This is a genomic window from Streptomyces sp. NPDC020299 (assembly GCF_044387825.1).
Lineage (GTDB): Bacteria > Actinomycetota > Actinomycetes > Streptomycetales > Streptomycetaceae > Streptomyces.
This window is the reverse complement of record NZ_JBIRWL010000005.1, coordinates 111,646-225,794: the sequence shown is the minus strand read 5'-3', so window position 1 is coordinate 225,794 and position 114,149 is coordinate 111,646. Positions and strand designations below refer to the sequence as shown.

Below are 114,149 nucleotides of genomic sequence, written 5' to 3'. Positions count from 1 at the left end.
GCAGATCGCGGCGGTCGCGGCCAGACCGTCGGTGCCCGGCATGCGGATGTCCATCAGGACGACGTCCGGGTGGTGGGCGCGGGTGAGGTCGATCGCCTCACGGCCGTCGGCGGCCTCGTCGACGACGGTCATGTCGGGGGTCGAGTCGATGAGGATGCGGAAGGTGGCCCGGAGCAGGGCCTGGTCGTCGGCGAGGAGGACGCGAATCGTCATGGTGTGGGGTCTTCTGGTGAGGTGGTGCGGTCCAGGGGCAGTACACAGGTGACGTCGAAACCGCCGTCCGGGCGGGGCCCCGCGGTCAGGGTGCCGTCGAGGGAGTGGGCGCGTTCCCGCATGCCGATGAGGCCGAAGCCATGGGCGGACGCGGGGGCCGCCGCGACTGCGGGGCCGTCGTCGCTGACCCGGAGTGTCAGACGGTCCGGGGCGTGGGTCAGGCGCACGTGAGCGGTCCGCGTGTCGGCGTGCTTCGTGACGTTGGTGAGCGCCTCCTGAAGGATGCGGAAGGCGGTCAGGTCGGTGCTCGGGGACAGCTTGTGCGGGGTGCCCTCCACCGTGACGTCGACATGGAGTCCGGCCGAGGCCAAGGCGTCCGTCAGCTCCCGCAGCCGGTCGAGGCCGGGGGCCGGCCCCAGCGGGGAGTCCGGATCGGCGTCCTGGCGCAGCAGCCCGACCGTGGCCTTCAGTTCCCGCAGGGCGGAGGCGGTGGTGGACGCCAGGTTGTCCAGCATCTGAACCGTCCGCTCCGGGTGCGTTCGCGCGAGGTGGGCGGCGGTGCCGGCCTGCGCGTTGGCGAGGGCCAGATGGTGCGCGACGACGTCGTGCAGTTCCCGGGCGATGCGCATCCGTTCCTGTGCCACCCGGTAACGGGCCTCCTCCTCACGCGTCCGCTCGGCGTACTCGGCCCGGGCGTGGACCTCCGCGATGTACGCCCGGCGCATCTGCACATAGCTGCCGAGGGCGGCGGGCAGCAGGGCCCAGGCCGCGGGGTTCACCGTGGACAGGACGAGATGCCCGCCCCAGCTCACCAGCAGGCCCGTGACCATGAGGGAGAAGGCGGCACCGACGGACCAGTTGCGCACGCTCCGCCGCTCGGCCCGGGTGCCCATGGAGTAGAGGGCCGCGATCAGCGGGGCCATGACCAGCGGGGTGAGCAGATAACCCAGCGCTCCCTGCGCCAAGGCGCACCCCGTGGTCACGACGACGACGGCGCGGGGATGGCCGCGCTGCCAGCGGAGGGCCGTTCCGGCCACGACCGAGAGGAGGATGCCGGGCCACAGCGGGAGGCCGTCGGCGAGCAGCCGGCCGGAGACGATGCTTCCGCTCACGCTGAAGCAGACCAGCAGCAGGACGGCCGTGGCGCCCCAGCCATGGGAGGAGTCCCTCGGGGCACCCCGCCAACCGGGCTTCATCATTCTCTCCAGGGGATACGAAGCGTCTCGTGCCCGCGGTGCGCCGGACCGCTGACCGCGGGAGGGCGAACCGCGGGCCGTGACGGCTCAGATACGGGCCGGCTCCTGCGCCCCGGCCGCGATGTCACGGGCGCCGGAGGCCGGCCGGTGGGCCAGTCCCTCGCCCTCGACATCCACCCTGGGCAGGATCCTGTCCAGCCAGGATGGCAGCCACCAGGCCCGCTCACCAAGGAGGGCCAGGACGGCCGGGACCAGTGCCATGCGCACCACGAAGGCGTCGAACAGTACCGCGATCGCGAGGCCGAAGCCCGTCGCCTTGATCATGGGCTCGCTGGCGCCGATGAATCCGGAGAAGACCGCGATCATGATGACCGCCGCCGCCGTGACGACCCGGGCGCTGTTGCGGCTTCCGCTGACGATCGCCTCGGCAGGCCGGTCGCCGTGGACGTAGGCCTCCCGCATACGCGAGACGAGGAAGACCTGGTAGTCCATCGCGAGTCCGAACACGATGCCCACCATGAGTATGGGCATCAGGCTCATGATCGGCCCGGGCTGCTCGATGCCGAGCAGATCGGCGCCCCAGCCCCACTGGAAGACCGCGACGACCGCGCCGAGGGCCGCCAGCACCGACAGCAGGAAGCCGAGGGCCGCCTTGACCGGGACGAGGATCGAGCGGAAGACCACCATCAGCAGCAGGAAGGCGAGTCCCAGGATCACGGCGAGGTAGGGGATCAGCGCGTCCTGGAGCGCCTGGGCCACATCGATGTTCATGGCCGTGCTGCCCGTGACCTCGAAGGTCGCGCCGGTGGCGGACTCCAGCCCCGGACGCTCGCCACGGATGGTGTGAACGAGGTCCTTGGTGCGCTCGGCGGTCGGCCCCGTCGCCGGCGTCGCGGAGATCATGGCGGTGTCGCCCGAGGCGTTGAACCGGGCCGGGGAGACGGTCACCACCCCGTCGGTGGCCTTGACCTTGTCGCTGATCTCAGCGACGGCCTGTTTCGGGTGTGCGGCGTTCCGGGCGTCCACGACGATCGTCAGCGGGCCGTTGAACCCGGCGCCGAAGCCGCGGGAGAGGTCGTCGTAGGCGCGGCGTTCCGTGGTGGACGTGGGCTTGGACTCGGCGCCCGGCATCCCCAGGCGCAGATCCGTCATCGGCACCGCCAGGGTGACGAGGCCGACCACTGAGGCCAGCAGGATGACGACGGGCCGGCGCAGCACGAACCGCGCCCAGCGGCTTCCCCCGTTGTCCCCGCGGGTCTCGGCCCGCACGCCCTTCTTGCGGGTCCGGCGGGAGAGGACCGCGCCCGGCCAGAACCCGAGGAGGGCCGGGATGAGGGTCAGGGCGATCAGGACCGCGACGACGACCGCACCCGCGGCGCACAGCCCCATCTTCGTCAGCACCGGAACGCCGATCACCGACAGGCCCGCCAGGGCGATGACCACCGTGAGACCGGCGAAGACGACAGCCGAGCCCGCGGTGCCGGCGGCGAGGCCCGCCGCTTCCTGCGGGGCATGTCCCTTGGCCCGTTCCTCGCGGTACCGCGAGACGACGAACAGGGCGTAGTCGATGCCGACCGCGAGGCCGAGCATGGACGCCAGCGTCCCGGAGGTCGCCGAAAGGCTGAAGGTACTGGCGAGCGCCGTGATGGAGGCCATGCTGATGCCGACTCCGGCGATGGCCGTGAGCAGGGGAAGGCCGGCGGCCGCCAGTGATCCGAAGGTCATCACCAGGACCACGGCGGCGACGGCCATGCCGATCACCTCGGAGGCGCCGCCCGCGGCCGGCTGGGTGGCCAGCGCGGTGCCGCCCACCTCGACCGTCATGCCGCTCTTGCGCGCACGGTCGATGGCGTGCCGCAGTGCGGTCTTGCCGGTGTCGGTGAGATCGCCGGCCGTGACCTTGTAGGTGACGGTCGCGTACGCCATGGACGCGTCCTTGCTCACGGCGGCGGCCCGGAAGGGGCTCACCGCGCCGGCCGCCTGCGGACCCTTGCCCGCCTCGGTCACGAACGCGTCGATGACCCGGCGGTTGTCCGCCGCCGTCACCTTCTCCCCGTGGGGCGCGACGAAGACGATCCGGGCGCTGGCCGCGTTGCCGTTCGTCCCGGGGAAGCGCTGCTGCATCAGGTCGAAGGCCTTCTGCGCCTCGATCCCCGGCATGAAGGACGTGCCGCCGTCGTCGGCGGAGGGCGCTGCGACGGCGCCCGCGCCGACGGCGACGAGCACCGCCGCCCAGACGAAGAGAACGGACCAGCGCCGCCGGAAGGCAGTACGGCCCACTCGGTAGAGGAGGGTAGCCACGAGTCAGGAATCTCCACATCGGAATCGGGTACCGCTCCAGGCTGATCGATCGCCGTCCCGAAGTCGTCCTGCACGTATACGCACTTGCGCCTGGTGTCAGAGCAGCAGAGGGGCTGCCGCTTCCTCATCCGCAGGTATGACACGGCCTCCAGGAGTCAGGCTCCCTGCCAGCCGTCGTGGTGCAGGACCTGCTCGAGCGGCAGCCGCGGCCCCGGCCCGAATGAGCGGCGCAGCGGGTACGCCGTCGGCAGCAGTGCGCCCTGGCGGACGGTGGGCGGCAGGCCCAGCAGGTCGGCGACCTCCTGCTCGCGGTCCAGGTGGACCGCCGTCCAGGCGGTGGCCAGACCGCGGCTGCGGGCGGCGAGCGCGTAGCTCCAGGCGGCGGGCAGCAGCGACGCCCACAGACCCGCCTGGTTACCGGTCGGCAGCCGCCCGTCGCCCAGTTCGAGGCACGGGATGACCAGGACGGGCACCCGGTGCAGCCGGTCGGCCAGCGCGCGGGCGGCGGTGAGTACGGAGCGCGTCCCCTCGGGCAGCTCCGCCGGCCGCTCCAGCGCGGCGGCGTTGCGGTCGTGGAACGCGCGGCGGTACACCTCGGCGACGTCCGCGCGGATGCGCGGGTCTGTGAGCAGGAGCCAGCGCCAGTTCTGCCGGTTGTTGCCGTTGGGTGCCTGGAGGGCGATGCGCAGGCAGTCCTTGACGAGTTCCGGGTCCACCGGCCGGTCCAGGTCCAGGCCCCGCCGCACGCACCGCGTGGTGGTCAGCAAGCCATCGGAGGTGAGGGGCAGTTCAGCTCTCATGGCAGCAGCACCGACCTGATCACCAGCGAGAGGTACGTGGCCACGACGAAGCCCATGGCGGTGGGCAACGGCCAGGCACCGTGGCCGGTGGACAGGAACCTTCGGGTGCCCCAGGCGGGCAGAGCCACCGCCAGGCAGGGCAGCAGCCCGAGCGGGCCGTCCGGCGCGAAGAGCAGCACCTGGCAGCCGGCCGCGCCGGCCGCGAAGCCCACGGTGACCGCCGCACCGCGGCGCGGGCCGAGGTCGGCCGAGTACAGGCGGGCACCGGGCGGCGCCTCCCAGGACGTCTTGCGGGCGAACTCGAAGTGCAGGAAGACGCAGGCGCACAGAGCGAGCAGCACCGCGCCGCGCCAGTCGGCGGTGACGCTCCCGGCGGCGACGAGAGACCCGTACACGTAGGCGCCGAGCAGCACCTGCACCGGGTAGGTGACGGCCAGGTTGAGCAGTTGCCGGTCGCGTACCGCGGGTGACAGCCGTTCCAGCGCGGTGAGCAGCAGCCCGTAACCGAGGGCCGCGAGGAGCAGCAGGGCGGCCGTGGTGGAGCAGACGGTGTTGAGGGCCGTCACCACCAGGGCGATCGCCGCCATCGCGCCGCGCAGTTCGGCCACGGTGACCGCACCGGTGACGAGCGGCCGGTCCGGGTGGTGTACACGGTCGTACGCGAGGTCCTTGCACTCGTCCAGCATCCGCAGGAACAGCAGCGCCAGTACGACGCTCACGACCCGCACCCAGGTGGCGCCGGACGGCTGCCAGGCCGTGCCGGTCGCCGCCACCGCCGAACTCTCCAGAGCGAGGACCCACAGCAGTCCGTAGGTGACGTAGATGTGCGGCCGGAACCTCACCCACACGAAACGGCACAGCCTGGCGGGTGCGGCCCGGGTCATACGGCTCCGTACGCCGCCGGGACGGCGAGGGCACCCTCGAGGCCGGCCGGGTCCGCGTCGGCCAGCCTGATCCAGGCCTCGGCGGCGACGACGCCGGCCTGGTGCAGGGTGCAGTCGATGCCGGCGTCGGGCCGGACGGGAGCGGTACGGCACTGAAGCGGCAGGTCCATCTCGGCGAAGCAGCAGAACCGCGCCGCCAGGGCGACCGGCAGCGCCGCCGGCGTGCGGACGGTGCCGGCGTCGACGGCCGCCGTCAGGGCGAGTTGGCGGAAGGCTTCCAGTTCCAGCATGCCGGGGACGTGGTCGACCCAGTGGTCGTACAGGGTCGGGTGGGTGGTCTCGGCGATCAGCCGGGCGGTGCGGGTGCCGTCGGCGGCCGTGTGCGGCGGTGAGATGACCGTGTTGGCCGGGTCGCGCCGGCCGACGAGCGCGGGGTCGACGCGTGGTCCGGACAGGGCGACGGGAACCTCGGGCAGGCAGAGCCCGCCACGTTGTCCGGCCCGCAGGCGTGTCCAGGCGCGCGGGGGCATCCAGGAGTAGTCGATGCGGGCCAGCAGGGCCTTGCGCGCGCCGATGGTCAGGGTGAAGCGCAGCCGCAGGCCGGTCACCGCGGCCCGGTGGCGGAACCGGTGTTCGACACGGGCGGTGATGACGGCTTCGGTGGGGCGGTCGCCACAGATGAGGTCCTCGGGGTTCGGCACCTCGAACTCGACCGAGCGCAGCAGGAACTTGTGGCCCAGGGGGACGTCGAAGTGGCGGTGGGCCACCACGAAGATGCCCTGCCGGCACGCCTCCAGCAGCAGCAGGGGGTCGTGGTGGGTGTGCGGGCCGGAGGTGTCGTGGTAGAAGGCGTGGCGGCGGGGAAGCTGCGCGGCCAGCAGTATCTCGTCCTCGCCGTGGCGCTCCGCGTCGGTCAGGAAGACCTCGGCGACCGCGGCGCGGTGCACCAGCTCCCTGGTGAGTGTCCGGGTGAACTGCATGGGCCGCTCCTCACCTCGGCGTGCCGCGGACGGTGTCCAGGTGGCGGCGCCAGCTGTCGGCGTCGGCCCCGTCGAGCACGGGAACCCGGCCGGGCTGCCGCATGGGGAGCACCTTGGAACCGACGATGACGGTGTCCCACGGGTCGAGGTCGATCCCGTGCTCCCACGCGGTCTCCAGCAGCAGCCGCGGACCGGCCGCCGGGTCGGTGGCGCGGTGCCGGGCCAGGGCGTCACGCAGCCGTTCGACGGCGGGCTCGAAGTCGAGGTTCCGGGGCTTGGCGGCGGCGTACAGCAGGCCGGTCAGCTCCAGGGCCTCGGCGGTGCGGTCCTCGCCGGCGAGGGCGGAACGGAAGAGCCGGTCGCGTGCGGTGCCGTCGAAGTGCACGGCCAGCTCTCGCAGGACGTCGGCGGGTTCGTCGGGGGTGTGCACCAGGTTCAGCAGGTAGCTGTAGCGGCCGAGGAGGTGGCGCAGCTGGCCCGGCTGCCGGGCGTCGGGGTCGGTGGGCCCTTTGAGCCGGGTGAGTTCGACCGAGGCGGGGACGTCCAGGTCGTGCGCGGGGCGGACGAGCAGCACGAGGGCGTCGGCGTCCTCCAGGAAGAGGGCGGCGAGCCTCCTGCGGTGAGGGGTGGCGAGGTTCCACTGGAAGTACCACAGGGAGCGGATCATGGTGCGGGTCAGCCGGGTGACCGCCGCTGCGACGATCCTGAAGCCCCTCCCGCCCAGCCAGTCCACGGCCGCGTCCAGACTGCGGGCCACCACGGCGTCCGGCTTGAGCAGCAGCACGGCGTGCCGGTGGGCGAAGCCGGTGACGTCCTCGGTGAGGGCGGCGAGCTGTTCGTGGCTCTCCTGGAAGTAGGTGTCCGCACCGTACAGGCGTTGCTTGGCGGGGTGGCAGGTCAGCAGCGGGGAGACGGGTATGCCGTACGTGGGTCCGGCGAGCTGCGTGCGGGTCATGGGTGGGTGCTCCCGTCGTACAGGGCGGCGGCCGGCTTCTTGCGCGGGGCCGGGCCGAGATAGCCGGTGGTGAGGCAGTGGTCGAGGAGGCGGCGCAGGTAGGGCCGTCCGCGTGTGGGCGCCGGACGGCGGCTGAAGGCCGCGGCCTGCGTGTCGTCGAAGTGGACGCGCCGCCGGAAGTAGGTGTCGTGCAGGGAGATGACGCGGTCGTAGTAGGGGCGTTCGCGGTCGGGCAGGGCCGAGGCGGAGAACGCGGACGGCGGTACGAACCTCGGTACCTGGAACGACGGGTACTCGGCGAGGACGTCGGAGAAGTCCCGCAGGGTCAGCTCGTGACCGACGGCGTGCAGGGTGCGGCCCTCGGCGTCCTGGAAGCGGGTGGCGGCCTCGGTCACCAGATCGGCGACGCGGTCGACCGGGACCAGGTCGAGGACGGCGTCGTAGTGGCCGGGCACGGTGCGCACCAGGCCCCTGGTGAGGACCCGGAGCACGGGGTAGATGGTCCTGAAGTCGCGGACGCGGCCGGTGCGGGTGGCGCCGGTGACGATGCTGGGGCGCACCACTGCCACGGGCAGGCCGTCCCGCGCCGCCTTGTGGATCACGGTCTCGGCGGTGAGTTTGCTCTTCTCGTAGCCGTTGCCGGGGCGTTGGCCGACGTCGAGTTCGTCCTCGCGGGCGGTGCCGTCGCGTTCTCCGCACACGTATGCGGTACTGACGTGCACCAGCGGGATACGGCCGGCGAGGGCGAGGTCCAGGACGTTTTGGGTGCCGGTGACGTTGACGCGGTCGTACCGTTCGTCGGGCAGTCCGAAGTCGGTGACGGCGGCGCAGTGCACGATCCGGTCGGCGGTGGCGGCGAGCCTGCGGTCGTCGTCGGTCAGCCCGAGGCCTGGGCGGGTGATGTCGCCGGCGATCCGGGTCAGGGTGCCCGGTCCGGGGCTGAGTCTTCTGCCGTTGTTGCGGACGAGTTCGCCGTTGCGGTGCAGCAGGACCAGCACGGTGTGGCCGGCGGCGCTGAGCCGGGCGGCCGTCTCCGCGCCCAGGAATCCGCTGGCGCCGGTCACCAGCACCGTCATGGGGTCGGACATGCTCGGTGCCGTCACAGGGCTTGGTGGGGCTGGGCGCCGTTGGCGGCCAGCAGGTCGCGGGCCTCTTCGATGGGCAGTTCCGCGTCGAGGTGGGCGCCGATGCGCAGCCAGTCGTGGCCGATCCGGAGGGTGGCCCGCCAGGTGTCCGCGGAGTCGAAGGAGAGCGGGAAGGAGCCGGCGCCCGCGGTGTCGCGGACCTGGCCGATGTAGGCGCGCAGTTCCGCGAGCAGGGTGTCGCCGTGCCGCGCCGAGTCGACGGTGCGCCGCAGCAGTTCGCCGGCGCGCTCCCCGACCGGCCCGGTGGCGGGCGGCAGCAGGTCGAAGCGGCGTACGAGGTCGGGGTCGGCGGGCAGCGGATGGACCCCGTGGGCGCTGAACAGCCCGCGCAGAGCGGCGTGTACGGCGCGACGCGCGGTGAGTTCGGCGACGCGCCACTGGCCGCGTCGCAGGGCGCCGGTCAGATCCTCGACGGCGTTCTCGACGACCACGTTGGACCACACCAGGGCCATGGCCGCGGCGGCGAACCGGTCGGCGGGCAGCGGCATGAGGTCCACGGCGCCGGGTCCGCCGACGGCGGCACCGCGCACCGACAGCAGCGGCTGTACGGTGGAGGGCGGCGGGGTGACGGGTCCGGGTGGGGCGGCGAGCGGCAGCGAGGGGGTGACGGTGCCCCCGCCCTTCCAGGCGAGGCGGACCAGCCCGTAGCGCAGGAAGGCGGCCAGCGGCGGGCCGGGGTCGGTGACGCCGGTGTCCGCGGCCGCGGCCAGCACCCGGGGCAGTGGCCGGCCGAGGACGAGGGAGCGCCAGACGGCGCCGGCGTCCTCGCCGAGGGCGAACACCTCGCGCCGGCCGCGGATGACGTGGACGCGGTCGCCGGTCTGCCAGGTGGTCACCCCGGCCACGCGTTCGACGGTGAGCCGCTCGGCCCGCAGGGGGACGCCGGTGAGACCGACTTCCTCGGCGAAGGCGAGGCAGGCGGTCAGGTGGGCGTGGGCGGCGTCGGTGTCGCCGGGAGCGGGGTCGGTGGCCGTCAGCTCCCAGTAGCGGTCGCGTACGTCCGCCTGGCCGGCCCGGTCCAGTTGCAGGGACAGCCACTTGGGTTCGAGGTAGGTCTCGCCCAGGCCGGCCGCCCAGGACTTGACGGTCTGGACGAGCCCGGCGCGGGTCCAGTCGACCGCCTCGTCGCTCTCGCCGAGGCACAGCAGCGCCATCGCGTGCCGCAGGGACTGCCGGGCCCGGTGCGCCCACCAGTCGGCGGTGATCCGGCGGAACCGCTCCACGGGCAGCATCGCCCTCACCTCCTCGATCAGGGCGTGGCCACGCAGCGGGTGGCTGTGCAGCAGCCGCTGGCAGCGGTTGAGGAGGTCCTCGGAGAGCCGGCCGGGCCGCGCGGCCCCCTCCTCCACCGCGCGTAACCGGTCGGTGAGTTGGCGCACCGACTGGGTACGGATCTCCACCCGCCGGCCGTCCACGAAGAGCAGCGACGGCATGGCCGGCAGGTCGTCCTCGCGGCGGGCGACGAGCAGGAAGTCGATGTCGGAGGAGGGATTGCCGAACCCCTCCGCGATGGAGCCTTCGAGGGTCACGGCCCACTCGGTGCCGTGGGGCAGTTCGGCGAGGGACTTGTCCAGCAGGTCCTGAAGTCGGTCCTCGGTGAGTATCACGGGTGTGTCTCCGTTCGGGGGGTGTGCCGGGCGGCGGCCGGGCCCTCGCCGGGCGGGTCGGCGAGTACGGTGACCGTTCCGGCGGTGCCGTCGACGCGCAGCCGGGTGCCGCTGCGGATCTCCGTGGTGACGTCCTTCACCTGGACCACGGTCGGGATGCCCAGCTCTCGTGCCACGACGGCGACATGGGTGAGCGGGCTGCCGCGTTCGATGACGAGCGCGGCGGCCGAGGACAGGGCGGCGACCCAGCCGGGGTCGGTGCGGTAGGTGACCAGGATGCCGCCGCCGATGTCGTGCGGGGCGTCGGTGACCACGGCCGGCCCCTCGACGACGCCGGGGCAGCAGGGGGTGCCGCGCAGTTCGCGGGCTCCGCTCGGGGCGGCCGGAGCGTTCGTCCAGCCGGCCCTCTCCAGGTTGCCCGACCAGTACGGGGCGCCGCGGGTGGTGAAGCGGGACGGGGCGTGCAGGGCGGTGTCGGCGGCCAGTTGGCCGCGGCGCAGCGCGACCAGGTGCCGCAGTTCGGTGTGGGCGATCATGCCCTCGTAGGCGCCTGTGATCTCTTCCAGGCGCAGCATGAAGATGTCGTCCCGGGCGTCGATGGCACCGGCCCGGGCCAGATCGAGGCCCAGGGCGCGCAGCATGCGTTTGGCCGCCCCGAAGGCGCGGGTGCGGCAGAACCGCAGGCGTTCCCGGTCGGCGAGGGCCGCCCGGGCCTTGCCCCGCACGCGCTCGTACAGCAGGCGGCGCGGGCCGCGCAGATGCTCGTCGAGGTAGGCGTCGGCGTCGCCGCCGTGGTCCGGCGCGCCGGCGTCCGCGGTGGCCGGCAGGGCGTCGCGCAGCAGGGTGAACAGTCCAGCCGGGTTCTCACGCAGGTCGGGGACCTCGAGCTTGAGTTCGTCGGGGCTGCGGTAGCCGTAGTCGGCGATGTACGTGTCGACCGCGGCCAGGAACCGGGTGTGGCCGGCGTCGCGGAGTGCCTGGTAGGCCCCGGAGTCGGGGGTGCGTTCCAGCAGTCGCAGGACCTCGGTGTCGGCGCGTGCCAGCGCTGCCAGTTCGCGCAGCGCCCACACCGGTTCCGCGGACTCCACGGCGCCGCCGGGTGCGGCCGCGGCCCAGGTGAACCACTCCGGTGCGGCCGGGAGCCAGCTGCGGGTGAGCAGGGCCAGTAGTCCCACGGAGAGCAGGACCGTCGCGTCAAGGACCTGCATCGGGCCCCATTTCTCGATGAGTTCGCGCTGCAGCCGGCGAAAGCGGCGGTAGGTTTCGTCACCGGGCAGCGCATCGTAATCGACATTGTTGAAGACGGCGTACGCCCGGTAGAAATCCCTGTGGAAGGTCTCCACACATTTCCGTGTCGTGAGGAATCTCCTCACGAAGACCGTGGTTCGGGTCAGGCGCGAAAGCCGTCCGCGCAGCCCGGATTGTGGCGTGAATGGATGGAGGGTGTCGGCGATCTCGTCGGAGATGCTTTCCGCGACGCCGAGGCACTTCTCGAGAACGCGCCGGTTGAGCCGGTACAGCGGGGCCAGGCGCACCATGCGGTACCAGTGGAACAGGTTGTAGTAGACCCGCCCGTGGACATGGCCGAGCAGATGCGGGGTCCACTCCCGCACCTCGCGCAGTTGCTCGCCGCGGACGCCCAGGGCGCGGGCGTAGCCGTCGTACACCTTGGCGTAGGTGTCGGCGGCGAAGCTGTAGGTCAGCGGGGACACGACACCGCTGAAGCTCTCCACGATGTTGGAGTTGTCCCAGATGCGCAGCTCGCCCCCGGGCTCCTCAGTGGGAGCGAGGGCGGTGACCGGGCGGCTCTGGAGGATCCACAGGGTGCCGTCGGCGACGGCCCACTCGATGTCCTGAGGAGTGCCTCCTTGGTGGGCGGTGACGCGGACGCCGGTCTCGTGCAGCCGGGCCAGGTCGGCGGCCGTCAGGGACAGCGTGGCGCGGTCCTCGTCGGCGACGGGTGACACCTGGCAGCCGGGTCCGGTTCCGGCGTCGTAGCGCTCCTGCTTGTCACCGACCACCGTGGTCAGCGGCTCGCCGGTGGCGGCGTCCAGGACGACGGTGTCCGCGTCGACCGCGCCGGAGACGAGCCCCTCCCCCAACCCGTGGACGGCGCTGACCACATGGCGGTCGGTACGACCGGTCGCCGGGTCGGCGGTGAACAGCACACCGCTGCGCTCGGCGGGCACCATGCGCTGCACGATCACGGCGACCCCATCGGTGTCGACCGGCAGCCCGTGCCGCGCCCGGTAGCGAAGGGAGCGCTCGGAGAATCCGGAGGCCCAGCAGCGGCGGACCCGGGAGGCGACCTCGTCGAGGCCGCGGACGTTGAGGAAGGTGTCGAACTGGCCGGCGAAGGAGTGCCGCACGCCGTCCTCCTCCGCACCGGACGAGCGGACGGCGACCGCACCGCCACCGGCCTGCCGGTAGGCCAGGGCGATGGCCTCGGTGACGCGCTCGCCCAGCGGCGCGGACTCGATCAGACGGGCGATCTCGTCGGCGACCTGCCGGGCATGCGACGGCCGGCCGTCGGCGAACAGCCGTGCCAGGTGTTCGTCCAGTCCACTGCCACGACAGAATTCCCCGAAGACATCCAGGCCGAGGATCGACCAGCTCGGTATGTGAAAGCCGGACATGCTCAGGGCGTGGAGGTTCTTCCCTTTTCCCCCGGCCCATTCGGCGATCTTGGATTTTTCACTGGCCGGTGTGAGGACAGGTAAGGACCGGCGCCCCGATCTCGTGGAGAGCGACAACTCGTTTCCTTTTCAAGGGCGTAACTCAACCGGTGTTGCTCGATCTCGCCCGAATGTTTCACAGTGCGGCCGGTCGAAACACCCTGCGGCCCTGCCATGGGTGCTTTTCGGTCGTGGTGGCGCTTTCAATTACGTCCTGAGCGCGACGATCACTGCGCGACGCAGCAATCTCCTGCTACTCTTCCTGCGTGACGCAGCTACTGCGTCACGCATCGATAGATCGCACCTGATCACCAACACCTGATGGAGAACTCATGCTCACCGTCGCCGTCACCGGAGCCACCGGAGCCCAGGGCTGGGCCACCGCCCGCGCCTTGCTGGCAGCCGGTCACCGGGTGCGCGCGCTCACCCGCCGTCCCGACTCACCCGCCGCCGACGCCCTGCGCGACCTCGGCGCCGAGGTGTGCCACGCCGACTTCGACGACCGCCCCTCCCTGAAGGCCGCCCTGACCGGGGCGGACTCCCTCTTCGCGGTCACCACCCCGTTCGGCACCGACACCGCCACCGAAGTCCGGCACGGCAGGACCCTCGTCGACACCGCAGCCGAGGCCCGTCTCGGGCACATCGTGTTCACCTCCGCCGCCCACGCCGACCGGGGCACCGGCGTCCCGCACTACGAGAGCAAGCACGTGATCGAGCAGCACCTGCGTGCGGCCGAGGTGCCCTGGACGGTGATCGGTCCGGCGGCGTTCATGGACAACTACGCGGGCGGCTGGACCCTCGACGGGCTACGCGAAGGCACCTTCGGCTGGCCCATGCCCGCCGGCCGGCCGCTCGCCCTCATCCCCGCCTCCGACATCGGCGCGTTCGCCGCGCTGGTCCTCCAGCGCCGTGACGAGTTCACCGGCCGCCGCATCGACATCGCCTCCGACGCGCGCACCCCCGGCCAGATTGCGGAGATCCTCGCGGCCGCCACGGGGCGCCCGGTAACCCACCAAGAGGTGCCCCTGGCCCATGTCCGGACTCGATCGGCGGACCTGGCGGCCATGTTCGAGTACTTCACGACCGTCGGCCTCGACGTCGACGTCGACGTCGCCGGGCTGCGCCGTGACTACCCCGAAATCGGCTGGCACGATTTCACCGACTGGGCCGTCGCCCAGGACTGGGCCGGCCTCCTGTGAGCGCCACGCGCCGCCGGCCGTACGGCGCGTGGCTGAGCCTGCCGACGTGGGCCGTCGGGCCGCCTCACCAGGAATGGGCGACATCCACCACGAGCTTGTCGGACAGCTGGGTCACCTTGAACGGCAGGCGGGCGCGCACACCCAGACCGACCTGGCTCTGGCCTTCGAAGCTGGCCCCGAACTTGGCGTCCCGGAAGGTCTTGTAGCCCGTCAGGTCCACGCCGGGGAGCGGCTGCTTGCCCTTGCCCGGGTAGGTCGTCGTGTGGTGCTCCGTGTCGTACGAGGCCGCGTCGACGCGGATCTCCAGGATCGCGCCGCCGGACACCGGGATCGGGTCTCCGCTGCCGTCCTGGTAGAAGGCGTCGACGTACTGGACGGTGTAGCCGAGCCGACTGGTGCTCCCGGCGGGGATGTCGAAGACGATGCGGTCGTAGCAGTCGTGGCTGCCCGTCCTGATGTTCGGCAGGAGCGCGGGTGCTTCCTCCGTCGCCGTCTTCGGCTGGCTGCCCCAGCCGGTCGCACAGGCGGCGGCCGTGCCGCCGCTCGCGTCGGCGAACGCGGTCGGAGCCGTCACGGCCATGGACAGGCCCAGCATCGCGGTAGCGGCGAGTAACGCTCCGCGCGACACCTTGCGCATGTTTCCTCCAAGCGGGACTTGACGATCAGTTCGGCGCCTCCTAGACGGCCACGGCAGGGGTTTGGTTGTACGGGGAGTATCGGTAGGTTGGCGCCATGTCCTGCGTACTTGTTGTCGGTTACGACCCGCTGGCGATACCCGGAGTCGACGGAGCAGCCCTCCGCGCGGCCCTCGAGACGGAGCTGGCCCGGTTCGGCGAGCACGGCATCGACGCGGCCATGACGCTGCTCGTGTTCGACGAATCGGCCGAGTCCACGCTCATCGCGTCATTGACCGAGCGTCCGTGGGACGTGGTCGTCATCGGCGGCGGGATCCGCAAGGCGGAGCAGTTGCTCCCGCTGTTCGAGCAGCTCGTGAACCTCGTCCGCCGCCACGCGCCGCAGGCCGCCATCGCGTTCAACACCAGTGGCGGGGACAGCGTCGAAGCGGCACAGCGCTGGCTCTGAGTTCGTCGGCACCACCCCTTGACCAGGCGGTCACCCACCCTGGACCATGTTGCGCATCACTCATGTTGCGTATCACTCACACTGTTGCGCATCGCGCGCAGAGGGAGGGTGTCATGTCTCCACGACCGCAGCCCGGCCGCGAGTTCGTCCTCACGCTGTCGTGCCCTGACCGGGCCGGGCTCGTCCATGCCGTGACCGCCTTTCTCGTCAGCCACTCCGGCAACATCCTGGAGAGCCAGCAGTTCGACGACCGGCTGCAGGACCGCTTCTTCATGCGGATGCACTTCGATGTCACGGATCGGGGCGTCTCACTGGAGGAGCTGCGTACCGGCTTCGGCCCGGTCGCCGAGGCGTACCGGATCACCTGGCAGCTGCACGACGCGTCGACCCCGACCCGGACGCTGATCATGGTGTCGAAGTTCGGTCACTGCCTGAACGACCTGCTCTTCCGCAAGTCCACCGGCGCGCTGAACATCGAGATCCCGGCGATCGTCTCCAACCACCGCGAGTTCGAGTCACTGCGCAGAACTACGGCATCCCCTTCCACCACATCCCGGTGACACCCCAGACCAAGGCGGAGGCGGAGGCCCGGCTGCTGCGCCTCGTCGACGAGCTCGACGTCGACCTCGTGGTACTCGCCCGGTACATGCAGATCCTCTCCGACGACCTGTGCAAACAGCTCGAGGGCCGGGCCATCAACATCCACCACTCCTTCCTGCCCAGCTTCAAGGGGGCCCGGCCGTACGTCCAGGCGCACCGGCGCGGCGTCAAACTCGTCGGGGCCACGGCGCACTACGTCACGCCCGACCTCGACGAAGGCCCGATCATCGAACAGGACGTCGTCCGCGTGAGCCACTCGCACGCCCCGGACGAGCTGGTCACCCTGGGCCGCGACGTCGAGGCCCAGGTACTCGCCCGCGCCGTGCAGTGGCACAGCGAGTGCCGTGTGCTGGTCAACGGCAACTGCACGGTCGTCTTCCGCTGAGCGGCGGGCGACGAGGCCGCGCGGAAGCGGGGCGCTGCCCCGCGCCGGTTCCTCACCAGTCCGCCAGGTAGCCGGCGAAGGACGAGCGCACCAGTACCCGGAAACCGGCCCTGGTCTCCTCGCGGGCGACCAGGACGACCTGGGTGCGGGCCGGCGTCGTCTGGGCGCAGACGTCGGTGACGGAGACGGGTTCGTCCCCGGCCGCCGCGCGGATCCGGCCCTCCAGGTCCCGCTCGATGCCGGACGGTCCCGCCACCAGCCATTCGTGGGGGCCGAGCCACAACACGGTGCGGTTCCCGGCTCGTACGACGGTGTCGGGTTGCGGCGGGAGCTGGAGTCCCAGGGCGAGGCCCATGGCGTCGGCCGCCGGGCTCTTGGCGTCGAGGCGGACGTTCACCTGGGTCAGGAAGGGAAGTCCGGCCAGGCGGACCGCGCCCCCGGAGGAGCGGGTCGCGGCGGCCAGGCGGTCGGCTGCTTGCGCCAGGGGGCTGTGCTGCCGTGTGGTCGGGGCGGTGTCGGCCATCACGGCGGGCTCCCTCGGCGGTGCCTTGGTACGGGGCGACGGTCACCGAGGTGAGGCGGTCGCCGCCCGACGTGCCGGTGACCGCGTGCCCGGCCAGTACGTCGATACCGGCGGACCTGGCGCGCTCGGCCCACCCGCCCGGCTCGGGCCGGGTGTCGACGATCGCCCTGACGTCCACGCCCGCCGCCGCCAGGTCGAGCGCGGCGGCATGGGCGCTGTCGTCGGTGGTGAACACGACCTCGTGCCGGCCCGGCAGAACGGCGTACCGGCGCAGGTACGCCCGGGCCGAGGCGGCGAGCATCACGCCGGGGCGGTCGTTGTCCCCGAACGCCGGCGGGCGTTCGTGGGCGCCGGTCGCCAGGACCACGCGCCTGGCGCGGATCCGTCAGACCCGTTCGCGGGAGACGTGTTCCGGGGCCTGGGCGCCGAGGTGGTTGGTGCGGCGCTCGACGGCGAGGAGGTGGTCGTCGTCGTAGAGGCCGAAGACGGTGGTGCGGCGCAGAACGCGGACCTCAGGGGCGGCTTCGAGCCGCGCGCGCGTCGACTCCACCCAGTCGAGGAGTTCGCCGGTGCCGAGGAGGCTGCCGCCGGATTCGCTGACGGTGCAGTTCGGCGCGGAGCGCGGCGTGGACCTCGGGATCCAGCTCCGCCAAGGGGGTGTTGAGCGCGTTCTGGTGCGTCCAGCTGCAAGGCGGAGGAGGGAGTCGACGCGGAGCGTCGGCGAGTGACGACAACGCCGCAGATGGGCGTGCCAAGCCCCGCGTCTGCGGCATGATCCGCCGGGCAGGCCCTAGCCACGGAGGCGGGACATGGTCGGGTCGAACAGGGGCTCTTCGGCGACGACCGCCTCGACGCGCCGGTCGAAGTAGCCGATGTGCACGGTGGTGCCGGGGACGGCCAGTTCCGAGGGCAGCCAGGCGTAGGCGATGCCCTTGCCGATGGTGTAGCCGTAGGCGGCGCTGGTGACGTGGCCGACGGCGCGGTCGCCGTCGTAGACCGGTTCCTTGCCCATGACGACGGCCCGCGGGTCGTCGATGGTGAGGCAGCTCAGCGTGCGCCGTACGCCGGCCCTGCGCCGCTCCAGCGCCTCCTTGCCGATGAAGTCGCCCTTGTCGGGCTTGACGGCGAAGCCGACTCCGGCCTCGTAGGGGTCGTGCTCGTAGGTCATGTCGGTGCCGAAGGAGCGGTAGCCCTTCTCCAGGCGGAGGCTGTTGAAAGCGCCGCGGCCTGCGATGACGCCGCCGAGCGGCTCGGCCGCCGCCCAGAGGGTGTCCCACAGCTTCTCGCCCAGGTCGGCGGTGGTGTACAGCTCCCAGCCGAGCTCGCCGACGTACGACAGGCGCATCGCGGTGACCGGGACGCTGCCGATGTGGGCGCGCTTGGCGCGGAAGTACTTCAGACCGTCGCCGGAGAAGTCCGCGTCGGTCAGGGGCTGCAGGACCTCGCGGGCGAGCGGGCCCCACAGGCCGACGCAGCAGGTACCGGCGGTGATGTCGCGGACCTGGACGGTGCCGTCGGCGGGGAGGTGGCGGCCGAACCAGTCGAGGTCCAGGTTGCCGTTGGCGCCGACCTGGAAGAGGTCGCGGGCCAGGCGGGCGACGGTGATGTCGCTGCGGATGCCGCCATCGTGGTCCAGGAGCAGGGTGTACGTCACCGAGCCGACGGACTTGGCGACCTTGCCGGTGCACAGCCGCTCCAGGAAGGCGCCGGCACCGGGGCCGCTGACTTCGAGGCGCTTGAGGGCCGTCATGTCGTACATCGCGACGGTCTCGCGGGTGGCCTGGGCCTCGGCGCCGACGATGGGCGACCAGTAGCGTGCGGCCCAGTCGTTGGGGGTGGGGATGTTCCGGCCTTCGACCAGCGCCGCGTTGGCCTCGTACCACTGGGGGCGCTCCCAGCCGTTCGCCTCCAGGAAGAACGCGCCGTGTTCCTGCTGGCGGCGGTGGAAGGGGCTGGTGCGGATCGGGCGCGGCTTCCCGGACGGCTGGAGGGGGTGGAGGATGTCGTAGACCTCGGCGAAGTTCTGGCAGTCGCGGGCCAGGACGTACTCCGGGGAGAGCTGGTGCGGCTCGAAGCGGTTGACGTCGCATTCGTGCAGGTCGAACGAGGAACAGTGGCCGTCGACCAGCCACTCGGCCATGGCCCGCCCGACGCCCGCGGAGTGGGTGACCCAGACGGCCTCGGCGACCCAGAAGCCCTTGACGTCCGGGGACTCGCCGAGCAGCGGGTAGCCGTCGGTCGTGAAGGAGAACAGGCCGTTGATGCCCTCCTCGATCTTCGCCTCCCTGGTGGCAGGGAGCAGGGACCGCGTCTCGGTCCAGGCGTCCTCGAAGTCCTCCTCGGTGAACTTCAGGACGGACGGCATCTCCTCGGCCTCGTCGAAGGAGAGGATGTCGTCGGCGGAGATCGGCATCGGGCGGTGCCCGTAGTAGCCGATGCCGAGGCCGTCGAAGCGGTCGCGGTAGTACAGGTCGGCGTCCTGGTGGCGCAGGATCGGGCGGACGGCCTCCTCCGTCTGGCCGGCGAGGGCCGGTACCGGGCCGGTCCAGGCCAGTTGGTGGGCGAGCGGGGTGAGCGGGAGGTTCATCCCGGCCATGCGGGCGATCCTCGGGCCCCAGATGCCGGCGCAGCACACGACGATGTCGGCGGGGAGCTCGCCCTGGTCGGTGCGGACGCCGGTGATCTCGCCCTCGCTCTGGAGGACGTCGAGCACCTCGTGCCGGGCCAGGAAGGTCACGCCGCGCTCGGTGGCCCGGCGGATCTGCGCCTCGACGGCGAGCACGGCCTTGGCCAGGCCGTCGGTGGGGACGAGGAGACCGCCGAGGACCTTCTCGCGGTCGACCAGCGGGTGCCGCTCGACGCACTCGTCGGGGGTGAGCAGCCGCGCCTCGATGCCCCAGGCGGTGATCCAGCCGTGGCGCCGGTGCAGTTCGGTCAGGCGCTCGGGGCTGGTCGCCACCTCGAGGCCGCCGACCTGGAGGAAGCAGGGCTTGCCGTCGACGTCGAGGGAGCAGAACTTCTCGACGGTGTAGCGGGCCAGCTCCGTCATCGTCTTCGAGGGGTTCGTCTGGAAGACCAGGCCCGGGGCGTGCGAGCTCGAGCCCCCGGTGGCCGGGAGGGGGCCCTGGTCGACCACGGTCACTTCGGTCCAGCCGCGTGCGGAGATCTCGTCCGCGAGGGCCGCTCCCACGACGCCCGCTCCGATGATGACCACTCGGGGTCCCGCCATCGCCCAACCTCCGAACTCGAAACCGGTTCAGTTGCTGTCTGCGCAACTTGATTCAGGTTGCGCAACTCAATGTGCCTGCCGCCGAGGAGAGGTGTCAAGGGGTCCGTGACGTCGGAAAACGGCGGGAAACGCAGCCCGGACACGGCAATGCCCGGCGGGCGGCGCGCACCTGTGCGCACCGCCCGCCGGGCATGTCCGTCCGACCGTGATCCAGGGCTACTTGATCCAGGCGTCGACCTTGGCGCGGTTGGCGTCCACCCACTTCTTGGCCGCCGCCTCGTCCGACATCTTGTCCACCGCGATGTACTTGGCCACGGTGTTCTGGTCGTCGTTGGTCCAGTTGAACTTCTTCACCAGGTCGTACGCCGGGCTGCCGGACTTGGCGAACTTCGCGCTGACGATCTTGTCCAGGTTGTAGACGGGGTAGTCGCAGGCGACCTTCGCCGCGTCGGCGTCGCAGCCCGTCGTGTACTTGGGCAGGTTCACCTTCACCAGCGGCACCTCGGACAGGAACCACTGCGGCTCGTAGAAGTAGCCGATCATCCACTGCTTCTTCTTCTCAGCCGTGCGGAAGGACTGGATGAGCGCGGTCTCACTGCCCGCGTACACCACCTTGAAGTTCAGCTTCAGGTTCTTCACCAGCGCCGCGTCGTTGGTGACGTACGACGGGTCGCCGTCCAGCAGCTGGCCCTTGCCGCCCGACTCGGAGGTCTTGAATTGGCCGGCGTACTTGTCGAGGTTCTTCCAGTCGGTGATGTCCGGGTGCGCCTTGGCCAGCCACGGCGGCACGAACCAGCCGATGGCGCCCTTGTTGCCGGTCTGGCCGGCCTCCACGGCGGTCTTCTGCTGGGTGATGTACTTCTTCTTCAGGTCGTCGTGGCCCCAGTTCTCCAGGACGGCGTCGACCTCGCCGGTGCCGAAGCCCTGCCAGGCGATCTGTTCCTTCAGGTCCTTCTTGTTGACCGTGCAGTGGAGGTCGTTCTGCGCCACGTACGCGACGACCGCCGCGTCCGCCTCGTAGCCCACCCAGGGGTTGACGGCCAGGTTGAACGTGCCGCACTTGCCCGAGCTCCCCGAGCCGCCCGCGGAGGAGCTGTCGCCGACCTTCGCCCCGCCGCAGGCGGTGAGGGTGAGGCCGAGGACGGCCACGCCCGCCGCGCCGGTCCGCCAGTGTCTTGCCATCGTGTCGCGCTCCTTTATGCCCTGGTGCGGCGCGCCGCAGCCTGAGTGATCCGGTCGAACATGACTCCGAGCAGTACGATGGCGAGTCCTGCCGCCAGCCCCTTGCCGTACAGCTCTACCTGAGAGAAGCCGGCCACGACGTCGTAGCCGAGGGCGCCGGCCCCCACCAGGCCGCCCACAACAACCATCGACAGCACGTAGATCAGACCCTGGTTGGTCGCGAGCGTCAGGGCGCTGCGTGCCATCGGCAGCTGGACCTTGGTGATGATCTGCCAGGTGTTGCAGCCGGCGGACATGGCCGCCTCCACGGTGGTCTCGGGCACGTTCCGCACACCGTCCGCGATGATCTTGACCGCGACGGGCGCCCCGTACACCACGGCGGCGACGATGGCGGTGAAGCGGGTGGCACCGAAGAGCGCGAGGAACGGCACGAGGTAGACGAACGGCGGCATGACCTGCGCGGCGTCCAGGGTGGGCCGGATCAGCCGGTCCACCAGCGCGCTGCGGCCCATCCACACGCCGAAGACGACACCCAGCAGCATCACCAGTGCCGTCGCCACCACGGTCGAGGCCAGGGTCGTCATGGCGTCCGACCAGACCCCCGTACCGACGAGCAGCCCGACGCAGACGCCGGCGATCACCGCGGCACGCCAGCCGCCGAGCGCCGCGCCGAGCCCGGCCAGGACCGCGCCGACCAGCCACCACGGGGAGTCGGTGAGCAGTGTCTGGAACGGGTTGAGCAGGCCGTAGCTGATCGCGTTCCTGAAGGCGTTGGTCAGGCCCGACAGATGGTCCTGCAACCAGGTGGTCGTGGTGTCGGCGGCGCTCGCGATGTGGCTGCCCACCGTGCCCTGGCCGGGGAACTCGGCCGCCCAGACGTAGGTGTGCGACAGGTACACCAGGACCGCCGCGGCGACCCCGCCCGCGATCAGCAGCGGCCGCCGCCAGGCGGTGAAGCGGTGGCCGGCTCGCCGGGCCGCTTCCTCCCGCACGCTCGCGGCCGTGGTGACCCGGTCCAGCACGATGGCCATGACGACGATCGCGAGACCGGCGTTGAAGGCCGTGCCGACGTCGAGCGACTGCAGCGCCTGTACGACGGTCTTGCCGAGGCCGGGCGCGTCGATCAGGGCGGCGATGGTCACCATGGCCAGGGCGGCCATGATGGTCTGGTTGACGCCCATGACCACGGTCCGCTTCGACATCGGCAGCAGCACCTTCAGCAGCTGCTGCGCCCTTGTCGTGCCCATCGAGTCCGCCGCCTCGACGGTGGTCGCGGGCACGGAGCGGATGGCGTGCGCGGTGATACGGATCGCCGGCGGCGCCGCGTAGATCACCGTGGTGATCACCGCGGAGGCCCCTCCGATGAGGAAGATCAGGGTCAGCGGGGCGAGGTAGACGAAGGTCGGCATGGTCTGCATGAAGTCCAGGAACGGCGTCATGATCCGGTTGAACCGGTCGGACAGACCGGCCCACACCCCGAGCGGGATGCCGATGAGCAGGGCCACGAGGACCGCCGACAGGGTCAGCGCCAGCGTGTCCATGCTCTCCTGCCACAGACCCTGCAGCCCGAAGAAGGTGAAGCCCGCCACCGCCAGCAGGGCCACCCGCCAGTTGCCCACGGCCCACGACACATAGCCGGTGAGCCCGACGACGCCGAGCCAGCCGATCTGTGGGACCGGGCGGCCGTCGGAGGGCTGGGAGATCAAGGACTGGACGAAGGTCACCAGGTTGTCGATGACCAGTCGGATCTCGTTGAAGCCGTACACGAAGACCGGGTTGGAGTTGCGGTTGGCGCCGATCGAGTCGTTGACGTCGTTCAGCCAGCGGTGCAGGCCGGTCAGGTCGGCGGCCGCGAGGGTCAGGGTCTGCCGGCCGCGCAGCACGGCGAACAGCACCAGCCAGCCGACCAGGATCGCCGCGACCACCATGGGTCTGCTGATCTTCTTACGCAGGGGCGCGACCGCCGTGGTCGCGTCGGCTACCGCGGCCATCACGCACCGCCGTCCTGACCTGCGACCACGGAGAGGATCTCCTCGTCGCCGACGATGCCGAGCAGTTTGCCGTTCTCGACGACCTTGACCGGCTTCTCGGCGGCGAGCACCGCCCGGGTGGCCTCGCGCACCACGACGTCCGGACCGAACTCGGGTCCGTCGAGGGCGTCCTCGGGCTGCGCGGGGCGCATGATCCACCGCAGGGTGAGTACGTCGCCGCGGGGCACGTCCTTGACGAAGTCCCGTACGTAGTCGTCGGCGGGGGCGCCGACCAGTTCGTCGCCGGTGCCGCACTGGACCATCTTGCCGTCGCGCATGATCAGGATGCGGTCGCCCAGCTTCAGCGCCTCGGAGAGATCATGGGTGATGAACACCATGGTCTTGCCGACCTCGTGGTGCAGGCGGATGACCTCGCTCTGCATGTCGCGTCGGATCAGCGGGTCGAGCGCGGAGAACGGCTCGTCGAAGAAGAGGATGTCGGGGTCGCCGGCGAGGGCGCGGGCGAGACCGACGCGCTGCTGCATGCCACCGGAGAGCTGGTCGGGGTAGGAGTTCTCGTATCCGGCCAGGCCCACCAGTTCGACGACCTCCAGCGCGCGCCTGGTGCGCTCGGCCTTGCCCATGCCCCGGATCTCCAGGCCGAACGCCACGTTGTCGACGACCCTGCGGTGCGGAAGCAGACCGAAGTGCTGGAAGACCATGGAGAACTTGCTGCGCCGCATCTCACGCAGTCGTCCGGGGTCGGCGCCGCGGATGTCCTCGCCCTCGAAGACGATCTCCCCGGCGGTGGGTTCGATCAGCCGGGTCAGACATCGCACCAGGGTGGACTTGCCGGAGCCGGACAGCCCCATGACTACGAAGACCTCGCCGGGGGACACCTCGAAGTTCACGTCCCGTACGGCGGCGGTGCACCCGGTGCGGTCCATGAGCTCGCGGCGGGTGAGCCCGCACAGCTCCTCGGAGCCCGGCACCTCGCCGGCCTTCGGCCCGAACACCTTCCACAGCCGGCGCACGGAGATGACCGGGGTGCGGTCCTGGGGGTCCTGGGACGTGTCGCGCCGCTGCGACACCTCGGTCTGTGCTGGGGTCATCGTGACCTCTTTTCGGCGTTCAGCCGCGGAACCAGCGCTGCGGCCGGGGTTGGATGTTCTGCCAGACATGCTTGGGCTCCCGGTACTCGTCAAGGCCGCTCGGCCCCAGCTCGCGGCCCACGCCCGAGCGCCCGAAACCACCCCATTCCGCTTGCGGCACATAGGGGTGGTAGTCGTTGATCCACACGGTGCCGTGGCGCAGCCCGCGCGCCACCCGCTGGGCCTTGCCCGCGTCCTGCGTCCAGACGGCTCCGGCGAGTCCGTACTCCGTGTCGTTGGCGATGCGGACGGCATCGTCCTCGTCCTGGAAGCGCTCGACGGTGAGCACGGGGCCGAAGGACTCCTCGTGCACCACGCGCATGTCCTGCCGGCACTCGTCGAGGACGGTGGGCAGGTAGTAGAAGCCGGATCCCAGCGCGGGGTCGTCGGGGCGCGCACCGCCGCAGCGCAGTACGGCGCCCTCCGCGAGTCCGGCCGCGACGTACGCCTCGACCTTCTCCCGGTGCTGTCCGGAGACCAGCGCACCGGTCTCGGCCTCCGGGTCGAAGGGGCCGCCGAGGCGGATCAGCCGGGCGCGGCGGACGATCTCGTCGACGAAGGCGTCGTGGAGACGGTCCTCGACGACCAGCCGGGCGCCGGCCGAGCAGACCTGCCCGGAGTGCAGGAAGACGGCGGTGAGCGCGAAGTCGACGGCGGTCTCGAAGTCGGCGTCGGCGAAGACCACGTTCGGGTTCTTGCCGCCGAGTTCCAGCGCGACCTTCTTCACCGTCGCGGCGGCGGTGGCCATGATGCGCCGCCCGGTCTGAAGGCCTCCGGTGAACGAGACCATGTCGACGGCCGGGTGCTCGGCCAGCGGCGCGCCCGCCTCGGCTCCGGCGCCCAGCACGAGATTGGCGGCGCCGGCCGGGAGCCCCGCCTCCTCGAGGGCCTTCATCAGCAGGATCGAGGTGGAGGGCGTGAGCTCGCTGGGCTTGAGGACGACGGTGTTGCCCGCGAGGAGCGCCGGGGCGACCTTCCACGAGGCCTGCAGCAGCGGGTAGTTCCAGGGGGTGATCAGTCCGCAGACGCCTACGGGTTCGTAACTGACCCGGCTGAGCGCGTCGTCGCGGCCGGTGTCGATCACCCGGCCGGCGCTGGTGCCGGCGATGCCGCCGTAGTAGCGGAGGCAGGAGACGACGTCGGCGATGTCGTACTCGCTCTCCACCAGACGTTTGCCGGTGTCGAGGGACTCGGCGCGGGCGAACTCCTTGGCGTCGCGTTCCAGGATGTCGGCGGTGCGCAGCAGAGTCGCGCCGCGTTCGCGCTCGGGGGTGCGCGGCCAGGGGCCGTCGTCGAAGGCCCGCCGGGCCGCGGCGATGGCCGCCTCGGTGTCGGGGCGGGTGGCCTCCGAGACCGTCGCGACGAGCGTGCCGTCCGCCGGACAGCGGATCTCCCGGTGGCCTCCGGCCGCCGCGGGGCGCCATTGTCCGTCCACGTACAGATCTGCCACGGCCGCGCCCTTCGAAGCGAATTCGTTGCGCATTATGCACTGGATTGCTTGTGGTGGAACACACTTGCGGAATGGGCCGACGCACGTCAAGGGGTCGGCGGATTGCGATTTCAGCCGTCCAGCCGGTCCAGCAGGGCGCGGCGCCAACGCTCCGTCTCCGCAACCTGGTTGAAGGTGAACAGGTGCAGGCCGGCCACACCCGCGGACGGCCCGGTGAGCGCGTCCGTGCCCCGCACGAGCAGTCGCTGCGGGTCGTATCCGCCGGGTGCCGCGAACCGCAGGAACCAGGAGGCGTGCCTGGTGAGGAAGCGCGTCGACTCCCCCACTCCGATCTTCGTGGCCATGGACAGCAGCTTCGCCCGTTGCACGGGCCCGGCCACGCCCACGTACACGGGCAGGGTCACCTCACGGCGCCGGATCCGGGTGATCCAGTCGCCGAGCACGCGCGGGTCGAAGCACAGGTTGCTCACGATGTACGTGGCGTGCGCGTGCTTGTCCCACATCGCCTGGACGGTGAGGTCGTCGTGGATGAGCGGATGGCTCTCCGGATAGCCCGTGATCCCCATGTCCGCGAAGGGCCTGCCCAGTTCGCCGAGTCTGCGCAGGACCGGCAGCGCCGCGTCGTACGGCCCGGCCGGCGGGTCGGCGTCGCCCGCGGGCACGAAGAGGTCGTCGACTCCCGCCGCGCGCAGCCGCTCGGCGACCTCCTTGAGGTGCGTGTCGTCGCGCAGCAGCCGTGCGGGCACATGCGGGACGACACGGTAACCGTGCGCCGTGAGCCGCTCGGTGAGACCGAGCGTCGGCTCCAGACCCTTGACGGGCGAAGCCGTGACCGTGACCACGACGTCCCGGGGGACATGGGCGAGGACCTTGTCCTCGGTCGCCTTCGCCGGCAGCACCTCGTAGCGGACCCGGGCGAGCAGCGCCCGCAGGGCCTCGGCCCCCATGGCCTACCCGGCCTGTTTCTGGGCGTCGCGGTGCCGGTAGTACGCGGCCTGGGAGGGCGGCAGCGGTTCCTTGCCGAGGATCAGGTCCGCCGCCTTCTCGGCGATCATCATCACCGGCGCGTAGATGTTGCCGTTGGTGACGTACGGCATCACCGACGCGTCCACCACACGCAGCCCGTCCAGCCCGTGCACCCGCATGCTCAGCGGGTCGACGACGGACATCTCGTCGGTGCCCATCTTGCAGGTACAGGACGGGTGCAGGGCGGTCTCGCCGTCCTTGGCGACCCAGGCGAGAATCTCCTCGTCCGTCTCCACGGACGGGCCGGGCGAGATCTCCCCGTCGTTGTACGGGGCGAGCGCGGGCTGGCTGAGGAGCCCCCGGGCCACCCGGATCGCCTCGACCCACTCGCGGCGGTCCTGTTCGGTGGAGAGGTAGTTGAAGCGCAGCGCCGGGTGTTCGCCCGGGTCCCTGCTCTTGATCTTCACCGAGCCGATCGCGTCGGAGTACATGGGCCCGACGTGGACCTGGTAGCCGTGGCCGCCGGCCGGCACGGAGCCGTCGTAGCGGACCGCGATGGGCAGGAAGTGGAACATCAGGTTGGGGTAGTCCACGTCCTCGTTGCTGCGGCAGAAGCCGCCGGCCTCGAAGTGGTTGGTGGCGGCGGGTCCCTTGCGGAAGAGCCACTGCAGGCCGATGAAGGGGGCCCGCCACTTCGCCAGGTACGGCTGCATGGACACGGGCTGCTTGCAGGCGTACTGGATGTACACCTCCAGGTGGTCCTGCATGTTCTCGCCGACGCCCGGCAGGTCGTGGACGACGTCGATGCCGAGGGCGCGCAGTTCCTCGGCGTTGCCGACGCCGGAGAGCTGCAGCAGCTGCGGGGAGTTGATCGCGCCGCCGCACAGGATGACTTCCCTGGCCCGGACCTGCTCCGGGGCGCCCTTGCCGCGCCGGAACTCGACACCGACGGCCTTCTTGCCCTCGAAGAGGACGCGGGTGACGAGGGCGCGGGTCTTCACGGTGAGGTTGGGCCGCTTCCTTGCGGGCTTGAGGTACGCCTTCGACGCCGACAGGCGCCGACCGCGGTGGACATTGCGGTCGAATTTGGCGAAACCTTCCTGCCGGTAGCCGTTCACATCGTCCGTGGGCGCGTGGCCCGCTTGCCGGGTGGCTTCGAGGAACGCGGTGAAGAGCGGATTGGTGGCCGGTCCGCGCTCCAGGACGAGGGGGCCGTCGTGGCCGCGGAACTCGTCGTCCGGGTCGGCGGCCAGACAGTTCTCCATCCGGCGGAAGTACGGCAGGCAGTGGGCGTAGTCCCAGGTCTCCATGCCGGGGTCGGCGGCCCAGCGCTCGTAGTCCATGGGATTGCCGCGCTGGAAGATCATGCCGTTGATGCTGCTGGAGCCCCCGAGTACCTTGCCGCGGGCGTGGTAGACGCGCCGGCCGCCCATGTGGGGCTCCGGCTCGGACTCGTACTTCCAGTCGTAGAAACGGCTGCCTATGGGGTAGGTCAGCGCGGCGGGCATGTGGATGAACACGTCCCACGGATAGTCGGGACGGCCCGCCTCGAGCACGAGCACCCGGTTCGCGGGGTCGGCCGAGAGCCGGTTCGCCAGTGCGCTGCCGGCTGATCCACCGCCGACGATGACGAAGTCGTAGTGCAGGAGAGCCATGGTGCCTCGTCTCGCTCGCGCCATCGATACGCGGGCATGCTAGTACGGGTATCGCTATACGCACCAGGTTGCGAACAACGCAACTTGTAAGGCCTTGATTGCGGTCGGGTTACTTGCACGGGCGTTGTTTACTGCGCGTATAGTTCCGCTATGAGCAACTACAGTCCGGAGACCGAAAGCAACGGGTCGCAGACCGGCGGAGTGCAGTCCGTCGACCGGGCCATCAGCGTCCTCGAGATCCTGGCCCAGCGCGGCGAAGCGGGCGTGAGCGAGGTGGCCGCCGAGATCGAGGTGCACAAGTCGACCGCGTTCCGTCTGCTCGGCGCCCTGGAGGCGCGTGGTCTCGTCGAGCAGTCGGGCGAGCGGGGCAAGTACCGGCTCGGCTTCGGCATCGTACGCCTGGCGGGCGCCGTCACGGGACGCATCGACATCACCCAGCAGGGCCGTCCGGTGTGCGAGCGCCTGGCCGAGGAGCTCGGCGAGACGGTCAACATCGCCGTGATGCAGGAGCACTTCGCGATCAACCTCTACCAGGTGCGCGGCCCCGGCGCCATCACCGCGCACAACTGGGTCGGCCAGCTGACCCCCCTGCACGCCACCTCCAGCGGCAAGATCATCCTCGCTCACCTGCCGGCCAAGGAACGCGCCGAGCTGCTGACCGAGGCCGGCCTGAAGAAGATGACCCCCCGCACCATCTCCTCGAAGGCGAAGCTGGAGAAGAACCTCGCCGAGGCCCGCGAGCGCGGTTACGCCTGGACGCTGGAGGAGCTGGAGATCGGGCTGCACGCCATGGCCGCACCGATCCGTGACCGGGACGGGCAGGTCATCGCGTCGATCAGCGCCTCCGGGCCCTCCTACCGGTTCACCGAGGAACGCATGCACGAGCTGGCTCCGGTGCTCGTCAAGGGCGCGGAGGAGATCAGCCACCGCATGGGATACCTGGGCTGAGCGCCCACAACACGACCGCCGTACGGCCCGCGCCCGCCTTCCGCGCGGGCCACGGGCACACCCGCCACCGCGTCACTCCGGCCGGCGCGTACCGAGCCGCTCGTGCACCCAGTCATGGAAGGCGCCGATATGGTGCTCACTGGGTACGAGCACGCCGCCCTTCGCGTACAGCCGTGAGCTCATCCCCGGCTGGGTGCGCTCGCAGGCGTCGAAGTCCTGGCGGTTGACGCGGTCGAAGAGCTCCACGGACCGGCTGACGTCCTTGCCGTCACCCACGACGTGCGGGAGGTAGAGCCAGTCGCACTCGACGATCGTGCGGTCGACGGCGACCGGGTACATCCGGTGGAAGATCACGTGGTCGGGCACCAGGTTGATGAACACCTGCGGCTTGACGGTGATCGCGTAGTACCGGCGGTCCTGGTCGTCTGACACCCCGGGGATACGGTCCAGTCCCGCGGAGCCGTCGACCGTGAAGCCCTGGATCTCCGTACCGAACTCGGCGCCGTGGCCCACGTAGTACTGGGCCGCGTACCCGTCGGCGAACTCGGGGAGCACCTCGGTGAGTTCGGGATGGATCGTGGCGCAGTGGTAGCACTCCATGAAGTTCTCGATGATGAGCTTCCAGTTCGCGTGGACGTCGTAGACGATCCGCTTGCCCACCGCGAGGCTGTCGATGTCGTAGCGTTCGATCGACTCCACGTCGCCGAGGCGGGCGACCACCTCGCCGATGACGTCCTCCTCGAAGGAGGGCGGGTCCTCCGCCAGGCACACCCAGACATAGCCGAGCCATTCGCGCACGGCCACGCCGACCAGGCCGTACTCGGTGCGGCCGACGTCGGGCATCTTGGTGAGGTTGGGGGCCGCGACCAGTTTGCCCTCGAGGTCGTAGGTCCAGGCGTGGTACGGACACTGGAAGGCGCGCTTGACCTCGCCCGTCCCGTCGGTGCACAGCTTGGCTCCGCGGTGCCGGCAGACGTTGAAGTAGGCGCGGACCGAGTTGTCCCGGGCCCGGGTGACGAGGATGCTCTCGCGGCCCACGTCGACGGTGCGGAAGGCACCGGGCTTCGGCAGGTCCGCAGCGCGGGCGGCGCAGAACCACATCGTCTCGAAGATGCGCTCCTGCTCCTGGGCGAAGACTCCCGGGTCCGTGTAGGCGGTGCCGGGAAGCGTGGCGATCAGGCTGTCCGGCAGGCTTGTCGAGGTCAACGCGGCACTCCTGTTCGAGGCGACGCCGCGTGTCATGCGCGACGCGGCAGGGGATGTGGCAGGCGCCGGTGTCAGGACGCGGCGGCGGTGGTGGCGAACTGCTTGCGCCAGCGGGTGAACAGCCGGGGCTGGTTCATCCCGAGCGCGGCGACCGGCCGGCCCGCCCGCCGGTAGACGGCCAGGAAACTGCGGTCGTCGGTCGAGCCCTCCTCGACCGTCACGCTGTCGGCCCCGGCGGCGTGCCCGACGAACTGGATCTTCACGCCGTACTGGTCGGACCAGAAGTACGGCGGCCGGGGGACGCCCGGTTGTGTCGCACCGTACGCGAGCAGCGCGGCGACGGCGGCGTCCGGCCGTTCCAGCGCGCCGGTCCAGTGCTCGACCCTGCGGTGGAGTCCGGTGCGCGGGTCGTACCAGTTGGCGCAGTCGCCCACGGCGACCACCCCGACCACACTGGTGCGGCCGTCGGCACCGCACTTCACGCCGTTGTCGAGCGCGACGCCGGACCCCTGGAGCCACTCGACGCAGGGACGCGCCCCGACCCCGACGACGACGGTGTCGGCGGGAACACTGCGGCCGTCCTCCAGCAGTACGGCGTCCACCCGGCGCTCCCCGCTGAGCCCCTTGACCCCGACCCCGCACAGCAGCCGTACTCCGTGGTCCAGGTGGAGGGCGGAGACGACCCCGCCCATGGCCTCACCGAGCGGTCCGGCCAGTGGCGTCGGGGCCGCCTCGATCACGGTCACGTCGAGGCCGAGGGCGTACGCCGTGGAGGCGACCTCGGCGCCGACGAACCCGCCGCCGATCACCACCAGCCGTCCGCCGAGGGCCAGTTCGGCCCGCAGGGCGCGGGCGTCGTCGAGGGTGCGCAGCGCGTGGACCCCCGCGAGGCCTTCGGTGCCGGGCAGGGTGCGGGCGGCCGCTCCGGTGGCGATGACCACGCCGTCGGCGTGTATCTCGCGGCCGTCGGCGAGCCGGACGGCACGCCCGGCACGGTCGAGTCCGGTGGCACGGACGCCGAGCACCCACTCCGCCTGGAGTTCCTCGCCGTCGCGCTCCAGCGCCAGATCCGCCTCGCCGAGGGTGCCGACCAGGAACTCCTTGGACAACGGGGGCCTGTCGTACGGGCGGTGGGGCTCGTCGCCGATGACGACCAGCCGGCCGTCGTATCCCCGCTGCCGCAGCGAGCGCGCGGCCGACAGACCTGCCAGCGAGGCGCCGACCACGGCCACTGTCCTCACGCGGGGCCTCCGGCCAGGCGGGCGGCGATGCACGGCGGCAGGTTGGGCGCGTCGGTGGACAGCCGGACGTAGACCGTCCCGTCCTCGACGACGACCTCGTGGGTGCGGACCGGCAGCTTGGCCGGCGGCGCGTCCACGGCTCCCGTCCTCAGGTCGAACGTGGAGGCGTGCAAGGGGCATTCCACCTCGCAGCCCTCCAGCCAGCCGTCGGCGAGCGAGGCGTCCTGGTGGGTGCAGGTGTCGTCGATGGCGAAGAGCTCGCCGTCGTCGGTGTGGAACACCGACACAGGCGGGTCGATGTCGAGCCGGTGGGCCTCGCCTCGCGGCAGATCCGCGAGACGGCACGCGGGAATCATCATGACACCTCGGTGCGTATAACGAAACGGATTGCGGTTAGCGCAACGCCAGTCTGCGGGCCGCTCTGAAGCGTTGTCAAGGCATTCGGAAGCCGGGTTGCGCGGTACCCGGCGACCGCTTTCCGGGCAGCCCGGAGCGACCTCGAAAGCGCAGGTGAAGGGGCGGGTCAGGTACCTCGCCGGGTGCGACGACGGCCCTGCCGCCGGTGGCGTCCACGGGGTATGGCACCGGGGCAGGGCCGCTTCTCTGCCGGGGCGGTCAGAAACCGCGGTCGATCCACTCCTTCAGGTGCGGCGCCTCGGCGCCGATGGTGGTGGTCTCGCCATGGCCGGTGTGCACGACGGTGTCGTCCGGAAGGCCGAGGAGCCGCCCCCTGATCGAATCGATGATCGTGGGGAAGTCGCTGTACGACCTTCCCGTCGCCCCCGGCCCGCCGGCGAACAGCGTGTCGCCGCTGAAGAGCGCGCAGAGGCCCGGGGCGTGCAGACAGACGGCTCCGGGGGCATGGCCGGGGGTGTGCAGCACGGTCAGTTCGGTGCCGGCGACCGGGATGGTCTGCCCGTCGGTCAGTTCGCCGTCGGGCATCCGGCCGGGATGGGTCTGTTGCCACAGCGGCAGGTCATCGGCGTGCAGCAGGACCGGGGCGCCGGTCCGGGCCGCGAGTTCGGGTGCGGCGTCGATGTGGTCGTTGTGCGCGTGGGTGCACACGATCGCGCGGAGAGTGCGTCCGCCGAGGGCTCGTTCGATCGCGTCGGCATCGTGGGCGGCGTCGATGACGACCGCCTCGTCGTCGTCCCCCACGATCCACACGTTGTTGTCGACGTCCCACGTGCCGCCGTCCAGCGAGAACGTCCCCGAGGTGACGAGGCGGTCGATGCGGGCCCCGGTCACGGGAGGACCACCACCGAGCGCAGGACGTCGCCGTGGTGCATGCGCTCGAAGGCCTTCTCGACCTCGTCCAGCGCGATGGTCTCGGTGACGAAGGCGTCCAGATCGAGGCGGCCCTGGAGATGGAGGTCCACGAGCATCGGGAAGTCGCGCGAGGGCAGGCAGTCCCCGTACCAGGACGACTTCAGCGCTCCGCCCCGGCCGAAGACGTCCAGCAGCGGCAGCTCCAGCTTCATCTCCGGTGTCGGCACGCCGACCAGTACGACCGTCCCGGCGAGATCGCGGGCATAGAAGGCCTGCCGGTACGTCTCCGGACGGCCCACCGCGTCGATCACGACATCGGCGCCGAATCCCCCGGTAAGCTCGCGCACCGCGTCGACCGCGTCGGTCTCCTTGGAGTTGACCGTGTGGGTCGCGCCGAGCCTGCTCGCCGTGGCCAGCTTGCGGTCGTCGATGTCCACCGCGATGATCTTCGCCGCACCCGCCAGGTTCGACCCGACGATCGCCGCGTTCCCCACGCCACCGCAGCCGATCACGGCGACGGTGTCACCGCGCCCCACGGTGCCGGTGTTGATGGCCGCGCCGATGCCCGCCATCACCCCGCAGCCCAGCAGCCCCGCGGCGGCAGCCGACGCCGCCCGGTCCACTTTGGTGCACTGACCGGCCGCCACCAGTGTCTTCTCGGCGAACGCGCCGATCCCCAGGGCCGGCGACAGTTCCGTGCCGTCGGTCAGGGTCATCTTCTGCTTCGCGTTGTGGGTGTTGAAGCAGTACCAGGGCCGCCCGCGCAGACACGCCCGGCACTGGCCGCACACGGCACGCCAGTTCAGGATCACGAAGTCGCCGGGGGCCACGTCCGTGACGCCCTCACCCACCGACTCGACCACCCCCGCCGCCTCGTGCCCCAGCAGGAAGGGGAAGTCCTCACTGATGCCGCCCTCGCGATAGTGCAGATCGGTGTGGCAGACACCGCAGGCCTCGATCTTGACCACCGCCTCACCCGGGCCGGGGTCGGGCACGACGATCGTCTCCAGACCGACGGGGGCGCCCTTGCTTCGCGCGACGACAGCACGGACCTGCTGAGCCATGGCCACTCCTTGCCTGACAGCGGATCGAGACGGTGCCCTTGTTGCCTATTACGGCACTCATCTCATCTTTCGCAACACAGCATCGCGGAGGCCGAAGCAGCGGTCAAGCACTGCGGATCGCGCACCCGCCCGACCCGGCCCGTGACCGAATTCCGCTCGTCCGCCGGTAGTACGCCTACTCCTTCGCGTGCACGATGCCTGCCCTGCAAAGCCCCGGCGAAGATCGCTGTGCGGATCTTCCCGCTGTCCCCCACGCAGAGAGGCTGTGCAGACGACCATGCACTCAGCACGTCGGCTTGCCCTTACCTGTGCCGCCGCCCTCATCACCTCGGCTGTCGCGCTTCCCCCGGCGCAGGCGGCCACCGACTCGAGCGTCACCGCCGTCGCGCACCGGCCGGCCACGGACCGGGCGCGCCTGGACGAAGCGCTGAAGGCCATCCACACCGCCGGTATGTACGGCGCCTACGCCGCCGTGCGGGACGGTGACACCCTGTGGCGCGGTGCCGCCGGTGTCGCCGACCGGGACACCGGCCGTCCCGTGACACCGGACATGGAGCAGCGGATCGGCAGCATCACCAAGTCGATGACCGCTGTCGCCCTGCTCCAGCAGGTCGCCGCGGGACGTCTCGACCTGGACGCGCCCCTGTCCCGCTACCTTCCCGGCCTCGTCCCGGGTGAGCGGGGTGACCGGATCACCGTACGGATGGTGCTGAACCACACCAGCGGTATCGGGGACTACGTGCTCTACGCCTTCCCCTCGTTGCAGAACATGTCCACGAGCAGCCTGGACGAGAACCGCTTCCGGCACGTCGACCCCCGGCAGCTGGTCCGGAAGGGGGTGCAGGCCCCGCCGACGGGTGCGCCCGGTGAGAAGTGGTCGTACTCGAACACGAACTACGTCATCGCGGGCCTGCTGCTCGGCAAGCTCACCGGCGAGAAGCCCGAGCGGTACATCATGCGCAACGTCATCCGCCGGGCCGGTCTGCGGCACACCTACTTCCCCACCGGCCCGCGCATCACCGGTCCGCACGCCAAGCTGTACGAGTCCTTCTACGGGCTGATCGACCCCCCGCGCGACTACAGCGTCTACGACATGTCCTGGGCGGGTACCGCCGGCGCGGTCGTCTCCACCATGGCGGATCTCGACCGCTTCTACCGGCAGCTGTTCACGGGCCGGCTGATCCCGGCCGCCGAGCTCGCCGAGATGGAGAAGACGGTTCCGATGACCGATGCAGAGGGCAACGTGGTGGGGCACTACGGCTTGGCTCTCATACGGTTCGACTGGGCCTGCGGTACGTTCTGGGGCCATGACGGCGCGGTGTTCGGCGCCGAGACATGGGCGATCTCCAGCGCGGACGGCCGACGGCAGATGGCCCTCGGCTACAACCTGTCGAAGTACGACAAGCTCGGACCGGACGGCAAGGTGCCCGCGGGTCCCATCGACGACGCCCTCAACAGGTTCATAGGCACATCGCTGTGCGGCCCGGCCGCCGCTTCCCCGGCCCTGCGGTCGACGGGCGTGGACCACACCCCGGCGCCTGCTTCCGGATGGGGGTCACTGCCGGTCACCCGGCGCTGAGGGTCGTGCCCAGGACTCGGCGGTGAGCTCAGTGACGGACCAGGCAGAACGGATGACCTGCCGGGTCGGCATATACCCGCCAACTCCGCCCGTCCGCACCGTCGTCCAGCACCCTGGCGCCCTGGGCCAGTACCTGTGCCTGAGCGCGGTCCAGGTCGGCGACACCGAAGTCCAGGTGGAACTGCTGTGGCCGGCTCGGGTCCGGCCACAGCGGCGGCTGGTACTCCGCTACCCGCTGGAACGCCAGGACGAGGCCGGACGCGGTGTGCAAAGTGGCCCAGCCCTCGCTGAGCGCCCATCGCCGATCCGGCTGGTCGACGGTGCCGCCGAGGAGCGAGTGGTAGAACCCGGCGAGTTCACCGGGGTCCGAGCAGTCCAGCACCACGCACTGCAGATCAGCGATCACGGGAGTCGATCCTAGTTCACGACCGATGAGTTCCGCCTCGCCGCGTCGTCCGCACACCATGGACCAGGAGAACGTGAGCGCCACCCTCATTGTCGCCGCGCCCGCCGTGAGGGTGTTCGCGGTGCTGGCGGACCCGACGACCCATTCCGCGATCGACGGCACCGGCTGGGTTCAGGAACCCGACGACCCGGCGCCGCTGAGCGAGGTGGGGCAGATCTTCCGGATGGACATGTATCACGCCAACCATCCAGACGGTGACTACCAGGTGGTCAACAGGGTCCAGGTGCTCGACCCACCGCGCGCCATCGGCTGGCTCACGGGGCAGGAGAAGGAAGACGGTCACCTGGAGTTCGGAGGCTGGATCTGGCGTTACGACCTGGCGCCGCTCGGCCCGTCCGAGACCGAGGTCACGCTCACCTACGACTGGTCGGCGGTGCCGCGCTTCATCAGGGCGCGGGGCATCCGGTTCCCGCCGTTCGGCCCCGCGCATCTCATCGACTCGCTGCACCACCTGGCCGAGCTCGCCGTAGCGCGGCGATGAGTTTTTCAGGCCCGGACAGTCTCACCACCGTTGTCGACAACGCAGAACGCAGGAGGAACCCGTGACCCAGCTACTGGCGTACGCGAGACGACCAGCTTCGGCACGGCGTTCATCTGCGCGGCTGAGGTCCCCCCGCTTGCGGGGGAGGGTCGTTCCGCCCGGGCCAGATGCCCGAGAACAACTGCCACGTCGTACGGCCCAGCAGCAGCACCCCGTCGTCGAGCGTGCTGCCGAGCCGGAACTTGTCCCCGGTGACCGACTCGGGACCGTGCCGGAACGCCCAGCCGCCGGCCGGCGTTCCGCGGGAGCCGTCCGGGTCGGACACGACCCCGTCCAGGGTGATGAACTCAATGACGATGACGCTCACGATGGGTGTCCCCTCGATCGATGCTCACCGGTACGTACCGGCGGCACCGGCTCAACTCATCGCGCCCGGCGGAACTCGCCGGAAGAAATCCACCGGGGCAGGCCGAACGCCTCGAACACCTGCGGATCGGCGAACACCACGTTGTGCGCGACCCGGCCACCGGTGACCGTGAGGACCTGCAGCGTGTGCAGCCGGTGCCCGCCGCCGGGCTCCGGAGCGTACGCCGCGAGCGCGGGCTGTCCGTCGGCGGTCAGGCGCCTCGTGCCCCAGCCCGTCCCGCGCATCGCGGACACCCGCTCCATGAACAGGCCGTAGTCGCGGCTGCCCCGGTACCACAGCGGCACCGGCGGCATCTCCAGGATCGCCTCGTCCGTGAGCAGCCGCACCAGTGCGGGGACATCCGCCGCCTCGAACGCCCGCATGTACCGCTGGACAACCGCGCGCGCCTCGGGATCGTCCGGCTCCGTGACCTCCTCCACGCCGTCCATGCCCGCGAGGGCGGCACGGGCACGTTGCAACGCGCTGTTGACGGCCGCGGCCGTGGTTACCAGCTGCTCGGCCACCTCGGCGGCGGTGAACTCCAGTTACCTCTCGAAGCACCAGCACGGCCCGCTGCCGCGGCGGCAGGACCTGCGTCGCCGCCACCAGCGCGAGCCGCATGTCGGCCCGTGCGTCCGCGTCGAACCGCGCGTCGGGGAACGGCTGAAACCAGGGGACGTCGAGGGCCGGGGTGAGCGGTGCCCCGGGGTCCTCACTCGGCGCGCCCAGGCCGGACGGCAGCGGCCGCCGGGCCCGCCCCTCCAGCGCCGTCAGGCATGCGTTGGTCGCGATCCGGTACAGCCAGGTCCGCACGGACGCGCGCGTACCGTCGTAGCGGTCGCGAGCCTTCCAGGCCCGCAGCATCGTCTCCTGCACCAGGTCCTCGGCCTCGTGGAACGATCCCAGCATCCGGTAGCAGTACGCCACCAGCTCACCCCGGTACGGCTCGAAGTCCACGGGCCCCATCATGACGCACCGGGGCAGAGCGCGGGCTACGGATGCGTTCCGAACCCTTGACGCAGCCCTTATGACTGCGTAGACATGACAGCGCAGACATGACTGCGCAGTCAGTCAGTCGGCGAGTGGCATCATTGAGTCCACTTCACCAGTCACCGGGAGGCACCTTGACGCGAGGGACAGGGCGGGACGCAAGCTCCGCCGCGCCGCGCAGTGTGGATGTGGCCCGGTTGGCGGGCGTCTCGCAGAAGACGGTCTCCCGGGTCTTCAACGACGAGCCGTACGTCTCCGCCGACGTGCGCCGGCGCGTTCTCGAAGCCGCGGAACAGCTCGGTTACCGGCGCAACAACGCCGCCCGCGCGCTGGCCTCCGGGCGGACCCGCTCGATCGGTGTGGTGACGCTGGGCACGGCCCTCTACGGGCCCGCCTCGCTGCTCATGGGTGTGGAGCGGGTGGTCCGGGACACGGGCTACGCCCTCCGTGTGGTCAACACGATGGAAGGCGACCCGGCGGGCATCTCCGGCGCCGTCGACTCGCTCCTCGACCAGGGTGTGGACGGCATCGTCATCTCGGAACCGATCGACGAGCAGATGGGCGACGAAGCCGCCTCCCTGCGCTCCCTGCGCGTCGCCGTTCCGGTCCTCGTCATCGGCGCTCCGCCGCCCGTCACCGCGCCCACCGTGCTGACCGCGGGCGACGGCGCGGACCTGATGGCCCGGACCGCCACCGAACACCTGCTGGCCCTCGGCCATACGACGGTCCACCACCTCGCCGGTCCGCAGCGGTGGTACGCCGCCCGGGACCGCCTCGAGGGATGGCGGGCGGCCCTGACCGCACAGGGGAGAGACGTACCGCCGGTCGTCGCGGGCGACTGGTCGGCCGCGTCCGGGTACGCCGCGGGACGCGAGTTCGCCGAAGACACTGGTGTCACCGCTGTCTTCGCCGCCAACGACGACATGGCGATCGGCCTGATCCGTGCGCTGACGGAGGCCGGCCGGCGCGTGCCGGAGGACGTCAGCGTCGCCGGCTTCGACGACATCCCCGTGGCCGCCTACGTGACTCCCCCGCTCACCACGGTGCGGCAACCGTTCGACGCCGTGGCACAGGAAGGGCTCAAGCGTCTGGTGCATGCCATCGAGAACCCGAAGGCAGACCCCATGGCGTCCAGCGGTCCTCCGGTCGACCTCGTCGTCCGCGCCTCGACCGCGCCACCGCCGGGCCGGAAGACGCCGGCTCGAGGGCGGCGCGGCACGTCATCCGGTCCGGCTCCCGCGAACGGGGGTACGCCCACCCACGACTGACGCTCCGTCAGTCAGTCCCATGAGGGCTGACCAGCACCACGCGATCCCTGGACGAGCCGCCGTACCCATGCCGTACCGATGCGGCCGTGACCGCGCCCCCTCCCCTGCGAGCGCCCCCATCGCACCGGCGCCCCAGAGCCGCCCCTGACCCCAGTGGGCCCCGAAGTCAGGCCTGTGCGCCTGCATTCACCTCCTCCCTCTCATTTCCAGCACCGCACGCCCTCGCCAGGCGTGCCGCCAACTTCGCCACCGGCGGGAGTTCACCATGCCCAGATTCACCTCCGCGTCCAGCACTTCCCCCATGAGCCGTCGGCTGTTCCTCACCACGACGGGCGCCCTGTCGCTCGGCGCCGCCCTCACCGCCTGCGGCGGCGGTGACTCCGGCGGTTCCTCCGCCTCCGCCAAGCCCGTCAGCCAGGCCGACATCGACAAGGCGATGAAGACGCCGACCGAGCTGACGTTCTGGACATGGGTCCCGAACGTCACCAAGGAAGTCGCCCTCTTCACGAAGAAGTACCCGGCCATCAAGGTCAAGATTGTCAACGCCGGTCAGGGAACGCCCCAGTACACGAAGCTGCGGACGGCGCTGAAGGCCGGCAGCGGCGCACCGGACATGGTCCAGATCGAGTACCAGGCCATCCCCACCTTCACGATCACCAACAGCCTGCTGGATCTGCGGCCGTACGGCGCGTCGGCGCTCAAGTCGACGTTCGTCGACTGGACTTGGGGCCAGGTCAGCGGCAGCAATGGCGAGATCTGGGCGATACCGCAGGACACCGGCCCGATGGGCATGCTGTACCGGCACGACATCTTCGACAAGTACGGCATCGACGTGCCCAAGACCTGGGACGAGTTCGCCGCCGCCGCACGCAAGCTCCACAAGGCGAACCCGGACGTCTATCTGACCAACCTCGCCGCCAACCAGGTCGCCGCCTGGCACGGACTGCTGTGGCAGGCGGGCGCCAAGCCCTATGCGAGCTCCGGCAGGAGCGACATCAGCATCAGCGTCGACGACGCCGTCTCGAAGAAGCTCGGCGCGTACTGGGGCGGGCTGGCCAAGGAAGGGGTCATCGGCGTCGAGCCCGACTTCACCGACTCCTGGTACGCCGCCCTCAACAAGGGCAAGTACGCCACCTGGATCACCGCCGCCTGGGGCCCGGTGTTCCTGTCCGGCTCCGCCAAGTCCACGGCGGGCAAGTGGCGGGCGGCCCCGCTGCCGCAGTGGGACACCGCCAAGCCCAGTTCGGGCAACTGGGGCGGCTCCACCACCGCGGTCGTCCGCTCCACCAAGAACCCCATAGCCGCCGCCGTGTTCGCGCAGTTCCTCAACAGCGACCCGGCCAGCGCGAGGATGTTCGCCACCGAGCAGTTCTTCTTCCCCGCCACCAAGGCCCTGCTCACGGACACGTCGTTCACCGGGGACGCCCCGTCCTTCTACGGCGGCCAGAAGGTCAACCAGGTCTTCGCCGACATCAGCTCCACGGTCAACTCCTCGTTCCAGTGGCCGCCGTTCCTCGACCAGGCGGCGACCGACTGGACCGAGACCGTCGGCAAGTCCCTCGCCGACCGCACCGACACCGTGCGCGCGCTCGGCACCTGGCAGTCGCGGCTGACGACGTACGCCGAGCACCAGGGCTTCACGGTCAAGGGGAGTTGAGATGGCTGCCGTACGCCGTCACCGGGCGGCGGGGCCACTGTTCGTCGCGCCGTTCCTCACCCTGTTCCTGCTGCTCTTCCTGGCGCCTCTTGGTTACGCCGCCTACCTCAGCCTGTTCCAGAACCGGCTGATCGGCGGCACGGTCTTCGTGGGCCTCGACAACTACGTCCAGGCCCTGGGCGATCCCCAACTGCTGCACGGCGTGGGCCGGGTGGCGCTGTTCTTCGTCATCCAGGTGCCGGTGATGCTGTTGCTGGCGCTGCTGTTCGCCCTCGCGCTGGACAGCGGTCTGCTGCGGCTGGCGCGTGTGATCCGGCTCGGCATCTTCGTCCCGTACGCCGTGCCGAGTGTGGTCGCCGCGCTGATGTGGGGCTATCTGTACGGGCCGGACTTCGGCCCGTTCGCCCAGCTGAGCCGGAAGCTCGGCCTGCCGGTCCCGCACTACCTCAGCGACGGCCTGATGCTCGGGAGCCTGGCGAACATCGTGACCTGGGAGTTCGTCGGCTACAACATGATCATCCTGTACGCGGCCCTCCGCACGATCCCGCAGGAGCTGTACGAGGCCGCCGCGATGGACGGGGCGGGCGCCTGGCGCATCGCCTGGTCCGTCAAACTGCCCGCCCTGCGGCCCGCGCTGCTGCTCACCCTGTTGTTCTCCGTCATCGGCAGCTTCCAGCTGTTCAACGAACCGAACCTGCTGATGAAGATCGCCCCGGACGTCATCACCAGCTCCTACACCGCCAATCTGTACGCCTACTCCCTCGCCTTCACCGGCCAGCAGCTCAACTACGCGGCCACGGTGTCCTTCCTCCTCGGCCTCGTCATCGTGATCGCCTCCTACGCCGTCCTGCTCACCGCGAACCGCAGGAGGACCCCATGACGACCACCACCGCCGAGCCGGCCCTCGCGCCGTCGCCGTCACCCGCCGCGCCCGCGCGGACGCGCCGGCCGCGCGCCCGTCGCAGCACCCCGCTGACGATCGCCATGCTGGCCGCGCTCGCGTACTTCCTGCTGCCGCTGTGCTGGCTGGTCATCGCCTCGACGAAGAGCACCCAGGATCTGTTCAACAGCTTCGGCCTGTGGTTCTCGCACACTCCTCAGCTGCTGACGAACATCAGGCAGACGTTCACGCAGGATGACGGCGTCTTCGTGCACTGGCTGCTCAACACGGTCCTCTACGCCGTCGTCAGCGCGGTCGGTGCCGCGCTCCTCGCGGCCGCCGGTGGGTACGGGTTCGCCAAGTTCCGCTTCCGCGGCGACCGGCCGGCCTTCAACCTGGTCCTCGGAGCGGTGATGGTCCCGACCACCGCGCTGGCGATCCCGACGTATCTGCTCTTCGCGAAGGCGGGTCTGGTCAACACGCCGTGGGCGATCATCCTGCCGTCCCTCGTCAACCCGTTCGGCCTCTACCTGATGCGTATCTACGCGGCCGACGCCGTCCCGGACAGCATTCTGGAGGCCGCCCGGATCGACGGCGCCGGTGAGGCGCGGATCTTCTTCCGGATCGCGCTCAGGCTGCTGGGCCCCGGCCTCGTGACGGTGCTGCTGTTCACCCTGGTGGCGACCTGGAACAACTACTTCCTGCCGCTGATCATGCTCAACGACCCGAAGCTGTACCCGATCACGGTCGGTCTCGCCCGCTGGGCCGACCAGGCCCAGAACGGCGGGGCCGGCGCCAGCAGCGACATGTTCGCGCTCGTCGTGACCGGCTCCCTGATCTCGATCGTCCCCCTCGTCGTGGCCTTCCTGCTGCTCCAGCGGTACTGGCAGAGCGGTCTGGCCACGGGCGGCGTCAAGCAGTAACCCCCCCTCACTTTCCTTCGGAGGTCCCCTTCATGGCGGCTCTGCCTGCCCGCGTCCTCTTCGGCGCCGCGTACTACCACGAGTACCGGCCCCCCTACAGCGCCGAGCGCCCCGACGAGCGCCTCAAGACCGATCTGGACCTGATGGCCGACGCCCGTGTCACGGTCATCCGGGTCGGCGAGTCGGTCTGGTCGACCTGGGAGCCGGAGAACGGCCGCTTCGACCTCGACTGGCTCCAGCCGGTGCTGGACGGTGCCCACGAGCGCGGTATCTCCGTCGTCCTCGGCACCCCGACGTACGCCGTCCCGCCGTGGCTGGCCCGTCAGTACCCGGAGATCACCGGCGAGCGGCGCACCGGTGAGCGCATCGGCTGGGGCGCCCGGCAGGAGGTGGACTTCACCCACCCGGCCTTCCGGTTCCACGCCGAACGGGTCGTCCGCAGGATCGTCCGCCGGTACGCCGGCCACCCGGCGGTGATCGGCTTCCAGGTCGACAACGAGCCCGGACTCGAACTCTTCCACAACCACGGCGTCTTCCAGCGCTTCGCCGACCACCTGCGGGAGAAGTACGGCGACGTGGAGACCCTCAACCGCGAGTGGGGGCTGGTCTACTGGTCGCACCGGCTGTCCACCTGGGCGGACCTGTGGACCCCGGACGGCAACGCCCAGCCCCAGTACGACGTCGCCTGGCGGGAGTTCCAGGCCCGCCAGGTCACCGAGTTCATCGGCTGGCAGGCGGACATCGTCCGCGAGTACGCCCGCCCCGAGCAGTTCGTCACGACCTGCATCTCCTACACCCGCCCCGCGGTCGAGGACGACGCGCTCACCGACCGCCTCGACATCGCCGCCGGCAACCCGTACTACGACATGCAGGACGGCCTCCTGCTGCCCGACCCCACCCCCGACGGCCACGAGCAGATGTGGAAGACCACCGGCGTGTGGGCGCTCCACCAGACCGCCGACTGGATGTTCTCCTCCCGCCAGGCGCCGTTCCTGGTCACCGAGACCAACGCCGGCTCCATCGGCTTCCCGTGGGACAACCGGCCCGCCTACGACGGCCAGTGGCGCCAGGCGGCCTGGGCGCTCGTCGCGCGCGGCGCCCGCATGATCGAGTACTGGCACTGGCACACGCTGCACTTCGGTGCGGAGACCTACTGGGGCGGCGTCCTGCCCCACACCGGACAGCCCGGCCGCGCCTACGCCGAACTCGCCCGGCTGGGAGGGGAGTTCGAGACGGCCGGCGCACTCGTGGCCGGTCTCGAACCGGACGCGGACATCACGTTGGTGTACTCGACGCCGAGCAAGTGGCTGATGCAGAAGTACCCGCCGCTGGCCAAGCCCGACGGCGAACCCGACCCGGCGGCCTACCACCGTATCTTCGACCCCTTCTACCGGGGCGCCTTCGACGCCGGCCGCCAGGTCCGCATCGTGCACGCCCGGCAGCTGCACGATGAGAGCGGGGAGCGGGAGGGCCTGACGCCCGAGGAGGCCGTGCGCCGCCACCCGGTCCTCGTCGTACCGGCGCTGTACCTGGCCGCCGACGCGACCCTCGACTGGCTCGCCGCCTACGCCCACGCCGGCGGCCATCTGGTCCTCGGCCCGCGCACCGGCTACGCCGACCACGAGGCCCGCGCCCGCACCGAACCGGCCCCCGGCCGTCTCACCGGCGCCGCGGGTGTCTCGTACGACGAATTCAGCAACCTGCTCCGCGACGTGCCCGTGCGGTCCGCGCCGGGCGGTCCGCTCGATCTGCCCGGCGGTGCCACTGCGACCCGCTGGGCGGACGGCCTGGCCGTCACCGACGCCGAGGTCCTCGTCGAGTACGACCATCCGCACTTCGGCCGCTGGCCCGCGGTCACCACCCGCCACCACGGCGCGGGCCGGGTCACGTACGTCGGCACGGTGCCCGGCCGGGACCTCGCCCGGACGCTGGCCGAATGGCTGGCCCCGTCCGCCCGCCACACGTGGGGCGACCTGCCGGCCTCGGTGACCGCGTCGACCGGGACCGCACCCGACGGGCGCCGCGTGCACATCGTCCACAACTGGAGCTGGGAACCCGCGAGCGTCCGCGCCCCGGTGCACCTCTCCGACGTCCTCGACGGCACGTCCGTCGCCGCGGGCGCGGCGACGGACCTCGGCCCGTGGGACGTACGCGTCCTCGTCTCCACCGGTATCGACCGAACCCGTTCCTGACCAGTCACCCCTGGGAGAGGCCATGCACAGAAGAAGACTCGCGAGGGCGCTGGGGACCTTCGGCGCGGCGTCCGCGCTGCTCATGATCCCCATGGCCGGCGCGTGGGCGTACAACCCGACGGGCGGGATCCTGTACCAGCTCGGCAGCGAACCCTGTCTGAAGGGGCGCGGCAACTGCGCCATCTACCCGAAGTCGGCGCAGCTGCCGAGCGGGCGCCTGGTCGCGTCGTTCGAGAAGTCCACGGTCGTGCCGGCCACCGGCAGCGCCGACGGGCAGACCCTCCCCGTGTACAAGAGCGACGACCACGGGACGACATGGCAGCCGCTGTCGGAGGTCAAGGCCCCGGCGTACCTCTCCGGCGACCCCCGGTACGCGAAGTACACGAGCAACTGGACGAACCCGTACCTGTACACGCTGCCGCAGGACGTCGGGAAACTGAAGCGTGGCACCCTGCTCCTGGCGAGCGTCGTGTCGGGCGACGACTCCTACTACAAGGAGCACAAGGCCGCCGACCCGAACTGGACGCCGTCCAACGACGGAGACCGCGGGGACATGGCGATCGCCCTGTACGCCAGCACCGACGAAGGCGCCTCGTGGAGGGTCGTCAACATCGTCGCCACGGGCGGCTGGCAGGGCGGCAGCGCGGGCGCGATCGGCCGGAACGTCGCCGCCGCGAACACGGACAAGCAGGTGGATCCCCTCTGGGAGCCGTACCTGATGGTCTACAAGGGCAAGCTCGTCTGCTACTACTCCGACGAGAACGACTACACCGGCTTTGACCCGGCCACCGGCGTCCCCGCCCTGGACCCCGGCAACGACACCGCCGCGGACTCGCACGGCCAGATCCTCGTCCACAAGACCTGGGACGGACGCGGCGGTCAGTGGAGCGGGCCCGTCGTCGACATCGCCGGACAGACCGAGGACATGGGAGGGGGCAAGTCGGAGATCGGTGGTGGCCGGCCGGGAATGGCGAACGTCGTGCGGACGACGGACGGCAAGTGGCTGCTCACGTATGAGTACTGGGGCGGCGGGGCCAACACCCGCTACCGGATCGCCGACAACCCGCTGAAGTTCTACAGCGGCTCCCCCACCGGTGACGGCGTCACCTCCCTGCCGGTCGCCCCCGGCTCCCATCCCCTGGCGACCGGCGGCAGTCCGGTCCTCATCAGGCTTCCCGGAGGGCGCCTGGTCTACAACGCCGCGGGCAGCGGCGACGTCTGGGTGAATGAGAGCGGCCGCGGCGACGGCGTGTGGAAGGAGTACCAGACGACCTCGCCGGCGGGTTACAGCCGCGACCTGCAGTACGTCAAGGGCACCGGCCGCATCGCGATCCTCAACAACCAGGGCACCTCGACGCTCGCCTTCGCCGAGGTCGACCTCGGGCACTCGCACGGCGCCTACCACCAGCTGGTGAACCGCAAGACCGGCCAGGTGATCGGCACCGGCGGCAAGACGAACGACGCGAACCTCGGCAACGGGGACGTGCCCGACGTCCGGCTGGAGGCTCCCGGCGCGGTCACCGACAAGGACACCGAGTACTGGCACCTGGTGACCGAGCCGAACGGCGGCGTCACGCTGCTCAACAAGTCGGGCGGTCGCGCGGCGGCGATCTGGACGGGCAACGCGACGGCCGGTCAGAAGATCGGCCAGTGGGTCGACGACAGCGCCACCGGCAGCTGGAACCTCATCAAGACCACCGACGGCTACTACAGGTTCCAGTCCGTCAAGAACACCGGCCTGTACCTGACCGGCACCTCCGACGGAGCCCCCCTCACCCTGCAGAACGCGGCGACGGACGGCTCCCAGGACTGGAAGCTGATCGAATAACGGCCGTCGTCTCTTCTTCGGTGTCAGAGGCCGTACGTGGGCCGGCTCCCGGTCCTGGCCGAACAGTCGGCCCGCGGCGGTCGCCCCGGCGACGCGCATGGCTCCGCCCCGACCGGCCCGGGCCGTCACGGCGAGCACGCACAGCGGTGGGGCCACGAACAGGCCGACCGGTTCCTCGGCTTGGCGCGGCAGGGACCACGCCCGGCGCGGACCGACCGTGACCTGTTCACCCGGCCGGGCGCGACAGGTCCGCCAGATCCGGCTCACCGTGCTCTGACTCAGGCCGGTCTCAGCCGCCATCGAACGGGTGGACCAGCCCCGCCGGGCACCAGGCGGTGGTGGGGTGAGGGTGCGGACGAGGACGTGCGCCACCGCGTCGTCGTCAGATAGGTGGGAGGTGAGCGAGCGGCTCGCGTCCTGACCGCGGCCGCCGCCCGACGTCCTCGATGCCCGGTGGAGCCGCGTTACAGCGCGCGCTCGAGGCGGTCCGCCATCAGCTTCACGAAGCGGGCCGGTTCCTTGGGCTGGCCTCCCTCGGCGAGCACCGCCAGGCCGTGCAGGAGCTCGGCGGTCTCGGTGAGCTCCGTGTGGTCCTCACGCTCCTTGTACGCCTGGTTGAGGCCCTTGACCAGCCGGTGGTCCGGGTTGAGTTCCAGGATCCGCTTGGCGCGGGGCACCTCCTGGCCCATCGCGCGGTACATGTTCTCCAGGGCCGGGGTCAGGTCGTGCGCGTCGGAGACGACGCAGGCCGGGGAGACGGTGAGGCGGGAGGACAGGCGCACCTCCTTGATGTCCTCGTCCAGCTGCTCCTTCATCCAGCCGAGCAGCCCGGCGTATTCCTCGGTCCGCTTCTCCCGCTCGCCGTCGGTGGTGTCCTCGTCCTCGGCGTCGAGGTCGATCTGCCCCTTGGCGACAGAGCGCAGCTTCTTGCCCTCGTACTCGCCGACGGCATCGGCCCACACCTCGTCGACGGGGTCGGTGAGCAGCAGCACCTCGATGCCCCGGTCCCGGAACGCCTCCATGTGCGGGGAGTTCTCGATGCTCTGCCGGGACTCGCCGGTCAGGTAGTAGATGTCGTCCTGCCCGTCCTTCATCCGCTCCACGTAGTTCTTGAGCGTGGTCGGCTCGGTGTCGTGGTGCGTGCTCGCGAACGACGCGACGGCGAGGATGGCGTCGCGGTTCTCCGAGTCGGTGACCAGTCCTTCCTTCAGGACCGCGCCGAACTCCCGCCAGAACGTGGCGTAGCGGTCCTGGTCCTTGGCCGTCATCTCCTTGACCGTGGACAGGACCTTCTTCGTCAGCCGTCGCCGCATCAGCTCGATGTGGCGGTCCTGCTGGAGGATCTCGCGGGACACGTTGAGCGAGAGGTCCGCCGCGTCGACGACGCCCTTGACGAAGCGGAGGTACGGCGGCAGCAGCGCCTCGCAGTCGTCCATGATGAACACGCGCTTGACGTACAGCTGCACGCCGCGCTTGGCGTCCCGCGTGAACAGGTCGTGGGGGGCGTGCGCCGGGAGGAACAGCAGGGCCTGGTACTCGAAGGTGCCCTCCGCCTGGAGGCGGATCGTCTCCAGCGGGTCACGCCAGTCGTGGCCGATGTGCTTGTACAGCTCGTGGTACTCGTCGTCGGACACCTCGTCGCGTGGCCGCGCCCACAGCGCCTTCATGGAGTTGAGCGTCTCGGGCTGGGGCGCCTCGTCGCTCTCGTCGGCCGCGGCGGAGTCCTCGGGCACCATCCGGATGGGCCAGGTGATGAAGTCCGAGTACCGCTTGATGATCTCCCTGATCTTCCACGGGGAGGTGTAGTCGTGGAGCTGGTTCTCCGGGTCGGCCGGCTTGAGGTGCAGCGTGACCGAGGTGCCCTGCGGCGCGTCGTCGGCCGTCTCCAGCGTGTACGTGCCCTCGCCGCGCGAGGTCCAGCGGGTGCCCTGGCTCTCGCCGGCGCGGCGGGTCAGCAGGGTGACCTCGTCCGCCACCATGAAGCCGGAGTAGAACCCGACGCCGAACTGGCCGATGAGCCCCTCCTCCCCGGCCGCGTCCTTGGCCTCCCGCAGTTCCTGGAGGAACTGAGCGGTGCCCGAGTTGGCGATCGTGCCGATGAGCCGCCCGACCTCGTCGTACGACATCCCGACGCCGTTGTCCCGCACGGTCAGGGTGCGGGCGTCCTTGTCGACGTCGAGCTCGATGTGCAGATCGGACACATCGGCGTCGAGCGAGTCGTCCCACAGCTTCTCGAGGCGCAGCTTGTCCAGCGCGTCGGACGCGTTGGAGACGAGCTCCCTCAAGAAGACATCCTTGTTCGAGTAGACCGAGTGGATCATCAGCTGCAACAGCTGACGGGCCTCCACCTGAAACTCAAACGTCTCGGTCGGCATGTTCGCGCATACCTCTCAGATTCATCGCCGGAACTGGTGGAAGCCACTGTAAAACACCATGTCAGAGCAGCGGCTGGAGACGGGATCGGTGGCTGGATCCGTACGCCGGCGGCCGCGGTGTCAGACCGTCGGTCTACCATGCCCGGATGCGGCAGCCACACTTCACCGGCACCTCTCTGATCACCGACGACGTCCCGGCTCTCGCCGCCTTCTACGCCGCGCTCCTGGACGCGGATGTCGAAGGTGGCGACCCCTTCGCCCGGGTGACGGTCCCCGGTGCCGTCCTGTCGTTCTTCTCCGCCGAAGGCATGGAGTCGATGGTGCCCGGGTCCATGGCCGCAGCCTCGAGCGGCGGCTTCACTCTCGAGTTCCAGGTCACCGACGTGGACGCACACCACGAGCGTCTGTCGGCCCGAGGTGCCGAGGTCCTCAAACCGCCGACGACCCAGCCGTGGGGACGCCGGTCGGTGTGGCTGCGCGACCCGGACGGCAACATCGTCAACCTCTATCAGGAGGCGTGACCCGGTACGCGTCGGCGTTCCTGGGCTTTCGGCGGCCGCCGGGGCGCAGTTGCGCGGTCAGCGGGGCGGGCACACTCGCAAACGCGGCGGACACGATGATCGCGTCGTACGGTGCGCGGTCCGGTACGCCGCCGCTGCCGTCCCCGATGCGCAGCTCGACATTCCGGATGCCCTGACGGGCGAGGTTGTGACGTGCCCGATCCGCGATGCCGGGCCGCATCTCGATGGTCACGACATCGCTTCGCTCATGACTCGTGTCCGCTGCTCCGCGCCTGGCGCCGCGTCGCCTCTCGCTGTGCGGACCCTAGACTGTGAGACGTGGTCCGATCGAACGACGAGGTCGAGGCACTCCTCCAGGAGTACGCGGACCTCATCGCCATCACCGGAGGCGACGCGTTCAAGGCGCGCGCCTACGAAAAGGCCGCCCGTGCGATCGCCGGCCACCCCGCCGATGTCTCCCGCCTCGATGTCGCGGGTCTCAAAGAGATCCCGGGTGTGGGAAAGTCCATCGCCGAGAAGGTCGTCGAGTACTTCCGGACCGGCCATGTCACGGTGGTCGAGGAGACGCGGGCCCGGATTCCCGCAGGGGTGCGGCAGCTGATCACCATCCCCACCCTCGGCCCCAAGAAGGCGATGGCACTCTACGAGGACCTGCACATCTCCTCGGTGGGCGAACTGGCCGACGCCATCAAGGCGGAGAGGCTGCGCGACCTGAAGGGCTTCGGCGAGAAGACCGAGGAGAACATCCTGCACGGCATCGCCCTGATGCAGCAGGCCGGAGGGCGGATCCTGCTGAGCACCGCCATGGAGTCCGCCGAGGACATCGTCGCGGAACTCTCCCGGATCACCGGATGTGAGAACTGCGCGTACGCCGGGTCGCTGCGCCGTATGAGGGAAACCATCGGCGACATCGACGTCCTCGTCGCCGCCGACCGGTCGGCCCCCTTCATGGCCGCCCTCACCGAACTGCCCTCCACCGCCGAGGTCATCGCACACGGCCAGAAGAAGACGTCGATCCGTACCGTGAAAGGCGTGCAGGTCGACCTGCGCGTCGTACGACCGGAATCGTGGGGCGCCGGAATGCAGTACTTCACCGGCTCGAAGGCGCACAACATCCGCACCCGCACCATCGCCGTCCGTCTGGGGCTGAAGCTCTCCGAGTACGGGCTGTTCGAAGCCGAGGGCGCGGAGCGGGTCGCCTCCCGGTCCGAGGACGAGGTGTACGCCAGACTCGGCCTGCCCTGGATCCCGCCCACGCTGCGTGAGGACCGCGGAGAGATCGAAGCCGGCCTGCGGGGCGAGCTGCCCGCGGTCGTGACCGAGAGCGACATCAAGGGTGACCTGCACACCCACACCGACCTCACCGACGGCCTCGCCCCGCTGGAGGAGATGGTGGCGGCGGCCGCCGAGCGCGGCTACGCGTACTACGCGGTCACCGACCACGCACCGAACCTGTACATGCAGCGCATGACCGACGAGAAGATCCTCGCCCAGCGCGAGCAGGTGCGGTCACTGGACGGGCGTCACCGCGGGATGCGGCTGTTGCACGGCACCGAGCTCAACATCGGCCCCGGAGGGGAGGTGGACTGGCCCGACGAGTTCCTGGAGGGCTTCGACATGTGCGTGGCCTCGGTGCACTCCCACTTCAGCCTCGGCCGGAAGGCGATGACCCGGCGGCTCGTACGCGCTTGCGAGAACCCCCGCGTCAACATCATCGGGCACCCCACCACCCGCCTGATCGGCAAACGGCCGGGCGTGGACGCCGACCTCGACGAGGTGTTCGCCGCCTGCGCCCGCACCGGCACGGCGCTGGAGATCAACGCCCAGCCCGACCGTCTCGACCTGGGCGACGAGGACGTCCTCCGCGCCAGGAGTCTCGGGGCGAAGTTCGCCGTCGACACGGACGCCCACTCGATCCCCCAGCTCGCGTACCTCCGCTACGGAATCGGCATGGCACAACGCGGATGGCTCGCCCCGGAGGACGTGATCAACACGTGGCCGCTGCGGCGGCTGCGCCGGTTCCTGCGCAAGGACCGGGCGGCCTGACGCCGCGCCGCCGAGGGCGTCAGGACCCTGGCCCTGTCGTACGGGCGATGAGCAGCGCGACGTCGTCATGGCTGTCGGGGTGCAGGAGCTGCCGCGGGAGGCGGTCGCAGATCTCCTCCGCGGCAGGGTACGGCGGTGACAGCAGACGCAGGAGGTCGTTCAGGCGTTCGTCGATGGGGTCGTTGCGGGTTTCGACCAGTCCGTCGGTGTACAGGACCAGTCGGTCGCCGGGACGCAGGTCCAGCACGGTGGTCTCGAAGGGGACGCCGCCGACTCCCAGCGGGGTGCCGGTGGGCAGGTCGAGGAGTTCCGGTGGCCGGCCCGCCCGCATGAGGACGGGCGGCAGATGGCCGGCGGAGGCCACGTGCAGGCGGCAGTCGTGCGGGTCGTACACCGCGTAGACGCAGGTGGCGAAATAGGGGTCCAGGCCGAGAGCGATCTTGTCGAGGTGGGTGAGGATCCGGGCGGGGTCGAGGTCGAGGTCGGCGAGGGTGGAGGTGGCGGTGCGCAGGCGGCCCATGGTGGTGGCGGCCGGGATACCGCTGCCCATGACGTCGCCCACCGTGAGGGCGGTGCGGTCGCCGTCGAGGGGGATAAGGCTCACCGGGCAGGACCTCCCGGGATCTCCGGCCGATGTGGTCGGCCTCGGGAATTGCGTGCATGGCCGCCAGGGCCGGGTTGACGGCCAGATACCGCAGGTCGGTGTCCAGGACGGCCAGGCCGATCGGCGCCTGGGTGACCAGCCGGGTGGACAGGGCCACCTGGCGTTCCACCTGCCGGAGCGTGGACCGGTCGGTGGCCAGTCCCAGGGCGTAGTGCTCGCCGGTGTTGTCCGTCAGCCGCATGTTGCGGAACTCGATCATCCGGGTGCTGCCGTCCTTGTGCCGGACGGGGAACGCTCCCGCCCAGCCCCGGCCGGTCTCCATCACCTCGGCGAACAGCCTGATCGCCGCCTCCCGGTGCTCGGGATGCAGGAGCAGCGGCGCCGCGTACTGCCCGACCGCCTCGCCGCCGCGATAGCCGAACAGTTCCTCGGCCTGCGGGCTCCACATGTCAATCCGGCCGTCGGCCTCCACCAGCACCGCGGCGACACCCAGCAGATCCAGCAGCCCACTCGGGCCCGATGCCCCGTCCTCCGGGCGATCAGCCCACCCCGGGCGCTGCTCCGCTCGGCTCATGGCACTCGCTCCTTCCGCCGGCCGGCCCATGGCGTCTTCCTCCACCATCACCGGCATCCGACCTTTGGGCAGGTTTTGCCATGAAACGGGCGTGGGCACTCGGATCGCCCAACGAGCGTGCACCCCTTCCCCGAGGTGCGGAACAGAGGGTGACCGATGACGACGATCGGTGTGGAAGAGGAGTACCTGCTGCTCGACCAGGTCACGGGCCTGCCCGTGCCCCGGGCGGACAAGGTGCGCGTCGACGCCGGCCTGGCGTCCGTCACGGCCGACCGGGAGGTGCAGTGCGAGCTGCTCCAGGCGCAGGTCGAGGTGGCCACGCCGGTGTGCGTCACCCTGGAGGAGGTCGGCGGGCATCTGCTGCGCCTGCGGCATGCCGTCGGGGCGGCCGCCGAGGCACACGGGTGCCGCATCGCGGCCTGTGGGACACCGCCGCTGCGCCATGGCCGTCCGGTGGCCGTCACCGACCGGGCCCGTTACCGGGCCATGGCCGTGCAGGCGCCGCAGCTGGTGGTGGAACAGCTGGTCAACGGCATGCACGTGCACGTCGCCGTGCCCAGCCGTGAGGCCGGTGTGAAGGTCCTCAACCGGATGCGGGTCTGGCTGCCGACGCTGACCGCGATGTCGGCGAACTCACCGCTGTGGGACGGTCACGACACCGGCTTCGCCAGCTGGCGCACGGTGATCTTCAACCGCTGGCCGGTGAGCGGCGTGCCTCCGCTGTTCCGCGACGCCGCGGACTACGACCGGCGGGTGCTTCAGCTCCTGGAGAGCGGCCTGATCTCCGACACCGGCCAGTTGTACTGGCAGGCCCGCCTGTCGGACCGGTACCCCACTCTCGAAGTGCGGTGCCTGGACGTTCAGCTGCGCGCGGATCAGGCGGTCATGTTCGCCGGGATCGTACGGGCCCTCGCGGAGATCGCCCTCGCGGACGCGACCGTGGGGGCTCCCGTTCCGGACTGCGCCCCGGAGCTGCTCCAGGCCGCCATGTGGCATGCGGCGCGCCACGGTCTGAGCAACACCTTGATCGATCCTGGAGGTGGCCGGCGCCGGGCCGGCGACGTGCTGTACGAGCTCCAGCGGCACATCACTCCAGCACTCGACACGGCTGACGACACCCGGCAGGTCACGGCCTTGATGCACCGGCTCCTGCAACACGGGACCGGGGCCGACCGGCAGCGCGCCGCCCTCCAGGAAGGAGGGCTGCGGGCGGTCGCCGACCTGATCGGCGGCGAAAGCACCACGCCGTGACCCGGCTGCGCTTCGACGGCTGGATCGCGGGCATGGGTACGGCCTCCGGGACCCGCATCGTCCTCGGCACCTGGCTGCGTTCACCGTTCGGCCCGTTCAGCGACGTGATGCTCGAACGGGCCGACGGAACCCGGCTGCTGCTCGCGCCGACGCGGAGGACGGCGGACTTCATCAGCGGCACCTACGCCTTCGACACCGTACGTGTCGTCCCGGTCGGCGTACGTGCCGCGGGCGGTTCCTGGACCGTCACCGCGGGGTCGCTCGACCTGCGCTTCACCACCGGCCGTCGGGGGCTCCTCGGGCTGCTGCTGTGCGCCGTCCCCGGCGTGCTGGCCCGCCGTCCGGCATGGTGCGCGCTGACGGACCGGGCCGCCCGCACGCTGCTGTCCGGTGTGCGCACCCGCGGAAGCGCCGGTGCCGGGCGCCGCGAGTCGTACGGCGCCCGGGACCTGCGCCCGATCCGCGCGCTGTCCGCGGTTTTCGAGGGCCAGGACCTCGGTGCGGTCGCACCCGTCGAACCGCCCGTGCGCTTCGGATTCAGCTCGGTGCCGCGGAAACCCGCCATGACCCGGGTCACGACGACGGTGACGATCGGCCCGGCGTGAGGGACCCGGGCGGGGCTCCCGCACGCGGCTCCATTCGGGGGTATCCGTCATTCGATCGGCCGCACGTCGGCCGATCCGGCTACTGCGCCCCGCCGCCGTACGGCCAGGATGGCCGGTGACTGACGCCAAGCGCCGCCGGGCGGCGAGTAGTGGGAGACGGACGAGTTGTGAGCATCCTCAACGAACCCCAGGGTGCCCCGACGGCTGAGGACTCGTACGCGAACGAGCTGCCGCTGAGGCGCAGGCAACCCGGCAATGTCGTGGTGAAGTGGCTGACGACCACCGACCACAAGACCATCGGCACGCTGTATCTGACGACGTCGTTCGCGTTCTTCCTCATCGGCGGCGTGATGGCGCTGCTCATGCGCGCCGAGCTGGCCCGGCCGGGCCTGCAGATCATCTCGAACACGCAGTTCAACCAGGCGTTCACGATGCACGGCACGATCATGCTGCTGATGTTCGCGACGCCGCTGTTCGCCGGCTTCACGAACTGGATCATGCCGCTCCAGATCGGCGCACCCGACGTCGCCTTCCCGCGGCTGAACATGTTCGCCTACTGGCTGTACCTGCTCGGGTCGTCGATCGCGGTGGGCGGGTTCCTCACCCCGGACGGGGCGGCCGACTTCGGCTGGTTCGCCTACTCCCCGCTGTCGAACGCGATCCGCACGCCGGGCGTCGGCGCCGACATGTGGATCATGGGCCTCGCCTTCTCCGGCTTCGGCACCATCCTCGGCGCCGTCAACTTCATCACCACGATCATCTGCATGCGCGCGCCGGGCATGACCATGTTCCGCATGCCGATCTTCACCTGGAACGTGCTGCTGACCGGTGTCCTGGTCCTGCTGGCCTTCCCGGTCCTGGCCGCCGCCCTGTTCGCCCTGGAGGCGGACCGCAAGTTCGGTGCCCACGTGTACGACGCGGCCAACGGCGGCCCGATCCTGTGGCAACACCTCTTCTGGTTCTTCGGCCATCCGGAGGTGTACATCATCGCCCTGCCGTTCTTCGGCATCGTCACGGAGATCATCCCGGTCTTCGCCCGCAAGCCGATCTTCGGCTTCATGGGACTCGTCGCCGCGACCATCTCGATCGCCGGTCTGTCCGTCACCGTGTGGGCGCACCACATGTTCGTCACCGGTGCGGTGCTGCTGCCGTTCTTCTCCTTCATGACCTTCCTGATCGCGGTCCCGACCGGGGTGAAGTTCTTCAACTGGATCGGCACCATGTGGAAGGGCTCGTTGAGCTTCGAGACGCCGATGCTGTGGGCGGCCGGCTTCCTCGTCACGTTCCTCTTCGGTGGTCTGACCGGCGTCATCCTGGCTTCGCCTCCGATGGACTTCGAGGTGTCCGACTCCTACTTCGTGGTGGCCCACTTCCACTACGTCGTCTTCGGTACGGTCGTGTTCGCGATGTTCGCCGGATTCCACTTCTGGTGGCCGAAGTTCACCGGCAGGATGCTGGACGAACGCCTCGGCAAGGTCACCTTCTGGACGCTGTTCGTCGGCTTCCACACCACCTTCCTGGTCCAGCACTGGCTGGGCGCCGAGGGCATGCCCCGCCGGTACGCCGACTACCTCGCGGCCGACGGCTTCACCACCCTGAACACGGTCTCGACGATCGGTTCGTTCGTGCTCGGCCTGTCGATGCTGCCGTTCCTCTACAACGTGTGGAAGACGGCCAGGTACGGCAAGCGGGTGGGCGTCGACGACCCGTGGGGCTACGGCCGTTCGCTCGAGTGGGCGACCTCCTGCCCGCCGCCGCGGCACAACTTCGTCACCCTGCCGCGGATCCGCAGCGAGTCCCCGGCGTTCGACCTGCACCACCCCGACATCGCGATGTCGGAACAGGAGGCCGGCGGAGTCCGGGCCACGACCGACCGAGGACACGGGTGAGCGGTCCGCCGCGGCCGCGGCCCGGAGCCGGCGGGGACCTCGGCAACGAGGTGGAGGGATACCTGCTGTGGCAGGCCAGGATCGCGGAAGCGGAGCAGCGGGCGCGGGAGTTCACCCATCCCCTGGAGTGGCTGACGACGGCGCAACGTGAGGACGTCGAACGGCGGTACGTCGCCGACAGCCTGCACCGCGCCCGTACGGATCTCGAACGGGTCGCGGCCCGGTGCGTGTCGCTGCGCGCCGAGTACGAGCACCGCTACCGGGCGCTGCGGCGGCGCTGCGTAGGCATGGTGCTCGCCGTGTGCGCCGGCTTCACCACCGTGGCCACACTGCTGCTCATCCTCTGACCCGGCCGGGCCACACCGTCCGGACCAGGCCGCCATGCGCGGCATCGACCGTCCAACATGACCTGAACCGTAGGGAGATCAACTATGTACGCAGCCGTCAGACGGTACTCAGGAGTGACCGATCCGGCCGAGGCGGGGCGCCGGGTGAACGAGGGTTTCGTCCCGCTCATCCGTGAGATCCCCGGCCTCGTGGCCTACTACTGGGTCGACGCCGGCAACGGAGTCATGGTTTCCACCAGCATCTTCGAGAACGAGGCGGGGGCCGACGAATCGATCAAGAGGGCGGCCGTCTTCGTACGGGACCACCTCGCGCCGCTGCTCCCCAACCCTCCCGAGGTCATGTCCGGCCAGGTCGTGGCTTCCGTATGACGCAGATCGGCGACGCGCGACGGGGCACCTCCCTGTTATGTTCGCGGCCGGGGCGGGCGATCCGCGTCCCACGCCGACCGCAGGAGGAGCAGCCACGTGACGAGCCGTGTCACCTTCGTGTCGGCCGCGACGAGCCCGTCGCTGCGTCAGGCCCGCTTCTACGACGGCGACTCGCTGGACGGCGTCGGGGCGGCCCGCGCCCGGTCGGCGGCCGGGTCGTTGCCCGCGCCGGCCCGGGTGTCCGCGTCTCCGAGTGTGCGCTGTCGGGAGACGGCGGTGGCGCTCGGTCTCGAGGCCGTTCAGACGCCGGAGTTGCGGGGTCTGGACGTGGGCCGCTGGCGGGGCAGCACTCTTGACGAGGTGGCGGCTGCCGAGCCGGAGGCGGTGGGCCAATGGCTCGCAGACCCCGGCTGGGCAGCCCACGGTGGGGAGTCGGTGCGGGACGTGTGCGAGCGGGTCGGGCGCTGGCTGGACGCCGCACAGGACACGGACGGCCGTACACTCGCCGTGGTCGAGCCGGAAGTCGTACGGGCCGCGGCCGTTCATGTACTGGGCCTGCCCGCATCGTCCTTCTGGCGGCTGGACGTACCGCCGCTGACGGCCACGGAGCTCAGTGGCCGGGCCGGACGGTGGAATCTGCGGCTCGGGCAGCCGCTGGCCGCGTCGGACACCGTCCCGGCGCGCTGAGGCCGTACGGGCGCGTCCCGCCCTGCACGAGAGGGGGCCCTCGGAAGGTTTCCGAGGGCCCCCTCTCGTATCCCGAAGCGTTCAGTTCGAGGCGGGAACTCTCCGCCCCGACGGGGCTGCCGCGGGCTTGGGATTCAGCTGCCGCTCGGCCAACTCACCGAAGAGCAGGCCGAATCCGCCCCACAGGACGGTCTGGATGGCCAGGGCCGACAGACGGAACCGCCACAGCAGGGTGGCCGGGAAGTCCTTCGGCACCTCGTTGATCGCCGGCAGGAACGCGTACGCCAGACCGATCACGACGACGAACACGGCCGCCGCGACCACCGTCGCCCACCAGGTGCCCAGGCCGGGCGCCAGGCGCTTGCCCAGTATGGTGGCGCCGATCGCGAGAAGGACGCTGAGCACCATCATCAGGAAGTACAGGGTGGTCCGCTTGCCGATGGTGTCGGGCTCACCGACGGACGGCGGGTTGGCCGGGTACTTCAGGAACGGTACGACGTACACGGCGAGCAGCGCGCAGCCGGACAGCAGCAGCGCCGTCGCACGCGGGCCGAAGCGGCCGATCCGGCCCAGCGCGAAGCAGTACGCGAGCGCGGCGATGCCACCGAAGGCGACCCCGTAGACCAGGACGCCGGTGGCGAGCCCGGCCGTGGACTGCAGGGAGCGGGAGACGACCTCCATCTCGTGCTCATGGGAGTGGGCGTCCTCGAAGCTGATCGCCTTGTCGACACTCGGCTCACCGAGAAGGTAGGCGGCGACCAGGGCGAGCACGCCGGCGGCCAGGCCGGCGAGCATGCCCCGCACGAGGAGATTTCTTACCGTTGCGGAATTCATGGGCGTGCGGCGTCCCTCGCGTCAGTGGCAGGGGAAGCCGAGCAGGTGGCGGGCGTCGTGCACCCACTCGTGGACGTCCGTGCCGCTGAGCACGGAGGTGGCGCCCTGCTCGGCGCCGACGAAGTACAGCAGGACGAGCATCAGGATGCCGAAGAAGACCGCCCAGGGGGCTATCGCCTTCAGCGGCAGCGTGGCGGGCACGGCGGGAGTGGTGGCTGTCGGCTGGGCGACGGTCTGCGCCATGGCAGAACCTCCTCCGGGAGTTCGCGTCCCATTTCGGTGGTGCACAGGACGACGGCCACGGGTCTGACTTGCCGGACACCCCGAAGGGCGTCTGGCATACAGTGGCGCGACCGTGCCGGATTCCCACCGGCTTCCGTCTCGCCGTCGTCAATATCGGACAGACCGTACCGCGTGACGCGGACACGGCCAAGACCGCACCACCCGGCGTGATCTTCCTCTCGAGCCGCGCGGCCGGCCGCACACGGGGCAGGCGGGTCAGGCGGGTCAGCCGTGCCGGCGTGAGCGGGCCGCCGAGAGCATGGACTTCCAGGATCGGTTTCGTTTGAAGGGCATCTCGAAGAGCTCTGCGAACAGCCAGGCCGACAGGATCGAAGCGGGCAGCCCCAGAACCACCGTGAAACAGAACGTGGGCAGTCCGGCCGATACGTAATCCGGGGCGATTTTCCGAACGATGACCATGACGATCGGCAGATGAATGAGGTAAAGGCTGTACGAGAAGTCGCCGAGGCCGCGCATGGGCCGCGTGGCCAGAAGCCGCATCACAGAGACGGGACGCCCGGTGGCGATCGCCGCCAGAAACATGGTCATGGCGGGCGCGACGGCGAGATCCACCCAGAAGTAGTGCTTTATTGTCCAGGTCGATCCCTGGACAACTATGAGCAATATCAGCGGCATGACGGCCACAGCGGCGAACCAATGCCAGGGCATGCGCCGTACCTTTTCCCGCGCGACAATGATTCCCGCGCCGACCAGACCGGCAACGAATACGGGCGCGAGATTCGGGGCAAGCCAGTTGTCACCCTCGACGGGTAACGAGTTTTCCGCCAACAGCCCGCGCAGGGCCACGAGTAGTGTCACGCCCGTGACCAGGAGTACCGCTCCCAGCCGTCGCCGGACGAACAGCAGCAAGGGAAAGACGAGATAGAGCTCCGCCTCCACGGCGATCGACCAGAACGCACCATTCGGCGTGCGAGCCGTGAACACATCCTGGGCCACCAGCCCATACACGATGATTGTTCTGAGGTTCGGCGGCCCATGATGGGAGGCGGGCACGACAAAGTAACCGACCACCGTGCTGAATGCGAGTGCGGCCCAATACGGCGGAAGGATTCGCCAGGCGCGACGCCGCAGGAACCGTGCGACACCGCCCTGTCGCCACCCGTGACGTGCCGGGGAAATAGCCAGCGAGAAACCGGACAGCACGAGAAAGAAGACGACGGCGAGACGCCCGTACATCAGCCAGCCCAGCCAGAACGGTCCCGAGTTCCTGGGAAACCCGGGAAAGGCCAGCAGCCAGCAATGAAAAAGGACCACATACAGTGCGGCCATACCGCGGAGCCCGTCGAGCCCCGGCACATGAATACCGCTGTTGACTTTGCTCCCCCCGCCCCCCTGCCGTACCAGGACGGCTATGTCAGACTCGCTGCTGACGGGACGGCTCGATAATGATGAAATTGTTCGGCCCTTCCTCTCGGCGCCGCGTTGAAGCGCACGTAGCCACCGCTCACGGTCCGGATGACACAGCGCCACCCGCGGTGACTCATACGTCGCACACAGCGAGGGAGTTCAATGCCGCACGCCCGGAGGCCGAGCCCGAGCACGGCGACGCCCCTGGCCGTCGGTGACGCCGGCCAGGGGCGTCTCAGGGGCGTGTCAGGTCAGCCGTCGGACTCGGGTGACGGGATGTAGGCGCCCGGCACGTCGTTGGGCGCGTAGACCTTGCCGTCGCCGGGGTACGGCTTGGTCCAGTTGTGTGTCTGGTACCAGGTGTAGCGGTTCATCTGCGTGGGGTTCGCGTAGTCGGGGACGGCCTTCGGGCCGGTCAGCCGCTGGTGCGACGCCCAGGTCTTCCACTGCGCCGCGAGCCCCCGCTGGGCCGCGGGCACCGCCGCGGACGTCGGCGCTGCCGCCGCCTTGGTGTCCTGGGGCGCCGGGGTGTCGGAGCCGCAGGAGGGCTGGGGGTTCACGCCGAGGGTCAGCGAGGTCCGGTTGGGCACCGCCGTGAACGGCGCGTTGTCCGCCTTCCGGGTGAACGCCCCGTACATCGGCGTGGCCGCGCTGTCCTTCTGGTTCATCGGGTGGATCCCGAGGATCTGCTCGATGGTGCGCATCATCGTGATCTGCGAGTAGTAGTGGTCGTCGACGGTGCCGCGCTTGGCCCAGGGGCTGATGATCTGGACCGGCGCCCGGTGGCCGTCGACGTGGTCGAGGCCGTTCTGGGAGTCGTCCTCGACCACGAAGATCGCCGAGTCCTTCCAGTACGTGCTGTGGGAGATCTCGTCGACCATCCTGCCGACCGCGAGGTCGTTGTCCGCGACCTCGGCGGACGCGTTCGCCGGACCACCGGTGTGGTCGTTGGAGAACCAGAACATGTTCAGGTTCGCCGGACCGTCCTTCTCGAAGTCCTGCTTCCAGATCTGGTACTTGTAGACGTCCGGGACGTCGAGGTCGAACAGCGGGAAGCCGGGCACCGCCACCTTGTTGAGCGACGGGATCGCCGAGCCCGTCTTGATGGGGTAGGCGGTCTGCTGCCCCGTCGCGTCCATGTTCTTGGCGTCGCAGTACAGGTTCTGCCAGGTCGCGCCGGCCGGCTTGCTCTCGATCGACTGGAACTCACCGTAGTCCTTGACGGATCTGCCGGCCGCCTGCGCACCGGTCCAGATGAAGCCGGACTTCTGGTGGCCGAGAACGTCGTCCTCGGTGTCGTAACTGCGGGTGTACTCACCGGCCGAGGACTCGGTGTACTCCGGGTTGTCCGACTGCATCAGCCAGTTGTGGCCCTCGGCGGAGTTCGTGCCGACGTCGTAGAAGTTGTCGTACAACCCGAACTGCTGGGCCAGCGCGTGCTGGTTCGGCGTCACGTTCGCGCCGAACGTCGTGAGCGACGGGTCGCCGTTACCCTGCGGCAGGTCACCGAAGACCTGGTCGTAGGTGCGGTTCTCCTTGACGAGCAGGAAGACGTGCTTGATCGTCGAGGGGTCGCCGAGCCGCGCCGGGACCGGCGTGGGCTTGGCGTGGCTCTTGCCGTCGGCCGACGTGACCGAGCCGCGGGTCCAGCCGTTCTGCTTGAAGACCTTGGCCGTCCGGTCCCTGATGACGCTGTCGTCCGGGAGCGTGAACCGCGTCAGGCTCGACGTCGTGTCGTGGGTGCCGTGCCCGGCGTTGTCGGGGCGACGGGCGTCTATGCCACGGGTGTTGGAGACGACCACGTTCTTTCCCACGGTGGCGATCTCCGAGGGGAAGTAGTCGGTGGGGAGCAGGCCGACGTAACTGGCCGGCTGCTGGGGGGAGGTGTAGCGGTAGACGGCGACCGCGTCGGCGCGGCCGAGCGTCACCAGCAGACGGCCGTCGTCGGTGAGTGTCACCGCGTCGGGCTCGTAGCCGACCTTCGCCTCCGGCCACGGCTGGGTGGCGATGGTCTGTACGACCTTGTCCTTGGCGGTGCTGATGACCGACACGTTGTTGTCGGCGGTGTTGGTGACGAACACCGCACCCTTCTTGGCGTACACCGCGGTCGGGTGCAGACCGACGTCGATGCTCCCGACGGCGGCGGACGGGTCCGCCAGGTCGATGACGCTGACCGTGCCGGTGGTGGCGGCACCGGTGTCCGGGTCGGCCGGCACCTGGGTGCCGTAGGAGTTCATCGTGGTGTCGCCGGCCTTGGCCGGACGCCCGCCCTCGTTGCTGACGTAGAGCTTGTCGCCGGCCATGGCGATGCCACGGGGGGCGTTGCCCACGGCCCAGCTCTGCTTGACGGTTCCGGTCGCCGCGTCGATGGCGACCACCCGGTTCTGGCCGTTGACCGCGGAGTACACGGTGGAGCCGTCCGCCGAGAACACCGCCGCACCCACCAGTGCGTGCTGGGAGCCGCCGGCCGGGATCGGGACGGTCGTCGGGTTGGCGAGGGTGCCGTCCGCGTTCACGGTGAACTTGGTGTAGCCGTCGCTCTGGCCCAGCCACAGCTGCTTGCCGTCGGGCGAGTACGCCGGGCCCTCCTGGCCGACGGAGCCGCTGCTGATGCGCAGGTCGTCCGCCTTGTTGGTGCCGACCTTCTGCTTCACCTGCCCGGTCCCCAGGTCCATGATGACCAGTGACGCGTCGCCGTCGGCGACCGAGGCGGCGAGATGGGTGCCGTCCGGGCTGACCGAGGACGACATGATCTTGCCGTCGTTGATGACGGTGCGGTCGCCGTACGGGGCGATGTACTGGTCCGCGGCGACGACCTGGCCGTCGTCGGTGACCTGGCCGACCTGCTGGGTGCCGAACTGGTGCGTCGAGGCAACCGCGGTGCCCGTGACGGCCAGGGCGACCGCGATGCCCGCCGTCACCAGCAAGGTCCGGCGACCGACGCGTCTGCCGAGAAGGCTGACCTGCTCCTTCTCACTGATCCGACGCTGCCGTGTTACCTGCATGGGGCTGTCCCTTCGAGGGAGGGGGGAGGTCGGGGGGTGGAGTTCAGGGGGGTGGGGATCAGGAGGTGGAGATCAGTTCGACGTTGCCGTCGAACTGCCACAGCGGGTTCGGTGCGTCCCCGTTCGGGGTCCGCACCAGGAAGTAGCCGTTCACTTCCTTCGGTCCGTCGCCATCGGCCACGAACCGCCCGTCGGCGGTGACGTCGAGCTGGTAGACGGCCTGTCCGGTGACCTGAACGCCGGGCAGGTGCCAGGAGACGACGCACCGCCAGTCGTTGCCCGGTCCGTCGGCGGCGCGCTGGCCGGCGCCCTTGTCGCACGCGGCCGTGGTGCGCAACTGCGCCTCGGTGACGGCGGGGCGGTGGAGCTGCTCGGTCTGCAAGCGGTAGAGGTGGGCGAACGCCGTGGCGACCGACCGCTGCACCTTGCCCTGCTGGATTCCGGAACCCACGGACGGGACCGCCACGGCGACCACCGTGACCGTGAGGACGACCAGTCCGGCCAGTGGCAGGAGCGCGGTGGTGATCGCGCGGCGCCCGGAGCCGTCGTAGGTCAGGTTGGTGAAGTCGCGCCGCAGGAAGAGCAGATGGGCCAGCGCGGTGGCGAGGACGGCCCACACCAGGCTGACAACGATGCCGATCAGCAGCGGACCGGGCTGCGTCGGGCTGGTGAACAGGCCGTTCCAGGCGATGAAGGCGTAGCTGGGCAGGGCGAGCCGTACGGCGACGGGCAGCGGCAGCATCTGGGCGAGCTGCATCGCGAGCGCGACGAGCGCGGGCAGCAGCAGCCCCATCGGGGACCGCCCCAGCGCGACCGACCCGAGGAGTCCGATCCCGGCGAGGGCCAGGGTCGGGGCGAGTACGCAGACCCAGGCGAGGAGGACCTTCACGGCGGCGTCCCCCGGCGCCAGCAGGTGGCCGTCGAGTCCGACCAGCGGCTGGTCGCCGACCGCCACGACACCGCCGGCCGTGCTGGAACAGGCCAGCCCGGCCACGAGCAGCAGGATGACGGTGAGGCTGGCCAGCGCCTTGGCCACGAAGATCCGTCGAGGCGAGCGGACCGCCACGAGCAGGTGGCGCCAGGTACCGAGCCGGTCCTCGGAGGCGAACACGTCACCGGCGACCACCGAGGTCAGCAGCGGGAGTGCCCAGGTACCCGCGAAGCCGAGCATCACCAGCGGTCCGGCCCATCCCGTGGCGTGCATCCAGCGCCCGAAGAGGGTGTCGGAGGGCAGCGTGCTCTGTTGGCTCACCGCGGCGACGAACAGCGCCGGTGCGATCCAGCAGGCGAGGACCAGAAGGCGGATCCGCCATTGGGAGACCAGTTTGACCAGCTCGAAGCGGTAGCCGCGCGGCACCGAGACACGACTGGCGGCAGCGGCACGCTCGTTGACTGTGGTCGCGGTCATCTACCGGCCTCCTGCTGCTCGGTGAGGGCGAGGAACGCGGCCTCCAGGGGGGACACCACGGGGGTGAGCTCGCGCACCGCGACACCCGCGTGGACGAGCCCGACCACCAGTTCGTCGAGGGCGGGCACCAGTGCGCGCACGACGAGCCTCTCGGTGTCATCCGGTGCGCCGGCGTCGTCGACTACGTGGATCCCCGCCGTGCCGGCAGCCACCCGGCGGGCGGCCTGCGGGTCGGAGGTGACCAGCCGGTAGTCGAGTTCACGGTTCTCGGCGGCCAGCTTGCCGAGCGGGCCGGAGAAGACGACCCGTCCGGTGGCCAGGATGGTGACTTCGGAGCACAGTGCCTCGAGGTCGTCCATGCGGTGGCTCGAGAGCACGACGCCGGTTCCGTCCGCCGCGAGCCGGGTGAGGACGCCGTGTACGTGCTTCTTGCCCGCCGGATCGAGGCCGTTGGCGGGTTCGTCGAGCACGAGCAGCCGGGGCCTGGTGAGCAGGGCGGCGGCGAGTCCGAGCCGCTGGCGCATGCCGAGGGAGAATCCGCGGGTCCGGTCGTCGGCGACGTCGGTGAGCCCGACCTGGTCGAGCACGTCGTCGATCCCGGCCGTCCGCGCGTCGCCGCCGCGAAGTGCCGCCAGCGCGGCGAGGTTCTGCCTGGCGGTGAGGGAGGGGTAGAGGCCGGGGCCGTCCACGAAGCCGGCGACACCGTCGGTAGCGGCGAGCGCCCGCCCCACCGGTGTACCCAGGATCTCGAGGCGGCCGCTGTCGGCGACGGCCAGGCCCAGCAGCAGGCCGAGCAGTGTCGTCTTGCCCGCGCCGTTCGGTCCGACCAAGCCGTGGATCTGCCCCTGTGTCACATCGAGATCGATGCCGTCGAGTGCGACGACGTCGCCGAAACACTTGGTGATCCCGCGAGCCCGGACTGCGTGGAGTGCGTCCATGGGTCCCTTTCTCTCTCAACGGTCACGGAACATAGGCACGGCACACGACCCAGGCAGGGACAGCTGGTTGAACGTCCATGGAACGGATCGTCAAAGCATCGGCAAGCTCGTGTGTACGGACCAGCCGGTATCTGGCCGTACTTGGGTGACGCGTCACGGACGGATCCGCATACTTCGGGTGTCGTGCTCGGCGAGTCGTTCGGCCGGCGGCAACTCGTGCCCGAAGCGCCGGTGTATCCGGAAGGCCGGCTCACGGGGCGTCAGCTCGCCGGCCGGCATCCGGGCGGCAAGGGCCCGCGCGGCGGCTTCCTGGCCGGCAACGCTGCCCACTGGGCAGAGGGCGCGAGGCCCAGTTCGTCGAGTGCTGGGGGAAGGAGGTCGGGGACGTCCTGATCCGCCTCCGCGCGCGTGCACGCGGCCAGGATCCGCAGGGCAGGAGTGCCGAGACCGGCAACGAGTACGTCACAGGCGCCGGCGACGACGGGTTTCCCCGGCGGGAGGCGCCCCGGCTCGGGAGCAGGTGGTCGAGGAGGGCGTCGGGGCTTTCGCAACCGACGCAGATCTCGCGGCCTACGAACCGCCGCCGAAGAAGCCGGTCTTCAGATCCCCGATGATGGCGTCGAGGGGATGTCCGCTGACGATGAACGGTCCGTTCCAGGGCGCGCTGAGTGCGAAGAGCAACGCCAGGCTCAGCCCGACCACGCTCGCGACACCCGCGATGAGCAGTGACGTTCGCCAGCTGCTGCGAAAGACCAGTGCGCCGGCGTTGACGATCAAGGCCAGTCCGCTGGCCACGAGCGTGACGACGTAGAGCACGGGTACGGCGCGCGAGGCGGCCGCGATGCGGGCGCGCCGACCATTGGTGACACCGTCCAGGGCGGACAACAGTTCCGCGCCGGCCGCGGTTCCCACCTCGGGCCGGGCCGCCTCGGCGCGCACGCTGCGCTCCAGCCGTGCGACCGCATGAGCGGTGGCCGGGTCGTCGCCGGACGCCGCGGCCACGCCTCCCCATTCCCTGGCACGCGTGGTCTGCAAGTAGCCCATCAGTGCCGTGTGGATGGGCTCCGACTGGACTCGCGGGCTTGTCGCCGCCCACGCCAGGCGCGAGGCCGCGGCCGCCTCGTCGCTCACCAACCCCTCCGCCGCGCGCAGGTAGCCGGACTCGCTGGCCAGTGTGAGCGCGGCGAAGATCGCGAAGGCGGCGCCGAGTGTCGGCATCAGGGGCGTGACGATCTGCGGTACCCGGTCCTGTTCCCCGGCCGGCACGAGTACCCGGACGCCGATGCGCGCCAGGACCGCGACCAGGAAGGCAAGCGAGAGCCCGCCCACGACCAGCACCCACGCCGGCAGCGAGGTCAACCAGTTCACCACATCACCTACAGGGCGTTGCCTCGTCGATCACCTTCAACGAACGCTCCATGATCACAGGCCGAAGCCCTTTGAGGCTCGCGACGCCCGGCGGGATATGTCGATTTATTTAGTATCGGGGGCGCCGGCCGTCCCTCAGGAGGAGGGTGCGATCCGCCGTGTGGGCTGTTCGTCCTTCGTCGCGTGGTCCGGTCCGTCCTTCGGGGTGTCGTCGTCGGCGCGTTCGTGTCCGCCTCGTAGGGCGGAGGCGAGGGCGGAGACCAGGGCCATGGCCGCGGCGACGCCGAAGACGATGCCCAGGCCGTGGTGGAAGGGACCGGAGACCAGTTCCGGGAAGAAGCTGTGGCCGGTCAGGGTGGCGCGCTGGGCCGCGGTGAGGTGGTCCATGGTGCCGCCGGCGCCGAGCAGGTGGCCGATGGGGTTGTTGCCGAGGAACGTCGCGAAGAGGGTGCTGACCGGCGGCAGCGAGGCCACGTCGTGGGCGGTGGCGGCGGGTACGCCGTGTGCCTGGAGGCCGCTGCTGAGGGTGGCGGGCAGGGAGGATGCCAGCCCGGACACCATCAGCGAGAAGAAGACGCCGATGGACAGGGCCGTGCCCGAGTTCTGGAAGGTGGAGCGCATCCCGGAGGCCACGCCCCGGTAGCGGGCCGGGACGCTGCCCATGATGGACGAGGTGTTGGGCGAGGAGAACATGCCCTGGCCCAGACCGTTGAGGAACAGCAGCGCGGCGAACAGGCCGTACTCGAAGTTCACGGGCAGCGCCAGCAGGCCGAGGAAGGAGCATGCGACCACGATCAGGCCGGCCGTGGAGAACAGACGCGCGCCGAACCGGTCGGAGAGGTATCCGGAGACAGGACCGGCGATCAGGAAGCCGAGGGTCAGCGGCAGCATGAAGATACCGGCCCACAGCGGGGTGTCCTCGAAGTCGTAGCCGTGCAGCGGCAGCCAGATGCCCTGCAACCAGATGATCAGCATGAACTGCAGGCCGCCGCGGGCGATCGAGGTGAGCAGGGCGGCCAGGTTGCCCGCCGCGAACGCCCGCACGCGGAACAGGGACAGCCGGAACATGGGCTCGGCGACCCGGGTCTCCGCGACGCAGAACACCAGCAGCAGGAACACGCCGCCGATCAGGCCCGCCAGTACCCAGGGATTGGTCCAGCCGGTGGGGTGGCCGCCGTAGGGCTGGATGCCGTAGGTGATGCCGGCCAGCAGGATGCCCGCTCCCGTGGCGAAGGTGATGTTGCCCAGCCAGTCGATGCGGCCCCGCCCGCCGGCCGCTGTCTCGCGCAGGCTCAGGTACGACCAGACGGTGCCGGTGACGCTGACCGGGACGCTGATCCAGAACACCGCACGCCAGTCGACCGCGGCGAGCAGACCGCCGGCGAGCAGGCCGAGGAACTGCCCGGCGAGCGCGGTGATCTGGTTGACGCCGAGGGCCATGCCGCGTTGCCGGGCCGGGAAGGCGTCGGTGAGGATGGCGGCCGAGTTGGCGGTGAGCATGGAGCCGCCGAAGGCCTGGACGATGCGCCACAGGATCAGCCACAGCGCGCCCGTGCCGGCCCGGAACGGGTCGAGGGACAGGGCGACGGAGGCGCAGGCGAAGACGAGGAAGCCCAGGTTGTAGATGCGGACCCGGCCGAACATGTCGCCGAGGCGGCCGAGGACGACGACCAGCACGGCCGAGACCAGCAGGTAGCCGAGGATCATCCACAGCAGGTAGCCGATGTTGCCGGCCGCGAGGGGGTCCAGGCCGATCCCGCGGAAGATGGCGGGCAGGGAGATGATCACGATGGAGGCATCCATCGTGGCGATCAGCACGCCGAGCGTGGTGTTGGAGAGAGCGACCCACTTGTAGCCGGGGCCCGGGGGCGTGTCCCGGTGGCGGGCGGAGTGGGCGAGCAGGCGGCCGCGGAGCCCTCCGGCGGGAGCGGCCGGCGGTGTGTCTTCGGCGGGGTGCCGGTCCTGCGGGGCGGGCGTCGGCCCGCTCACAGCCGTTCCGCCAGCCGGTCGAGGAGGGGCAGGGCGGCACGGAGCGAGTCGCGTTCCTCGGGCGTGAGTTCGTCGAGGGCCTCGGCGAGCCGGCCGACGGACTCGGAGCGGCGCTCCTCGAGCACGGCCCGGCCCTCGTCGGTGATCGACACGATGGCCCGGCGTCCGTCGGCCGCGTCCGGGGTACGGCGGACCAGCCCACGCTGTTCGAGCCCCGCGAGCGTGGTGGCCATCGCCTGCGGCCTGACGCGCTCGAGCTCGGCGAGCGAACCGGGCGAGTCCGCTCCGGTGCCGGCCAGCCGGGCCAGTACCGAGACACCGGAGAGGGAGACGTCCCCCACGGCGTGGGCCTGGCGCAGCCGGCGGACTATCCGGCCCATGGCCAGCCGCAGTGCGCCGGCGAGTGCCGCCGTCTCCGGCGATCGGTCATGGCCATCCGTGCGGCCGCCTGTCCTGTCCAGCACATCCATGGTTACTAACCATAGGTTTATCAGTTTGGACTGTTCAATCAAGTGTTAGTAATCAGTCGCGGCGGACTCCCGCTGATTCCGATGCCACCTCGTCCCAGCCGCCGCCGGAGGCCACCACGGGCGACCGGGTCAGCCCGACGATGCCCGCCGCCATGAGGCCGACCCCCACGGCCTCGGGCAGCATGCGCCAGCCCAGCGCGATGCTCTCCCCGAACAGCAGGCCGCCCAGGGCGATGCTGATCAGGGCATCTCCCAGGGTCAGCGCCGGCTGGGAGGCCGCCAGGGTGCCGGCCCGCAGCGTCCACTGGAGCAGCAGCACGCTCAGCAGTCCGGTGACGGCGGCGGCGTAGGTGTGCCAGGTGGTGAGGACCGCGGCGGGTCCCGCCGCGAATCGCCCGGTCACCTCCTTGATGAGCGCGGCGGTGACCGCGAAGCCGGCGGCGGTGGCGATGCCCAGCGTGGCCGCCTGCAAGGGGCCACGCATACGGAGAGCCGCTGCCAGCAGCACGGCGACGCAGCACGCCAGCCCGCCTCCCACGACGAGCCAGCGCCAGTCGTCGGCCCGGTCACTGCCGGGGGACGGGGACGCGCTGAGCAGGAAGAGCGCCAGTCCACCCGCGAGCATCACGAAGGACCGCCAGGTCCCGGCGCCGGGGCGGTGCCGGAACACCACCGCGCCCACGAGCAGGGTGAACAGCAGTTCGCTGGCCAGCAGGGGCTGTACCACCGAAAGCTGCCCGGAGTCCAGGGCGATGACCTGGAAGACAGCCGAAAGCATCAGGGCCGCCGCGCCGGCCCACCAGTGCGGATGGCTCAGGAGTCCCGCCAGGCGGGCCATCGCCGCTCCGACTCCGCGGCCGGTGACCTCGTCCGGTTCGACGGCGGCCCTGCGCTGCAGGACGGAGGCCGCCGCGTTGGACAGCGCGGAGAGCAGGGCCATGACGACCGTGAGCACGTTCATGCGCATGCCTGCCGTTGACGGGATGTACGCGGTGATACACCTACCCATGTGGAGCGGACGAGCCCTTACCGCCTGCTCGTGGTCGGCGCGAGCATGGGGTCGGGCCATGACGCGGTCGCCGTCGAGCTGGCCCGGCGCCTGCGCGTGGCCGGGCACGAGGCGGTGCACACGGACGTACTGGAGATGCTGCCCGCCGGTATCGGGGCGGGGCTGCGCGGCTTCTACCGGGCGACGGTCCGGCATGTCCCCGTGCTGTACGCGGGCATCTACGCCGCCTTCTTCCGCGCCGGCGCCGGTCCGCGGCCGGGCAGCGCGCCGCTCGCGGCGCTCGCCGAGGACCGGTTGCGGGCGCGGGTGGCGAGCGAGCGTGCCGACGCGGTCGTCGCGGTCTTCCACCTCGCCGCCCAGCTGACCGGCCGCATGCGGGCACTCGGACGGCTGACGGTGCCCAGCGCGGTGGTCATCACCGACTTCGCCGTCCACCGGCAATGGCTGCACCGGGGCAACGACCTCAACCTGTGCCTCACCCCGCAGATCGCCCGGAACGTGCGGCACGGCCTGGGCCGGCCCGCCACCGCCTGCGGCCCGCTCCTGCCGGACCGCTTCCGCCCGCACCCGGCCGGCGAGACGTACTGGCGGCAGCGGCTCGCGGCGAGCGACGGGCGCCTGCCCGTGCTGCTGTCCTCGGGCGCGTGGGGCGTGGGGAGCCGGCTCGACGCGACGGCCCGGCTGCTGGTCGGCGCCGGCTATCTGCCGGTCGTCCTGTGCGGGCGGAACGAGCGCCTGCGCCGCCTGCTGTCACGGGTGCCGGGAACGCTCGCCCTGGGCTGGGTGGACGACATGCCGGGCCTGATCGCGGCGTGCGGGGCACTGGTCGACAACGCCGCGGGGCAGACGGCGCTCGAAGCACTCGCCGTCGGTGTGCCCGTCGTCGGGTACCGTCCGATCCCCGGCCATGGCGCGGAGGGTGTACGCCGGATGGCGGCGCTCGGTCTGACCGAGCACGCCGCCGACTCCCGGCAGCTGGTGCGGTCCCTGGACCGCCTCACAGCGGGCGGTGCGGTCCCCGGTCGCCCGGCTTCCGCCACCCGCCGGCTCTTCCGGGGTGACGTCGTACGCCCACTGGAACGGCTCTGCGCCTGAGATCAGCCCCGGCCCGCGACACGGTGCTCGCCGAGCGGCCCGACTGTCAGGCCCGCCGCCCGGCACGCGCCCACCAGCCGGGGCAGCGCGGCCAGCGCCGCCCGCCAGCAGCCCGGTGCCGACTGGCGGTCGGTGTCGTGCAGCAGCACCGTGCCGCCGCCCCGCAGGTCCGCCAGGACGGTCGCCGCCACGGACTCGGCGGTGGCACAGGCCGTCCAGTCGCGGCCCCAGGCCGTCCACAGGACCGGGCGCAGCCCGGTGCGGCGCGCGGCCAGCAGCCGGTCACCGGTCAGGATGCCGTACGGGGGCCGGTACCAGGTGGGGGCGACACCGGACACCTGTGCCACCGCGTGCGCGGCTCGCGCCAGCCGGCGGACCTCCCTGGCCGGTGCCGGCCGCCAGGGGCGGTCGTGCGTCCAGCCGTGGACCGCGAGTTCGTGACCGCGCCGGACGATGTCATGGCTCAGCCGCCGGTGGCTCAGGACCTGCTCACCCACCACGAAGAAGGTGGCACGGACCGACAGCTCGTCCAGCGCGTCGAGAAAAGCGGGGGTGGAGCGGGGATCGGGGCCGTCGTCGAAGGTGAGCGCCACATGGTCGTCGCCGCCGACGCCCGCCAGGGCCGGCAGCCAGGTGCGCCGCGGACCGGGGAGCCAGGTCCCGGCGGGCACGATGTGGGCCGCGGCGACGAGCGCCGGGACGACGGCGACGGCCGTGGTGAACAACCGGCCCCGGTCGACGCTGCCTCGCATGTCCCCCTCGCCTCCTCATCCGCCCAAGCCTCGGCCTCGGCCTCAGCCGAATTGGGCCGCCAGGCGCCGGTACGCGGAGGGCGCGAGGCGGCGGACCGCGACCGGTACACGCAGCCAGCCGGGCACGAACACCTCGTCGCGTTCCCTGCGCACCGCCGCGACGACCGCCGCGGCCACCCGCTCGGGCGGGATCGGACGCGGGCGGCGGCGGGAGTAGGGCGCCCCTCTCCGGGCGAAGAAGGGAGTGTCCACCGCGCCCGGCACGACGTGGGTCAGCCGCACGCCGGTGCCGTCGAGCTCGTACCGCAGCGCGTCGGCGAAACCGCCGAGTCCCGCCTTGGCCGCGGAGTACACCGCTTCCTCCCGCACCCCGACGCAGCCCGCGATGGAACCGATCAGCACCAGCCGGCCCCGGCGCCGCGCCACCATGTGGGGCAGGACCTGCCGGACGAGCCGCACCACCGATGCCAGGTCCACGGTGAGCAGCCGGTCCACCTCGCCGCCGGGCATCGAGGTGAACGGCCCGGCCCAGCCCACACCGGCCGCGGCGACGAGCAGATCGATGCCCGGTGCCTGCCGAAGGGCCCGGTCGACCAGTTGCCGGGCGCCGTCGGCGCCGGACAGGTCGCAGGGGATCGCGACGCCGGACGTCTCGTGGGCCACCGTGTCCAGCCGGGCCCGGTCACGGCCGGAGACCAGCAGCGCCCACCGCTCGTCCGCCAGGGCCCGCGCGACGGCCGCCCCGATCCCGGAGGACGCACCCGTCACCAGCGCCACGCCTGTCCCGGGCGCGGTGCCCGGCAGAAGGGTGGACGGGACCGGGCCCGGATCCGCCGTGACGCGTCCCAAGCTGACCTCCCCGCCCGCACCCGCGCATCCGACGATGACAACGACGGTGACGGTGACGACAACGACGATCGAGGGGTAGCCGGAGCTGACGGCTTTCAAACGTGGGGCAGCGCATGGACGGCACGGCGATGAGCCACGTGGGTGTCTTTGCGCAACGCTCCCGGCCGGGCCCCGGCCGTACCGGGTCTGCGCGCGGTCCGGGCAGGAGGATGACAGGCCGTGGTGTACCTCTTCAGCCTTCCCGCCGCGTGCCTGCTGGGCTTCGGCTTCGTGCTCCAGCAGCACGCGGCCGAACGCGAACCGCTGTCCTTGATGTTGTCCTTCCGGCTGCTGCTGGACCTCGCGCGAGTGCCCCTGTGGCTGGCGGGCATCGGCTGCATGGTCGTGGGCCAGATCCTCGGGGCGCTCGCGCTGACGCGCGGCAGCCTGGCCCAGGTGGAGCCGTTGCTCACCACGAACCTGCTCTTCGCGATGGCCCTCGCCCGGTGGATGGGAGATCAGCCGCTCGGCCGGTCGGGGTGGCTGGGGGCGCTCGCCCTCAGCGGCGGAGTGGCGGCCTTCGTCGTGGCGGGGCACCCGCACAGCGGTCAGGGCCAGGTCGGTGCGTTGCGGCACTGGCTCGTGATCGGCTGCGTACTGGGGCTGGCCGGGGTCCTCGTCGTCTTCGCCCAGCGCCTGCGGCTGCTGCGCAGGCCGCCTTTCCTGGCTGCCGCGGCCGGCACGCTCTACGGCCTCCAGGACGCGCTCACCCGCGTCAGCGGCGGCATCGTGGGTGCCAGGGGAATCAGCGGCCTGCTCGTCTCGTGGCAGCCCTGGGCCGTCGTCGCGCTGGCGTTGGTGGGTCTGCTGCTGGTGCAGAGTGCCTTCGAGGCCGGGCCGCTGCGCCTGTCCCTGCCGGCGCTGACCGCTGCCGAACCCCTGATCGGCATCGCCTGCGGCATCGGCTTCCTCCAGGACGAGTTGCGCACCGAGCCCGGCGCACTGGCCTGGCAGTCCGCCGGGGTGGTCGCGGTGATCACCGGCGTCTTCGTCCTCGGGCGGCACCCCGTCATGCCCAGCGGCGAGCGGCGGGGGCACTGAGCGAGCGGTTTCCCGGGGCGCGTGCCGCGAGCGCGTCCAGGAGGAGGTCCACGGAGTCGTCGAAGGAGCTGTCCGCCATGCCGGGCAGTTCGCTGCGGGTGGCGGTCAGCGCCGGGTACGACTCGGGGTCCAGGCCCTGGTAGACGTCGCGCCAGGCCCGCTGGTCGGCTTCGCGCTGCTGGCGGGGGAGCGCGTGGAACGCCGCGTCCGTGGCGGCATGGCTGAGCACGGTGTCGATGAAGGCGAGGTAGAGCCGTGCGGCGCGGGCGGGCTCGAAGCCGGCGGAGAGCAGCAGCCCGATTCCCGTCTCCACGGCCCTTATCTCGTTCTCGCGCCGGGTCACCCGGTGCGAGGCCATGGCGGCCGCCTTGGGGTGGGCGAGATATCCGGCGCGCACCCGCTGTGCCATTTCGCGCAGTGCGGCCACCCAGTCGTCCCCGGGCACGAAGCCCGCCATCGCGTCGCCGATGATCCGGTCGGCGATGGCGAGCACCAGGTCGTCGGTGTCGTGGAAGTAGCGGTACAGGGCGGTCGGATCGCAGCCCAGGGCCGCCCCCAGCCGACGCACGCTCAGCGCCTCGGGGCCGTGTTCGCCGATCAGCCTGAGGGCGGTCTCCACGATCAGGTCCTCCGACAGCAGGACGCCCGAGCGGGTGGGCCGGCGGCGTCTGCGTTCCTGCGGGACACGGGTGGGCATCCGGGGGTTCCTCTCGTCCGGGCCGGCTCGTAGGCGGCGTACCGACGGTGCGCGTAGCGGCGTACGGGCAGTGAACGGCCCCCGCCCTGCTTACGTCAACAGGATTGACGGAATGCGGGCGCCGGATGTTCCATCGCATTCCCGCGCGGCCCTCCCCGCCGCCGTCCTGCGAGGAGCCCACCATGTCCTCCCCGTCCTCCCCGTCCCCCGCGTCCTCTCCGAGACCACGACCGTCCGCCGAAGCACGCCCCGCACTGCGCCGTTCCCTCGGTGTCGTGGACGGCGTGGCCCTCGCCGCGTCCAGTACCGCCGCCACCACCAGCATCGCCATCGGCATGGGCACGATCGCCTCGATCGTGGGCCTCCAGGCTCCGGCGCTGTTGCTGCTGGCCTTCCTGCCGGTCCTCGGCATCGCCACCGCCTACGCCCGGCTCAACCGCTCGGAACCCAACTGCGGCAACGGCTACGTGTGGGTCGGCAAGTCCCTCGGCCCCTGGCCCGGCTTCCTGACTGGCTGGGTCACCCTGGTCGGTTCGGTCATCTTCTGCGCCTACACGAGCGCGATCATGGGCTCGGTCGTCCTGGTCATCGCCAACCGTGCCGGTCTGCACAGCCTCGCCGGCATCACCCTCGATCCCGGGTCCACCGGTGTCACCACGGCGGTCGGTCTGGTCATCCTCCTCGCCCTCGCCGCCCTGACCGTCACCGGGATGCGCGCCGCCACCCGGTTCCAGTTCTCCCTGCTGGTCTTCGAGTACACGGTGCTGCTGGCCTTCTGCGGCTGGGCCCTGGTCTCCGGCCACCACACCATCTCCCTCTCCTGGTTCAACCCCTTCGCCATCTCCGACGGCACCGCGTTCGCCCAGGGCATGGTCCTCGCGGTGTTCTTCTTCTGGGGCTGGGACGCCGCCTTCAGCGTCAACGAGGAGACCAGGCGCGTGGACGACTCCGCCCGGGGAAGCTTCATCGCCCTGTTCGCCATGCTCGGCCTGTTCCTCTTCGCCTCGGTCGCCTTCCAGCGGGAGATGAGCCTGCCCGAGCTCGTCCGGAACGGTCCCCAGGCCCTTCCCTACCTCGGTGCGAAGCTGGCCGCCGAACCCTGGGCCACCTTGCCCCTGATCGCCCTGATGTTCTCCGCCGTGACCTCCGTCCAGGCCACCCTGATCCCGACGGCGCGCGGACTGCTCGCCATGGGCCGGGACCGGACCATGGGGCAGATGTGGACCCGTGTCCATCCGCGATACGGCACCCCCGCCGTCGGCACGGTCGTCGTGATGGCCGTCGCCTCCGTGATCGCCCTGCTCGCCGTGGCCATCCCCAAGCTGAGCGACATGCTGCTGACCGCGGTCAACGCCATCGGCCTGATCGTCGCCCTCTACTACGGCCTCACCGCGCTGGCCTGCGCCGTCCGCTTCCGCTCCGCCCTGCGCGAAGGACCACGCGAGGCGCTGCTCGCGGTCGCCGTACCCGGCGCGTCCAGCCTGGTCCTCCTGGGCCTCGGCGGCTACCTCGGATACTCGTACCTGACCATGAGCGACCACTTCGAACTCAGCCCGGACAACGGCTGGTTCATGTTCTCCCTGCCCGCCGCCATCGTCCTGTTCGGCCTGGGCATGGCCGCCGTCGCCAAGTACGTCCGCCGCTCGCCGTACTTCACCACCGGACGCGGCACCGACGCCGAAGCGCTGACCCTGCCGATGGACCGCACGGCGGTCTGACCCCCCTCTCCCCCACTCGGAGTTCCCTCACATGACGCATTCCCAGGCCACGGGCCCCGCCGATCTCGTGCTGACCGGCGGTCCCGTGCACACCGTGGATCCCGCCCGCAGCCGTGCCACCGCGGTGGCCGTGCGCGGCGGGCGGATCGCCGCCGTCGGCCACGACGAGGTGCACGAGCTGATCGGACCGGGCACCGAGGTCGTCGACCTCGCCGGGAAGCTGCTGCTGCCCGGCTTCCAGGACGCCCATGTCCACCCGCAGGGCGCGGGCATCGAGCTCGGCCTGTGCCATCTCGGCGACACCGTCGACCCGGCCGAGTACCTGCGCCGGATCAAGGCGTACGCGGACGAGCACCCGGACGCCGAGTGGATCACCGGTGGCGGCTGGTCCCTGGAGGCGTTCCCCGGCGGCTCCCCCACGGCCGCCGCCCTCGACGCGATCGTCCCCGACCGGCCCGTCTTCCTGCCCAACCGCGACCACCACGGCGCCTGGGTCAACAGCCGGGCGCTGGAGCGGGCCGGCATCGACTCCCGTACCCCGGACCCGGCCGACGGCCGGATCGAGCGGGACGCCGAGGGCAACCCGACCGGAATGCTCCAGGAGGGCGCGGTCCACCTCGTGGGCAGGCTGGTGCCCGACCCGACGCCGGAGGAACAGCTGGCCGCCCTGCTGCGCGCACAGGCCGTACTGCACTCCTGCGGCGTCACCGCCTGGCAGGACGCCATCATCGGCACCTACACCAACATGACGGACCCGGCACCCGCCTACCAGGCCGCCCTCGACCGGGGTCTGCTCACCGCCCGCGTCGTCGGCGCCCTGTGGTGGGACCGCGAGCGCGGCGCCGAGCAGCTTCCCGAACTCGTCGCCCGCCGCGCGGAGTTGAGCAGGGGGCGGTTCCGGGCCGGGACCGTGAAGATCATGCAGGACGGTATCGCGGAGAACCACACCGCCGCCCTGCTCGACCCGTATCTCACCGGCTGCGGCTGCTCCTCCGGCAACAAGGGCATCAGTTTCGTCGAGCCCGAAGCGCTGAAGAAGTACGTCACCGAACTCGACGCGCTGGACTTCCAGGTCCACTTCCACGCCCTCGGCGACCGCGCGGTGCGCGAGGCGCTCGACGCCGTGGAGGCCGCCCGCCGGGCCAACGGCCACCGCGACACGCGGCACCACCTGGCCCATCTCCAGGTCGTCCATCCGCACGACATCCCCCGGTTCCGGACCCTGGGAGCGACCGCCAACCTGCAGATGCTGTGGGCCGCGCACGAACCGCAGATGGACGAACTGACCCTGCCCTTCCTCGGTGCCGAACGCGGCGCCCGGCAGTACCCGTTCGGCGACCTGCTGCGCGCGGGCACGACACTGGCCGCGGGCAGCGACTGGCCGGTCAGCAGCCCCGATCCGTTCCAGGCCATCCATGTCGCCGTCAACCGCATCGCCCCGGACGCCCCCACGGGCACCCCTGTCTTCCTCCCCGAACAGGGCCTCGACCTGGGTACCGCCCTCGCCGCGTACACGGCCGGCAGCGCCTACGCGAACCATCTCGACACCACCACCGGCAGCATCACCGTAGGAAAATCGGCCGATCTGATCGTCCTCGACCGCGACCCGTTCGCGGCCCCCGCCGAGGAGATCGCCACCACCCGCGTTCTGCAGACCTTCGTCGAGGGCCAACGCGTCCACGCGGCTGCCGACGCCTGATCCGGGGGCCGCGTCCCACCGACGGGCGGCGGTCCCGCCGGCCGTCATGCCGGCCGGGGCACCGGGGCGGGCAGGTCCTGCACCTCCAGGCTGATCAGCTGCTCCGGGGCCGGGTCCGGCAGTTCGGCGACGCGCTGGGCCTGGCGTTCGGTGATCTCCTGGAAGATCTGGCGCGCCGAGCGGCCGTTGCCGAATCCCTCGGTCCGCGGCATCCGCTCGAACAGCAGGAGGAGTTCCGCACGGGCCACGGGGGTCAGCTCGTAGCGCAGGCGGGATTCGCTCAGGGCCGCGGCCTGGCCATACGGGCGTGCCGTGCGGCCTTGAACGTCTCGGGCAGGAAGCGGTGTTCGAGGGCGGTGCGCCGGGTGGTGAAGTCGCCTCCGACGACTTGGGCCTGCCCGTCCATCATCGCCAGGAAGCCCTGACGGGCGACGTCCTTGCGGCTGTTCTTCTTCATGCCGGGGCCGAAGGCGGTGTTGTTCATGCCGGCGCGGGCATGGAAGTCGCTGTCGGTGGCGCCGGGCATGAGCGTGGTGACGCTGACGCCGTGTTCCTTGAGTTCTTCGCGCAGACCGAGGGCGAACATGCGGGTGAAGGCACGCGACGGCCCGTACACGGTCTCGTAGGGCGTGGGCAGGGTGGCGGAGAGGGACGAGGTGATCAGGATGCGGCCGCGCCCGTTGGCCGCCATGTGCCGGGCGACGTGCTTGGCCAGGTGGACGACGGAGGTGACGTTCAGCTCGATCAGGCCCAGCTCGTCGTCGAGGTCGGTGTCCAGGAAGGCCCCTCCGATGCTCCGCCCGGCGTTCAGGACCGCCGCTTCGAGCGGCCGGCCGGTCTTCTCCACCGCGCGCCACACGGTTTCCACGCCGTCGGCCTCGGCGAGGTCGGCGCGCACGGCGGTGACGTCGCCGCCGTACCGGGCGAGGTCGGCTGCCGCCTTGTCGATTTTCTCGCTGCGGCCCGTCGCCACCAGGTCGAATCCGTTGATGGCGAACAGCAGCGCCAGTTCGTGGCCGATGCCGGAGGAGGCTCCGGTCACCAACGCCAGCGGACGGTGAGAGACAGTGCCGCTCACGGGGTGCTCCGTTCCGTCGAAGAGGGATGGGCGGGCCGAGGCCGTACGGGTACGGCGGCCCCGGCGGCGTTCCAGCTGGCCAGCAGCCGCCAGGCCTCCTGCGAGGCCCGGTCCTGCGCCGGCATGTAGAGGAACAGGGTCTGGTCGTCCTCGCCGGGCATGGTGAACGCCTGGTAGTCGATGGTCAGCGGCCCGACCAGGGAGTGCCGGAAGCGCTTCTGGCCGAAGGTGCGGTTGAGCACCTTGTGCTGGTCCCACCAGCGGCGGAATCGCTCGCTCTTCATGGTGAGCTCACCCACCAGCTCGGCCGTGCGGGCGTCGTCGGGATGCCGCCCGGCGTCCAGCCGGAGGATCGCGGTCATCTCCGCGGCGATCTTCTCCCAGTCCGCGTACAACTCCCGCGCCTCGGGGGCCAGGACGATCCAGCGGGTCAGGTTGCGTTCCCGGTAGGGCATCGCGTCGAAGTCGGCCAGCAGCACCCGGCACAGGTGATTGGTCGCCAGAACGTCCCCGCGCCGGCCGAGGATGAATCCCGCGTGGTCGCCGAAGGAGTCCAGGAACCGGCGCAGCCCCGGCCGCGCCTTCTGCACGGTCGGCGCACTGCGGCGGGCCTTGGCCGGCTTGGGTTTCACCAGGTCGAACAGGTGGGCGCGTCCGGCGTCGTCCAGGCGCAGCGCCTCGGCGATCGCCTCCAGCACGCTGTCCGACGGCGTGATGTTCCGTCCCTGCTCCAGTCGCGTGTAATAGTCCGTGCTGACGCCGGCCAGCTGCGCGACTTCCTCGCGCCGCAGGCCCGGCACGCGCCGGTGGGCCCCGCTTTCCGGCAGGCCGGCCGATTCCGGTGCGATGCGGTCGCGGCACCGGCGCAGGAACTGGCTGAGATCGACGTTGCTGGCCATGTCTTCCATGTTCCCCGTTCCGGGCCGCCGAGGCGGCGGGCAAGGGGGGTCGCTCTGTCCTAGGAAGCCGTCCGCGGAAGCCGTATCCGAAACCGTCTCCGGGGAGGAACGCCCTGCCCGGGAGTACCCCTGGCCCCGTTCACGGCCGTATCTCGTAGACCGCGTTGAACGCGGTCACCGCGGCCTGCCGGAACCGGGTGAAACCGGCCTCGGTGGCCAGGTCGCGCACCACCGATTCGCCGGCCTGCGCGCCCAGTGCGTAACCGCCCTGCTGCGAGAGGGAGTTGGGCACGCAGAGGAACGTGGAGCCGCTGTAGTACAGCCGGCCCACCGGGTTGAAGTTCTCCTCGACCCGGTCGGAGGCGAACGGTTCCACCAGCAGCCAGGCGCCGTCCTCGGCCAGGGCCTGCCGCACCCGGCGGGCGGCCCCGAGCGGATCGCCCATGTCGTGCAGGCAGTCGAACATGGTCACCAGGTCGTAGTCCGTCCCCGCGAAGGTCTGGGCGGTGGCCACCTCGAAGGTGACCCGCTCGGCGACCCCGGCCTCGGCGGCCTTCTCGCGGGCCAGCTCGATCGACTCACGGTGGTAGTCGGAACCGGCGACCGTCGTCCGCGGGTACGCCTCGGCCAGCAGCACCGCCGACGAGCCGAGGCCGCAGCCGACGTCGGCGACCCGGGCCCCTTCGGTGAGCCTGGCGTCGATCCCGTCCAGCGCGGGGATCCAGTTCGGGACCAGCTCGGCCTCGTAGCCGGGCCGGAAGAAGGCGTCGACCCCGACGAACACCTCCTCGTCGTGCTGGTGCCAGCCGAAGCCCTCCCCGGCGCGGAACGCGTCGGCGATACGGGGCTCGGCACGCAGCATGCCCAGGGCGAAGCGGAAGGCGGCCGCGACATCGGGACCGTTCGGGTCGGCCAGGCAGAACGCCTGCTCCTCGCTCAGCGCGAACCGGCCGGCCTCCGGGTCGTAGCCGACGTAGCCGCCCGCGGCCTGGCCGCGCAGCCACTCGGTGAGGTAGCGCGGATGACAGCCGGTGCGCTCCGCGAACTCCTCGGGTGTCGCGGGGCCCTCGGCGAGCGCGCGGTACAGGCCGAGCCGGTGGCCGAGGGCGACGGATCCGGCGGCCTCGGTCGCCGCGAGGTCGGTCACGAAGCGGCCCAGGAACTCGTTGATCTTCTCGTGGTCGATCTTGTCGTGGTCCATTTTCCCGTTCTCCCTTCCTGCCGGACCGGCTGTGCGGTCACACCAGGAAGGCTCGGCGCGCCCACTGTCACGGCCCTCGCACGGGATATCGTCGTACTACCACGTCCAGTTTTATCCGTGTCATACATATTTGTACTGATTTGCACGAGCGTGCAGCACACCGGGAGGCGCCATGACGGACGGGCCACAGCCGCCGTCGGTGCGGGTGGAGGTCCTCGGGCCCCTGCGTCTCCTCGTCGACGGTTCCCCGGTGGAGGTCCCCGGTCCGCGGCGGCGCGCGGTGCTCGCCCTGCTCGCGCTCGCCGAGGGGCGGTCCGTGACCGTCGGCCGGCTCGTGGACGCCCTGTGGCCGTCGGGGGTGCCCGCGTCGGGGCGGCAGGCCCTGCACAACCACATATCCCGGCTGCGCGGGCACCTCGGCCCCGCGGCGGACAGGCTGGAGACACAGCACGACGGTTACCGGCTCGCCCTCCGGCACGGCGAGTTCGACCTGGCACGGGCGCGGGCGATGCTCACCAGGGCACGGGAGCAGGCACAGCGGGACCCGGCCGGCGCGTGCGCACTGCTGCGGGAGGCGCACGGACTGTGGCGCGGACCGGTGCTCGCCGACCTCACCGACGTCGATGCCGTGGCCGCCGCGGTCGAGGAGTGCCGGCAGCTGGGCCGCGAGGTGACCGACGCACTGATCGGCGCCGCCGTCGCCGCGGGACAGGCCGAGGGGGTGCTCGGTCTCGCCGCTGCCCAGGCGGCCGCCGACCCGCTCCGGGAACCCGCGGTGCTCCTGCACATGCGGGCGCTGGCGGCGACCGGGCAGGCCCCGGAGGCGTTGCGCGTCGGACGGGAGTACCGGCGCCGTATGGTCGACGAGACCGGCCTCGATCCGTCGCCCGCCCTGGACGACGTCGAGAAGGACCTCTGCGGCGTGGGCACCGCGCCCGCGCCCGCCCGGCCGGTCACCCGGCTGTTCGGCCGCGACTCCCAGATCGCGTCCCTGCACCGGCTGCTGGCGGCCGAGCGCCTGGTCACGCTCGTCGGGGCCGGCGGCGTCGGCAAGACCCGCGTCGCCTGTGAGGTGGCCCGGCAGAGCGGCGCGGCGACGGTCCTGCGCCTCGCACCGGTCACCGATCCCGCCGCCGTCCCGCACGCGCTGGCGGCGGCACTGCAGCTGAGGGTCGACCACGGGGACGTCCTCGCCGCCTGCGTGGCCGTGCTGGCCGAGCGCACCGGTCTGCTGGTGATCGACAACTGCGAGCACCTGCTCGACGCCGTCCGGGACACGGTGGACGTGATCCTCGCCCGCTGTCCGGGCATCACGCTGCTGGCCACCAGCCGCGAGCCCCTGGGGCTGGCCGCCGAACACGTCTGGCGGCTGCCGCCGCTCCCGCTGCCCCGCCCCGGCCGGGATCCCGCGGAGGCGGCGTCCGTGGCGCTCTTCCTGGACCGGGCCCGCCGGGTCCGCCCCGGCCGGCCCCCGGCCCGCGCGGAACTGGCCGCGGTCGCCGATGTCGTGCGGCGTGTCGACGGGATACCGCTGGCCATCGAACTGGCCGCCGGCAGGCTGTCCACGTTCTCCCTCGGCGATCTCCGACGGCGCCTGAACCGTTCACTCGACCTGCTCGGTGGTGGCAGCACCAGCGCGGAGTCCCGGCACCGGACACTGCGCGCGACCGTCGAGTGGTCGTACCGGCTCCTCTCCGAGGACGAACAGCGGCTGTTCCGGCACCTGTCGGTCTTCGCCGACGGCGTGGACCTCGACACCGCCGAGCGGATCGCCACCGACCTGGAACCGGCGGGAGACCCCGGCAGCGCGGTGGCCCGCCTCGTCGACGCCTCCATGATCGACGCCACGTTCGACGGGACCACGCGGTACCACATGCTCGACACACTGCGGGCGTTCGGGCTTGACCGGCTCGCGGCCCTCGGCGAGGACGAGGCGGCGGCGGAGCGGATGGTGCGGTGGGCCGTCGAGCTGACCGGACGGTTCCGCGCCGCCATGGCGGCGGAACGGGAGCCCGCGGCCGACGCGGAACTGCGCCGCGAGCCGGCGAACCTGCGGGCCGCGTGGCGGCTGGTCCGCGGCCGGGGGCTCCTGGACTACGCCGTCGCGATGGTCGTCGGCCTGTTCGACGCGATCGCCTACCGCGACCTCGTCGAGATCCGGGACTGGGCGGAGGAACTGGCCGCCGACCCGGCACTCGCCGGCCACACGGGCGCGGGCCTCGTCCTCGGGGCCGCGGGCGAGGCCGCCTACCATCGCGGGGACTTCGTCCGCGCGGAACGGCTGGCCCGCGCCGGGCTCCGCGCCGGGCCGGAGAGGAACGCCGGAGGCGAGGCGCCCTGGCAGTGCCTGATGGTGCTCTCGGTGGCCGAGTTGGCACGCGGCGCCCACGACGCCGCGGTGGAGCACGCCCTGGCCTCGGCCGATCTCGTCGGTCCGCACCGGGAGGGCCTGGGCATCGCGGCCCTCGCGAAGGCCTACGCGGGCGCCCCTGACGCGGCGCGCCGGCTCAACGAGCGGGGGTGGGCCGAGGCGGTGTCGCCCTCGATGCGCGCCTGGGGTGCCTATGTCGCGGGGGAGATCGAGAACCTGGCGGGCCGCGGAGAACTCGCCGAACGGCATTACGTCGAGGCCGTCGACCTCGCGTGTGCCTCCGGCGCGACATTCCTCGTCGGCGTCTCGGCCGTGGGCCTGCTGTCGGTGCGTGCCGCGCGGGGCCGGGTCCACGAGGCTCTGGAGGGCTACCGCGACGTCATCGGGTACTTCGCCCGCACCGGCAACTGGACCCATCTGTGGACCACCTTGCGCAACCTCGCCGACCTGCTGCACCGGCTCGGGGACGACGAGTCGGCAGCCCTGATCGACGCCGCGGCGGACCGGGCCCCGGACGCACCCGCGGTACCCGGCGCCCGGCACACCACGACACATCGGCCGGTCCCCGGCCGGTCCGCCGTACTCGAACTGGCCCAGCAGGCCATCGAGCGGAACCTCACCAGGGGCCGGCTGAGCTCTCGTTAGGACGAGTTCGCCGCCGAGCGGGAGAGCCGGCCGCTGCCACCGTCGCCGGGGCGGCTGCCCGGTCGCGGGGCCAGGAGACGCGGCTTAGCGTTGATGGCAAGACGCGTCCCAGCGGGGGACGCCACGGCGGGCGCGTGGCCGGCCTGCTTCGGGAGGGGTCCCAGTGGGTACCGTCTCGTTCCTCCTCATCGTGGTCGTGCTGACGGCTCTGGCCTTCGACTTCACCAACGGCTTCCACGACACGGCCAATTCGATGGCGACGTCGATCGCCACGGGGGCTCTGGCACCGCGCGTGGCCGTCCTCGTCGCGGGGGTACTGAATCTGGCGGGCGCGTTCCTGTCCACGGCGGTCGCCAAGACGATCTCCGGCGGCATCGTGGACGATGCCAGAGTGTCCCTGGTGATGGTCTTCGCCGGGCTCGTCGGCGCCCTGTTGTGGAATCTGCTGACCTGGCTCGCCGGGCTGCCGTCGAGTTCGTCGCACGCGCTGTTCGGCGGGCTGATCGGTGCTGTGTGGGTCGGCGCCGGCGGATCCGCGGTGCAGTTCGGGGTGATCGTGGAGAAGATCCTGATCCCTGCCGTCCTCTCGCCGCTCGTCGCCTGCGCCGTGGCCGTGCTGGGCACCTACCTCGCGTACGTCATCACCCGGCGGTCGGGCCCCGAGCGGGCCCGGCGCGGATTCCGCAGGGGTCAGATCGGTTCGGCGTCGCTGGTGGCGCTCGCCCACGGCACCAACGACGCGCAGAAGACCATGGGTGTCATCACCCTGGCCCTGATCTCCGCCGGGGTGCTCGCCCACGGCTCCGGGCCGCCCTGGTGGGTGGTGCTCTCCGCCGGGCTGGCCATCGCGCTCGGCACGTACGCGGGCGGCTGGCGGATCATCCGCACCATGGGCAAGGGGCTCACCGACATCGAGGCCCCGCAGGGCTTCGCGGCCGAGACCGGCGCGACGGCCGTGATTCTCGCCTCGTCCCACATGGGATTCCCCCTGTCGACCACGCAGGTGTGCACCGGCAGCATCCTGGGCTCGGGCCTGGGCCGCAGGATGGCCGAGGTGCGGTGGGGCGTGGCCGGACGCATCGCGCTGGCCTGGCTGTGCACGCTGCCCGCGGCGGCCGCCATGGGCGGCGCGGCGGCCTGGACAGCCAGCCGTGGCACCATGGGTGTGGCCCTGGTCGCCGCCGCCGCGGCCGCCTCGGCGGCCGGGTTCTGGGCCCTGTCGCGCCGCCGCCCCGTGACCCCGGACAACGTCAACGAACCGCCCGCCCGACTGCCCGAGCACGTGCAGCAGACAGCGGCGTGAGAGCCGGGCGGCCGGCGCGTCCTGCGGCGAAGGGAGGCGGGGCGATGAACATCCACTGGGGCAGCCTCGGCACCGTGTTCGGCGTGAGCCTCGGGATCACTCTTCTCACGGTCGTACTGTTCTCCCTCGGCGTCGCCGCCTGGCCCCGGGGCGACGACGGAGAACGCACCCTCGGCACCAACCGGCCGGCCGCCGCCGCGGCAGCGGTGCTGTGCTTCGCCGCATGCCTGGCGGTCGCCGCCTACGGGCTCGCGCTGATCGTCGGCGGCTGATGTGAAAGGGAGTTGGGCCTCGGGCCTGTCCGGCGGATCAGGTCGCGGGAAACGGGCGGTGCCTCGTCGACGCCGGTGAGCGGGGCTTGGTGCGGCCGGCTGCAAGGCGGAGGATGGCGTCGACGCGGAGCATCGGCCCCACGTCTGCGACATGATCCGCCGGACAGGCCCTAAGGGGTCCTTGCACCCTGATCGGGCGCTCATAGTGCAAGGACCCCTAAGACCCGCAGGCCTCGGACTCGGCGGGCTCCGGCTGTGCCAGGCCGGCCGTCCACTTCTCCTCGATCCGGCCGACCTTCCACACGAGCAGGGCGACGGCCCAGGTGGCGAAGAACAGGCCGACGATGACGTAGCCGATGATGTTCAGGTCCAGGCCGGAGACCCAGTCCCAGAAGGCTCCGTGCAGGTCTGCCTTCTCGGCGATCAGGCCGAGGAGTTCGACGGTGCCGATGATGAGGGCGACGGCGACGGACAGCCCGGTGATCGTGAGGTTGTAGTAGACCTTGCGGACCGGCTTGGAGAACGCCCAGCCGTAGGCGAAGTTCATGAACGAGCCGTCGATCGTGTCCAGCAGCGACATCCCGGCCGCGAACAGGACCGGCAGGCACAGGATGGCGTACCAGGGCAGTCCGGAGGCGGCGCCCGAGCCGGCGAGGACGAGCAGCGCGATCTCGGTGGCGGTGTCGAAGCCCAGGCCGAAGAGGAGGCCCAGGGGGTACATCTGCCAGGGCTTGGTGATCGACTTCATCAGGCGGCCGAGGATGCGGTTCATGAAGCCGCGGTTGTTGAGCTGCTCCTCCAGGGCCGCCTCGTCGAAGTGGCCGGAGCGCATCTGCCGGAAGACCTTCCAGATGCCGGCCATGATCAGCAGGTTGATGATCGCGATGACGTAGAGGAAGGTCCCCGAGACCGTCGTACCGATCCAGCCGGTGACGCTGTGCAGCTCGGAGTCGTCGTTCTCGACGGGCCCCGCCAGCTCCTTCACACCGAGGGAGAGCAGGAGGGCGAGGGCGAAGACGATCGAGGAGTGGCCGAGGGAGAACCAGAAGCCGACGGACAGCGGACGCTGCCCCTCGTTCATCAGCTTGCGGGTGGTGTTGTCGATGGCGGCGATGTGGTCGGCGTCGAAGGCGTGCCGCATGCCCAGGGTGTACGCGGTGACGCCGATGCCGACGCCGAACGTCTTGGAGCCCAGGCTGTAGTGCTCGGGAGCGACGATCGCGACGAGTGTGAACCAGCCGATGACGTGCAGCGCCAGGACGAAGGCGGCCATCCCGCCGACGCCGGCCCATTCCTTGCGGGTCATCGACGTGCGGATGCGGTGCCCGGCGGAATCGGGAGCTGTGGTCATCAGGGGGCGGGCCTTACTGCTCGGTGAGCGGCCGTCTTCAGCCGCACCTTCCAGGCTTCTGCGACCACCTTGCAAGTACAAGCTGAGCGCCGTAAAGATCGAGTCAGCTTTCAGCCAACACCACCCTCTTGCATATGATGCGCAAATGCATGACTACCGCATCAGGGTGGCGACGCCGGCCGACCTCGACGGGGCGCGGGCCGTGATGCTCGACGCCGTGTACCGCGACTTCGGCACCGGCTACGTGCCGGGCCGGCACGCCGACATCATCGATCCCGAGGCGTTCTACCTCACGCCACCCCGGCACACCTTGCTGGTCGCGGTCGCCGAACGGGACGGGACGGTGGCCGCCACCGCCGCACTGGACGCGCAAGGCCCGACACACCCGCCGAATCCGCGCCGGCTGGCGCAGAGGTATCCGTCAGGGGAAACGGCACAGCTGCGACGGGTGTACGTCCGTCCCGAACACCGCAGGCGCGGACTGGCCCGACGCCTGGTGGCCGGATTGCTGGACTTCGCGAGGAACGACGGGGGTTACCGGTCGGTCTACCTGCATACGTATCCCCACTCACCAGGAGCGATGGCCCTGTGGCAGGCGCTGGGTGAGGTGGTCTGCGACGAGCGGGACGACGTGCCGGGCGGCGGGAGCGGCGTGGTGCATTTCGAGATCACTACTTTTTAATGATAATCATTTTCGAGTAACCTGTGACTCCCCCTGAGGCACCAGAGGCAAGTGACGAGGACCATGAAATCTCCCCGCTCCCCGCTGACAGCCGGCCTGCTGCTCGCCCCGCTGCTGGCAGGCTGCTTCTCCTCCGCTGACGGCACATCGTCTGCCGGTTCGCCGGACTCCGGCGGTGGCAGGCGCCTCAGGGTGGCGCTCGCCTTCCCGCCGGCGCAGAACTTCTCGCCGTACGGCCAGGACGCCCTCCATCTGTCCCGGCTGGGGGTCGCCGAGGGCCTGACCCGGCTGGACGCCAACGGCACCGCGGTCCCCGCGCTCGCCGAGTCGTGGAGCAGCGAGAAGGCCGGCCGCAGCTGGCTGTTCACCCTCAGGGACGCGAGGTTCCAGGACGGCGGCAGGGTCACCGCGAAGGCCGTCGCCTCCGCCCTCACCCAGGCCGCCGAGGCCCGGCCCGCCCCTGCCGCGCTCTCCGGTACCCGGCTGACCGCTCAGGCCGCGGGCGACGGCCGGGTCCGGGTCAGCACCGGCAAGGCCGATCCGGTCCTGCCGCTGCGGCTGTCCAACCCGAACCTGGCGGTCTTCTCCCCGAAGGCGTACGGCGAGAAGGGCACGGTGAATCCCGCAGGCACCGCCACCGGACCCTTCGAACTGACCGAGATCAGCGGCGATACGGCGGCCACGCTGGACCGATTCGACGACTCCTGGGGCGGACGCGCCCAAGCCTTGGGCATCGACGCCAGGTTCGTCGCCGACGGCACGGCCCGCGCCAACGCTCTGCGCACCGGCGAAGTGGACATCGCCGAGGCCGTCCCCGTCGGGCAGATCGCCTCCCTCGACGAGAAGACCGTCCACGAGACGAACACCGCCCGCGACACCAGCCTGCACCTCAACACCCGGACCGGCGTGTTCGCCGATCCGGCGATGCGCGGCGCGGCACGCGAGGCCGTCGACACCTCCGTCATCGCCAAGGACGTCTACGAGGGCCACGCCGAACCCGCCCAGGGCCTCTACGGCCCCGCCCTGACCTGGGCCTCCGGCAAACGGAACGCGCCGACCGGGCGGGTGAAGGCCGCGGACCCCGACGGCAGGAGCATCAGGCTGGCCACCTATGACAACCGTCCCGAGCTGCCCGAGGTCGCCCAGGTACTGCAACAGCAGCTGCGGAAGGCCGGATTCAAGGTGAAGCTGGAGGTCCGCGACTACTCGCGGCTGGAGAGCGACGCGCTGGCGGGCAGGTTCGACGCCGTCGTCCTCTCCCGGAACACGATGCTCGACACCGGCGACCCCGTCTCCGTCCTGGCCTCCGACTTCACCTGTGACAGCAGCTACAACCTGTCGCTGCTGTGCGACAAGAAGGCCGACGCGGCCGTCGCCGAGGCCCAGGCCGTCTCCGAGACCGACGGCCGGCGGAACGCCACGATGCGGGCCGAGGCCGCGATCCTCGGCAGCGACGCGGTCGTTCCGCTGGTCCACCTGCGGGTCGTCACGGGCATCGGCCCCTCGGTGCGGGGCACGGTGCTCGATCCGTACGAGCGGACCTTCGATCGCCGGATTCATCTGGCTGGGGTACGCGGACGCGACCTGGGCCGTGATCGGCGCGGTGTTCGTGATCGGTTTCGCCGCCGCGCTGTTCTCCCCCGCCGTGGAGTCCGAGGTGGCACGGCAGGCGGTGGTCCGTGAGCAGGAGGGCCACGGGCAACGCACCCGAGTCCTGGCCCTGTTCACCGTGGCGGGCCAGGCCGGCGCCTTCGCCGGCCCGCTGCTCGGCGCGCTGCTGCTCGCCGTGGACTTCCGCACCGCCTGTCTGTCCGGGGCCGGCATCTTCGTCCTGATCCTCGCAGGCCACGCCCGGCTGATGCCGCGGCACATCCCCGGCCGCGCCCCCGTCCGGGAACGGGGCGGAGTGCGCGCGATGCTGCGCAACCGCCGCTTCCTCGCCCTGTGCTGCGCCTACGGCTCCTACCTGCTCGCGTACAACCAGCTCTACCTGGTCCTGCCGGCCGAGGTGGGGCGCGCGGCGGGCTCCCAGGCGCCGCTGTCCTGGCTGTTCGCCCTCTCCTCCCTGCTGGTCGTCTCCGCCCAGCTCCCGCTCACCCACTGGGCGGCGCGACGACTCGACCTGCGCCGTTCCATGGCTTACGGGCTGCTGCTCATCGCCGCCGGCTTCGCCGTGGTGGCCGCCGCGCGCCCGGCCGGCTGGACCGGCACGGCGGGCCTCCTGCCCGCCGCGGGCTTCGTCGTCCTGCTCACCGCCGGCCAGATGCTGGTCACCCCGGCCGCCCGCGCCTGGCTGCCCGACCTCGCCGAGGACGGACGCATCGGCCTCTACACCGGCGCGCTGTCCTCCGTATCCGGACTGATCGTCCTCATCGGCAGCTCAGCCACCGGCTCCCTGCTCGGCCTGGACCTCCCGCCGGGCGTCCCCTGGCTCGTCCTCAGCGCGGTTCCCGCGCTCGCGGTGGGTCTGCTTCCCCGCCGCCCCGGTGAACCGGGGCCGCCTCACCGTCCGGTGGCCACCGCTCAGCCATGACGCCAAATCCCTTTGCCAGGTGACTTGTTGTGGCTCAAGACTGAGGTCATGCTCGGATTCGCCAGCACCGAGAACGAAGCCCTCGTCTCCTGTCTGGGCGACCCACAGCGCGCGGTCGCGGCCTACCACGCACTGCTCAGGCGCGGTGCGGACGCGATGCGTGCCATCCGCGCCGGCCTGCGCCATGAGAACGCGGCGGTTCGCGAGGGCTGCTGCCGGCTTCTCGACCACCTCGTCGACACCGAGTCCATGGACGAACTCGTCGCCATGGCCGACGACCCCGACGCCCGGGTCAGGATCTCGGCCTTCCATGCCCTGGCCTGCGACCGGTGCAAGGGCGACACCTGCGCACCGGGAGCGGACCGGGTCCTCGAACCGGCGCTGCGCCACCTCGCCTCCGACCCCGACCCGCACGTCCGGAGCATGGCCGCCGAACTCGTCGGCAGGTTCGCCCATACCGACGCCCGCGCCCGCACCGCCCTGGAGGCGACCCACGCCCAGGACCCGAGCCCGGCCGTGCGGAAGAAGGCGGGCTGGTACACACCCGGAGGACCCATCTACGAACGGAGCACCCCACTCGGTCCCAAGTAGCGGGAGCACATGGGGCGTTTCGGCGTGAAGTAACGATACTGCGGCAATGATGGGCTTTCGGCCGTTCCGCAGGGCGCGGCGTAACCGAATTCTGTTCACATGTGCACTAAAATGCATAACGCCCGGATGATGCCGCCGCAACCATGAACTGTCAGGCGCCCAGGAAGCGAAGGATCGCGGCCCACCGGGTCTTCACGTCCGCGAATCAGATGATGTCGACTGCCTGGTTGGAGCCGCAACCCGGCGGCCTCGGTCGCCGGGTCTCTACCCCTCAGGGAGGCCCCCGTGTCGAAGTCTTCTTCCGCCGCCTGTGTCGAACCCCGTGTCCCCAGCCCGCGGCGGCTGGGCGGTTCAGAAGCGGTGGTGATCGTGATCGTCATCTGCCTGAGCTCCGTTCTGGCAACGGTCGCCGGGATGACCGTCCCCGACGTGCTGCGCCTGCTGGCCGGAGCCGGCACGGTCGCCGCCCTGGTGATCGGCCTGGTCACCCAGGCACCCCTGCGGAGCCTGCGCCGGCTGCTGGGCGCTCTGCTCGCGCCATCGCTCTGAGGCCCCACGTGTGCGTGCCCTATCCCCGCACCCGGCCCGATACTTGCCAGCCGCGGGAGCGGTAGACGACGTAGGGCCGGGCCACATAGGCGAGTGGCGGCGCGAACGCGTGGACGAGGCGGCTGAACGGCCACAGCGTGATGAGAGCCAGGGCCAGGAGCGCGTGCAACCGGTAGACGAGCGGTGCGTGCGCCATGGCGGTGACGTCGGGGTCCAGGGTGAACAGGCTCCGGAACCAGACGGCGACGCCGAGCCGGTAGTCGTAGGGGTTGGCCACCGAGGAGGCGGTGGCGGTGAGGCCGGCGAGCAGGACGAGGGCGAGCAGCGGGTGGACCGCCCGGTCGCTGCGGCTGGTCGCGCGGCGTACGGCGGGTACGCGCAGCCGGCGGTACAGCAGGAGGGCGAGTCCTGCGACCGCCGCGACGCCCGCCGCGCCGCCCATGGTCAGGGCCACGGCGTGGTACTGCTCCTCGCTGATCCCCAGGCGCCGGGTGAGGGCTTCGGGGACGAGCAGGCCCATGACGTGGCCGCCGATGACGAGGAACAGCGCGTAGTGGAACAGCGGGCCGCCGATGCCCAGCAGCCGGGACTCGTGGAGCTGGCTGGAGCGAGTGGTGAAGCCGAAGCGGTCGTAGCGGTAGCGCCAGGCGGTGCCGGCGACCAGCACGGCCAGGCAGAGGTAGGGCAGTACGCCCCACAGCGCGATGCGCAGGTGCGTCATCAGCGGCGTACTCCTTCGTCGAGGGTGGCCCGGACGGCGCGGATCACATCGAGATAGGGGCTGCCCTCGGCGGCGAGCCCGGTGGCGAGCAGGGCGAGGGCGCCGCGGTGCTCGTGCAGCACGGCATGGCCGGCGGCCGGGCAGCGCGCCGCGAACTCCAGGACGGCGGGGAGGTGGTCGGGCAGTTCACCGCCGGACGGCTCCCAGCCGTACTGCCGGTAGCGGGCCTTGAGCGCGACGAGCGAGGCGCCCCGGCGCCGGGTGTCGCCGTCCGTGTAGTGGGTCAGATGCAGGGTGCGGCGACGGCTGCGGTCGAAGGTGGTGACGTACTGGGCCGCCAGTTCGAGCAGCGGGATGTCGGCGGTGCGGCGGCAGAACCGCAGCAGGAACTCCGCCGCCGGGCCGGACAGCCCGCCGATCGACTCCAGCACCAGGGTGCGGTGGGCCGGCCAGCGCTGGTCGGGGTAGTGCAGGAGCAGGGAGGCCGCCTGGTGGACGGCTCGGTGCTGGTTCATCGCGGCGGCTCGGCCTTCCGTTCGGGGAACAGCCCTCGCGGCCGGCCGTGTCCGTTCCAGTTGAGCAGATTGGCCCGGCCGCGCAGGCCGTCCCGCGCCCCGGGGTCGGCGCCGGTGGCCGCGGGCACCGGCGGGGCATGGAAGGCGGCCCCCGCGTCGGGGCCGGTGCTCGACAGGTCGTGCTTCTCGTACCAGGTGGCGGCCGGCAGCACCACGTCGGCCATCAGCGTCGTCGATGTCATCCGGAAGTCGAGTGCGAGCAGCAGGTCGAGCTTGCCGCGCGGTGGCTCCTCGTGCCACACGAGGTCGTGCGGCCGGGCTTCGGGCGGGGCCTGTTCCGCGGTCGCGTTGTCACTCGCGCCGAGCAGGTGGCGCAGGAAGAACTCGTTGCCCTTGGCCGAGGAGCCGATCAGGTTGGCCCGCCAGACCGTGAGGACGCGCGGCCAGTTGGCCGGGTCGTCGGGGTCCTCGCAGGCGAACGACAGTTTCCCGGAGGCGAGTTGGGAGGCCACCCACTCGTCGGGCTCGTGTCCGCTGCTGCGCACGGCACGGCCGAGGTCGAGCGGGTTGGCGGAGAAGGTGGGGGCCGAGGGCATCCAGCCGAGCCGCATCGACTGGGCGACCAGGTCGGCGGTGTGCCGTCCCGCGAACAGGCCCTTGCCGGTGGGCGAGGCGAGGGCGTCGGCGGCGTGCGCGTCGTAGCGCCACTGGTCGGTGTGCAGGTACCAGTACGGTGTCCCGGCCATCTGCCGAGAGGGGCGTACCCAGTCCGCGGCCGACTGCAACTGCTGCCACCCGGCGTAGGGGCGCACCTTTTCCTGGCCCACGTAGTGGGCCCAGCCGCCGCCGTTGACGCCCTGGCAGCCGGTGAGCAGCAGCAGGGTGAGGAAGGAGCGGTAGATGGTGTCGGAGTGGAACCAGTGGTTGGTGCCGGCGCCCATGACGATCATGCAGCGGCCGCGGGTCTTCTCGGCGGTGTGCGCGAACTCGCGGGCCAGGCGCACCACCGAGTCGGCCGGCACCGAGGTGATCGCCTCCTGCCAGGCGGGGGTGCAGGGCTGGGAGGCGTCGTGGTGGCCGGCGGGCCACTCGCCCGGCAGTCCCTCGCGGGCGACTCCGTACTGGGCGAGCAGCAGGTCGAACACCGTGGTGACCCGTCGTCCGCCCAGGTCGCGCACCGGGACCCCGCGTGCCGTGGGGGGACCGCCGTCGAACCGGGGCAGCAGCACGCGGACGGCGTCGGCTTCCGTGCCCGTTCGGTACAGGGTGAGCTGCGGCTCGACGTCGCCGAGGTCGAGGTTCCAGCGCCCTTCGCCGCGTTTCGACCAGCGGTCGCCCAGGGTGCCGTTCGGTACGACCGGGTGCCCGGATCCGGCGTCGAGGAGCACCGGTTTCCACGCGGCGTGCCCGTCGTCCCCGTCGGGTCCGAGCATGGCGGCCGTGACGAACTTGCCCGGGACGAACACGCCGTCGTGCTCGTCGAGTTCGACCAGGAACGGCAGGTCGGTGAAGCGCCGGGCGTAGTCGGTGAAGTACGGCACCTGCCGCCGTACGAAGAACTCGTCGAGGATCACATGCCCCATGGCCATCGCCAGGGCGCCGTCGGTGCCCGGGTGCGGGTGCAGCCACTCGTCCGCGAACTTGGTGGCGTCCGCGTAGTCCGGGGAAACCACGACGACCTTCTGGCCCCGGTAGCGGGCCTCGGCCATCCAGTGCGCGTCCGGCGTCCGTGTCACCGGCACGTTGGAACCCCACAGCATCAGGTACGCGGCGTCCCACCAGTCCCCGGACTCGGGTACGTCCGTCTGGTCGCCGAACACCTGCGGCGAGGCGATCGGCAGGTCGGCGTACCAGTCGTAGAAGGTGAGCATCGGCGCGCCGATCAGGGACATGAAGCGGGCGCCCACCGCGTGCGAGGCCATCGACATCGCCGGGATGGGTGAGAAACCCGCCACCCGGTCGGGGCCGTGGACGGCGATGGTGTGCACATGCGCGGCGGCGGCGATCTCGAGGGCTTCCTCCCAGCCGACGCGCACGAGGCCGCCCTTGCCGCGCGCCGACTGGTAGCGCCGCCGTTTGCCGGGGTCGCCGGTGACCTCGGCCCACGCCGCCACGGGATCGCCGAGCCGCGCGCGGGCCTCGCGGTACATCTCCAGGAGGACGCCTCGCACATGCGGGTGGCGCACGCGCGTCGGCGAGTAGGTGTACCAGGAGAAGGACGCGCCGCGCGGGCAGCCGCGCGGCTCGTACTCGGGCCGGTCGGGGCCCGTCGAGGGGTAGTCGGTCTCCTGGGTCTCCCAGGTGATCAAGCCGTCCTTGACGTACACCTTCCACGAGCACGAGCCGGTGCAGTTCACGCCGTGAGTGGAGCGGACGACCTTGTCGTGGGCCCAACGCTCCCGGTAGGGAGCGTCGTTGACGCCCTGATCGGTGCGGAAGACCGCCCGCAGATCAGGTGTGGTCGCGGTCCGTCGCAGTATGCTTCCCGCTCTCAGCAGTTGATCGGCGGCCAGACCCGCCGCTCGCTCCGCTTCCCGTCGGGCACCGCGCCGTCCCACTGTGCTCACTCCCTCTGCAGTCGGTTCCGCTTCCGTAAGCGTCGAGCATGGTGACGCTGAGCGTTCGCGTAACTACGCAGAGTTGATGATGTCTATACGGTACTTTTCTTGCCCTTTGCAATAGTTGTACACGGCACGGGGATTCGGGGCGGTGCGGGCGGCCCTCTTCCGTGGCCGCATCGAGATCATTCCGCAACGCTCCGGGGCGCACGTTCCCACCTCAGGCGACGTCATAGTCACAGTCACAGGAACAGAAGGCGGCGTCGACCGGCACAGGGGGCGGACGAGATGGAGCGGTTACGGATGAAGCGGCTGCGCGGTGCGCTGCTCTCGCTCACGGCGGCGGGCGGCCTGCTGCTCACGGGGTGCAGCGCGGGTGGTGCCGATTCCAGCGTCGACGGCCCGAACCGCGGGGCCCTGCCGGCTCCCGCCCCGGCACAGAGCCAGGGCTCGACGACCGACGACTCCGGCTCGCCGTCCGGCCATCTGTCCACCTTCGCCCTGGACGTGGACACCGCCTCCTACGGCTACGCGCGCCGGCAGCTCGGCGAGGGGCGCAGGCCCGAACCGTCCACGGTCCGGCCCGAGGAGTTCGTCAACAGCTTCCGCCAGGACTACCGCCGCCCCGACGGCAACGGCTTCTCGGTGACCGTCGACGGCGCCCGCACGGACAAGGCGGACTGGTCACTGGTCCGGGTCGGCCTCGCCACCCGGGAAGCGGACCCGGAGGGCGAACGCCCGCCCGCCGCCCTCACCTTCGTCGTGGACGTCTCCGGCTCCATGGCCGAGCCGGGCCGCCTCGACCTGGCCAGGAAGTCCCTGGACACGATGACGGACCGGCTGCGCGACGACGACTCGGTCGCGCTCGTCACCTTCAGCGAGGAGGCGGAGACCGTCCTGCCGATGACCCGGCTCGGCGGACACCGCCGTGAGGTCCACGACGCCATCGACGGTCTTGAGGCGGACTCCTCCACCGACCTCGGCGCGGGCGTCGAGACCGGATACGCCACGGCGGTCGAGGGCCTGCGCGAAGGCGCCACCAACCGCGTCGTCCTCATCTCCGACGGACTCGCCAACGACGGGGACACCGACCCCGATTCCATCCTCGAGCGCATCGCGACGGCCCGCCGCGAACACGGCATCACCCTCTTCGGCGTCGGTGTCGGCAGCGACTACGGCGACGCCCTCATGGAACGCCTCGCCGACAAGGGCGACGGACACACGGCCTACGTGTCGGACACCGATGACGCGCGGAAGGTGTTCGTCGAGCAACTCCCGCAGAACATCGAACTGGCCGCCCGCGACGCCAAGGCCCAGGTGGCCTTCGACCCCGCGACGGTCGCCGAGTTCCGCCTCGTCGGCTACGACGACCGCCGGGTCGCCGACGACGACTTCCGCGACGACCACGTGGACGGCGGCGAGGTCGGCCCCGGCCACACCGTCACCGCCCTCTACGCCGTGCGCACCCGGCCCGGGCATGACGGCCACCTCGCCACCGCCACCGTCCGCTGGCTCGACCCCGCCACGCGCGCCCCGCACGAGGCCACCGGCGACCTGGAGACCGGCACCCTGCGCACATCTGTCTGGAGCGCCGGTCCCCGTTTCCAAGTCACGGCTGTCGCCGCCTACTTCGCCGACGCGCTGCGCTCGACGGACCCCGACAGCACCCCCCTGCCGGGCGCCCCGGACCTCGGGACCCTCCACCGCCACGCCGCCGCCCTGGCCCGCACCACCGAGGACCCCGCGGTACGGCAGCTCGCCCAGGCCATCGAGGAGGCCGGTTACGGACTGGGCTGACGGCACCTTTCGTCTTCCGGTGCGGGAAAGCTACGGCTCAGCGCTCTCGGGCCGGTTCTTCGGACCGGGCGCCGTCCGGCATCGCGTGGTCGGCCCCGGCCTTCTGGCCCCCGTCGAACCACGAGCGCCCGCCTTCGGACTGACCGTCAGGCTTGGCAGCACACTGGTCCTCGTGCTTCATGGCCTCCATGTTCCCGGGCAGCAGGGCCAAGAGGAGTTCTTCGAGGCCCTGATTCTGCTTGACGACCGACGTCTCGCACCTCTCCTGATGTACGGCGCCCTCATGCGGTGCGGGGCCGTCGGCCGCGGCGGGTGCGGCCGACGTCAGGGCTGCGGCAAGGACGATGACGGCGGCGGTGGCCGAGTACGCGACGGATCGCCGCAGACAGTGGATACGCGGAGTCTTCATGATCACACTCTGTGCGGAGAGAGCCCGGGAAAGAGGCACGACAGGCCATCGAACGGTCAACTCAACCCGAACGTACGATCACAGCCCACGGACTGACGCTGTATCAGCGCCGCTGCCCCCAGGCCATCATCATGCCCGGTGCGAGTTCCGCGAGCCGGGGCGAGGCAAGGTACGCCATCGCCTCGTCGACGACGGCGGCGTCCACCCGGCCGGTGTTCACCAGCGCGGGCCGCATCCGGCCCCAGGTCTCGGACCAGAAACGAGCCAGGGGATCGCCCGCGACCAGTGGCGGGCAGACCAGTTCCGCGGCCACGCTCCGCAGGCCCTCCTCTCTCAGGAAGTGCGGATACGCCGGGACGGACGAGATGTCCGTCCCGATCGTCGACTTCAGCGCCTGCCACATGGCGTCCATGGTCCGCCGGTAGGCGGACGAGGCGTCCAGTGCATCCGGCAGTTCCACGGCATCGCCCAGCACCAGCCAGCCTCCCGGGTTCAGCCAGTGCGCCAACCGCGTGACGAGGCCGCGCCGTTCGGGCAGGTGCATGAGGACGAACCTGGCATGGATCAGGTCGAAGCCACCGGGCCGCAGGCTCTCGTCGGTGATGTCGGCGGTGACCACCTTCAGCCGGGGGCCCGCGAGGGCGGCCAGGGTGCTGGTGTCACGGTCCAGGGCCACCACCTCGTCGACGCGCGCCTCCTCCAGCAGCCAGTGCGCCACCGTGCCGGTCCCGGCCCCCACTTCCAGGCAACGCCTGCCCGGCCCCGCCCCCAGCGCCCGCAGACGGCGCGTGGTGACGGGATCGTAGGCCTGCGCGGCGGCGTCGATCCGCTCGGCCTCCTGGGGGTGTTCCGGATCGAACAGCTCCTCGCCGTAGCGGCCGTCGCCGAAGTCCTCGCCGCTCTCCGTGCCTCTCGACGTCATGAGCTCTCCCTGATCATCGGGGATCCGCAGCAGTCACGATGGCAGGCTTCGATGCCAACCGGTCAAGAACACCGACCACTTGGCGGGTTCGTCGACCCCATCGGGTGAACGACGTCCGGGAGGCGGCCAGGAACACGCGGCGGGGCGAGGCACTGCGCCACGTGTGCGAGCAAGCACGCTTCGCACTGCCGAGCACGGGCAGGCACCGGCGCGTAGCGTGGAAATACCGGGCCTTTTCGGACAACTTTCCGGAAGGAAAGCGCGATGACCACCAGATCGACACATGTAACGCTCAACAATCATGCCACTCTGGCACGAGGGTCGAACCGCCGGGATCTCAAGCTCAGGCGTACCGCGATGAGCATCGATCGCGGTGAGTGGACCGCGAGTCCGCCGGAACTCATCAGCGACCGGGGCGAGTGGGAGTTCCGGGCCGACGAGCTGGCGATCGGTGCCGAAGGGCAGGTCATCTACCGGTTGGAGGATCCGGACGGTACGCCCGCGGGTGAGGTACGCGTGCGGTGGGGCGACTCCTTGGCCGCTCCGGACTCGCCGGCCCCGGGCGTCGCTCCCGCGGCCGTGGTGGTGACCGGGCTCGGCTCCACGGTGCTGCACAGCGAGGACGGCGGCGACGCCTCGAACGTGATCTTCGAGGTACGCGACGACCTGCGTGAGATCAGCGACGAGGAACGCGCCGCCGGCGTCGCCACGGTCGCGGATGTGCTCGAGGCGATCGACATGCAGCGCTTCGCCGCGATCTGGGAGCTGTCCCCGGGACCCTCGTTCCACGCGATGCACGGTCTGACGTCGGGGCAGTACCAGCAGAGGTTCAACGACCTCGTCGGTCAGGGTTTCCGGCCCGTGCAGGTCAGCGGCTACTCCAGCGGCGGCGTCGACCTGTTCGCGGCGATCTTCGAACAACGCCCGGGGCCGGCCCTGCAAGCCCGGCACGGACTGACGGCGGACCAGTACCAGCAGACCTTCAACGACCTCGTCGGACAAGGCTTCCGCCCGGTGGACGTCAACGGCTACCTGAGCGCCGCCGGAAGTGAGCGGTTCACGGCGATCTTCGAACAGCGCCCGGGGCCGGCCTTCCAGGCCCGGCACGGACTGACGGCGGACCAGTACCAGCAGACCTTCAACGACCTCGTCGGACAGGGCTTCCGGCCGATACGCGTCAGCGGCTACTCCAACGGTGGCATCGATTTGTTCGCAGCGATCTTCGAACAAAACCCGGGACCGGCCTTCCAGGCCCGCCACGGACTGACGGCGGACCAGTACCAGCAGACCTTCAACGACCTCGTCGGACAAGGCTTCCGCCCGGTGGACGTCAACGGCTACCTGAGCGCCGGTGGCGGCGACCGGTTCACCGCGATCTTCGAACAGCGCCCGGGACCGGCCCTGCAAGCACGCCACGGACTGACGGCGGACCAGTACCAGCAGACCTTCAACGACCTCGTCGGACAGGGCTTCCGGCTGCTGCACGTCAGCGGCTACCGGAACGGCTGAGCGTCCCGGGCGACGCTCGCGTGCCATCCGGGTCCGAACTGCTCGAGGGCCGCACGGGCACGGCCCTCGAGCGCATGCGTGCTGTCAGCAGCTTCTACCGTCAGTGCAGGATGTTCACAGCACGGGCGACCACCAGGACCACCGTCACCAGGGAGACCGTCGACTGCAGCATCATCAGCATCTTGGCCCAGCGCGACAGGGGCATCACGTCGGTCGGGCTGAAGGCGGTGGAGTTGGTGAACGACAGGTACAGGTAGTCCAGAAACGCCGGCTCCCACTCCGGGGGCGCCAGCTCCGGGCTCTGCATCTGCACGAAGAGGAAGTCGGCGAACTGGCGGTTCCCCAGGGCTCGTGCCATCGGCCCGCCCCGGTCCCACTCCCAGTACCACAGGGCGAACACGATGACATTGGTCAGCCAGATCCCGCCGCCGGTCAGCAGCAGCGGACCGGCATCGCTGCCCTCGGTGCCGTTCACCAGACCGGCCACCAGCCGGGCCGCCGCGAGGCCGTTGGCCAGGCTGATCACACAGATCAGGGCCAGGCCGAGCCAGCGCAGCCAGGATGTCCGGGGCTCGACCCGGCGAGGGTTCGCCGCGATCAGACCGGCCAGCAGAGCCAACTCGAGCACCGGCAGCGCCCAGTACGGCTGGAGGGCGAGCCGGTGCGGCAGCATCATCTGGAGGGTGACCGCCACCAGGATCACAGCGGTCACCGCCCACCGCGGCTCACCCCGTGTCGCCCGGCGCCACGCCGGTATCAGATCGCGCTCGCCGGTCTCCAGCAGCCGCTCGATCCTGGCCAGGCGGCTCTCGGCGTCGTCCATGCCGCCGCTCACGCCTGTTCCGCGTCCTCTGCCTCGTCGAAGCGCAGCACGAAACGTCGCTGCCAGGGTGTTTCCACAGCACGAGGGTGGTAGTGCCGGCGGACGAACGCCACGGCCTCGTCGGCCGGGACTCCATCGAGTACGGCCATGCAGGCCAGGGCCGTACCGGTCCGTCCGCGCCCGCCTGTGCAGGCGACCTCGACGCGTTCGTCCGCCGCCCGGGCCAGCGCCTCCTTCAACACGCTCCGCGCTTGCCGGCGGTCCTTGGGAAGCCGGAAGTCGGGCCACGGCAGCCATCGGGCTTCCCAGTCGGTGCGTGGGGGCTGCTTACCGAGCAGATGGACCGCGAAGGACGGCGTCGGTCCCGCGGGCAGGGGGTGACGCAGTCCCCGGCCGCGCACCAGAACGCCTGAGGGGAACCGTATGGTCCCGGGGGCGGTCGGGTTCCAGCTCTCAGCCATGTGAGCACCCTACCGAGGCACGGCCGTGGACCTGGCGTGCCAACGGCCGTCATGTGATTCGACCCGGATGGGCCGCCCGAAGCAGGCGGTGAAGTTCTCCGAGGTCAGCACCCGCTCGGCTGCGGATGCCGGTCAGCGTCCTCCAGCAGGACTGGGGCGCGGTCCTCGGCTTCGACGCCGCCGTGCTGTGGGGGGCGTGGGCCCTCGACCTGCGGCACAGCACCGTCGGCCACGTCCACTTCATGGCCGAGGAGGCGCCCGAGGACGTCGCCGAGGGACCTGCCCGCCCGCCGGGCCGGGCGCCAGCGGCAGTCGGCCTACCTGGTCAGTTCGGCCGGTTCGTCGAGCCGCGTCAGTTTCCGCGGGTTCGCGATCGCGTGGATCCGGGTGACCTTTCCGTTCTCCACCACGAGGCCCACCGCCGCCACCCGGCCGTCGTTCTCGATCCGGGCCGCGGGCGCGCCGTTGAGCCACACGGCGGACACCACACGGTCCGGGCGGGCGAGCAGTCTCGCCACGAGTTCGGCCCCGTGGACCGGGGCAGGAGCGGCGTTCGCGAGCCCGCCACCGTCGGCGATCAGGACCACGTCCGGCGCCATGACGTCCAGCAGCTCCTGCAACCGGCCGGTGCGCAGCGCGTCCAGGAACCGCTCCACCACGGCCTGCTGCTCCGACCGGCTCACGGGCGCGCGGGGCCGCCGGGCCGCCACGTGCTCGCGGGCCCGCCGGGCGATCTGCCGCACCGTGGCCGCGGTTTTCCCCGTGGCCTCGGCGATCTCGCCGTAACTCAGCTCGAAGACCTCGCGGAGCACGAACACGGCGCGCTCGGTCGGCCCGAGCGTTTCGAGGACGGTCAGCATCGCGATCGAGACGTTCTCCGCCAGCTCGACGTCCTCGGCGACATCAGGGCTGGTCAGCAGCGGCTCCGGCAGCCACGGGCCGACGTACTCCTCGCGGCTGCGCGACCTGGTCCGCAGCCGGTTGAGGGCTTGCCGTGTGACGGTCCGGACGAGGTACGCCCGTGGGTCCCGCACCTGCGAGTGGTCGACGTCGGCCCAGCGCAGCCAGGACTCCTGGAGCACGTCCTCCGCGTCGGCGGCCGAACCGAGCATCTCGTAGGCGACCGTGAACAGCAGGCTGCGATGGGCGACGAACGGGTCCTCGGTCATGCCGTCGGCGCCACGCCGGACGGCTGAGGACGCGCGGCCGGCGGAATCGCGCAGGCGTCGGAGTAGCCCTGCGAGGTGATCCCGTGCGCCGTGTTGCACCTGGCCGCCATGTTGGCGAAGCCGATGAACACGGTGAGTTCGACCAGCGCCGCCGGGCCGAGCCGGTCGAGCAGGCTCGCGGACAGCTCGTCGGTGACGGTCGGCGGTGTGCTGGTCATGGCCTCGGCGTACTCGAGGACGTCGCGCTCCAGCGGTGTGAACAGCTCCGACCGCCGCCAGTGCGGCACCTGGCCGGCCTTGGCCAGGTCCAGGTTCTGGTTCAGCGCGTGGAAGTAGTTGATGTCGAGGCACCAGCTACAGCCGACCTGTGCCGCGACGGCCATGTGCGCGAACGTCTTGAGACTCGCGTCGGCCGCGTCCCACGTAGCCGCCTTGGCCGAGAACTCCTGGTTGGCCTGGGCGAGTTCGGGCTGGTTCCACAGCACCTCGACGGGCTCGGGCACGGCCCCGAGCAGCTTGATCATGCTTTCTCGGAGCTCGGGGGCGAGCTCGGCCTTCGGAACGCGAAGGGTCACGGTGTTCTCCTTGTACGTGTGTCTGTCTGGCCGTTCGCCATGAAGACACCGCCGGACCCGCGCATGTGACATGCGAGTCGGCGCACGGGCTGGAAAATACCGTGAACAGATTTTGGCCCCCGCGTGGCCCGCCGTCCCGGGACCGGCGGGCCGACGCCTCGAAAGGCGCCGTCGCGAGGTAAGCGGAATCTACGCTTCCACCAACTGAAACGGAAGCCCCAATTCCTCTTGACCCCCCGACCTGCACCGACGCACCCTGAACCCCACCCGCCGCAAGGGAGTACAGGATGAGTCGGGCCACCAGCACACACCGCATCGTCGAGTACTGGACGGACAAGGGCACGCACGTGATCTTTCCCGTCGAGCGCAGCGAAGAAGTCGACCGCATGAGCGACGAGGAACTGATCTCGAAGTACGGAGACCCCGACGCGGGGGCCGTGGCACGCATCGCTCCGTAGCGCTCCGCAAGGCCGCCGGTCACGATGACCGCGGCCGGCTGCGCCGCTTCCGGGCGAGCGAGCCCTGGACGGACACGAACGTGCGCCAGGCGGTGTCGCCCGCCTCCAGTTCCATGCAGGCCAGGCCGTAGCTCACGGCCCCGGCGCCGGCGCACCCGTACCCCTGGATGTGCATCCCGAGGACACCCAACTCACCCAGGCCGCACACGAGTTACCTCCGGAAGTGCCGGTCCTCGAAGTCGGCGTCGACGACGGGGGGTGGGCCGGGGATCCCGGCTCCGCCGGCGGTCCCGAAACCGCTGATCGAGCAGTACACGAGGCGGGGATGGCGGTCCTTGAGGTCGGGGTAGCCCAGACCGAGCCGCTCCATCGTGCCGGGCCGGAAGTTCTCCACCACCACGTCGGACCGGGCGACGAGGGCACGGGCGCGCTCGCGTCCGGTCTCGCTCGCCAGGTCCAGGGCGACGGACCGCTTGTTGCGGTTGACGCTCAGGAAATAGGTGGAGGTGCCGTCCTCGTCGGCGGGCGGGCGCCACTGCCGGGTCTCGTCACCCGTGCCGGGCCGCTCGACCTTCACCACCTCCGCGCCGAGATCGGCGAGCAGCATGGTCGCGTACGGTCCGGCGAGCACCCGGGAGAAGTCCGCGATGCGCAGCCCCTCCAGGGCGCCGCGCCCCGCTCCCCCGACGCCGGCCGTACGCCCGCCGGAGGTGTCGTCCTCGATGTCCACGTCTGCCTCCTGGTGAGCGTCGCCGGTAGGGCCGGGCAGGGCCCGGCGCCCTCAGCGTCGCTGGGCTCGAGGCATCCGGTCAACGACGGACCGGCGCACGTTTGTGCGCGGAAAACGTTCCATCGGGCCAGGTCAGAAGGGGTGCACTCGGCCTACGCTCGGCGCGGCAGCACGGGGCCCGCGCCGGGCTGGCCGGCATCGCGGACTCGCGGCTCCGGGCCGAGAAGAAGGGCGCGATCTCCTCCGAGGACCGCGCACACGCCCTCGCGGGTCATCGAGGCCGCCGTCGAGGACGAGGCCGTGAAGACGGCGCTGTTCCGGCGACTGGACGAGGTGGTGACGTCACCGGACGCCGTCCTGGCCCGCAACACGTCCTCGATACCCATCGCGCGGCTCGCCGCGGCCACCGGCCGGTCCGCGTCGGTGGCCGGCCTGCACTCCTTCAACCCGGTCCCGGTGCTGCCGCTGGTCGAGGTGATCCCCTGCCTGCTCTCGGCGGAACGCATGGTCGGCTCCGGTACGGCGACACCCGAGGACATCGACACCGGTATGACGGCCGGCTGCGCCCACCCCATGGGCCCGCTGCACCTGGTGGACCTCATCGGTCCGGACACGGTGGCGGCCATCGGGGAGGCACTGTACGAGGAACACCGGGAGCCCCTGTACGCCCCGCCGCCCCTGCTGCGCCGCATGGTCGAGTCGGGCCTGCTGGGCCGGAAGTCGGGTCGGGGTTTCTTCGCCTACCCGGCGGCTTGAGCCCGAAGTTCGCGAGGCCTCCGCGCGAGCTCCGTCAGATCTCTGTGTGACGTCCTCCATTGCGAACATCGCGTCAAAGTGGCGAACCTCTCGTGGAACAGGTTTCCGAAGAACTGTTATCCGCGGCTCATCCTGCGATCTCCCAGTCATCGGACACCATCGTTCGGCGTCGAGGAGCAGGGGAGCTTTTGATGAGTACGCAGCACGCGGGGGACCCGGCAGCACTGGTGAACGCTGCCCGGGCCGGCGATCCCGGGGCTCAGGACGCACTGGTCAGCGCGTACCTCCCGCTCGTCTACAACATCGTGGGGCGGGCTCTGAACGGCTCGGTCGATGTCGATGACGTGGTGCAGGAGACCATGCTGCGTGCCCTCGACGGCCTGGGGGGCCTGCGTACTCCGGAAAGCTTCCGCTCCTGGCTCGTGGCCATAGCCATGAACCAGGTCCGGGCGCACTGGCAGAGCCGGCAGAGCGCGCCGGACGCCGTGGAGGACGCCGTGGACCTCGCGGATCCGGGTGCCGACTTCGTGGACCTGACCATGGTGCGGCTCCAGTTGTCCGGGCAGCGCCAGGAGACCGCGCGCGCCACGCGCTGGCTGGAGCCGGACGACCGGGGACTGCTGTCGCTGTGGTGGCTGGAGTGCGCCGGCGAGCTGACCCGGACCGAGGTGGCCGCTGCCCTGGAGCTGTCGCCTCAGCACACGGCGGTCCGGGTGCAGCGGATGAAGGCGCAGCTGGAGGCGGCCCGTGTGGTGGTGCGGGCGCTCGACGCGCAGCCGCCGTGCGCGGAGCTGAGTGGTGTGCTGGCCTCCTGGGACGGCCGGCCCTCGGCCTTGTGGCGCAAGCGAATAGCCCGGCACGCCCGGGACTGCGTGAGCTGTTCCGGCCTGTGGAGCGGGCTGGTGCCCGCGGAGGGACTGCTGGCCGGACTGGCGCTGGTCCCGGCGGCGGCCACGCTGCTCGCGAAGATACGGTCCGCCTCCGGCGGAATGGCTCCGGTCGGCTCGGCGTCGCGGCTCGACGCGGCGCAGGGCCCCGCCGGAACGGACCCCCAGGCGGGGCCCGGTGCCCCCTCCGGCCGGACGGCCTCCCGCGGCGAGGCCCGGCGGCGCCGGCGCGTCCGGCGCAGGGCCGTGGGCGGCGCCGTCGTGGCGGCCTGCGTGGCAGGGGGCGGCCTCTGGTACTTCGGCACGGACTCCGGGACCGGGCCCGAGGGGGCGACCGCCGCGCGGGCCGCCGGCGACCCCGTCGTCGACCTCTCGGCGACCCGTCCCGTCGAGACCTCACCGTCCGCGTCGGCGTCACCGTCGCCGAGCGCGTCGAAGCCGAAGAAGAAGCCGAGCCCCTCCAAGACGCCCAGCCCCACCAGGAAGAGCACCCCCACCCCCGAACGATCCGTACGGCCGGCACCGCGTCCGTCCAGCACACCGCAGGCGCAGGTGACCTCGTCGGACACCGTGACGCAGGTGGTCGCGCTGGTCAACAAGGAACGTTCGGCCGCCGGGTGCGGTCCGCTCACGGAGAACCCGCAACTGGAGGACGCCGCGCAGCGCCACTCCGACGACATGGCCGCCCGAAACTTCTTCGACCACACCAACCCGGACGGCGCCGACCCCGGGCAGCGCATCACCGCCGCCGGCTACCGCTGGTCCACGTACGGGGAGAACATCGCCCAGGGTCAGCAGACCCCGCAGGCCGTGATGGACTCCTGGATGAACAGCCCCGGCCACCGCGCCAACATCCTCAACTGCTCCTTCAAGGACATCGGCGTGGGCGTCCACAAGGGTTCGGGCGGCCCGTGGTGGACCCAGGACTTCGGCGCCAAGCTGTGATGCCGCCCGCGCTGTGATGCCGGGGCGGCCGCTGTAACCGGACAACTACACCTGTGAATCGCCTCAAGATTTACGCTGATCCGGCAATGGGTTTGTTAGATTGCGCAACTACGCAATCCAAGTGGAGCCCCCTCCACCTGCCCGTATCGCCGCTCACGTCGGCCGCCCCCACGGCCCGGCCTGGAGGGCCCGACCGTTCATGGGAGTGGTAGATGAGCGACCCGTGGGACGGCTCCGGTGGCCGGGCCGCGCGCAGCCGCACCGCCCAGGTGCCCGGACCGCGTAGGAGCCAGGAGGCCGGCGACATACCCCTGCCGGGCGGCCGGGCCGCGAGCCGGGCGGCCTCCCGCTCGCGCGGCGGTGGGCGGTCGGGGCACCGGAGCCGTCCGGTGCGGCGCGGCAGACGCGTACTGAAGATCATGGCGATCTCCCTGTCCGTCCTGGTCCTGGTCACCGCCGGGGCGGGATGGTGGTTCTACGAACACCTCAACGGCAACATCCACAGCCTCTCTCTCGACGGGAAGGGCGGGACCGAGAAGGCGGACGCCTTCGGCCGTACGCCGATCAACATCCTCGTCATGGGTTCGGACGGCCGGACCAGCAAGGCCGACTGCAAGCTCGGCGGCGGCTGCTCGAAGACCGGCGTGCAGACCGGCAGCAACGCCGACGTGGAGATGGTGGTGCACATATCCGCCGACCGCTCCAACGCCTCGGTGATGAGCATCCCCCGGGACACCATGACCAAGGTCCCGGCCTGCAAGGACAGCGAGAACGGCCAGTCCACGCCCGGCTACTACGGGCAGATCAACAGCGCGCTCCAGTACGGCCCGGCCTGTCAGGTGGCCACCGTGCACCAGCTCACCGGCATCCCCATCGACCACTTCGTCAAGCTGGACTTCTCCGGTGTGGTGAAGATGTCCGACGCGGTCGGCGGTGTCTCCGTGTGCGTCAACGCCGACGTCTACGACACCTACTCGCATCTGAAGCTGTCCGAGGGCACCCACACCCTCAAGGGTGTCGCGGCGCTGGAGTTCGTCCGCTCCCGGCACGGCTTCGGTGACGGCAGCGACCTCGGCCGTACCATCTCCCAGCACATCTTCCTGAGCGCGATGATCCGCAAGTTCAAGATCGCGGGCACGCTCACCGACCCGACCGCCGTGTACGGCCTCGCCGACGCCGCCACCAAGGCGCTCACCGTCGACGACGGCCTCGGCAGCGTCAAGAAGCTGATCTCGCTCGCCGACGACGTGAACAAGGTCCCCACCAAGCGGATGACCTTCACCACCATGCAGACCGCCCCCGACCCGGCGAACAAGGACCGCGTGGTGGTGGGGCCGGGCGCCAAGAGCCTCTTCGCCACCATCGCCGACGACCAGTCCCTGACGACCGGCTCGGGCAAGAAGTCCGAGGCGGCCTCCGCGAAGGCGACGGCGACCGCCTCGGCCGTGCCCCCTTCCCGGATCGCCGTGACGGTCGAGAACGGCACCACCATCACCGGCCGCGCCTCCGCCGTCGCCGGCGAGCTCACCGACCAGGGCTTCAGCTCCGGCACGACCACGGCCAACGCCCCCAGCCAGTCGGCCACGACCACACTCACGTACGGCACCGGACAGGAGGCCGAGGCCAAGACCGTGGCCAAGGCACTGGGCCTGTCGTCCTCACACCTCAAGGAGGGGAGCGGCACCGGTCTGACCCTGGTGATCGGCGGCGACTGGCCCAGCGGCGCGAGCTTCCCGGGCGGCACCTCCACGCCCGCGCCCGCCGACGCCAAGGCCGCCGTCGGAGGCGCCCACGCCCAGACCGCCGACAAGGCCAAGACCTGCGCCAAGGTCAGCCCCTACAAGACCGTCGAGCTGAACGGCGTCCCCATGACCCCGTCACAGGCGTACGCGGCGGCGAAGGGCAAGCCCGACTCCGACGACTGAGCGTCAGCGCCTGGCGGGCGGCACCCTGACCAGCCACTGCTCGGCACCGTCACGCGCGCGGTGCGCACCCTGATGGCCGACCAGGCGCCGGGAGTGGTCGGCGTGGCGGTGGGAGGGGTGCAGGACGACCTCACTCGGGAAGGAGCCGTCGACCGGGCGGACGCTCCAGCCGTCGTCGCGCCGTATGAGCGAGACGATGTACAGGGGCGGTGCCTCGATCCGCCAGAAGGCCCGCGCCGGTGCGGACAGGGCATGGACGAGCAGGGCCTTGACGACGGCCGGTTCGGCGACGGCGACGGCGCCGCCCGTCTGGTGGGGCAGGCTGTTGAGCCAGTGCGCGGCCCGGTGGCAGAGTTGACGTACGGATTCGCCGCCGTGTGGCGCGGCATCCGGGTCCGTGAGCCAGGCGCTGAGACCGTGCGGGTCGGCGGCGGCGACTTCGGCCATCGTGCGGCCGCGCCAGGTCCCGTAGTCGATGTCGCGCAGCGCCGGATCCACCGTGGTCTCGAGTCCGAGGGCTGCCGAGGTCAGTGCGCAGCAGTCGGAGGGTGACCGCACGGTCGGCGTGCGGAGAGGAGTCGCCGACAGGACAGCATCTGCCTCGTGCAGGTGGTCGTCACGGAGGGCCCCGTGACCGAAGACCGTGTCCGCGGTCCCGTTCGTGGTGTGCCCGCATACAAGCGTCAGGCGGATCGTCATGCGACTGCCCTCCTCCATGGCCCACCGTGTCCTGCGTCGTGCTCCTGCTCCCCAGGGTTCGCCGCCCCCGGGGCCACGACCATCCGGCAGGGGGCCGGAACTGTCCCCGTCGACCGGCGGGCGGCACCCCCGCCGCCTGGGCGGTGGGGGACGGGAGACTGCGGGTTGTCCGCCGGCGTGGTACGAATCGGAGAGTGATCCGATGATGAGTGGAGCACGCGTGATCCGGGTTCTGGTGGTCGACGACGAGGCCCTGATCCGTACGGGCTTCCAGCGCATCCTGGACGCCGCGGAGGACATCGAGGTCGTGGCGGCGGTTTCCGGTGGCGAGGCGGTCCGGACGGCGCAGGCGACGGGTCCCGACGTCGTACTGCTGGACATCCGTATGCCGGACGTCGACGGGCTCACCGTCCTGGCCGGTCTGCTCGCGCTTGAGCAGCCCCCGGTGGTGGCCATGCTCACCACGTTCGACATGGACGAGTACGTCGTCACGGCCCTGCGCTCGGGCGCGGCGGGCTTCCTGCTCAAGGACACCGATCCGGAGGAGCTGCCGTTCCTCGTGCGCGCCCTGGCCGACGGTGGCTGCGTACTGTCGTCCAAGGTCACCCGGACGGTCGTGGACCGCTACCTCCAGGCCGGCTGCCCGGAACAGGCCGCCCGCGGTCTGGACCGGCTGACGGACCGCGAGCGTGCCGTGCTGGTCCTGATCGCCGAGGGGCTGTCCAACTCCGACATCGCCGTCCGTATGCACCTGAGCACCGGCACGGTCAAGGACCACGTGAGCGCCGTCCTCGGCAAGCTGGAGGTCAGCAGCCGCGTCCAGGCCGCCCTGCTCGCCGAACGCGCCGGGCTCCTGAAGCCGCCACGGGACCTGGAGCCGGGATGATGTCCCGCCGGCTCGCCGACGCAGCTCAGGATGCCGCCCTGATCGGTGCGGCACTGCTCGACGTGTGGGTGAACGTCGATCCCAGCGACTCACTGCGCATGGCCGTGGCCCTGCTCGCCGCCTGCGTGCTGGTGGTGCGTCGGCGCCTGCCGCGGCTCACCTTCGTACTCAGTATGCCCGCCGTCCTGTTCTCGGACGCGATCTTCGCCGCCCTGGCGGCCCTGTACACACTGGCCACGATCACCCGGCGCCGGGGTGCGCTGGCCCTGTGCGCCCTGGCGTTGACGCTCAGCGACATGACGACCACCTCAGGGTCGCTGCGCCTCGATCTGTGGAACACCTCGGCCCTGATCACCCTGGGCTATACGGCCGCCACGGCCGCGGCTCCCGTCTTCCTCGGCCAGCTCGTCCAGGCCCGGCGGGACCTGTCGCTGCGGCTCGCCGAGATCTCCCGGGCGCGTGACCACGAGCGGCGGCTGACCGAGCAGGCCGTCCTGGCCAAGGAACGCGCACAGCTCGCGCGGGAGATGCACGATGTGGTCTCCCACCAGGTCAGTCTGATCGCGGTGCGGGCCGGAGCGCTCCAGGTCGGCACGCGGGACGCCGACGCCAAGGAGGCCGCGGCCACCATCCGGCGGCTGAGCGTGCAGACACTGGACGAGCTGCGCCACATGGTCAACGTCCTGCGCGACTCGCACGGCCGCCCCGCGGAGCTGACCCCGCAGCCCTCGCTCGGCGACCTGCGGCGGCTGGTCGACGCCAGTGGCATCGACACCGACCTGAAGGCGGACCTGCCCGGCGGCCTCTCGCCGGCGCTCCAGCGCGCCGTCTACCGCACCGTTCAGGAGGCGCTGACCAACGTCCGCAAACACGCGCCCGGCGCCACCGCGACCGTGCTCGCCTCCCACGAGGGCGACACCGTGCGGGTCACCGTCAGCAACACCGCACCGGTCCGGCCGCCCGTCCCCCTGCCCAGCTCGCACTACGGCCTGGTGGGCCTGCGACAGCGCGCCGCCCTGCTCGGCGGCACCGTCACCAGCGGCCCGACCGCCGACGGCGGGTACGAGCTCCGGCTGGTACTGCCCACCGAACAGGCGCCGTGAGCCGGGGGAACGGCTCCTGACTGGCGCGGCCAGAATGCGGTGGGAAAATAGTAATCACTTGGGGAAAGTCTGTATTTATCAATCCTTCTCCACAGATGCTCCGTATAGATGTTATGACGTCAGATTCGAAGCTCACGCCACGCGCGGCCCGAAGCGGTGTCCGCAGCGGCCGACCGGAAGGCGAACCCGTCATCGGGGAAGCACCGGCCGGTGCGGGACCTTCGCCATCCCGACAGGTCCCGCCGCCCGGCGAAGGGCAGGGCGCGCCCCCACTGGAACAGGCTCTCGCGGAAGTGATGGCCGATCTGGTGTCCGTCCCGGAGGTGCCGCCGGACAGTCACTTCTTCGACGACCTGGGAGCCGACTCCCTGGTGATGGCGCATTTCTGCGCGCGGCTGCGCAAGAGGGCGGATCTGCCCTCGGTGTCGATGAAGGACGTCTATCAACATCCCACGATCAGCGGCCTGGCGGCAGCACTGCCGGACACCGCGCCGGCGCACCCGGAGCCGCGGGAGGCGCCGGTGCCGCGGGCCACGGCCCCGTCGCCCGAGGCGGCGGGCATGACGTCGTACGTCCTGTGCGGATTCCTTCAGGTCGTTGCCTTCCTCGGCTATGTGTATCTGCTGGCGGTGGCCACCGCTTGGGGATACGAGTGGATCTCGGGCGGGACGAGCGTGCTCGATGTGTATGCGAGGTCCGTGCTGTTCGGCAGCGCCGGCTTCCTGGGTCTGTGTGCCCTTCCCGTCGTCGTGAAGTGGACGTTCGTCGGGCGCTGGAAGCCCGGGGAGATCCGGATATGGTCCCTGGGATACGTCCGCTTCTGGATCGTCAGGACGCTGATCCGTTCGGGCCCGCTGGTGCTGTTCGTGGGCTCACCGCTGTATGTGTTCTATCTACGGGCGTTGGGTGCGCACATCGGGCGGGGAGTCGTGATTCTCTCCCGGAACGTGCCTGTTTGCACGGACCTGCTCACCATCGGTGAGGGCACCATCATCCGGAAGGACTCGTTCTTCTCCTGCTATCGCGCTCATGGGGGCGTGATCCAGCCGGGCCCGGTCAGCTTCGGGAAATCGGTGCTCGTCAGCGAGGCCACGGTGATCGACATCCGGACGGCGCTCGGCGACGGGGCCCAGCTCGGGCACGCCTCCTCGCTGCACAGCGGGCAGGTGATCCCCGACGGCGAGCACTGGCAGGGATCCCCGGCGGACCGGGCCTCGGTGGAGTTCCAGGTCGTGGGCGAGATGCCCCGCGCCGCGCTGCGCCGGGCCACGCACACCGTGATGCAGCTGGTGGGCGCGCTGTTCGTGTATGTGCCGCTCGCGGTCGGTGGCACGGTCATGCTGCTGGTCGGGGTTCCGCAGTCGAGAACGGTCCTCGAGCCGGGACCCGCGGTGCTGGCCGACGCGACGTTCTACCGGGATGCGGCGGTGGCGGCGGCCGTGCTCGTCGTCGGCGGTGTGCTGGTGGGCCTGTCGCTCGTCAGCCTGCTGCCCCGTGTGCTCGGCCATGTCCTCGTACCGGGGCGTGACTACCCGTTGTACGGATGGCGTTACTCGGTACAGCGAGCCATAGCGCGGCTCACCAACAGGAGGGTTCTCACCCGGCTGTTCGGTGACAGCTCCTGCATCGTCCACTATCTGCGGGCCATCGGCTACGAGTTCTCCCACATCGAGCAGACGGGGTCGAACTTCGGCACGGAAGTCAGGCACGAGAGCCCCTTCCTGAGCTCGGTGGGCAGCGGGACGATGGTCGCGGACGGTCTGTCGATCATGAATGCCGACTTCTCCAGCACCGCGTTCCGGGTGTCCCGGACATCGATCGGCGCGCACAGCTTCCTGGGGAACCGGATCGCCTATCCGGCGCGGTCACGGGCGGGCGACAACTGCTTGCTGGCGACGAAGGTCATGGTCCCTGTCGACGGCGAGGTCCGGGCAGGGGTGGGGCTGCTGGGCTCCCCCAGCTTCGAGATCCCGCGGACGGTGCTTCGCGACAGCCGGTTCGACCGGTTCAGGAGCGGCGAGGCGCTTCGCCGCGGCCTCGCGGCGAAGAACAAGCACAACGCGGCCACCATGGGCTGGTACCTGCTGTCGCGTTGGGTCTACGTTCTGGTCGCCGCTCTGATCGTCGCCGGTGCGGCGGACCTGTACCCCTCGCTCGGAGCGTCCGCCCTGGCGCTGGCCGACGTCCTCGGCCTGCTCTTCACCGCGGTCTATTTCGTGCTGGTCGAGCGTGCCGTCACCGCCGTGCGCCGTCCGGGCCCCTTGTACTGCTCGATCTACGATCCCCGCTTCTGGTGGCGCGAGCGCTACTGGAAGGTGCCCTCGGAGACGTACCTGCGGATTTTCAACGGCACGCCGTTCAAGAACGTGATCTGGCGGCTGCTGGGCGTCCGCATCGGGAGCAGGGTCTTCGACGACGGCTGCTACCTGCCGGACCGGCCGATGGTGGCC

Annotated in this window: 94 protein-coding genes, 9 pseudogenes and 1 riboswitch (2 of these 104 only partly in view); of the genes and pseudogenes, 42 read left to right on the top strand and 61 right to left on the bottom strand. The window is 70.9% G+C overall.

Features of this window, described 5'->3' with window-relative positions:
• The 10 genes from ACH45E_RS15370 to ACH45E_RS15325 all read right to left on the bottom strand — a co-directional run.
• Positions 1-213, bottom strand: the beginning of a protein-coding gene (locus tag ACH45E_RS15370) for a response regulator transcription factor (protein WP_361438752.1). It extends 465 nt beyond the left edge of the window; the window shows 213 of its 678 coding nt (coding positions 1-213); it begins with the start codon at positions 211-213; the stop codon falls past the left edge of the window.
• Positions 210-1,412, bottom strand: a complete 1,203-nt coding sequence (locus tag ACH45E_RS15365; RefSeq protein ID WP_361438754.1) for a sensor histidine kinase — start codon at positions 1,410-1,412, stop codon at positions 210-212. The genes ACH45E_RS15370 and ACH45E_RS15365 overlap by 4 nt, the downstream gene beginning before the upstream one ends.
• 84 nt (positions 1,413-1,496) lie before the next feature.
• Positions 1,497-3,710 (bottom strand): MMPL family transporter, encoded by a 2,214-nt coding sequence (locus ACH45E_RS15360; RefSeq protein WP_361438756.1) that lies wholly within the window; start codon positions 3,708-3,710, stop codon positions 1,497-1,499.
• Between the two features lie 155 nt (positions 3,711-3,865).
• Complete coding sequence (locus ACH45E_RS15355) at positions 3,866-4,510, bottom strand: nitroreductase family protein (RefSeq protein WP_361438758.1); 645 nt, start codon at positions 4,508-4,510, stop codon at positions 3,866-3,868.
• Positions 4,507-5,394, bottom strand: a complete 888-nt coding sequence (locus tag ACH45E_RS15350) for a hypothetical protein (protein WP_361438760.1) — start codon at positions 5,392-5,394, stop codon at positions 4,507-4,509. Before ACH45E_RS15350 ends, ACH45E_RS15355 begins: the two co-directional genes overlap by 4 nt.
• On the bottom strand, positions 5,391-6,374 hold the full coding sequence (locus ACH45E_RS15345) for a ScbA/BarX family gamma-butyrolactone biosynthesis protein (RefSeq protein ID WP_361438762.1): 984 nt from the start codon (positions 6,372-6,374) through the stop codon (positions 5,391-5,393). The genes ACH45E_RS15350 and ACH45E_RS15345 overlap by 4 nt, the downstream gene beginning before the upstream one ends.
• A gap of 10 nt (positions 6,375-6,384) precedes the next feature.
• Entirely contained in the window at positions 6,385-7,329 is a 945-nt protein-coding gene (locus ACH45E_RS15340) for a nucleoside-diphosphate kinase (protein WP_361438764.1), read from the bottom strand.
• The gene (locus tag ACH45E_RS15335; RefSeq protein ID WP_361438766.1) at positions 7,326-8,417 is read right to left on the bottom strand and encodes an SDR family oxidoreductase; all 1,092 of its coding nucleotides are present in this window, start codon (positions 8,415-8,417) and stop codon (positions 7,326-7,328) included. The genes ACH45E_RS15340 and ACH45E_RS15335 overlap by 4 nt, the downstream gene beginning before the upstream one ends.
• Positions 8,418-8,428: 11 nt before the next feature.
• Positions 8,429-10,081: a hypothetical protein gene (locus ACH45E_RS15330; RefSeq protein WP_361438768.1), complete on the bottom strand. Its 1,653-nt coding sequence runs from the start codon at positions 10,079-10,081 to the stop codon at positions 8,429-8,431.
• Positions 10,078-12,834 carry a phosphoenolpyruvate synthase gene (locus ACH45E_RS15325; RefSeq protein WP_361438770.1) on the bottom strand — a complete coding sequence of 919 codons (2,757 nt, stop codon included), beginning with the start codon at positions 12,832-12,834 and terminating at the stop codon, positions 10,078-10,080. The genes ACH45E_RS15330 and ACH45E_RS15325 overlap by 4 nt, the downstream gene beginning before the upstream one ends.
• Before the next feature lie 254 nt (positions 12,835-13,088).
• On the opposite strand from ACH45E_RS15325, the gene ACH45E_RS15320 reads away from it, so the two are divergent.
• Positions 13,089-13,955 carry an NmrA/HSCARG family protein gene (locus ACH45E_RS15320; RefSeq protein WP_361438772.1) on the top strand — a complete coding sequence of 289 codons (867 nt, stop codon included), beginning with the start codon at positions 13,089-13,091 and terminating at the stop codon, positions 13,953-13,955.
• 64 nt (positions 13,956-14,019) lie between these two features.
• Here ACH45E_RS15320 and ACH45E_RS15315 read toward each other — a convergent pair whose 3' ends face one another.
• Positions 14,020-14,592, bottom strand: a complete 573-nt coding sequence (locus ACH45E_RS15315) for a hypothetical protein (protein WP_361438774.1) — start codon at positions 14,590-14,592, stop codon at positions 14,020-14,022.
• 95 nt (positions 14,593-14,687) lie between these two features.
• Between ACH45E_RS15315 and ACH45E_RS15310 the strand changes: the two genes are divergently transcribed.
• Positions 14,688-15,038: a hypothetical protein gene (locus tag ACH45E_RS15310; protein WP_361438776.1), complete on the top strand. Its 351-nt coding sequence runs from the start codon at positions 14,688-14,690 to the stop codon at positions 15,036-15,038.
• Positions 15,039-15,151: 113 nt separating this feature from the next.
• Positions 15,152-16,023, top strand: a pseudogene (purU, locus tag ACH45E_RS15305) (formyltetrahydrofolate deformylase).
• A 52-nt stretch (positions 16,024-16,075) separates the two neighbouring features.
• Here the strand turns inward: purU and ACH45E_RS15300 are convergent.
• From ACH45E_RS15300 to betA, 9 genes and pseudogenes are all read right to left on the bottom strand, one after another.
• The gene (locus tag ACH45E_RS15300; protein ID WP_361438778.1) at positions 16,076-16,546 is read right to left on the bottom strand and encodes a sarcosine oxidase subunit gamma family protein; all 471 of its coding nucleotides are present in this window, start codon (positions 16,544-16,546) and stop codon (positions 16,076-16,078) included.
• 4 nt (positions 16,547-16,550) lie between these two features.
• Positions 16,551-17,141: pseudogene (locus ACH45E_RS15295) on the bottom strand (ferredoxin); the annotation flags it as partial.
• A 195-nt stretch (positions 17,142-17,336) separates the two neighbouring features.
• A complete protein-coding gene (locus tag ACH45E_RS15290) occupies positions 17,337-19,775 on the bottom strand; it encodes an FAD-dependent oxidoreductase (protein WP_361438780.1) in 2,439 nt (812 codons plus the stop codon).
• A gap of 216 nt (positions 19,776-19,991) precedes the next feature.
• Positions 19,992-20,957, bottom strand: a complete 966-nt coding sequence (locus tag ACH45E_RS15285; protein WP_361438782.1) for an ABC transporter substrate-binding protein — start codon at positions 20,955-20,957, stop codon at positions 19,992-19,994.
• Positions 20,958-20,971: 14 nt separating this feature from the next.
• On the bottom strand, positions 20,972-22,948 hold the full coding sequence (locus ACH45E_RS15280) for an ABC transporter permease subunit (RefSeq protein ID WP_361438784.1): 1,977 nt from the start codon (positions 22,946-22,948) through the stop codon (positions 20,972-20,974).
• Positions 22,948-24,039 (bottom strand): glycine betaine/L-proline ABC transporter ATP-binding protein, encoded by a 1,092-nt coding sequence (locus ACH45E_RS15275; RefSeq protein WP_361438786.1) that lies wholly within the window; start codon positions 24,037-24,039, stop codon positions 22,948-22,950. The genes ACH45E_RS15280 and ACH45E_RS15275 overlap by 1 nt, the downstream gene beginning before the upstream one ends.
• Before the next feature lie 19 nt (positions 24,040-24,058).
• Positions 24,059-25,528 (bottom strand): aldehyde dehydrogenase family protein, encoded by a 1,470-nt coding sequence (locus ACH45E_RS15270; RefSeq protein ID WP_361438788.1) that lies wholly within the window; start codon positions 25,526-25,528, stop codon positions 24,059-24,061.
• 110 nt (positions 25,529-25,638) lie between these two features.
• Entirely contained in the window at positions 25,639-26,475 is an 837-nt protein-coding gene (locus ACH45E_RS15265) for a 5,10-methylenetetrahydrofolate reductase (protein WP_361438790.1), read from the bottom strand.
• 3 nt (positions 26,476-26,478) lie between these two features.
• Complete coding sequence (gene betA / locus ACH45E_RS15260) at positions 26,479-28,149, bottom strand: choline dehydrogenase (protein WP_361438792.1); 1,671 nt, start codon at positions 28,147-28,149, stop codon at positions 26,479-26,481.
• Positions 28,150-28,299: 150 nt separating this feature from the next.
• Between betA and ACH45E_RS15255 the strand changes: the two genes are divergently transcribed.
• Entirely contained in the window at positions 28,300-29,097 is a 798-nt protein-coding gene (locus tag ACH45E_RS15255; RefSeq protein ID WP_361438794.1) for an IclR family transcriptional regulator, read from the top strand.
• Positions 29,098-29,169: 72 nt separating this feature from the next.
• Here ACH45E_RS15255 and ACH45E_RS15250 read toward each other — a convergent pair whose 3' ends face one another.
• The 5 genes from ACH45E_RS15250 to ACH45E_RS15230 all read right to left on the bottom strand — a co-directional run bounded on the left by ACH45E_RS15250 (position 29,170) and on the right by ACH45E_RS15230 (position 33,877).
• Positions 29,170-30,303: an aromatic ring-hydroxylating dioxygenase subunit alpha gene (locus ACH45E_RS15250; RefSeq protein WP_361438796.1), complete on the bottom strand. Its 1,134-nt coding sequence runs from the start codon at positions 30,301-30,303 to the stop codon at positions 29,170-29,172.
• A 71-nt stretch (positions 30,304-30,374) separates the two neighbouring features.
• Complete coding sequence (locus tag ACH45E_RS15245; protein ID WP_361438798.1) at positions 30,375-31,544, bottom strand: FAD-dependent oxidoreductase; 1,170 nt, start codon at positions 31,542-31,544, stop codon at positions 30,375-30,377.
• Positions 31,541-31,903: a bifunctional 3-phenylpropionate/cinnamic acid dioxygenase ferredoxin subunit gene (locus ACH45E_RS15240; protein WP_361438800.1), complete on the bottom strand. Its 363-nt coding sequence runs from the start codon at positions 31,901-31,903 to the stop codon at positions 31,541-31,543. The genes ACH45E_RS15245 and ACH45E_RS15240 overlap by 4 nt, the downstream gene beginning before the upstream one ends.
• Positions 31,904-32,159: 256 nt before the next feature.
• On the bottom strand, positions 32,160-32,792 hold the full coding sequence (locus ACH45E_RS15235) for an MBL fold metallo-hydrolase (protein ID WP_361438802.1): 633 nt from the start codon (positions 32,790-32,792) through the stop codon (positions 32,160-32,162).
• Positions 32,789-33,877: an S-(hydroxymethyl)mycothiol dehydrogenase gene (locus tag ACH45E_RS15230; protein WP_361438804.1), complete on the bottom strand. Its 1,089-nt coding sequence runs from the start codon at positions 33,875-33,877 to the stop codon at positions 32,789-32,791. The genes ACH45E_RS15235 and ACH45E_RS15230 overlap by 4 nt, the downstream gene beginning before the upstream one ends.
• 277 nt (positions 33,878-34,154) lie before the next feature.
• On the opposite strand from ACH45E_RS15230, the gene ACH45E_RS15225 reads away from it, so the two are divergent.
• Complete coding sequence (locus ACH45E_RS15225) at positions 34,155-35,456, top strand: serine hydrolase domain-containing protein (RefSeq protein WP_361438806.1); 1,302 nt, start codon at positions 34,155-34,157, stop codon at positions 35,454-35,456.
• A 28-nt stretch (positions 35,457-35,484) separates the two neighbouring features.
• Here ACH45E_RS15225 and ACH45E_RS15220 read toward each other — a convergent pair whose 3' ends face one another.
• Positions 35,485-35,862, bottom strand: coding sequence for a VOC family protein (locus ACH45E_RS15220; RefSeq protein ID WP_361438808.1), 378 nt, complete (start codon positions 35,860-35,862; stop codon positions 35,485-35,487).
• A 73-nt stretch (positions 35,863-35,935) separates the two neighbouring features.
• Between ACH45E_RS15220 and ACH45E_RS15215 the strand changes: the two genes are divergently transcribed.
• A complete protein-coding gene (locus tag ACH45E_RS15215) occupies positions 35,936-36,403 on the top strand; it encodes a polyketide cyclase (protein WP_361438810.1) in 468 nt (155 codons plus the stop codon).
• Between the two features lie 109 nt (positions 36,404-36,512).
• On the opposite strand, the gene ACH45E_RS15210 is transcribed toward ACH45E_RS15215, so the two are convergent.
• Positions 36,513-36,770: a hypothetical protein gene (locus ACH45E_RS15210; RefSeq protein ID WP_361438812.1), complete on the bottom strand. Its 258-nt coding sequence runs from the start codon at positions 36,768-36,770 to the stop codon at positions 36,513-36,515.
• Between the two features lie 56 nt (positions 36,771-36,826).
• Positions 36,827-37,775: pseudogene (locus ACH45E_RS15205) on the bottom strand (RNA polymerase subunit sigma-70).
• A gap of 206 nt (positions 37,776-37,981) precedes the next feature.
• Here ACH45E_RS15205 and ACH45E_RS15200 point away from each other — a divergent pair.
• The 6 genes from ACH45E_RS15200 (at position 37,982) to ACH45E_RS15175 (ending at position 46,547) form a co-directional block, all read left to right on the top strand.
• The gene (locus ACH45E_RS15200) at positions 37,982-39,067 is read left to right on the top strand and encodes a LacI family DNA-binding transcriptional regulator (protein WP_361439149.1); all 1,086 of its coding nucleotides are present in this window, start codon (positions 37,982-37,984) and stop codon (positions 39,065-39,067) included.
• A 265-nt stretch (positions 39,068-39,332) separates the two neighbouring features.
• Positions 39,333-40,724 carry an extracellular solute-binding protein gene (locus tag ACH45E_RS15195; protein ID WP_361438816.1) on the top strand — a complete coding sequence of 464 codons (1,392 nt, stop codon included), beginning with the start codon at positions 39,333-39,335 and terminating at the stop codon, positions 40,722-40,724.
• A 1-nt stretch (position 40,725) separates the two neighbouring features.
• Entirely contained in the window at positions 40,726-41,604 is an 879-nt protein-coding gene (locus ACH45E_RS15190; protein ID WP_361438818.1) for a sugar ABC transporter permease, read from the top strand.
• Positions 41,601-42,527, top strand: a complete 927-nt coding sequence (locus ACH45E_RS15185) for a carbohydrate ABC transporter permease (RefSeq protein WP_361438820.1) — start codon at positions 41,601-41,603, stop codon at positions 42,525-42,527. The genes ACH45E_RS15190 and ACH45E_RS15185 overlap by 4 nt, the downstream gene beginning before the upstream one ends.
• A gap of 32 nt (positions 42,528-42,559) precedes the next feature.
• Entirely contained in the window at positions 42,560-44,719 is a 2,160-nt protein-coding gene (locus tag ACH45E_RS15180; protein ID WP_361438822.1) for a beta-galactosidase, read from the top strand.
• A gap of 22 nt (positions 44,720-44,741) precedes the next feature.
• On the top strand, positions 44,742-46,547 hold the full coding sequence (locus tag ACH45E_RS15175; RefSeq protein ID WP_361438824.1) for an RICIN domain-containing protein: 1,806 nt from the start codon (positions 44,742-44,744) through the stop codon (positions 46,545-46,547).
• A 464-nt stretch (positions 46,548-47,011) separates the two neighbouring features.
• Here ACH45E_RS15175 and htpG read toward each other — a convergent pair whose 3' ends face one another.
• Entirely contained in the window at positions 47,012-48,922 is a 1,911-nt protein-coding gene (htpG, locus tag ACH45E_RS15170; protein ID WP_361438826.1) for a molecular chaperone HtpG, read from the bottom strand.
• A 146-nt stretch (positions 48,923-49,068) separates the two neighbouring features.
• Between htpG and ACH45E_RS15165 the strand changes: the two genes are divergently transcribed.
• The gene (locus ACH45E_RS15165; RefSeq protein ID WP_361438828.1) at positions 49,069-49,443 is read left to right on the top strand and encodes a VOC family protein; all 375 of its coding nucleotides are present in this window, start codon (positions 49,069-49,071) and stop codon (positions 49,441-49,443) included.
• Here the strand turns inward: ACH45E_RS15165 and ACH45E_RS15160 are convergent.
• Positions 49,421-49,678 (bottom strand): annotated as a pseudogene (locus ACH45E_RS15160) (protein-L-isoaspartate O-methyltransferase); the annotation flags it as partial. The gene ACH45E_RS15165 and the pseudogene ACH45E_RS15160 sit on opposite strands and share 23 nt — an antisense overlap.
• An 83-nt stretch (positions 49,679-49,761) precedes the next feature.
• Between ACH45E_RS15160 and polX the strand changes: the two are divergent.
• A complete protein-coding gene (polX, locus tag ACH45E_RS15155) occupies positions 49,762-51,489 on the top strand; it encodes a DNA polymerase/3'-5' exonuclease PolX (protein WP_361438830.1) in 1,728 nt (575 codons plus the stop codon).
• Between the two features lie 19 nt (positions 51,490-51,508).
• On the opposite strand, the pseudogene ACH45E_RS15150 reads toward polX, so the two are convergent.
• Positions 51,509-52,667: pseudogene (locus tag ACH45E_RS15150) on the bottom strand (SpoIIE family protein phosphatase).
• A 156-nt stretch (positions 52,668-52,823) separates the two neighbouring features.
• Between ACH45E_RS15150 and ACH45E_RS15145 the strand changes: the two are divergent.
• From ACH45E_RS15145 to ACH45E_RS15120, 6 genes are all read left to right on the top strand, one after another.
• Positions 52,824-53,918, top strand: coding sequence for a glutamate--cysteine ligase (locus tag ACH45E_RS15145; protein ID WP_361438832.1), 1,095 nt, complete (start codon positions 52,824-52,826; stop codon positions 53,916-53,918).
• 5 nt (positions 53,919-53,923) lie between these two features.
• Positions 53,924-54,523, top strand: coding sequence for a hypothetical protein (locus tag ACH45E_RS15140; RefSeq protein WP_399040870.1), 600 nt, complete (start codon positions 53,924-53,926; stop codon positions 54,521-54,523).
• Between the two features lie 167 nt (positions 54,524-54,690).
• Positions 54,691-56,412, top strand: a complete 1,722-nt coding sequence (ctaD, locus tag ACH45E_RS15135; protein ID WP_361438834.1) for a cytochrome c oxidase subunit I — start codon at positions 54,691-54,693, stop codon at positions 56,410-56,412.
• Positions 56,409-56,759 carry a cytochrome C oxidase subunit I gene (locus ACH45E_RS15130; RefSeq protein WP_361438836.1) on the top strand — a complete coding sequence of 117 codons (351 nt, stop codon included), beginning with the start codon at positions 56,409-56,411 and terminating at the stop codon, positions 56,757-56,759. The genes ctaD and ACH45E_RS15130 overlap by 4 nt, the downstream gene beginning before the upstream one ends.
• A gap of 84 nt (positions 56,760-56,843) precedes the next feature.
• Positions 56,844-57,128, top strand: a complete 285-nt coding sequence (locus ACH45E_RS15125) for a hypothetical protein (RefSeq protein WP_361438838.1) — start codon at positions 56,844-56,846, stop codon at positions 57,126-57,128.
• Between the two features lie 96 nt (positions 57,129-57,224).
• Entirely contained in the window at positions 57,225-57,815 is a 591-nt protein-coding gene (locus ACH45E_RS15120; RefSeq protein ID WP_361438840.1) for a histidine phosphatase family protein, read from the top strand.
• An 81-nt stretch (positions 57,816-57,896) separates the two neighbouring features.
• Here the strand turns inward: ACH45E_RS15120 and ACH45E_RS15115 are convergent, their stop codons facing one another.
• From ACH45E_RS15115 to ACH45E_RS15070, 10 genes are all read right to left on the bottom strand, one after another.
• Complete coding sequence (locus tag ACH45E_RS15115; protein WP_361438842.1) at positions 57,897-58,649, bottom strand: CbtA family protein; 753 nt, start codon at positions 58,647-58,649, stop codon at positions 57,897-57,899.
• Positions 58,650-58,670: 21 nt separating this feature from the next.
• The gene (locus ACH45E_RS15110; protein ID WP_361438844.1) at positions 58,671-58,892 is read right to left on the bottom strand and encodes a CbtB-domain containing protein; all 222 of its coding nucleotides are present in this window, start codon (positions 58,890-58,892) and stop codon (positions 58,671-58,673) included.
• 36 nt (positions 58,893-58,928) lie between these two features.
• Positions 58,929-59,073, bottom strand: a riboswitch (cobalamin riboswitch).
• A gap of 83 nt (positions 59,074-59,156) precedes the next feature.
• Entirely contained in the window at positions 59,157-60,248 is a 1,092-nt protein-coding gene (locus tag ACH45E_RS15105) for an acyltransferase (RefSeq protein WP_361438846.1), read from the bottom strand.
• A gap of 302 nt (positions 60,249-60,550) precedes the next feature.
• A complete protein-coding gene (locus ACH45E_RS15100) occupies positions 60,551-63,304 on the bottom strand; it encodes a bifunctional YncE family protein/alkaline phosphatase family protein (protein ID WP_361438848.1) in 2,754 nt (917 codons plus the stop codon).
• Positions 63,305-63,362: 58 nt separating this feature from the next.
• A complete protein-coding gene (locus ACH45E_RS15095; protein WP_361438850.1) occupies positions 63,363-64,712 on the bottom strand; it encodes an ABC transporter permease in 1,350 nt (449 codons plus the stop codon).
• The gene (locus ACH45E_RS15090; protein ID WP_361438852.1) at positions 64,709-65,650 is read right to left on the bottom strand and encodes an ABC transporter ATP-binding protein; all 942 of its coding nucleotides are present in this window, start codon (positions 65,648-65,650) and stop codon (positions 64,709-64,711) included. Before ACH45E_RS15090 ends, ACH45E_RS15095 begins: the two co-directional genes overlap by 4 nt.
• Before the next feature lie 570 nt (positions 65,651-66,220).
• Positions 66,221-67,018: a hypothetical protein gene (locus tag ACH45E_RS15085; RefSeq protein WP_361438854.1), complete on the bottom strand. Its 798-nt coding sequence runs from the start codon at positions 67,016-67,018 to the stop codon at positions 66,221-66,223.
• A 135-nt stretch (positions 67,019-67,153) separates the two neighbouring features.
• Complete coding sequence (locus ACH45E_RS15080; RefSeq protein WP_399040869.1) at positions 67,154-68,821, bottom strand: MFS transporter; 1,668 nt, start codon at positions 68,819-68,821, stop codon at positions 67,154-67,156.
• 182 nt (positions 68,822-69,003) lie between these two features.
• Positions 69,004-69,477, bottom strand: a complete 474-nt coding sequence (locus ACH45E_RS15075; RefSeq protein WP_361438856.1) for a MarR family transcriptional regulator — start codon at positions 69,475-69,477, stop codon at positions 69,004-69,006.
• A gap of 52 nt (positions 69,478-69,529) precedes the next feature.
• Positions 69,530-70,438, bottom strand: coding sequence for a DMT family transporter (locus tag ACH45E_RS15070; RefSeq protein ID WP_361438858.1), 909 nt, complete (start codon positions 70,436-70,438; stop codon positions 69,530-69,532).
• Positions 70,439-70,531: 93 nt separating this feature from the next.
• Here ACH45E_RS15070 and ACH45E_RS15065 point away from each other — a divergent pair, with 93 nt between their 5' ends.
• The gene (locus ACH45E_RS15065; protein WP_361439155.1) at positions 70,532-71,581 is read left to right on the top strand and encodes a galactosyldiacylglycerol synthase; all 1,050 of its coding nucleotides are present in this window, start codon (positions 70,532-70,534) and stop codon (positions 71,579-71,581) included.
• 2 nt (positions 71,582-71,583) lie between these two features.
• On the opposite strand, the gene ACH45E_RS15060 is transcribed toward ACH45E_RS15065, so the two are convergent.
• Both ACH45E_RS15060 and ACH45E_RS15055 read right to left on the bottom strand, forming a co-directional pair.
• Positions 71,584-72,333 carry a polysaccharide deacetylase family protein gene (locus ACH45E_RS15060; RefSeq protein ID WP_361438860.1) on the bottom strand — a complete coding sequence of 250 codons (750 nt, stop codon included), beginning with the start codon at positions 72,331-72,333 and terminating at the stop codon, positions 71,584-71,586.
• A 42-nt stretch (positions 72,334-72,375) separates the two neighbouring features.
• Positions 72,376-73,137, bottom strand: a complete 762-nt coding sequence (locus ACH45E_RS15055) for an SDR family NAD(P)-dependent oxidoreductase (protein ID WP_361439157.1) — start codon at positions 73,135-73,137, stop codon at positions 72,376-72,378.
• A gap of 264 nt (positions 73,138-73,401) precedes the next feature.
• Between ACH45E_RS15055 and ACH45E_RS15050 the strand changes: the two genes are divergently transcribed.
• The gene (locus ACH45E_RS15050; protein WP_361438862.1) at positions 73,402-74,262 is read left to right on the top strand and encodes a DMT family transporter; all 861 of its coding nucleotides are present in this window, start codon (positions 73,402-73,404) and stop codon (positions 74,260-74,262) included.
• Here ACH45E_RS15050 and ACH45E_RS15045 read toward each other — a convergent pair.
• Complete coding sequence (locus tag ACH45E_RS15045; RefSeq protein WP_361438864.1) at positions 74,231-74,959, bottom strand: TetR/AcrR family transcriptional regulator; 729 nt, start codon at positions 74,957-74,959, stop codon at positions 74,231-74,233. The two genes, ACH45E_RS15050 and ACH45E_RS15045, sit on opposite strands and share 32 nt — an antisense overlap.
• A 182-nt stretch (positions 74,960-75,141) precedes the next feature.
• Here ACH45E_RS15045 and ACH45E_RS15040 point away from each other — a divergent pair, with 182 nt between their 5' ends.
• Together ACH45E_RS15040 and ACH45E_RS15035 are read left to right on the top strand one after the other, a co-directional pair.
• Entirely contained in the window at positions 75,142-76,677 is a 1,536-nt protein-coding gene (locus ACH45E_RS15040; protein WP_361438866.1) for an APC family permease, read from the top strand.
• A gap of 31 nt (positions 76,678-76,708) precedes the next feature.
• Positions 76,709-78,376 carry an amidohydrolase gene (locus ACH45E_RS15035; protein WP_361438868.1) on the top strand — a complete coding sequence of 556 codons (1,668 nt, stop codon included), beginning with the start codon at positions 76,709-76,711 and terminating at the stop codon, positions 78,374-78,376.
• A gap of 44 nt (positions 78,377-78,420) precedes the next feature.
• Here ACH45E_RS15035 and ACH45E_RS15030 read toward each other — a convergent pair whose 3' ends face one another.
• From ACH45E_RS15030 to ACH45E_RS15015, 4 genes are all read right to left on the bottom strand, one after another.
• Positions 78,421-78,624 carry a hypothetical protein gene (locus ACH45E_RS15030; RefSeq protein ID WP_361438870.1) on the bottom strand — a complete coding sequence of 68 codons (204 nt, stop codon included), beginning with the start codon at positions 78,622-78,624 and terminating at the stop codon, positions 78,421-78,423.
• Positions 78,625-78,656: 32 nt separating this feature from the next.
• Positions 78,657-79,454, bottom strand: coding sequence for an SDR family NAD(P)-dependent oxidoreductase (locus ACH45E_RS15025; RefSeq protein ID WP_361438872.1), 798 nt, complete (start codon positions 79,452-79,454; stop codon positions 78,657-78,659).
• On the bottom strand, positions 79,451-80,353 hold the full coding sequence (locus ACH45E_RS15020) for a helix-turn-helix transcriptional regulator (protein ID WP_361438874.1): 903 nt from the start codon (positions 80,351-80,353) through the stop codon (positions 79,451-79,453). Before ACH45E_RS15020 ends, ACH45E_RS15025 begins: the two co-directional genes overlap by 4 nt.
• Positions 80,354-80,492: 139 nt before the next feature.
• Entirely contained in the window at positions 80,493-81,554 is a 1,062-nt protein-coding gene (locus tag ACH45E_RS15015) for a class I SAM-dependent methyltransferase (RefSeq protein WP_361438876.1), read from the bottom strand.
• Between the two features lie 172 nt (positions 81,555-81,726).
• Between ACH45E_RS15015 and ACH45E_RS15010 the strand changes: the two genes are divergently transcribed.
• The 3 genes from ACH45E_RS15010 to ACH45E_RS15000 all read left to right on the top strand — a co-directional run bounded on the left by ACH45E_RS15010 (position 81,727) and on the right by ACH45E_RS15000 (position 86,145).
• Positions 81,727-84,570, top strand: coding sequence for a BTAD domain-containing putative transcriptional regulator (locus ACH45E_RS15010; protein WP_361438878.1), 2,844 nt, complete (start codon positions 81,727-81,729; stop codon positions 84,568-84,570).
• A 163-nt stretch (positions 84,571-84,733) separates the two neighbouring features.
• Entirely contained in the window at positions 84,734-85,873 is a 1,140-nt protein-coding gene (locus tag ACH45E_RS15005; protein WP_361438880.1) for an inorganic phosphate transporter, read from the top strand.
• A 44-nt stretch (positions 85,874-85,917) separates the two neighbouring features.
• A complete protein-coding gene (locus ACH45E_RS15000) occupies positions 85,918-86,145 on the top strand; it encodes a hypothetical protein (RefSeq protein WP_361438883.1) in 228 nt (75 codons plus the stop codon).
• Positions 86,146-86,362: 217 nt separating this feature from the next.
• Here the strand turns inward: ACH45E_RS15000 and ACH45E_RS14995 are convergent, their stop codons facing one another.
• Positions 86,363-87,496 (bottom strand): HoxN/HupN/NixA family nickel/cobalt transporter, encoded by a 1,134-nt coding sequence (locus ACH45E_RS14995; RefSeq protein ID WP_361438885.1) that lies wholly within the window; start codon positions 87,494-87,496, stop codon positions 86,363-86,365.
• A 145-nt stretch (positions 87,497-87,641) separates the two neighbouring features.
• On the opposite strand from ACH45E_RS14995, the gene ACH45E_RS14990 reads away from it, so the two are divergent.
• The 5 genes from ACH45E_RS14990 (at position 87,642) to ACH45E_RS14970 (ending at position 91,851) form a co-directional block, all read left to right on the top strand.
• Positions 87,642-88,178, top strand: coding sequence for a GNAT family N-acetyltransferase (locus ACH45E_RS14990; RefSeq protein WP_361438887.1), 537 nt, complete (start codon positions 87,642-87,644; stop codon positions 88,176-88,178).
• 63 nt (positions 88,179-88,241) lie between these two features.
• Positions 88,242-89,861 (top strand): ABC transporter substrate-binding protein, encoded by a 1,620-nt coding sequence (locus tag ACH45E_RS14985; RefSeq protein WP_361438889.1) that lies wholly within the window; start codon positions 88,242-88,244, stop codon positions 89,859-89,861.
• On the top strand, positions 89,782-90,711 hold the full coding sequence (locus ACH45E_RS14980; protein WP_361438891.1) for an MFS transporter: 930 nt from the start codon (positions 89,782-89,784) through the stop codon (positions 90,709-90,711). The genes ACH45E_RS14985 and ACH45E_RS14980 overlap by 80 nt, the downstream gene beginning before the upstream one ends.
• A gap of 48 nt (positions 90,712-90,759) precedes the next feature.
• A complete protein-coding gene (locus tag ACH45E_RS14975) occupies positions 90,760-91,302 on the top strand; it encodes a HEAT repeat domain-containing protein (RefSeq protein ID WP_361438893.1) in 543 nt (180 codons plus the stop codon).
• Between the two features lie 285 nt (positions 91,303-91,587).
• Complete coding sequence (locus ACH45E_RS14970) at positions 91,588-91,851, top strand: hypothetical protein (protein WP_361438895.1); 264 nt, start codon at positions 91,588-91,590, stop codon at positions 91,849-91,851.
• Between the two features lie 19 nt (positions 91,852-91,870).
• Here the strand turns inward: ACH45E_RS14970 and narI are convergent, their stop codons facing one another.
• From narI to ACH45E_RS14955, 3 genes and pseudogenes are all read right to left on the bottom strand, one after another.
• A complete protein-coding gene (narI, locus tag ACH45E_RS14965) occupies positions 91,871-92,572 on the bottom strand; it encodes a respiratory nitrate reductase subunit gamma (RefSeq protein ID WP_361438897.1) in 702 nt (233 codons plus the stop codon).
• Entirely contained in the window at positions 92,572-93,087 is a 516-nt protein-coding gene (narJ, locus tag ACH45E_RS14960) for a nitrate reductase molybdenum cofactor assembly chaperone (protein ID WP_361438899.1), read from the bottom strand. Before narJ ends, narI begins: the two co-directional genes overlap by 1 nt.
• 104 nt (positions 93,088-93,191) lie before the next feature.
• A pseudogene (locus ACH45E_RS14955) lies at positions 93,192-95,645 on the bottom strand (molybdopterin-dependent oxidoreductase); the annotation flags it as partial.
• Between the two features lie 303 nt (positions 95,646-95,948).
• Between ACH45E_RS14955 and ACH45E_RS14950 the strand changes: the two are divergent.
• Entirely contained in the window at positions 95,949-97,442 is a 1,494-nt protein-coding gene (locus ACH45E_RS14950; RefSeq protein ID WP_399040746.1) for a von Willebrand factor type A domain-containing protein, read from the top strand.
• A gap of 37 nt (positions 97,443-97,479) precedes the next feature.
• Here the strand turns inward: ACH45E_RS14950 and ACH45E_RS14945 are convergent, their stop codons facing one another.
• Both ACH45E_RS14945 and ACH45E_RS14940 read right to left on the bottom strand, forming a co-directional pair.
• Positions 97,480-97,851: a hypothetical protein gene (locus tag ACH45E_RS14945; RefSeq protein WP_361438903.1), complete on the bottom strand. Its 372-nt coding sequence runs from the start codon at positions 97,849-97,851 to the stop codon at positions 97,480-97,482.
• Positions 97,852-97,954: 103 nt separating this feature from the next.
• A complete protein-coding gene (locus ACH45E_RS14940; RefSeq protein ID WP_361438905.1) occupies positions 97,955-98,773 on the bottom strand; it encodes a class I SAM-dependent methyltransferase in 819 nt (272 codons plus the stop codon).
• 357 nt (positions 98,774-99,130) lie between these two features.
• On the opposite strand from ACH45E_RS14940, the gene ACH45E_RS14935 reads away from it, so the two are divergent.
• Positions 99,131-100,282, top strand: a complete 1,152-nt coding sequence (locus ACH45E_RS14935) for a hypothetical protein (RefSeq protein WP_361438907.1) — start codon at positions 99,131-99,133, stop codon at positions 100,280-100,282.
• A 100-nt stretch (positions 100,283-100,382) separates the two neighbouring features.
• Here ACH45E_RS14935 and ACH45E_RS14930 read toward each other — a convergent pair whose 3' ends face one another.
• A complete protein-coding gene (locus ACH45E_RS14930) occupies positions 100,383-101,117 on the bottom strand; it encodes a hypothetical protein (protein WP_361438909.1) in 735 nt (244 codons plus the stop codon).
• On the bottom strand, positions 101,114-101,566 hold the full coding sequence (locus ACH45E_RS14925) for a protein-tyrosine phosphatase family protein (RefSeq protein WP_361438911.1): 453 nt from the start codon (positions 101,564-101,566) through the stop codon (positions 101,114-101,116). Before ACH45E_RS14925 ends, ACH45E_RS14930 begins: the two co-directional genes overlap by 4 nt.
• A gap of 116 nt (positions 101,567-101,682) precedes the next feature.
• On the opposite strand from ACH45E_RS14925, the pseudogene ACH45E_RS14920 reads away from it, so the two are divergent.
• Positions 101,683-101,838, top strand: a pseudogene (locus ACH45E_RS14920) (alpha/beta hydrolase); the annotation flags it as partial.
• Positions 101,839-101,883: 45 nt separating this feature from the next.
• On the opposite strand, the gene sigJ reads toward ACH45E_RS14920, so the two are convergent.
• Both sigJ and ACH45E_RS14910 read right to left on the bottom strand, forming a co-directional pair.
• On the bottom strand, positions 101,884-102,735 hold the full coding sequence (gene sigJ / locus ACH45E_RS14915) for an RNA polymerase sigma factor SigJ (protein ID WP_361438913.1): 852 nt from the start codon (positions 102,733-102,735) through the stop codon (positions 101,884-101,886).
• On the bottom strand, positions 102,732-103,310 hold the full coding sequence (locus ACH45E_RS14910) for a carboxymuconolactone decarboxylase family protein (protein WP_361438915.1): 579 nt from the start codon (positions 103,308-103,310) through the stop codon (positions 102,732-102,734). The genes sigJ and ACH45E_RS14910 overlap by 4 nt, the downstream gene beginning before the upstream one ends.
• A gap of 287 nt (positions 103,311-103,597) precedes the next feature.
• On the opposite strand from ACH45E_RS14910, the gene ACH45E_RS14905 reads away from it, so the two are divergent.
• Positions 103,598-103,768 (top strand): hypothetical protein, encoded by a 171-nt coding sequence (locus ACH45E_RS14905; protein WP_361438917.1) that lies wholly within the window; start codon positions 103,598-103,600, stop codon positions 103,766-103,768.
• Positions 103,769-103,820: 52 nt separating this feature from the next.
• Here the strand turns inward: ACH45E_RS14905 and ACH45E_RS14900 are convergent.
• A pseudogene (locus ACH45E_RS14900) lies at positions 103,821-103,967 on the bottom strand (acyl-CoA dehydrogenase family protein); the annotation flags it as partial.
• Positions 103,968-104,009: 42 nt separating this feature from the next.
• Positions 104,010-104,492 (bottom strand): annotated as a pseudogene (locus ACH45E_RS14895) (CoA transferase); the annotation flags it as partial.
• Positions 104,493-104,798: 306 nt separating this feature from the next.
• On the opposite strand from ACH45E_RS14895, the gene ACH45E_RS14890 reads away from it, so the two are divergent.
• The 3 genes from ACH45E_RS14890 to ACH45E_RS14880 all read left to right on the top strand — a co-directional run bounded on the left by ACH45E_RS14890 (position 104,799) and on the right by ACH45E_RS14880 (position 109,011).
• The gene (locus ACH45E_RS14890; protein ID WP_399040741.1) at positions 104,799-105,254 is read left to right on the top strand and encodes a 3-hydroxyacyl-CoA dehydrogenase family protein; all 456 of its coding nucleotides are present in this window, start codon (positions 104,799-104,801) and stop codon (positions 105,252-105,254) included.
• Between the two features lie 191 nt (positions 105,255-105,445).
• The gene (locus ACH45E_RS14885; protein WP_361438919.1) at positions 105,446-107,086 is read left to right on the top strand and encodes a sigma-70 family RNA polymerase sigma factor; all 1,641 of its coding nucleotides are present in this window, start codon (positions 105,446-105,448) and stop codon (positions 107,084-107,086) included.
• A gap of 212 nt (positions 107,087-107,298) precedes the next feature.
• Positions 107,299-109,011 carry an LCP family protein gene (locus tag ACH45E_RS14880; protein WP_361438921.1) on the top strand — a complete coding sequence of 571 codons (1,713 nt, stop codon included), beginning with the start codon at positions 107,299-107,301 and terminating at the stop codon, positions 109,009-109,011.
• A 3-nt stretch (positions 109,012-109,014) separates the two neighbouring features.
• Here the strand turns inward: ACH45E_RS14880 and ACH45E_RS14875 are convergent, their stop codons facing one another.
• Entirely contained in the window at positions 109,015-109,710 is a 696-nt protein-coding gene (locus tag ACH45E_RS14875) for a histidine phosphatase family protein (RefSeq protein ID WP_361438923.1), read from the bottom strand.
• Between the two features lie 220 nt (positions 109,711-109,930).
• On the opposite strand from ACH45E_RS14875, the gene ACH45E_RS14870 reads away from it, so the two are divergent.
• The 3 genes from ACH45E_RS14870 to ACH45E_RS14860 all read left to right on the top strand — a co-directional run.
• Complete coding sequence (locus tag ACH45E_RS14870; protein WP_361438925.1) at positions 109,931-110,596, top strand: response regulator transcription factor; 666 nt, start codon at positions 109,931-109,933, stop codon at positions 110,594-110,596.
• Complete coding sequence (locus tag ACH45E_RS14865) at positions 110,593-111,699, top strand: histidine kinase (RefSeq protein WP_361438927.1); 1,107 nt, start codon at positions 110,593-110,595, stop codon at positions 111,697-111,699. Before ACH45E_RS14870 ends, ACH45E_RS14865 begins: the two co-directional genes overlap by 4 nt.
• Before the next feature lie 113 nt (positions 111,700-111,812).
• Positions 111,813-114,149 carry the 5' portion of a Pls/PosA family non-ribosomal peptide synthetase gene (locus tag ACH45E_RS14860; RefSeq protein WP_399040737.1) on the top strand. Its footprint extends 279 nt past the window's final position, so the window shows 2,337 of its 2,616 coding nt (coding positions 1-2,337); its start codon is at positions 111,813-111,815; its stop codon lies off the right edge, out of view.

Excerpts from the sequence above, each read along its gene's own strand:
- ACH45E_RS15365 (WP_361438754.1), bottom strand. The coding sequence starts at position 1,412 with ATGATGAAGCCCGGTTGGCGGGGTGCCCCGAGGGACTCCTCCCATGGC.
- ACH45E_RS15355 (WP_361438758.1), bottom strand. The coding sequence starts at position 4,510 with ATGAGAGCTGAACTGCCCCTCACCTCCGATGGCTTGCTGACCACCACG.
- ACH45E_RS15350 (WP_361438760.1), bottom strand. The coding sequence starts at position 5,394 with ATGACCCGGGCCGCACCCGCCAGGCTGTGCCGTTTCGTGTGGGTGAGG.
- ACH45E_RS15345 (WP_361438762.1), bottom strand. The coding sequence starts at position 6,374 with ATGCAGTTCACCCGGACACTCACCAGGGAGCTGGTGCACCGCGCCGCG.
- ACH45E_RS15340 (WP_361438764.1), bottom strand. The coding sequence starts at position 7,329 with ATGACCCGCACGCAGCTCGCCGGACCCACGTACGGCATACCCGTCTCC.
- ACH45E_RS15335 (WP_361438766.1), bottom strand. The coding sequence starts at position 8,417 with ATGTCCGACCCCATGACGGTGCTGGTGACCGGCGCCAGCGGATTCCTG.
- ACH45E_RS15320 (WP_361438772.1), top strand. The coding sequence starts at position 13,089 with ATGCTCACCGTCGCCGTCACCGGAGCCACCGGAGCCCAGGGCTGGGCC.
- ACH45E_RS15315 (WP_361438774.1), bottom strand. The coding sequence starts at position 14,592 with ATGCGCAAGGTGTCGCGCGGAGCGTTACTCGCCGCTACCGCGATGCTG.
- ACH45E_RS15310 (WP_361438776.1), top strand. The coding sequence starts at position 14,688 with ATGTCCTGCGTACTTGTTGTCGGTTACGACCCGCTGGCGATACCCGGA.
- ACH45E_RS15300 (WP_361438778.1), bottom strand. The coding sequence starts at position 16,546 with ATGGCCGACACCGCCCCGACCACACGGCAGCACAGCCCCCTGGCGCAA.
- ACH45E_RS15290 (WP_361438780.1), bottom strand. The coding sequence starts at position 19,775 with ATGGCGGGACCCCGAGTGGTCATCATCGGAGCGGGCGTCGTGGGAGCG.
- ACH45E_RS15285 (WP_361438782.1), bottom strand. The coding sequence starts at position 20,957 with ATGGCAAGACACTGGCGGACCGGCGCGGCGGGCGTGGCCGTCCTCGGC.
- ACH45E_RS15280 (WP_361438784.1), bottom strand. The coding sequence starts at position 22,948 with ATGGCCGCGGTAGCCGACGCGACCACGGCGGTCGCGCCCCTGCGTAAG.
- ACH45E_RS15275 (WP_361438786.1), bottom strand. The coding sequence starts at position 24,039 with ATGACCCCAGCACAGACCGAGGTGTCGCAGCGGCGCGACACGTCCCAG.
- ACH45E_RS15265 (WP_361438790.1), bottom strand. The coding sequence starts at position 26,475 with ATGGGGGCCGAGGCCCTGCGGGCGCTGCTCGCCCGGGTCCGCTACGAG.
- betA (WP_361438792.1), bottom strand. The coding sequence starts at position 28,149 with ATGGCTCTCCTGCACTACGACTTCGTCATCGTCGGCGGTGGATCAGCC.
- ACH45E_RS15255 (WP_361438794.1), top strand. The coding sequence starts at position 28,300 with ATGAGCAACTACAGTCCGGAGACCGAAAGCAACGGGTCGCAGACCGGC.
- ACH45E_RS15240 (WP_361438800.1), bottom strand. The coding sequence starts at position 31,903 with ATGATGATTCCCGCGTGCCGTCTCGCGGATCTGCCGCGAGGCGAGGCC.
- ACH45E_RS15230 (WP_361438804.1), bottom strand. The coding sequence starts at position 33,877 with ATGGCTCAGCAGGTCCGTGCTGTCGTCGCGCGAAGCAAGGGCGCCCCC.
- ACH45E_RS15225 (WP_361438806.1), top strand. The coding sequence starts at position 34,155 with ATGCACTCAGCACGTCGGCTTGCCCTTACCTGTGCCGCCGCCCTCATC.
- ACH45E_RS15195 (WP_361438816.1), top strand. The coding sequence starts at position 39,333 with ATGCCCAGATTCACCTCCGCGTCCAGCACTTCCCCCATGAGCCGTCGG.
- ACH45E_RS15190 (WP_361438818.1), top strand. The coding sequence starts at position 40,726 with ATGGCTGCCGTACGCCGTCACCGGGCGGCGGGGCCACTGTTCGTCGCG.
- ACH45E_RS15185 (WP_361438820.1), top strand. The coding sequence starts at position 41,601 with ATGACGACCACCACCGCCGAGCCGGCCCTCGCGCCGTCGCCGTCACCC.
- ACH45E_RS15180 (WP_361438822.1), top strand. The coding sequence starts at position 42,560 with ATGGCGGCTCTGCCTGCCCGCGTCCTCTTCGGCGCCGCGTACTACCAC.
- ACH45E_RS15175 (WP_361438824.1), top strand. The coding sequence starts at position 44,742 with ATGCACAGAAGAAGACTCGCGAGGGCGCTGGGGACCTTCGGCGCGGCG.
- htpG (WP_361438826.1), bottom strand. The coding sequence starts at position 48,922 with ATGCCGACCGAGACGTTTGAGTTTCAGGTGGAGGCCCGTCAGCTGTTG.
- ACH45E_RS15165 (WP_361438828.1), top strand. The coding sequence starts at position 49,069 with ATGCGGCAGCCACACTTCACCGGCACCTCTCTGATCACCGACGACGTC.
- ACH45E_RS15145 (WP_361438832.1), top strand. The coding sequence starts at position 52,824 with ATGACGACGATCGGTGTGGAAGAGGAGTACCTGCTGCTCGACCAGGTC.
- ACH45E_RS15125 (WP_361438838.1), top strand. The coding sequence starts at position 56,844 with ATGTACGCAGCCGTCAGACGGTACTCAGGAGTGACCGATCCGGCCGAG.
- ACH45E_RS15115 (WP_361438842.1), bottom strand. The coding sequence starts at position 58,649 with ATGAATTCCGCAACGGTAAGAAATCTCCTCGTGCGGGGCATGCTCGCC.
- ACH45E_RS15110 (WP_361438844.1), bottom strand. The coding sequence starts at position 58,892 with ATGGCGCAGACCGTCGCCCAGCCGACAGCCACCACTCCCGCCGTGCCC.
- ACH45E_RS15100 (WP_361438848.1), bottom strand. The coding sequence starts at position 63,304 with ATGCAGGTAACACGGCAGCGTCGGATCAGTGAGAAGGAGCAGGTCAGC.
- ACH45E_RS15095 (WP_361438850.1), bottom strand. The coding sequence starts at position 64,712 with ATGACCGCGACCACAGTCAACGAGCGTGCCGCTGCCGCCAGTCGTGTC.
- ACH45E_RS15090 (WP_361438852.1), bottom strand. The coding sequence starts at position 65,650 with ATGGACGCACTCCACGCAGTCCGGGCTCGCGGGATCACCAAGTGTTTC.
- ACH45E_RS15080 (WP_399040869.1), bottom strand. The coding sequence starts at position 68,821 with ATGGATGCCTCCATCGTGATCATCTCCCTGCCCGCCATCTTCCGCGGG.
- ACH45E_RS15075 (WP_361438856.1), bottom strand. The coding sequence starts at position 69,477 with ATGGATGTGCTGGACAGGACAGGCGGCCGCACGGATGGCCATGACCGA.
- ACH45E_RS15070 (WP_361438858.1), bottom strand. The coding sequence starts at position 70,438 with ATGAACGTGCTCACGGTCGTCATGGCCCTGCTCTCCGCGCTGTCCAAC.
- ACH45E_RS15065 (WP_361439155.1), top strand. The coding sequence starts at position 70,532 with ATGGGGTCGGGCCATGACGCGGTCGCCGTCGAGCTGGCCCGGCGCCTG.
- ACH45E_RS15060 (WP_361438860.1), bottom strand. The coding sequence starts at position 72,333 with ATGCGAGGCAGCGTCGACCGGGGCCGGTTGTTCACCACGGCCGTCGCC.
- ACH45E_RS15045 (WP_361438864.1), bottom strand. The coding sequence starts at position 74,959 with ATGCCCACCCGTGTCCCGCAGGAACGCAGACGCCGCCGGCCCACCCGC.
- ACH45E_RS15040 (WP_361438866.1), top strand. The coding sequence starts at position 75,142 with ATGTCCTCCCCGTCCTCCCCGTCCCCCGCGTCCTCTCCGAGACCACGA.
- ACH45E_RS15035 (WP_361438868.1), top strand. The coding sequence starts at position 76,709 with ATGACGCATTCCCAGGCCACGGGCCCCGCCGATCTCGTGCTGACCGGC.
- ACH45E_RS15020 (WP_361438874.1), bottom strand. The coding sequence starts at position 80,353 with ATGGCCAGCAACGTCGATCTCAGCCAGTTCCTGCGCCGGTGCCGCGAC.
- ACH45E_RS15015 (WP_361438876.1), bottom strand. The coding sequence starts at position 81,554 with ATGGACCACGACAAGATCGACCACGAGAAGATCAACGAGTTCCTGGGC.
- ACH45E_RS15010 (WP_361438878.1), top strand. The coding sequence starts at position 81,727 with ATGACGGACGGGCCACAGCCGCCGTCGGTGCGGGTGGAGGTCCTCGGG.
- ACH45E_RS15000 (WP_361438883.1), top strand. The coding sequence starts at position 85,918 with ATGAACATCCACTGGGGCAGCCTCGGCACCGTGTTCGGCGTGAGCCTC.
- ACH45E_RS14995 (WP_361438885.1), bottom strand. The coding sequence starts at position 87,496 with ATGACCACAGCTCCCGATTCCGCCGGGCACCGCATCCGCACGTCGATG.
- ACH45E_RS14990 (WP_361438887.1), top strand. The coding sequence starts at position 87,642 with ATGCATGACTACCGCATCAGGGTGGCGACGCCGGCCGACCTCGACGGG.
- ACH45E_RS14985 (WP_361438889.1), top strand. The coding sequence starts at position 88,242 with ATGAAATCTCCCCGCTCCCCGCTGACAGCCGGCCTGCTGCTCGCCCCG.
- ACH45E_RS14975 (WP_361438893.1), top strand. The coding sequence starts at position 90,760 with ATGCTCGGATTCGCCAGCACCGAGAACGAAGCCCTCGTCTCCTGTCTG.
- narI (WP_361438897.1), bottom strand. The coding sequence starts at position 92,572 with ATGACGCACCTGCGCATCGCGCTGTGGGGCGTACTGCCCTACCTCTGC.
- narJ (WP_361438899.1), bottom strand. The coding sequence starts at position 93,087 with ATGAACCAGCACCGAGCCGTCCACCAGGCGGCCTCCCTGCTCCTGCAC.
- ACH45E_RS14950 (WP_399040746.1), top strand. The coding sequence starts at position 95,949 with ATGAAGCGGCTGCGCGGTGCGCTGCTCTCGCTCACGGCGGCGGGCGGC.
- ACH45E_RS14945 (WP_361438903.1), bottom strand. The coding sequence starts at position 97,851 with ATGAAGACTCCGCGTATCCACTGTCTGCGGCGATCCGTCGCGTACTCG.
- ACH45E_RS14940 (WP_361438905.1), bottom strand. The coding sequence starts at position 98,773 with ATGACGTCGAGAGGCACGGAGAGCGGCGAGGACTTCGGCGACGGCCGC.
- ACH45E_RS14935 (WP_361438907.1), top strand. The coding sequence starts at position 99,131 with ATGAGCATCGATCGCGGTGAGTGGACCGCGAGTCCGCCGGAACTCATC.
- ACH45E_RS14925 (WP_361438911.1), bottom strand. The coding sequence starts at position 101,566 with ATGGCTGAGAGCTGGAACCCGACCGCCCCCGGGACCATACGGTTCCCC.
- sigJ (WP_361438913.1), bottom strand. The coding sequence starts at position 102,735 with ATGACCGAGGACCCGTTCGTCGCCCATCGCAGCCTGCTGTTCACGGTC.
- ACH45E_RS14905 (WP_361438917.1), top strand. The coding sequence starts at position 103,598 with ATGAGTCGGGCCACCAGCACACACCGCATCGTCGAGTACTGGACGGAC.
- ACH45E_RS14885 (WP_361438919.1), top strand. The coding sequence starts at position 105,446 with ATGAGTACGCAGCACGCGGGGGACCCGGCAGCACTGGTGAACGCTGCC.
- ACH45E_RS14880 (WP_361438921.1), top strand. The coding sequence starts at position 107,299 with ATGAGCGACCCGTGGGACGGCTCCGGTGGCCGGGCCGCGCGCAGCCGC.
- ACH45E_RS14875 (WP_361438923.1), bottom strand. The coding sequence starts at position 109,710 with ATGACGATCCGCCTGACGCTTGTATGCGGGCACACCACGAACGGGACC.
- ACH45E_RS14865 (WP_361438927.1), top strand. The coding sequence starts at position 110,593 with ATGATGTCCCGCCGGCTCGCCGACGCAGCTCAGGATGCCGCCCTGATC.